The sequence below is a fragment of the Arthrospira sp. PCC 9901 genome (assembly GCF_059013425.1).
This window is the reverse complement of sequence record NZ_CP102296.1, coordinates 1960829-2076171: the sequence shown is the minus strand read 5'-3', so window position 1 is coordinate 2076171 and position 115343 is coordinate 1960829. Positions and strand designations below refer to the sequence as shown.

General features: G+C 44.3%; 76 protein-coding genes and 4 pseudogenes (2 of these 80 running past the window's edge). 28 read left to right on the top strand and 52 right to left on the bottom strand.

Annotated elements, in window-relative coordinates:
- Window positions 1-960 carry the 3' portion of a hypothetical protein gene (locus tag NLZ44_RS09110; RefSeq protein WP_315669546.1) on the top strand. 462 nt of this gene lie to the left of the window's left edge, so 960 of the gene's 1422 nt are visible here — the last part of the coding sequence; the start codon falls outside the window, past its left edge; its stop codon occupies window positions 958-960.
- A gap of 30 nt (window positions 961-990) precedes the next feature.
- Here NLZ44_RS09110 and NLZ44_RS09105 read toward each other — a convergent pair whose 3' ends face one another.
- Window positions 991-2172, bottom strand: a complete 1182-nt coding sequence (locus NLZ44_RS09105) for an aldo/keto reductase (RefSeq protein ID WP_315638846.1) — start codon at window positions 2170-2172, stop codon at window positions 991-993.
- A gap of 79 nt (window positions 2173-2251) precedes the next feature.
- A complete protein-coding gene (gene rpiA, locus NLZ44_RS09100) occupies window positions 2252-2965 on the bottom strand; it encodes a ribose-5-phosphate isomerase RpiA (protein WP_493752567.1) in 714 nt (237 codons plus the stop codon).
- Window positions 2966-3236: 271 nt separating this feature from the next.
- On the opposite strand from rpiA, the gene NLZ44_RS09095 reads away from it, so the two are divergent.
- On the top strand, window positions 3237-6548 hold the full coding sequence (locus NLZ44_RS09095) for a tetratricopeptide repeat protein (protein WP_493752566.1): 3312 nt from the start codon (window positions 3237-3239) through the stop codon (window positions 6546-6548).
- 75 nt (window positions 6549-6623) lie between these two features.
- Window positions 6624-8384 carry a serine/threonine protein kinase gene (locus NLZ44_RS09090; RefSeq protein ID WP_493752971.1) on the top strand — a complete coding sequence of 587 codons (1761 nt, stop codon included), beginning with the start codon at window positions 6624-6626 and terminating at the stop codon, window positions 8382-8384.
- Window positions 8385-8418: 34 nt separating this feature from the next.
- Here the strand turns inward: NLZ44_RS09090 and NLZ44_RS09085 are convergent, their stop codons facing one another.
- From NLZ44_RS09085 to NLZ44_RS09055, 7 genes are all read right to left on the bottom strand, one after another.
- A complete protein-coding gene (locus NLZ44_RS09085) occupies window positions 8419-9615 on the bottom strand; it encodes a hybrid sensor histidine kinase/response regulator (protein ID WP_493752565.1) in 1197 nt (398 codons plus the stop codon).
- A 64-nt stretch (window positions 9616-9679) separates the two neighbouring features.
- Window positions 9680-13471: an ATP-binding protein gene (locus NLZ44_RS09080; RefSeq protein ID WP_493752564.1), complete on the bottom strand. Its 3792-nt coding sequence runs from the start codon at window positions 13469-13471 to the stop codon at window positions 9680-9682.
- 90 nt (window positions 13472-13561) lie between these two features.
- On the bottom strand, window positions 13562-13765 hold the full coding sequence (locus NLZ44_RS09075; protein ID WP_006621616.1) for a DUF751 family protein: 204 nt from the start codon (window positions 13763-13765) through the stop codon (window positions 13562-13564).
- Between the two features lie 106 nt (window positions 13766-13871).
- Complete coding sequence (locus tag NLZ44_RS09070; RefSeq protein WP_315638823.1) at window positions 13872-14936, bottom strand: ABC transporter ATP-binding protein; 1065 nt, start codon at window positions 14934-14936, stop codon at window positions 13872-13874.
- 36 nt (window positions 14937-14972) lie between these two features.
- A complete protein-coding gene (locus tag NLZ44_RS09065; protein WP_493752563.1) occupies window positions 14973-15845 on the bottom strand; it encodes a carbohydrate ABC transporter permease in 873 nt (290 codons plus the stop codon).
- Window positions 15846-15848: 3 nt separating this feature from the next.
- Window positions 15849-16766: a carbohydrate ABC transporter permease gene (locus NLZ44_RS09060; RefSeq protein ID WP_006621619.1), complete on the bottom strand. Its 918-nt coding sequence runs from the start codon at window positions 16764-16766 to the stop codon at window positions 15849-15851.
- 10 nt (window positions 16767-16776) lie between these two features.
- Window positions 16777-18090 carry an ABC transporter substrate-binding protein gene (locus NLZ44_RS09055; RefSeq protein ID WP_493752562.1) on the bottom strand — a complete coding sequence of 438 codons (1314 nt, stop codon included), beginning with the start codon at window positions 18088-18090 and terminating at the stop codon, window positions 16777-16779.
- A 392-nt stretch (window positions 18091-18482) separates the two neighbouring features.
- On the opposite strand from NLZ44_RS09055, the gene serS reads away from it, so the two are divergent.
- Window positions 18483-19778 (top strand): serine--tRNA ligase, encoded by a 1296-nt coding sequence (gene serS / locus NLZ44_RS09050; protein ID WP_493752561.1) that lies wholly within the window; start codon window positions 18483-18485, stop codon window positions 19776-19778.
- A 204-nt stretch (window positions 19779-19982) separates the two neighbouring features.
- On the opposite strand, the gene NLZ44_RS09045 is transcribed toward serS, so the two are convergent.
- The 3 genes from NLZ44_RS09045 to NLZ44_RS09035 all read right to left on the bottom strand — a co-directional run bounded on the left by NLZ44_RS09045 (window position 19983) and on the right by NLZ44_RS09035 (window position 22547).
- A complete protein-coding gene (locus tag NLZ44_RS09045; RefSeq protein WP_006621622.1) occupies window positions 19983-20333 on the bottom strand; it encodes a DMT family transporter in 351 nt (116 codons plus the stop codon).
- Between the two features lie 20 nt (window positions 20334-20353).
- Window positions 20354-21934, bottom strand: a complete 1581-nt coding sequence (locus tag NLZ44_RS09040) for a glycosyltransferase family protein (protein WP_493752970.1) — start codon at window positions 21932-21934, stop codon at window positions 20354-20356.
- 178 nt (window positions 21935-22112) lie between these two features.
- Complete coding sequence (locus NLZ44_RS09035) at window positions 22113-22547, bottom strand: hypothetical protein (RefSeq protein ID WP_493752560.1); 435 nt, start codon at window positions 22545-22547, stop codon at window positions 22113-22115.
- Between the two features lie 171 nt (window positions 22548-22718).
- On the opposite strand from NLZ44_RS09035, the gene NLZ44_RS09030 reads away from it, so the two are divergent.
- Together NLZ44_RS09030 and NLZ44_RS09025 are read left to right on the top strand one after the other, a co-directional pair.
- Window positions 22719-25196: a protein kinase domain-containing protein gene (locus NLZ44_RS09030; RefSeq protein ID WP_493752969.1), complete on the top strand. Its 2478-nt coding sequence runs from the start codon at window positions 22719-22721 to the stop codon at window positions 25194-25196.
- A 561-nt stretch (window positions 25197-25757) separates the two neighbouring features.
- On the top strand, window positions 25758-28178 hold the full coding sequence (locus NLZ44_RS09025; protein WP_493752559.1) for a protein kinase domain-containing protein: 2421 nt from the start codon (window positions 25758-25760) through the stop codon (window positions 28176-28178).
- A 33-nt stretch (window positions 28179-28211) separates the two neighbouring features.
- On the opposite strand, the gene NLZ44_RS09020 is transcribed toward NLZ44_RS09025, so the two are convergent.
- The 3 genes from NLZ44_RS09020 to NLZ44_RS09010 all read right to left on the bottom strand — a co-directional run bounded on the left by NLZ44_RS09020 (window position 28212) and on the right by NLZ44_RS09010 (window position 33677).
- Window positions 28212-32228 (bottom strand): ATP-binding protein, encoded by a 4017-nt coding sequence (locus NLZ44_RS09020; protein ID WP_493752558.1) that lies wholly within the window; start codon window positions 32226-32228, stop codon window positions 28212-28214.
- Between the two features lie 153 nt (window positions 32229-32381).
- Window positions 32382-33215 carry a hypothetical protein gene (locus NLZ44_RS09015; RefSeq protein WP_493752557.1) on the bottom strand — a complete coding sequence of 278 codons (834 nt, stop codon included), beginning with the start codon at window positions 33213-33215 and terminating at the stop codon, window positions 32382-32384.
- 258 nt (window positions 33216-33473) lie between these two features.
- Window positions 33474-33677 carry a hypothetical protein gene (locus tag NLZ44_RS09010; RefSeq protein WP_006667902.1) on the bottom strand — a complete coding sequence of 68 codons (204 nt, stop codon included), beginning with the start codon at window positions 33675-33677 and terminating at the stop codon, window positions 33474-33476.
- 590 nt (window positions 33678-34267) lie between these two features.
- Here NLZ44_RS09010 and NLZ44_RS09005 point away from each other — a divergent pair.
- Window positions 34268-35440, top strand: coding sequence for an FAD-dependent oxidoreductase (locus tag NLZ44_RS09005; protein ID WP_493752556.1), 1173 nt, complete (start codon window positions 34268-34270; stop codon window positions 35438-35440).
- Here NLZ44_RS09005 and tsaE read toward each other — a convergent pair.
- Window positions 35437-35913: a tRNA (adenosine(37)-N6)-threonylcarbamoyltransferase complex ATPase subunit type 1 TsaE gene (gene tsaE / locus NLZ44_RS09000; RefSeq protein ID WP_493752555.1), complete on the bottom strand. Its 477-nt coding sequence runs from the start codon at window positions 35911-35913 to the stop codon at window positions 35437-35439. The two genes, NLZ44_RS09005 and tsaE, sit on opposite strands and share 4 nt — an antisense overlap.
- A gap of 50 nt (window positions 35914-35963) precedes the next feature.
- Window positions 35964-36437: a DUF1622 domain-containing protein gene (locus NLZ44_RS08995; RefSeq protein ID WP_493752554.1), complete on the bottom strand. Its 474-nt coding sequence runs from the start codon at window positions 36435-36437 to the stop codon at window positions 35964-35966.
- A 256-nt stretch (window positions 36438-36693) separates the two neighbouring features.
- Between NLZ44_RS08995 and NLZ44_RS08990 the strand changes: the two genes are divergently transcribed.
- Both NLZ44_RS08990 and NLZ44_RS08985 read left to right on the top strand, forming a co-directional pair.
- A complete protein-coding gene (locus NLZ44_RS08990; RefSeq protein WP_493752553.1) occupies window positions 36694-37443 on the top strand; it encodes an ABC transporter ATP-binding protein in 750 nt (249 codons plus the stop codon).
- A gap of 2 nt (window positions 37444-37445) precedes the next feature.
- Window positions 37446-38411: a threo-3-hydroxy-L-aspartate ammonia-lyase gene (locus tag NLZ44_RS08985; RefSeq protein ID WP_493752552.1), complete on the top strand. Its 966-nt coding sequence runs from the start codon at window positions 37446-37448 to the stop codon at window positions 38409-38411.
- Here NLZ44_RS08985 and NLZ44_RS08980 read toward each other — a convergent pair.
- The 9 genes from NLZ44_RS08980 to NLZ44_RS08940 form a co-directional block, all read right to left on the bottom strand.
- The gene (locus NLZ44_RS08980) at window positions 38405-40147 is read right to left on the bottom strand and encodes an EAL domain-containing response regulator (RefSeq protein ID WP_493752551.1); all 1743 of its coding nucleotides are present in this window, start codon (window positions 40145-40147) and stop codon (window positions 38405-38407) included. The genes NLZ44_RS08985 and NLZ44_RS08980 overlap by 7 nt on opposite strands.
- Window positions 40144-41241, bottom strand: a complete 1098-nt coding sequence (locus tag NLZ44_RS08975) for an ATP-binding protein (protein ID WP_493752550.1) — start codon at window positions 41239-41241, stop codon at window positions 40144-40146. The genes NLZ44_RS08980 and NLZ44_RS08975 overlap by 4 nt, the downstream gene beginning before the upstream one ends.
- Window positions 41242-41624: 383 nt before the next feature.
- Window positions 41625-41930, bottom strand: coding sequence for an NADH-quinone oxidoreductase subunit NuoK (gene nuoK, locus NLZ44_RS08970; RefSeq protein WP_174447153.1), 306 nt, complete (start codon window positions 41928-41930; stop codon window positions 41625-41627).
- 121 nt (window positions 41931-42051) lie between these two features.
- Window positions 42052-42672 (bottom strand): NADH-quinone oxidoreductase subunit J, encoded by a 621-nt coding sequence (locus NLZ44_RS08965; protein ID WP_006621642.1) that lies wholly within the window; start codon window positions 42670-42672, stop codon window positions 42052-42054.
- A 65-nt stretch (window positions 42673-42737) separates the two neighbouring features.
- Window positions 42738-43361, bottom strand: coding sequence for an NAD(P)H-quinone oxidoreductase subunit I (ndhI, locus tag NLZ44_RS08960; RefSeq protein WP_111894347.1), 624 nt, complete (start codon window positions 43359-43361; stop codon window positions 42738-42740).
- Window positions 43362-43422: 61 nt separating this feature from the next.
- Window positions 43423-44541, bottom strand: a complete 1119-nt coding sequence (gene nuoH / locus NLZ44_RS08955) for an NADH-quinone oxidoreductase subunit NuoH (protein ID WP_315651012.1) — start codon at window positions 44539-44541, stop codon at window positions 43423-43425.
- A gap of 175 nt (window positions 44542-44716) precedes the next feature.
- Window positions 44717-45892, bottom strand: coding sequence for a citrate synthase (locus NLZ44_RS08950; protein WP_315651010.1), 1176 nt, complete (start codon window positions 45890-45892; stop codon window positions 44717-44719).
- A 105-nt stretch (window positions 45893-45997) separates the two neighbouring features.
- Window positions 45998-46507: a phosphohistidine phosphatase SixA gene (sixA, locus tag NLZ44_RS08945; RefSeq protein ID WP_315651008.1), complete on the bottom strand. Its 510-nt coding sequence runs from the start codon at window positions 46505-46507 to the stop codon at window positions 45998-46000.
- 513 nt (window positions 46508-47020) lie between these two features.
- Window positions 47021-47518 (bottom strand): HNH endonuclease, encoded by a 498-nt coding sequence (locus NLZ44_RS08940; protein WP_315651006.1) that lies wholly within the window; start codon window positions 47516-47518, stop codon window positions 47021-47023.
- 273 nt (window positions 47519-47791) lie between these two features.
- Between NLZ44_RS08940 and alr the strand changes: the two are divergent.
- From alr to NLZ44_RS08920, 4 genes and pseudogenes are all read left to right on the top strand, one after another.
- A pseudogene (gene alr, locus NLZ44_RS08935) lies at window positions 47792-48860 on the top strand (alanine racemase); the annotation flags it as partial.
- 18 nt (window positions 48861-48878) lie between these two features.
- A pseudogene (locus NLZ44_RS08930) lies at window positions 48879-49383 on the top strand (DUF427 domain-containing protein).
- Window positions 49384-49676: 293 nt separating this feature from the next.
- Complete coding sequence (locus NLZ44_RS08925) at window positions 49677-51179, top strand: M16 family metallopeptidase (protein WP_493752549.1); 1503 nt, start codon at window positions 49677-49679, stop codon at window positions 51177-51179.
- An 8-nt stretch (window positions 51180-51187) separates the two neighbouring features.
- Window positions 51188-52432, top strand: coding sequence for a M16 family metallopeptidase (locus NLZ44_RS08920; RefSeq protein ID WP_493752548.1), 1245 nt, complete (start codon window positions 51188-51190; stop codon window positions 52430-52432).
- A 78-nt stretch (window positions 52433-52510) separates the two neighbouring features.
- Here the strand turns inward: NLZ44_RS08920 and NLZ44_RS08915 are convergent, their stop codons facing one another.
- The 4 genes and pseudogenes from NLZ44_RS08915 to NLZ44_RS08900 all read right to left on the bottom strand — a co-directional run bounded on the left by NLZ44_RS08915 (window position 52511) and on the right by NLZ44_RS08900 (window position 58026).
- Window positions 52511-52867 (bottom strand): hypothetical protein, encoded by a 357-nt coding sequence (locus tag NLZ44_RS08915; RefSeq protein WP_493752547.1) that lies wholly within the window; start codon window positions 52865-52867, stop codon window positions 52511-52513.
- A gap of 69 nt (window positions 52868-52936) precedes the next feature.
- Window positions 52937-53128, bottom strand: coding sequence for a photosystem II assembly protein Psb35 (psb35, locus tag NLZ44_RS08910; RefSeq protein ID WP_493752546.1), 192 nt, complete (start codon window positions 53126-53128; stop codon window positions 52937-52939).
- Window positions 53129-53254: 126 nt separating this feature from the next.
- Window positions 53255-53530, bottom strand: coding sequence for a hypothetical protein (locus NLZ44_RS08905; RefSeq protein ID WP_493752545.1), 276 nt, complete (start codon window positions 53528-53530; stop codon window positions 53255-53257).
- Window positions 53531-53538: 8 nt separating this feature from the next.
- Window positions 53539-58026, bottom strand: a pseudogene (locus NLZ44_RS08900) (response regulator).
- Between the two features lie 398 nt (window positions 58027-58424).
- Between NLZ44_RS08900 and NLZ44_RS08895 the strand changes: the two are divergent.
- The 3 genes from NLZ44_RS08895 (at window position 58425) to NLZ44_RS08885 (ending at window position 61412) form a co-directional block, all read left to right on the top strand.
- Window positions 58425-58946 (top strand): DUF4330 domain-containing protein, encoded by a 522-nt coding sequence (locus tag NLZ44_RS08895; RefSeq protein WP_006621656.1) that lies wholly within the window; start codon window positions 58425-58427, stop codon window positions 58944-58946.
- A gap of 15 nt (window positions 58947-58961) precedes the next feature.
- On the top strand, window positions 58962-59624 hold the full coding sequence (locus NLZ44_RS08890) for a phosphoribosylanthranilate isomerase (protein WP_493752544.1): 663 nt from the start codon (window positions 58962-58964) through the stop codon (window positions 59622-59624).
- Between the two features lie 69 nt (window positions 59625-59693).
- Window positions 59694-61412: a helicase HerA domain-containing protein gene (locus tag NLZ44_RS08885; RefSeq protein ID WP_493752543.1), complete on the top strand. Its 1719-nt coding sequence runs from the start codon at window positions 59694-59696 to the stop codon at window positions 61410-61412.
- On the opposite strand, the gene NLZ44_RS08880 is transcribed toward NLZ44_RS08885, so the two are convergent.
- Window positions 61409-61993, bottom strand: coding sequence for a DUF2062 domain-containing protein (locus NLZ44_RS08880; RefSeq protein ID WP_493752542.1), 585 nt, complete (start codon window positions 61991-61993; stop codon window positions 61409-61411). The genes NLZ44_RS08885 and NLZ44_RS08880 overlap by 4 nt on opposite strands.
- 158 nt (window positions 61994-62151) lie before the next feature.
- Here NLZ44_RS08880 and dnaG point away from each other — a divergent pair, with 158 nt between their 5' ends.
- The gene (gene dnaG / locus NLZ44_RS08875; RefSeq protein ID WP_493752541.1) at window positions 62152-64086 is read left to right on the top strand and encodes a DNA primase; all 1935 of its coding nucleotides are present in this window, start codon (window positions 62152-62154) and stop codon (window positions 64084-64086) included.
- Between the two features lie 153 nt (window positions 64087-64239).
- A complete protein-coding gene (locus NLZ44_RS08870) occupies window positions 64240-64419 on the top strand; it encodes a hypothetical protein (RefSeq protein WP_493752540.1) in 180 nt (59 codons plus the stop codon).
- On the opposite strand, the gene NLZ44_RS08865 is transcribed toward NLZ44_RS08870, so the two are convergent.
- Both NLZ44_RS08865 and NLZ44_RS08860 read right to left on the bottom strand, forming a co-directional pair.
- Complete coding sequence (locus NLZ44_RS08865; protein WP_493752539.1) at window positions 64420-69225, bottom strand: nSTAND1 domain-containing NTPase; 4806 nt, start codon at window positions 69223-69225, stop codon at window positions 64420-64422.
- A 112-nt stretch (window positions 69226-69337) separates the two neighbouring features.
- Complete coding sequence (locus NLZ44_RS08860) at window positions 69338-70546, bottom strand: hypothetical protein (protein ID WP_493752538.1); 1209 nt, start codon at window positions 70544-70546, stop codon at window positions 69338-69340.
- 234 nt (window positions 70547-70780) lie between these two features.
- Between NLZ44_RS08860 and gatB the strand changes: the two genes are divergently transcribed.
- Window positions 70781-72265 (top strand): Asp-tRNA(Asn)/Glu-tRNA(Gln) amidotransferase subunit GatB, encoded by a 1485-nt coding sequence (gene gatB, locus NLZ44_RS08855; protein ID WP_111891185.1) that lies wholly within the window; start codon window positions 70781-70783, stop codon window positions 72263-72265.
- A gap of 66 nt (window positions 72266-72331) precedes the next feature.
- On the opposite strand, the gene NLZ44_RS08850 is transcribed toward gatB, so the two are convergent.
- Window positions 72332-72724 carry a DUF3119 family protein gene (locus NLZ44_RS08850; protein WP_006621671.1) on the bottom strand — a complete coding sequence of 131 codons (393 nt, stop codon included), beginning with the start codon at window positions 72722-72724 and terminating at the stop codon, window positions 72332-72334.
- A gap of 553 nt (window positions 72725-73277) precedes the next feature.
- Between NLZ44_RS08850 and NLZ44_RS08845 the strand changes: the two genes are divergently transcribed.
- Window positions 73278-75152 (top strand): caspase family protein, encoded by a 1875-nt coding sequence (locus tag NLZ44_RS08845; protein WP_493752537.1) that lies wholly within the window; start codon window positions 73278-73280, stop codon window positions 75150-75152.
- 344 nt (window positions 75153-75496) lie between these two features.
- Window positions 75497-77755: a glycosyltransferase family 2 protein gene (locus NLZ44_RS08840; protein WP_493752536.1), complete on the top strand. Its 2259-nt coding sequence runs from the start codon at window positions 75497-75499 to the stop codon at window positions 77753-77755.
- 4 nt (window positions 77756-77759) lie between these two features.
- On the opposite strand, the gene NLZ44_RS08835 is transcribed toward NLZ44_RS08840, so the two are convergent.
- The 3 genes from NLZ44_RS08835 to NLZ44_RS08825 form a co-directional block, all read right to left on the bottom strand.
- On the bottom strand, window positions 77760-78287 hold the full coding sequence (locus NLZ44_RS08835) for a pentapeptide repeat-containing protein (RefSeq protein ID WP_493752535.1): 528 nt from the start codon (window positions 78285-78287) through the stop codon (window positions 77760-77762).
- 98 nt (window positions 78288-78385) lie between these two features.
- A complete protein-coding gene (locus NLZ44_RS08830) occupies window positions 78386-79003 on the bottom strand; it encodes a CP12 domain-containing protein (protein WP_315640444.1) in 618 nt (205 codons plus the stop codon).
- A 131-nt stretch (window positions 79004-79134) separates the two neighbouring features.
- Complete coding sequence (locus tag NLZ44_RS08825) at window positions 79135-80124, bottom strand: pentapeptide repeat-containing protein (RefSeq protein WP_315640445.1); 990 nt, start codon at window positions 80122-80124, stop codon at window positions 79135-79137.
- A 188-nt stretch (window positions 80125-80312) separates the two neighbouring features.
- Between NLZ44_RS08825 and NLZ44_RS08820 the strand changes: the two genes are divergently transcribed.
- Window positions 80313-81647 carry an MFS transporter gene (locus NLZ44_RS08820; protein ID WP_315640447.1) on the top strand — a complete coding sequence of 445 codons (1335 nt, stop codon included), beginning with the start codon at window positions 80313-80315 and terminating at the stop codon, window positions 81645-81647.
- Between the two features lie 117 nt (window positions 81648-81764).
- On the opposite strand, the gene NLZ44_RS08815 is transcribed toward NLZ44_RS08820, so the two are convergent.
- The 4 genes from NLZ44_RS08815 to NLZ44_RS08800 form a co-directional block, all read right to left on the bottom strand.
- Window positions 81765-82046 carry a DUF1830 domain-containing protein gene (locus NLZ44_RS08815; protein WP_493752534.1) on the bottom strand — a complete coding sequence of 94 codons (282 nt, stop codon included), beginning with the start codon at window positions 82044-82046 and terminating at the stop codon, window positions 81765-81767.
- A gap of 522 nt (window positions 82047-82568) precedes the next feature.
- Window positions 82569-83876: a radical SAM family heme chaperone HemW gene (hemW, locus tag NLZ44_RS08810; protein ID WP_008056934.1), complete on the bottom strand. Its 1308-nt coding sequence runs from the start codon at window positions 83874-83876 to the stop codon at window positions 82569-82571.
- Between the two features lie 3 nt (window positions 83877-83879).
- A complete protein-coding gene (locus NLZ44_RS08805; protein ID WP_493752533.1) occupies window positions 83880-85634 on the bottom strand; it encodes a putative bifunctional diguanylate cyclase/phosphodiesterase in 1755 nt (584 codons plus the stop codon).
- Between the two features lie 100 nt (window positions 85635-85734).
- Entirely contained in the window at window positions 85735-86868 is a 1134-nt protein-coding gene (locus tag NLZ44_RS08800) for a hybrid sensor histidine kinase/response regulator (RefSeq protein WP_493752532.1), read from the bottom strand.
- A 64-nt stretch (window positions 86869-86932) separates the two neighbouring features.
- Here NLZ44_RS08800 and NLZ44_RS08795 point away from each other — a divergent pair, with 64 nt between their 5' ends.
- Entirely contained in the window at window positions 86933-87061 is a 129-nt protein-coding gene (locus NLZ44_RS08795; protein WP_493752531.1) for a hypothetical protein, read from the top strand.
- 189 nt (window positions 87062-87250) lie between these two features.
- Here NLZ44_RS08795 and NLZ44_RS08790 read toward each other — a convergent pair whose 3' ends face one another.
- From NLZ44_RS08790 to hisD, 7 genes are all read right to left on the bottom strand, one after another.
- Window positions 87251-90472, bottom strand: coding sequence for a PAS domain-containing protein (locus tag NLZ44_RS08790; protein WP_493752530.1), 3222 nt, complete (start codon window positions 90470-90472; stop codon window positions 87251-87253).
- A gap of 2 nt (window positions 90473-90474) precedes the next feature.
- Complete coding sequence (locus NLZ44_RS08785) at window positions 90475-90906, bottom strand: response regulator (RefSeq protein ID WP_493752529.1); 432 nt, start codon at window positions 90904-90906, stop codon at window positions 90475-90477.
- 50 nt (window positions 90907-90956) lie between these two features.
- Window positions 90957-91733, bottom strand: coding sequence for a sensor histidine kinase (locus NLZ44_RS08780; RefSeq protein WP_493752528.1), 777 nt, complete (start codon window positions 91731-91733; stop codon window positions 90957-90959).
- A complete protein-coding gene (locus NLZ44_RS08775) occupies window positions 91703-92794 on the bottom strand; it encodes a PAS domain-containing protein (protein ID WP_493752527.1) in 1092 nt (363 codons plus the stop codon). Before NLZ44_RS08775 ends, NLZ44_RS08780 begins: the two co-directional genes overlap by 31 nt.
- 53 nt (window positions 92795-92847) lie before the next feature.
- A complete protein-coding gene (locus NLZ44_RS08770) occupies window positions 92848-98121 on the bottom strand; it encodes a PAS domain S-box protein (RefSeq protein ID WP_493752526.1) in 5274 nt (1757 codons plus the stop codon).
- A gap of 235 nt (window positions 98122-98356) precedes the next feature.
- Window positions 98357-98788, bottom strand: coding sequence for a universal stress protein (locus tag NLZ44_RS08765; protein WP_006667929.1), 432 nt, complete (start codon window positions 98786-98788; stop codon window positions 98357-98359).
- A gap of 48 nt (window positions 98789-98836) precedes the next feature.
- On the bottom strand, window positions 98837-100150 hold the full coding sequence (gene hisD, locus NLZ44_RS08760; protein WP_008056952.1) for a histidinol dehydrogenase: 1314 nt from the start codon (window positions 100148-100150) through the stop codon (window positions 98837-98839).
- Window positions 100151-100472: 322 nt separating this feature from the next.
- Here hisD and rpsT point away from each other — a divergent pair, with 322 nt between their 5' ends.
- The 4 genes and pseudogenes from rpsT to NLZ44_RS08740 all read left to right on the top strand — a co-directional run bounded on the left by rpsT (window position 100473) and on the right by NLZ44_RS08740 (window position 111567).
- Entirely contained in the window at window positions 100473-100790 is a 318-nt protein-coding gene (gene rpsT / locus NLZ44_RS08755) for a 30S ribosomal protein S20 (RefSeq protein WP_035759876.1), read from the top strand.
- 193 nt (window positions 100791-100983) lie between these two features.
- Window positions 100984-101790: a TatD family hydrolase gene (locus NLZ44_RS08750; RefSeq protein WP_493752525.1), complete on the top strand. Its 807-nt coding sequence runs from the start codon at window positions 100984-100986 to the stop codon at window positions 101788-101790.
- A gap of 176 nt (window positions 101791-101966) precedes the next feature.
- Complete coding sequence (gene rpoB, locus NLZ44_RS08745) at window positions 101967-105278, top strand: DNA-directed RNA polymerase subunit beta (RefSeq protein ID WP_493752524.1); 3312 nt, start codon at window positions 101967-101969, stop codon at window positions 105276-105278.
- A gap of 217 nt (window positions 105279-105495) precedes the next feature.
- Window positions 105496-111567, top strand: a pseudogene (locus tag NLZ44_RS08740) (DNA-directed RNA polymerase subunit beta').
- A gap of 294 nt (window positions 111568-111861) precedes the next feature.
- Here NLZ44_RS08740 and NLZ44_RS08735 read toward each other — a convergent pair.
- The gene (locus NLZ44_RS08735; RefSeq protein ID WP_081593343.1) at window positions 111862-112248 is read right to left on the bottom strand and encodes a hypothetical protein; all 387 of its coding nucleotides are present in this window, start codon (window positions 112246-112248) and stop codon (window positions 111862-111864) included.
- A gap of 28 nt (window positions 112249-112276) precedes the next feature.
- Window positions 112277-113422, bottom strand: a complete 1146-nt coding sequence (locus tag NLZ44_RS08730; RefSeq protein ID WP_493752523.1) for a peptidylprolyl isomerase — start codon at window positions 113420-113422, stop codon at window positions 112277-112279.
- A 158-nt stretch (window positions 113423-113580) separates the two neighbouring features.
- On the opposite strand from NLZ44_RS08730, the gene NLZ44_RS08725 reads away from it, so the two are divergent.
- Window positions 113581-114501 carry a glutaminase gene (locus NLZ44_RS08725; RefSeq protein WP_493752522.1) on the top strand — a complete coding sequence of 307 codons (921 nt, stop codon included), beginning with the start codon at window positions 113581-113583 and terminating at the stop codon, window positions 114499-114501.
- Window positions 114502-114525: 24 nt separating this feature from the next.
- Here NLZ44_RS08725 and NLZ44_RS08720 read toward each other — a convergent pair whose 3' ends face one another.
- Both NLZ44_RS08720 and NLZ44_RS08715 read right to left on the bottom strand, forming a co-directional pair.
- Window positions 114526-114735 (bottom strand): hypothetical protein, encoded by a 210-nt coding sequence (locus NLZ44_RS08720; protein WP_493752521.1) that lies wholly within the window; start codon window positions 114733-114735, stop codon window positions 114526-114528.
- Window positions 114723-115343, bottom strand: the final stretch of a protein-coding gene (locus NLZ44_RS08715) for a CHAT domain-containing protein (RefSeq protein WP_493752520.1). Its footprint extends 1656 nt past the window's final position; only the last 621 of its 2277 coding nucleotides appear in the window; the start codon falls outside the window, past its right edge — the gene reads right to left on this strand; its stop codon occupies window positions 114723-114725. The genes NLZ44_RS08720 and NLZ44_RS08715 overlap by 13 nt, the downstream gene beginning before the upstream one ends.

Genomic DNA, 115343 nt, shown 5'->3' with positions numbered 1-115343 from the left:
GTTCTGCATCTCCATCTACGCCAGGGATTAGAAGACAATATCAAAGGTGTTTTTATTGCCCAAGGTGCGGGTCATGTCATCGGTGCTTCTGTATCATTAACCTTTGGGATTTACTATTTTTTGGCAGCTAAAAATCTGCCTATATGGTTGCGGGCTGCGGTGGTATTAGCAACTTTTTGGCACATGGTTATTTCTGATGCTAAACAGGTAATTTTAGTGTTTGGTATTGCTGGGGCATTTCTGCTATTGACTAAATTTAAAAATCTGGCTGATGCTATTAAATTTGTAATTATTTTTGGGATATTATCTTATGTGTTTTGGTGGGCGATTCATAATGTACCTGGTTTAGAAGCGTTTCAGACTTGGATGCGGCCGGAAATTTATGGGCCGGAAGGAGAAGCTACTTTACTGAAATCTGCTACTTTTCGCATTGTTCCGGCTTTCTATGAGTCTCCCCTTCATCCTTTGCTAGGCTTAGGTCCTGGTCACACTGTAGGAAGACTAGGAGGCTGGATGCTACGGGAATATGCGTTTATTTTAAGACCCCTTGGGGCTACTTCCCACCCCGCTACTAACGCGATTTGGCAAGCGGTAGGAGACAGTTGGTTAGGAGATCAATCAAGTATGTTTTCTCCCCTGTTTGGTTGGGCGGGAATTTGGGGAGATGTCGGCTTTTTGGGACTGGCATCATTTTTGTATATTTGGTTTGTGGTTTGGCGTAGACTCTGTTTTGATGATACTTCTAAGTTTCTGGTTTTATGTCCCTTGTCTTTTGGGTTGATTTTTACTCAGATGGAGGAACCAGGTTATATGATTTATCTGGCTTGTATTGTGGTTTTGCGATGGCAAGAATATCACTTTAGTCGTCAATCTACTGAGATTCCTCAACCGCCACGACTAACTATTAAGACTCTTCTGAGACCTAAAGTTTTACTCCGCGCTTTATTGTTAATAGGATAGTGGGGTAATTATTACGGGATTATGATTAACTTAACTTTGAGATAATCTGGGGACGGATTGACCGCCTAGCAGTTGATGGGTTTCTCGCAATAATTGGGGGATTTTATCGGCGTGGGGACTATTTTTTAAACAGTCACTTAAATCTACTTGGTCAATAGTGGCGGCGTTTTGTCCGGGGAACCAATGACCACCATTTCCCAGTAAGTTATAGCGCATTTTACCATATTCGGTCATATCGTATGCGATCGCTAAATTTCTTAACCAGAGAATGATGGGAATATTAATATTATTGGGTGTATCTTCTGGGTTAGGTAAACCCTGATTCCATGTCTTGAACCAATCTTCCCCTAGGGCTTCTATAGCGGTTTTCTCTAGCTTTTCTAAAATGGGGGGTAAGATTTCATCCCAACGGTCTAGGAGGTCCATAGCCTGTAAATGTTCATCAAAATCTGTAGGTTTCGATGCGCCTAAACTGAGGGTATGAACTTGGGGATGAGATAAACAAAATAAGTTGTTAAATACAATGGGACTAATGGGAGAACATAGGTCTACTAACTTTTGAGGCGGATCATATAATTTCCCCCCTTTATCAGAAGGACTGATGATAAACACTCCCATATCATGACGGTTGGCGGCTTCAATGGCGCGCCAATTTAGTTGATTGATATAATACCAGTGTAGGTTAACATAGTCGAATTTATCAGTAGCGATCGCATTAACAATAACATCCGTTGGCGCGTGGGTGGAAAAGCCAATAAATCTGACTTTTCCTTCTTTTTGTAATTCTTGAGCGACTTCTAAACAGCCACCGGGTCGAATCGAATATTCTAACAGTTCCGGGGTATTAATCCCATGCAGACCCAATAAATCCACATAGTCTAACTGTAAATATTTCAGAGATTTGTCAAAGTCACGGCGAAACTCAGCCGGGTCTGGTTTTGGGGAAACTTTGGTTTGAATAATTAGCCTTTCGCGGGGTAGTTTTGGTAAAATCCAACCCAGTTGCATCTCCGATGTACCATAACCCCTAGCGGTTTCAATATGGTTAATTCCCGACTCTAGGGAACGGCGAATTACCGCTTCTAAATTCCGCTGACTTTCGGGGGGTATTTTTTCAGGAGAGGCATCTTGCCACTGATATTGATACCGCATTCCACCACAGGATAATACAGGCATCGGCAGTTCAGTTCGTCCAAACCTTCTATAGTGCATCATCAGCTATTTATATGGCAACAATTAGGGGAAACAGAAACCAGTGTTTGGGTTTCTATCCCCCAGTTTTTTTTGAGGATTAGGAAATCTCGCGGACAACAGGTTGACCGTCTTTGATTTCTCCCACTAGGATAACATCAGCCACACCCACAAACAAACCATTTTCTAAAACCCCAGGAATATTGTTGAGGGTTTTTTCTAATTCGGCGGGATTATCGATCGCATCAAATTTGACATCAATCACCATATTTCCCTGGTCTGTAATCACAGGTCCAGCTTTTTTGACTCCCATTCTCAGGGTAGGTTTACCCCCAAGTTTGGTAATGGCTGCCATTACCGGAGTCATCGCCATTGGCATAACTTCCACGGGTAATAAAAATGTAGAACCCAGACGATCTACCATTTTAGAACCATCTACAACTACAATAAACTGATCTGCTAAACAGTCTACAATTTTTTCGCGAGTGTGAGCGGCACCACCACCTTTGATTAAATTTTTGTGAGGATCAACCTCATCAGCACCATCAATGGCGATATCAATATGGTCAATTTCATCTAAAGTGGTGAGGGGAATGCCATATTCCTTGGCAAGTACAGAGGCTTGGAATGAGGTGGGAACGCCTTTAATATCTTTGATTTCCCCACTTTTGAGGCGTTCTCCTAAAAATTGAATTGTGTATGCTGTGGTTGACCCCGTTCCCAGTCCGACAATGGAACCGGACTTAACCCGGTCTGCTGCCGCTTTGCCAACCTGTTGCTTCATTAACTTAACGGGGTCTTGTTCTGGACTCATGCTAAATACTCCTAAAGGACAGCTTTGGATAACTGTAGTTTGATCAACAATTTTTACTTTATCGCGTTTTGTACCTTGGCAAACATCAGATTTGAGTCAACAGCAAAATTCCCTAGGCTTGGATAAGTCGCCCTGGTGTTGTATTATATCATAGCAGAGCGGTGGTTTGAATAAGTGAGAATTTGGGGGTAACTGTTGGACGGTTGCCAATTCTACCTAAGACGCTGACAGATTATTATTAGTTGTATAAACACGCATTTGGGGAAAGTTAGTGAATTCAGAACAGATTGAGCTTTATTGTAGTCAAGGCCAGGTTTTTTTTGCTCAGGGTGATTATCCAGCTAGTATTGAGGCTTATATGAAGGCTTTAGAACTGGATATTAACCATGCAGAGATTTATATCCTGTTGGCAGAATCATATATTTATAATCAGGAAATTGATGCAGCTATTTCGGCTTTAGAAAAGGCTTTAGAATTACAGCAGGATTGGGTTGGTGCTTATATGCGGGTTGGTAATGCTCTGCAAATCTGTAATTGTCTGGATTTGGCTATTTGGGCTTATACTCAAGGTTTGGAAATTGAGCCAAATTATAGCATAGCTTATAGTAATTTGGGTGGTGTTTATTATCAGCAACAGAGATGGCATGAGGCGATTAATTGTTATCAGAAATGCCTGGGAATTGATCCTGATTTGGCGATTGTTCATTGGATGCTAGGAAATGCTTTGATTAAATCAGGGGATATCGCGGGCGCTATTACCTGTTATCAGCGGGCGATTAACCTACAAGACAGACCGGATTTTTATCGCAAACTGGCGGAAGCGCTAGAGAAAAATGGTCAGATTGATGAGGCGATCGCTACTTATCAAACAGTCCTAAAACTTGATGCTAATCATAGTGATATTATCGGGAAAATTGCCCAATTAAAATCCCGGCTAGAAACTCCGGTTTCGGGGTCTATCAGTGAATCGATGAATTTTATAGCAGATGCTACCGATAGTTTTGATGAACAGGGGGTAGATTTTTCGGGTCAAGTCTTAGAAGGGGAATTACACTATCAGGAAGAAACCCAGGAATCAGAGGATTTAGTTACCCCTCCCACTGAACAGTTATTAATTAAAACTGATGAAAAATTCGTGGCAGAAAAGCCGATAAATCCCAGGGTATTATCATTACAAAAACAAGCAGAATTATATTTATCTCAAGGCAAATTAGAGGAAACTGTTGCCACCTGTCAGCAAATCTTAAAACTCGATCCTAATTTTTTATTTGTCTATGTAGTCCTGGGTAATGCCTTACATTTTCAAGGCAAAATATCCTCAGCCATTCGCGCCTATAATCAAGCCTTAGAAATTCATCCCAATTTTGCGGAAGTTCATGCTAATCTAGCGACCATGTATCTGCAAAATGGGCAGGTAAATGAAGCGATCGCCGCTTATAAAAAGTCCATTGAGATTAAACCGGACTTGGCGGCGGTACATTGGAATTTAGGGAGAGTTTATCAACAATTAGGAAATACAGAAGCCGCCATTAATTCCTGGAAAATCGCCTTAGAATTAAAACCCGATTTAGTAGAAGCCGACTTTCACTTTGAGTTGGGCAATATTCTGGCGCGACGGGGTGAATATGAACCAGCGATCGCCAGTTATCAACGGGCAATTTCCCGGAAACCCAATTGGGCGGAACCCTATGCTAATATCGGCTGTTTACGGGTGCAGCAAGACCGCTTACAAGAGGCTTTAGACCAGTTACAAAAAGCCATTTCTCTCAACCCCCAAATGCCGGAACTGTATCTACACACCGCCCGCATTTTTACCAAACTCCGCCGCCACCAAGATGCCATTAATCACTATCAAAAAGTAATTGAACTCAAACCCAATTTTCCCGATGCCTATGCTAATTTAGCGAATATGCAGGCAACCATTGGACAACTACCAGAGGCGATCGCTAACTATCAAAAAACCCTACAATTAAAACCAGAATGGGCAGAAGTTTACTGTCGTCTCGCCCATATTCAAAAACAAAAGGAACCCAAAGAAGCCGTAGCCAACCTAGAAAAAGCGCTGGAACTTAAACCAGATTTTGCCGAAGCCTATCAACAACTCTGTGATCTTCTCAGCCATTCCACCAATTTAGGAAAAGCCAGAAAGGTAGCCGATCGCTACTGGGAAAACTGCGGTAAAACTCTACCCGTCTTATGCGCGATCGCCTATATTTTTTCCTATACTCAATCAGGCGCTTGTGAACAGGCATTAGCCAAACTTGAACACTTAGAAACCATCTGTAATAACAGCATAGAAAACCTCACCGAAATCGAAATCAGGCTAATTTATGAAATCATTTTATTTACAGTTCCCCACCTCCGGGATAACTTAGAAGGAAACGCCCGATTTTATCAGATAATTTGTCAATCTTATTACCAAGAACCCATAGCCACTCCCCCGTCTATTTATGCCGAACCGCGTTCCCCTTTAAAAATCGGTTTTCTTTCCAAACATTTTCGCCGCCATTCCGTGGGTTGGTGTGCCGAAGGAGTCATCAAAGAAATGTCCGCAATTACCCCCCATATTAATTTATATATTAGTGGCATACTGCACCCCGATGAGGTAACAGCCAGATATGAACAAACCGTCGCTAAATGCTATTGGCCGAAATCCTATCCCAATGGTTTTGCCTCCGCAGAAGAATTAAGTCAAGAAATCCGAAGCGATCGCATTGATGTATTAGTTGATCTAGACTCAGTAACCATTCCTGTAAACGTGCAAGTTTTGCATAAATCCCCCGCCCCAGTTTGTGTAACTTGGTTAGGATTTGATGCCCCCTATCTCACCAGTAACCATTATCTAATTTGTGACCAAAATACTCACCCACCCGGAATAGAAAAACATTATCTCGAACGCCTAGTTAGGCTACCAGATACCGCCGTAGCCATAGCCGGACTTCCCACCCGTCCCGTAGATAGAAACATGGTGAGACAACAGTTAAATATCCCCCCAAATGCCGTAGCTTATCTATGCGTTGCGCCGGGGCGAAAAACCAATGGGGAGATGATCAAAGCCCAGGTTAATATTCTGCGATCCGTTCCCAATAGTGTATTAATTCGCAAAGGTCAAGGGGATGCCAAACTACTGCGAGAAATGTATAACCAAGCCTGCGAAGACCTAGGAGTTGACATCAATCGTTTAATCTTTTTAGGACTCACCCCAACCGAAGAAGAACACCGAGCGATTTATAAAGTTGCGGATGTCATGTTAGATTCCTACCCCTACAATGGAGGAACCCATAACCTAGAGGCATTATGGTCAGAATTACCCGTAGTCACCAGGTCAGGTAGACAGTATTTATCGCGGATGGGTTATGCTTTCCTAAAATCAGTTAACCTTGATATAGGTGTAGCTTGGAGTTGGGAAGAATACACCAAACTAGGGATTGAATTTGGTCAAAATCCCGCATTAAGACAGCAAATTAGTAACCATTTAGCCAGAGTTAAACAACCAGAAACTCTCGCCCCCTTGTGGAATCCTAAACAGTTAGCCATTCAAATGTATCGAACCTTTGAACAATTAAGGCGCGTGACTAATTAGGAACATCTCGCCCAGAAACGTTATCATGGACGATAGCACAATTAACTGTTGAGTTGGACCACTAAGGTCGCTATCGTGGAACATCCCGTTTCATCTACTGTTCACTGTATTAACCCCAAATGCCCTAAACCCCATGGCCAGCCTTGGGGTAATAGGTTTTGTCAAAGTTGCGGTGCGCCATTGCAACTCAACGATCGCTATATTCCCTTAAACAGTCTAGGAAGTGGCGGCTTTTCCAGGCTGTACACCATTTGGGACTTGAAAACCCAATCCGAAAAAGTCCTGAAAGTCCTCGTGCAACCCGACCCCAAAGCCCTAGAATTATTTGAACAAGAAGCCAGAGTTTTGGCATCCCTACAGCATTCGGGAGTCCCACGGGTAGTCCCAGACGGCTATTTTTTCCTACGAAGACGCAACCGTAACCCCTTACAACTTCCCTGCTTAATCATGGAAAAAATTAACGGCCTTACTCTCGAGGAAATTCTCGCCGAATATCCCCAAGGCTGTCCTGAAGAGTTGGTCATGCTGTGGCTGCATCAGGCTTTGGATATTTTGCGGGAGTTACACAAACGGGGAATTGTACACCGAGACCTGAAACCCTCTAACCTGATGTTGCGTTTACCCCACCCGCAAACCCTCGACTACAGCCAGCTTGCCGATAGTCCCTTGGTGATGATTGACTTTGGCGGCGCGAAACAAATTGGGGCTTTAGTCCATAGCGATCGAGAAACTACCCCCAGAAGCCACACCCGCCTAGTTTCTCCCGGTTATAGTCCCCCGGAGCAAATAGTTGGGGCCGCCATAACTCCGGCCACCGATTTTTATGCTTTGGGGCGAACCTGTATCCACCTGTTAACGGGTCTGTTTCCCGCCGAACTTGAAGACCCCATGACCGGAAAATTGCAATGGCAACATCGGGTAGCCGTGACTCCCGGCTTTGCCGAATTACTTGATTGTATGGTCGAAAATGATGTGAATGAGCGCCCCCAAAATGCTGATGATATTCAAACCTATCTATTCCGCATCGCCAGGATGAAAAGGCATCCCCGCCGGATGATGTCCTTTCCTCAACTGTTTCTTGATGTCATCAAAACTGCATTAATTGAAGTCGATCGCATTATCTGGGGGGGATTGAAATTGGTTGGGCGCAGCGTCCTGGCTATATCTCAGGCTATCACCGAAACCCTTTGGCAAATCGGGTTGGCTAGTTCAGGAGGAATGCTGGGGGCGGGGTTAGGGTTAATTTTAGCCTATCAATCTCCCCTCGGTCAAATATTAGGGGATTTACTCAAGCCTTCTTTACCCCTGTTGTTTAGTCATCTATCTAACAATTTGGGCGCGGAAATTATAGTGTTAAGTTTAGCCGGATTAGGCACAGGTTTAGGCTTGACCGATGGCGCAGGTTTTCAGCAACGCCGTCACTATAAATGGGCGGGCGTGATGGGTGTATTAGGATATTTAACGGGGGGGTTACTGTGGCGCATTATCAGTACCATCTCCCTAGTGCCAGGGTTTGGCAATTTGGCTATGGCGAGATGGTTTTGTATAGGAATGACTACCGTGATTTTAACCTGGGGATTGGATTGGAAAAGCCATCGCTCGGTTTATGCGATCGTTTCCGCCAGCGCCACCAGCGCCATTTTTTGGGGTTTAGCTAACTTTAATATCCTGCCAATTTATTTATTACAATTTCCCCAAATTACCCTGAAACTTGAGTGGTTAGAGTTCTGGTCTGCCATTACTTTTGTGGGTTTATTGGGCTGCACTATAGCTTTATCTTTGGCAGTAATTCACTATACAATTATCCCGATTTTACGCCTAATGGGATGGAAATAGACATCAGCAATAATCCCCAGGCTGAGAGAATTGTTTATCTGTCTATTTTATCATCAAATATAGGTAAAGTAAACCAGAATTTTGCCCCTTCCTTTGGAGTGGCGATCGCCCCTATTTTACCACCGTGGGCGTTGATAATTTGCCGACACAAATATAAACCCAAACCTAACCCTTGAATATTCCCCACAGTTCGCCCCCGTTTATATAAATCAAAAATCCCATCTAATTCCTGTTCACTCATACCATTACCATTGTCTTGAACAGTGCATCGGACTAACTTAACCCGGGTATTTTTAGGGGAGATAACTTCTGTAATCAACTCCGCTGACAGAGTGATGATAATACCCGGAGGATTATATTTAATCGCATTAGATAACAGGTTATCAAAAACCCTCCATAGCTGATTAGGGTCAGCGTTAACCGAGGGTAAATTTTCCGATATTTGATTATTAATTGCCGCCTGTTCTTTTTGTAAGATTAGCTCTAATTCCAGGGATAATCTGTTAGTAAAGTGACGCAAATTTAAGGATTGACAATTTAAATGAATCCCCTTTAATTCTATATCGCTGGTTTGCACTAGGGAATTAATCAAAGCCAATTGGCGAGTGCAACTGTTAGCCATACGCTTTAAAATTGATGGTGCTACAGGTAATTCCTCATAATTTTCTGGTATTTTTTTGAGGAGATTTTGCAGCACCATTAACATTCCAGTAACCGGATTTCGTAAATCATGGGACATCGCATGAATATAAATTCGCAGGGCAGATTCTATCTTTTGGCGCTCCCTAATTTCTCGCTCTAATTGCTGATTTTGGCTGATTAATTGCTGTTTTTGTTGACTAATGGTTAATTGAGTTCTCACCCTCGCCAATACTTCCTGAACATGAAAGGGTTTAGTAATATAATCCACCCCTCCCACATCAAAAGCTAATACCTTATCCATGGTATCACTCAACGCACTCAGAAAAATAATAGGAATCTCCCGAGTTGTCGGCTCATCTTTTAAATATTTAGCTACCTGATAACCGTCTAATTCTGGCATCATAATATCCAGTAAAATTAAATCAGGAGGTTCCGCTTTTACCGCCTGTAGCGCCCGCTGACCATTGATAGCCTTACGGACTTTATAGCCCTGTTCTAGCAACATTTGAGAGAGGAGGCGGAGGTTCTCGGGAATATCATCAACAATCAAAATATCCGGTTGAAACTCGGAACTAATATCACGACTCATATTCGCAATCCCTATAATAAAACTATTACTATGACCCTAGGGCAGCATCGGATCTGCTTTCCGATCAAATCAAAGTTTTCGTAACATCATTTATTGTATCTAATCGAAAATTATTTACCAACTCCGTGAGAGTGGCCACTAATTCCGTTTCCGATTCGGGAATTTCAGTAATTAATTGGAATACCTCCGCATCATCCCCAGAAATTGCCGCCTTATGAAGCCGTTTTAGCCAATCAAAAGACATAACCATTAAAGCCTGCGGTGTCAGGGCGCGCAGTGATTGAGAAGAGACGCTAGGGGGGTTAGGTTCCATCAGATAACGGTAGCGCAGACCTAAATGAATTGCCATTTTTTCCAGTAAATCAGGATTCTGAAAAGGTTTGCGTAGGATATCATCACAGCCAGCATTGATAATATCTACCTCCTGTTCACTTAGGGCGCTGGCGGTGAGAGCAATTATTTTAACTGTATCACCAAAGGGGCGCGATCGAATTTGGCGGGTCGCCTCATAGCCATCCATAATTGGCATCCGCATATCCATCCAAATTAGTTGGGGTTTATGATTTTCCCAAGTGGCGATCGCCTCCCGACCATTTTCTGCTTCCAAAACCTCAAATCCTAAAGGTTCTATAATTCTAGCTACCAATAGTCGGTTTTCTGGGACTTCATCTACTACCAAAATCCGGTAATTTTGACCATCGGATTCAATGGAAATTTTCCGGCTACACATAGGAGTAATAATCAAGGGCTGGGCTGTAGCTAAATCTAAGGGAATCTCAAAACTAAATTTACTCCCCACACCCATAGTGCTATCAACGGTAATATCTCCTCCCATCAACTGCACAAATTTTCGACTAATTGGCAATCCTAACCCGGTTCCTTCCTGAGAAGATCTCCCCGTTTCTGTTTGCACAAAAGCATCAAATAAAGCATCGATTTCCTGGGGTGAAATTCCTGGGCCTGTATCTTCAACTATAAACTGCATCAGTACAGTATTAGAATCTGTATGAGCATCTTTAGGTGTCGGTAGAGTCTTAGTGTATAATGTCACTTCCCCGGCGGTCGTAAATTTAATAGCATTGGCGAGTAAATTGATTAAAACTTGTCGCAGCTTTTTCTCATCACCTAACAGATACCGAGGCAAATCTAAGGGGCGATTAATATTTAATACAATATCTTTATGGGCAGCTTTTAACTTAAACATTTCCTCCAGGGTTTCCAGAAGCCTATGCAGGTCAAAAGGATGAAGTTCTAAAGTGATTTTTCCCGCTTCAATTTTGGATAAATCTAGAATATCATTAATGAGTTCTAGGAGGTGTTCCCCACTGCGATTAATAATTGCTAATTCCTGGGAACCTTCAGCAAATATGGGGTTATCAGACATCAATTGACTAAACCCCAGAATCGCATTAAGGGGGGTTCTTAATTCATGGCTCATATTGGCTAAAAATGTACTTTTGGCACGGTTCGCAGCATCGGCAGCGCGTCTGGCTTCTTCTAGGGCAATATTTTGGGTAGCTAGTTTCAGCCTTTGTTGTTTTTCTCGTTCTAATAAATTGGCTTGGGCGAGGGCTATTCCCATTTTAGCAGCTACTGATTCTAAAAGGTCGATTTCTTCATCTGTCCAGGTGCGACTGTTGCTACATTGACTTAGATAAATTGCGCCGTTGGGTTCACTATGATAGGATGTGCGAATAGCTAAAAGAGATTTGATCTCAAATTGCTGGCAAAACTCTAAGGCTCCTTGTAGGTTTTTATCTGTGTTAATATTTTCGTGAGTGATGGCGATATCCTGACTAAGAATCCTGTCAATATAGGGATAATCTTCGAGGGGATATTCCTGATTTAAAATCGGGGGATACTCGCATTTTAAATATTCGGCAACGGCTTTAATTTGGGGTGTGGGGCTAGATAAATAAGTGTAAATCGTACAGCGATCGACTCCGAAAGTTTGACCAATACGGTTGGCTGCAGTTTGAAAAATTTGCTGGGGATCTAGGCTAGATCTGAGTTCCTCGGTGATTTGTCGCAGCAGTCTTTCTCTCTCAAATTGGCGGCGGAGAGCTTCTTCCGCTCGACGGCGATCGGTGATATCATTACTGCTAGTAAGTAGACATTCTTGGCTGTTTAAATTAATGATATCTGCCGAAACTAATCCGCTTCTAATCTCGCCATTTTTAGTTCTAAATTCTAGTTCAAAGTTGCGGACTTGACGATTTTGGGCTATAATATCCAACATCTCTGACCGTTGATAAGAATATACCCATAGGTTGAGTTCGTCCAGGGTGCGATTGATAATTTCTTCCGCATTGTATCCGGTGACTAGGCAAAAACTTTCATTAACTTCTAGGTGAATACCATCATCAAGACGACTAATTGTAATGGGGTTAGGGGCTGCATGAAAGGCTGTAGAAAATTTTTGTTCTGACTCCCTAAGTGCAGCTTCAGCAGCTTTACGTTCTCGGACTGCGGCTTCGGCAATTTTAACTTTTTGCTCGAGTTGTTGAGTACGTTCGGCAACTTTTTGTTCTAATCTATAGGAGTATTCCTGAAGTTGACTATAGGAAAGTTTTAATTGTCCCCGCATTTGTTTAAAAGACCTGGCGAGGGTGCGGAGTTCTTGAGTGCAACTATTTCCAACTTTCTGATTCCAGTTACCCCTAGATAGGGCGTTAGCCGCTTTCGCTAAATCGATAATGGGGCGAGTAATCCACTCTCCGGTCATCCATCCTATGGCGATCGCTACTGCTAAAGCAATCACCGATAATCCCATGGTAAGGCGGGTATTATTTTGGATATTTTGCATAAAATCGGCTTCGGGAATCACCACCACAATCAACCATATTAAACCCCGTTCATCCCGAAAAGGTAGCAGTTTTATATATTGAGTTTCACCATTAAATGGGATTTTTCTAAAATAAGAATTATCGATGCGATCAAATCTATCAAATTCATCTTTTAAATATTTACTGATTTCTTGAATTAAAGGGTTTGCACTAACTAAAGCAGCCTTTCTAATTATGCGATCGTCTTCCTGTGTAAACAGGGGTTCTGAGGTAGAACTTGCTACTAATAAACCCTCATGATCAATAATAAATGCCTCTCCGGTTTCTCCAATATCTAAACTCTTCAAAACTTGACTAATATAAGACAGACTGATGACAATACTCATGACTCCATCAGCTTCCGTGGAATCAGGGGAAGAATAAATAATTTGACTAGCACTAATTTGCAGAATTGGGGGGGGTTCAAACCGGGTATAAATTGGGCTCCAAACAGGTTGATCAGTGCCGATCGCCACCCGATACCAGGGTCGCTCATGGGGATCATAATCGGGATCAATATAATCTGGTGGTTGCCTATTAATTGCCTCTAAGCTATTGTAGCGATATAAATCAAAGTTGGTAGATGCCCCAGCAATTCCTACTTGTAATTGACCATCTTGAGTGCGGGCAGTTGAGCGATATTCTCCCTGCTTATTACCAATAGAAATAATATCAATTGATTCAAAAAACTTGGCTTTTCTCCAGAAATACAATTCCCATCCTGATAAATCTTCAATATCTAATAATCCCAAAGCTACGGTATCTTGAATATCCTGACCTACTATAAAAGGAATTTCTAAGTAGTGAGTTATATTTTCTTCAATGCGAGTTACAATTTCGACAATCAACCGATGGGCTAAATCATCAACGGCTTTCTGTCCGTTTTTGAAAGACAGATATCCCACGACACCAACAGTGGCAAAAATTTGGACGACAAAAGGGATAACTAACAGTCCCCGCAGCGATATTTTAGAGGATATCCCGGTAATTAAGCGACGACGGATAGACCACATTTTGGGGATACGCATCATAGCTAGGTGAGTGATTATATGATATAATAGGGGAAGTTGAGAGCTAATTTTAGTCCCAACTTCCCTATCTATAAACTATCAGGTTTTAGCCTAAACTGCATTCAAGCCTAACATTCCTTTGAGGGTAAAGTAGGTAAATAAGAAGACACTTATCAGTAAACCTAACAGGGCGATCGCTGTCACGGGACGGTTTAAAAGAGGTTTGAGACGTTCAAACAGGAAATAAAAAATCCCCAGAGTAAAGGTGATCAGGTAGCGGGGATAGCGGGATACATTCTGAAAAAAGTCTTGCATAGGTTAATCTAATTAAATGGCTAGGGAGTGACATCAGTATACCATTATAATTAATTAACTGGGCAACTGTTGCTAGTTGCCCCTAGGGATGTCGTCAAAAATTGGGTTAATTTAGGCGATCGCCTGATTCGAGATCAAACCAGTGCATCTGTTGTCGAGATAGGCTTAATTTTACCTGTTCACTTTCCCAAAGTAGGTCAGCCGGAATCACCGCCCGCAGAGTTTGTTCAGAGCCGTTAATGCGGACACTCAAAAGTTTTTCTTTCCCCAAGTCTTCAATTAAATAGACCTGTCCTTCAACTAGATCGGCATCGGCTTCTTCTCCTAAAGATACATCCTCTGGACGAATCCCAAAAACCACAGCTTTTGGGGAAGTTTGTAAATAAGGTAAAGTTAAACCAAACTCTCCTAAAATTGCCTGATTTTCGTGACAGTCTAAGGTTAATAAATTCATTTGAGGACTCCCCACAAATCCGGCTACAAACCGATTAGCCGGCTGCATATAAATCTCAGTAGGAGAGGCTAACTGCTGCAAATACCCATCATAAAGTACCGCAATTTTACTAGAAAGAGTCATGGCTTCCGTTTGGTCATGGGTGACATAAACCACAGGTTTTTGTTGAGATTCAAATAACTGTTTGAGGTCGGCGCGGACTTGTTCCCGCAACAGCGCATCCAAATTACTCAGAGGTTCATCTAACAGGAAAACATCAGGGTTACGGACTAGCGATCGGGCTAAAGCCACCCGCTGACGCTGACCCCCCGAAAGTTGTCCGGGTTTACGCTCTAATAGATGTTGAATTCCCAAACGGTTCGATACATCATTAACCCGTTTTTCAATTTCTATGCTATCAACTTTCCGCAATTTCAAAGAGGTTGAAATGTTTTCATAAACCGTCATGTGAGGATATAACGCATAACTCTGAAATACCATCGCCATATTGCGTTTACCAGGGGGAATATTGGTTAAATCTTCTCCCCCTAAAATTACCTGACCCTGGGTGGGTTCATCTAACCCAGCAATCATCCTTAATAGGGTTGATTTCCCACAACCAGAGGGACCCAGAAGAGTGAGAAACTCCCCATCATTAACATTAACACTTACATCTTTAACGGGGATGACATTATGAGCGAATTGTTTACGCAGGTTTTTTAGTTCTAATTTAGCCATGATTTCGATAATTACAGAGCAGTGATTGAGGTGATTTTAGCCTTTGACAGCGCCGGCTGTGATTCCTTGAACAATACGACGTTGGAACATTAACACTAAAATAACCAGGGGAATAGTTCCAGTTACGGTAGCAGCAGCAATAGGACCATAGGGGATTTCAAAAATAGATGCACCTCCAATTTGTGCAACGGCTACCGGAATGGTATACATTTCTTCGCGGCTGATAAAGGTGAGAGCAAAAATAAACTCATTCCAGGCGAAAATAAAGGTGAGAATTCCGGTGGTTACTAAAGCAGGTATGGTCATGGGTAGAACTATCTGTAACAGCATCCCAATGGTTCCATATCCGTCAATTTTGGCGGAGTCTTCTAGGTCTTTTGGTAGTTGTTGGAAAAAACTTCTCAAGACCAAAATTGTCAGGGGTAAATTAATGGCAGTGTAGGGGATAATTAGGGCGATGTAGTTGTTACCTAATCCCATAAATTTGACAATTTCCAGCAACCCTAAAAATAGGAGAACATAGGGAAACAAACTGATAATTAGGACAAAGCCGAGGATCACATTTTCTCCGGGTATTTTTAATCTAGTTAGGGTGTAGGCGGCGGGGGCCCCAACTCCTAAACATAGAAAGGTTGAAATGAGCGAAACTAAAGCACTATTAAACACATAGCGCAGAAAGTGCCAGCCTAAACTTTGATAGTGTTGAAAGGTGAGTTGATCCAGACTGGGAAAATAAACATTGGGAATGGTGGAAATAGATTCATTGGTTTTTAAAGAAGTTAGCAACTGCCATAACACGGGCGCTAGACAAAATATGATGGTGAGAATCACACCTATCCACAGAAAAATCCGACCCCAGTTGATTTGGCTTTTGCTATCAGTTTCTGAGGATTGATTAGCAACGGTCATTGATTATTTACCTCCCATAACATTTAAGCGAGTTCTTGATAGGAAAAAGGCAGCGATCGCCACAGCTAAAATCAGCAGTAAAAAGGTGACTACAACCAAGGCAGCACCATAGCCAAAATCCAGATATCGGCGCACCGTAGCATAGATATAAATAGACACGGTTTCTGTAGCCCCACCGGGTCCCCCGCCAGTCATGACTTGCACCAAGTCAAAAATACCAAATGCTTGGGCAAACCGAAACAGTAAAGCAATGATAATTTGAGGCATAACTAGGGGGATGGTAATTTGCCAAAAACTCTGCCACTGGTTAGCGCCATCAATAGCATGGGCTTCGTATAAATCACTAGAAATCGACTGCAAACCAGCTAGGAGAATAATGGCAATAAAAGGGGTGGTTTTCCACACATCAGCGATAATCATAGCTAACATGGCGCGGGTAGGATCGCCTAGCCAAGTAATGGGGCTATCAATGAATCCTAAGCGGGTCAGAATATCATTAACTACCCCATACTGATCATTAAAAATCCACGCCCAAGCTAACCCCATCACGGCTGTAGGTAACGCCCAAGGAATTAGGGAAGATGTGCGGACAAAACCTCGCCCAAAAAAGGCTTGATTTAGCACTAATGCGATGCCCATACCAATCACCAATTCTAAGAAAATAGAGATGATGGTAAAAACGCTAGTATTCCACATGGTTTGCCAAAATCGACCATCTCCAATTAGGCGCTGATAGTTGGATAATCCCGCAAAAATTGGTTGTAATTGAGTGCCTAAATTATTGGTAAATAAACTCAACCAAAATGCCCTACCTATCGGATAAATAAACACAAAGCCAAGAATTATCAAAGCTGGTGCTATTAAGATCCATCCGGTGAGTTTCTCTTGGCGTTCCATCTGATTGTTAATTCTTTCATTCATGATTAATTAGTTATCGATTCAACAAGGCGCGGGTTTCATTGGAGGCAGCTTGCATGGCTTGTTCTGGGGTTCTGCTTCCGGTTAGGGCGGCGCTGAGATACCGTTGCAAAATATCAGAAGCCTGGGCATATTGAGCGATCGGAGGCCTTAAAACTGGGTTCTGCACTACTTCCAATAAGTTGGGAAGATAGGGAAACTTCTCGACTAATGGCGGGTCATTAAATAGGGATATTCTGGAGGGAACATAACCAGTTTCTAAAAAGTATTTGCGCTGAACTTCTGGTTTATTAAAGAAGTTGATAACCGCCCAGGCTTCATCTTTATGGCGAGAAGTAGAGGCAATGCCAAATCCCCAACCTCCTAAACAAGCACCACTATTTTTACCGGGGGCGTGTACCATTGGTTTAATGGCAAAATTTCCGGCTATGTCTGAGTTGGAGGCGAGGGAATAAACATAGGGCCAGTTTCTTAAAAAGGCAGTATTACCACTTTCAAATAGGCGGCGGGTTTCTTCTTCGGCGTAGGTGGTAACTCCAGGGGGAGAAATGTTTTTGGTAATGGTATCTCGGAGAAATTGCACAGCGGCGATCGCTTCCGGTTTATCTAACCCGACTTCTCGGGTCTCTGGGTCGATCCAAAATCCTCCAGAACCTTCTAAAATTTCGGTAAACATAGCCGATAAACCTTCATATTGTCTACCTTGCCACAAATAACCCCATTGGGCTAAATCTTCTTCTTGTAGCCTTTGGGATATCTCTATTAATTCATCGAAAGTGTCGGGGGCTTCTGCGCCAATTTTTTCTAATAAATCAGTCCGATAATACAGCATTCCTCCGTCTGTACGGAAAGGCATTCGGTAAAGTTTATCTTGATAGCGTCCTCCGTCAATATCCCCTTCTAAATACGCCTGTAACTGTCCTGGAGTCACCCGATTAGATAAATCATATAACCACCCGGCTGCTGCAAACTTTTGTACCCAAACGATATCCATATAAGCGAGATCGTAGGGAGAATCTCCGAGTAAAAAAGCCGAGGTATATAGGTCTTCGACTAAATTGGTGTTATTGGGTCCACTGATGACTTCTAGGCGGATATTTTCGTGGCTTTCATTAAAGTCTTTAACCAGGGGTTGCCATTGGGCTGCTTCCAAGGCTTGGACTAACACCCTCACGGTTACTGGTTGTTGGCTAAAGGCGGGAATAATAACGCACAATACCGCTAATAAACTGGCGATCGCTAATACCAAATTTCGCCAAAATCTCGAATATTTTAGATTAAGTAAGCGGCTATTGATTTGACGATTAATTCTGTGTTTATGTAACATTACTAAATTTTTGCAATTGACAACCGGAAACAATCCCTATATCTGGAGATAGACCTGATTTACACTGGTATCAAATGCAGGTTAGGGTTCACTTGGGTTATGATTATACAAATTTTTGAGGATTATGGCAAGGCAACTTTAGATTACTTAATATTTAAGGGGTGGCCATCGGAAAATTTCTGTATAATCTGACACACATCAGATTGATTGATGCTATTAACCTTTAAGGTGAGATAATATCACCTAATTTAAAACTATTTTTAGCCATTAATTATCATCTGGCGATCGCTTACCGAACCACTAGAATAAAAATTACATTGACTTATAGACACGAGGCTAGTAAAATCTTCTGAAGATTAATTAATCAGACCTTGATAATTTAGGGAAGACCAGTGTTAGACATTAAACTGATTCGGGAAAATCCACAAGAGATTCAACAACGCCTCAACCGTCGAGGAAACTATGACCTAGAAGCCATCTTAGAATTAGATGAAAAACGGCGGGAACTTGAACAGCAACGCATTCAACTAGAAACCCGCAGCAACGAGATCGGTAAACTTGTAGGAGAAAAAATCAAATCTGGAACCGACCCTAAAGGGCCAGAAATTCAAGCATTGAGGGAAGAAGGACAGCAAATTAAGTCCCAGTTAAGTGACTTAGAACCCCAAGAAAAAGACCTAGAATCGCAAATTACTAGCCTATTACTTCCTTTACCAAACCTTCCTAGTGACACCACCCCAGAGGGAAAAAGTGAAGCCGAAAATGTGGAAGTACGCCGCTGGGGAGATGAATATAAACTCCAAAATGCCGAGATTTTACCCCATTGGGAAATCGGAGAAAAGCTAGGAATTCTTAACTTTGAACGAGGGGTAAAGATTGCCCAAAGTCGTTTTGTTAGCTTAGTGGGGGCTGGTGCGGCATTAGAACGCGCATTAGTTCAATTTATGCTGGATACTCACACAGCTAATGGCTATTTAGAAGTTATACCACCCCTGCTAGTTAATAGTATATCTTTAACTGCTACAGGTCAATTACCTAAATTTGCGGAAGAAAGCTTTAAATGTGCTGATGACGATTTATGGTTAATTCCTACTTCAGAAGTTCCGGTAGTTAACCTATATCGTGATGAAATTTTAGAAAGTGAACAACTCCCCATTTATCACTGTTCATTTACTCCCTGTTTTCGGCGGGAGGCGGGAAGCTATGGAAAGGATACCAGAGGTCTAATTAGACTGCATCAGTTTAATAAAGTGGAATTGGTGAAATTAGTACACCCAGAGACTTCGGAGTTAGAACATGAAAAATTAGTGGCGGATGCTGAAGGTATTTTACAGGCTTTAAAATTACCCTATCGTGTGATAGAATTGTGTACGGGAGATTTGGGATTTGCAGCAGCTAAATGTTATGATTTAGAAGTATGGCTACCTTCAGCAGGAACTTACCGAGAAATTTCGAGTTGTTCTAATGTTAAAGATTTTCAAGCCAGACGTGCCAATATTCGGTTCCGGGAAGCCAAAGGCGACCCCAAGAAAAAGAAAAAGAAAACGGAGTTTGTTCATGCTTTAAATGGTTCAGGATTGGCGGTTGGACGAACTATGGCTGCCGTTTTAGAAAACTATCAGCAGCCGGATGGAAGCGTTAAGGTTCCAGAGGTTTTACAGCCTTATTTGGGGCGAGAGGTTTTGTAAAATTTGGCTGGTATGTTAACTTAAAAAAAAGAGTGGGGTTTTGCTTAGGCTTAACCCCAAGGTAAAAATTAACTTGTTTCTGAAGATCAGCTATTGGTAAAATTTGGTTAGTGAATTGTAAAGATCACCATGAATTTTAAAACACGAATTAGCGAATTTACAGGTTCATAATTCTTTAACCATAATCTCAACCATAGACATTCTTCAGCGAGACATAATAATGATACCAGTAAAAATTAGGGAAAGTCCGATCCACTGATTCAAATCAAATCTTTCACCAAATAGTAAATTTCCGGCGATCGCAATTAAAGTAAAGCTAATTCCGGCAAAAATTGGATAAGCAGTCGAAACCGGAAGCTGATCTAATGCTTTCGCAAATAAAATCACATTAACTCCATAGACCATAATGCCACCAATAAACCAGGGAGAAAGCAACAGAGTTAACAAACTTGGATCGGTAGCTACCAGTCGCGATTTTTTTAACAGCAGACTACCGACACAGTTATTAATTGCTGCCAAAATCAAAAATCCCCAACCACTTAAATAAAAATTCATAGGATACCATTTAACTTAATTTATTCTAGCCATTTAGTGTTAATGACTCTGCCGCCAGAGTAATAACCTACTTCCCCAGGTTTAATCCTGTCTTTGATTTGAATGCGAAAAGATTGCATAGTCTGAAAATCCACATTAGAAATTATAAAGTTTTGGGTTTCTAATCTTTGGTCAAAGGGAATATGTACATTCATAAAATAAGTACCTGGTGATAATAGTTTAACCCAGTATTCCCGATCGCCAATGCGGTTAATATTTAAAGCATTCGAGGGATTAATCAAATTGTTAAATGTGGCATTGTTGAGTAATTCAATTTCTGACTCTGCAAAAAGTTGGCCAGCAGCATATAAGCCATTGCGATAAATATAGACTCCATTTAAGTTGTCTGGTATATTAATTAAAAACATTCTGCGTCCTTGGATTTCCTGATCAATGCTTTCAATTACTTGTTTAGCTATGTTCCCGGCTAAATTCCAGTTTTGATTAAAGCTATACAAATAATAAGATAAAATGATTGATATAATCATGAATTGAATAGCTAAAAGTACACGAAATCTAGCCAGAGAAACACCAATAACTAATACCAATAAAATCACCAAAAATGCCGATGGTAAATATAGGAGTCTTTCCCCTTCTGTATTGGACAAGGAAATGCGAATATTAATCACAGGTAATAAAGAAGTGCCAAATAATCCTAACAAAAGAATTGCTAATTTTGCAATTAATATATAAACCCCTTGTCGGCACAAACAGACGACCACAAAAGTACAAATAATGGTCATGAATATGGCAAAAAATATCACCCAGTTTTCTTCTGGAATATTAGGAAGTGGGGGAATGATAATTCTGAGGCTAGAAGCCAAACCTCGCTGGATAATGTCAAGATTAAAGTTGGTGTGAACCCCGCTTCCGTAGCCTCCTAAAAATTGTCTAATTCCCAAGTATCTTAGCCCCAAATAAATTGGAAAAACCGAGGCATACATTAGCGGCAAATATAGTATTTTTAATAAATTAATATAATTGTTTTTATTCAGGTAATTATATAATTCATATAACAATACTAATCCTGGGTAAATAATGACTGATTCTTTGGATAGTAAACCCAGAAAAAATAGGATATATGATATAAAAAATAATCGGTTATTGTCGGTTTCTTTATATTTAAGATAACCACAAAATGCCGCCAAGCCAAAGCAAGTAGCGACGAGATCGGATCTGGCTGATATCCAGGTAACAGCTTCAACATGACTATGAAGAATAATGAAAATAAAGCCGGAGACTAGGGAGAAAATATTAATTAATTTTCCGGCTAGATCTGCACCCCTAAACAACAGCCGAGACATTGCATAAACCAGAAAAGCATTTAAGCCATGGAAAAATAAGTTGGTGAGGTGATAACCAAGGGGGTTCAGTTCCCACAGTTGATAATCAGCAAATAGAGTTAGGGAAATTAGGGGACGAAAAAACACATCTGGTGGGGTTGTCCAGACACCAAATACACCTCTGGTTTTGATTTGATAAATCCAGTTAAAATCATCCGATAAGAAAAAAGAGTTGATGATGTTTCCATAGGCGATCGCTGTTAAAATCCAGCCAGAAATTAAAGTGATTGCGTGCCATTTTAACCAGGAATCCGTCTGGTTTTGGGATTTTATCATTTTGTTTAAAACCAATTAGAACTTTATTTTAACATCAAATTAATGGTCAGCATACCCATAAAAATTGACGGTAAATTACCCCGATCACCAGCTATTAAGATATTAATAGTTCCAGCCAATTCTACTGACTAAAATTAATAGAAAATCGCTGTCCTTCGATAGTTCCAGCCACAAAAATAGAACTAATCTCATTGTAGGAATTATAGCGAATATTGGCAGTTCCCATAACTCCGGGAATGGTCGCCCCTGTAATTGTCATCTCCAAACCGGAAGCAGTTTCGCGGGCTATATTACCCGTTAACTTCACCGAATTTTCCCTACTATCCCAAAAGGTTAGTTCAGCATTACCACTGCTATCAACATTAATAGAGGCGGCAGTAATAGATTCTTGAAAGCGACTATTAACCGAATAAATTCCACTACCAGTTTGACTAAGTTGCAATTCTCGGCGGGTAGTTTGGGCGATCGCCATAGGTGTTGTCATCACGGTTGAAGACAAAGGGGATACCCCCACCAAAATTCCTAGCATAATTAGCCAAAATCGGTGAATATTCATGGTTATTTTTTTCTCCACAACTTACCCAACAAGCGATCGCCATTAGGGACAGAACCCCTAATCATCAGATCCATTTATTGACCACTATCTGTCAATCTATTTTATACTGCATCAACCTCAAATGATCAAACCTGCGGTATGATATACAATTTAGCACTGGTAGGACATCAGATGATTGACCAGCTTTTAGATGGACGGTATCAGATCCTAGAGATAATCAGGTCGGGGGAATTTGGGAGTACCTATCTAGCCAAAGATACCCGTCGCCCTGGGGAACCTATATGCTTTGTCAAGCATCTACGATTTTTGGTAGAAGATCCCCAATTATTTAAGAATACTTACCGTCGCTTTCAACAGGAAGCCGAGGTTCTAGAAAAGTTATCCCACCACGACCAAATCCCCCAACTGCTGGCTTATTTTGAACAAAACCAGGAATTTTATCTGGTCGAATCCTATATAAATGGACAGTCCCTAGCCCAGGAAATTTTACCCGGTCAACCTTTATCAGAAAATCAAGTAATTTCTCTCGTATCAGAAGTGCTGGAAATTCTGGATTTTGTTCATAGTCAAGGAGTAATTCACCGGGATATTAAACCTAGTAATCTGCTGAGGCGAGATGCAGATGAAAAAATTATGTTATTAGATTTTGGGGCAGTTAAAGAAATTGCTTTTCACCAAAATCATAATCCTCCTACGGCGAGAATTGGCACTTTAGAATATATGCCCATCGAGCAATTTGAGTGTAATCCTCGCTTTAATAGTGATATTTATGCCCTCGGAATGATTGCTATTCAAGCATTAACTGGAATGGCAGCTTATGAATTACGAAAAATTCGGGAAAATCATCCGACCAATGCTGGGGAATTATTCTGGCGAGATTTAGCCATTGTTAGTCCTGAGTTTGCCGAGATTATCGATCGCATGGTTAAACCAGACTACCGAGAAAGATATCAGTCAAGCGAGGTAGTTTTGGCAGATATTAATAATCTCAGTAATCTTTCTCAAACTGATGCTAATAAACTCGAAAGATACCGAGAAGAAGTTAAGCGCATCGGCAATTATGAAGGGGAAATATCAGTAGTAGGTCGCCAAATTTTAGAAGAGTTACGAGTGAGTTTACAAATCTCCGAACCCCAAGCCCAAGCCATGGAAGACGAGATTCTTAATCCTTACCGTCAAGATCACCAGAAAGGCGATCGCTATCAACAAGCCCTGACCGAAGCCATTATACAGCAATATCCATTAGCCAAGAAAACCAGAGCAGAATTAGACCGACTGCAAAAAATGTTGGGAATTTCTGATCATGATATGGCTATCATTGAAGCCCATATTTTACAATACCCATTAACCAGAGAAACTAGAGAAGAATTAGGGCGACTTCAGCAATTATTAGGTCTTTCCGATGATCATGTAGCTTTGATAGAGGCTCAAATCTTACCGGAATCTTGGTTAAATCAGGTTTTAAGCAAATTAAATCCCGATCGCGATCATTTTCTGTCCTGGCGTTGGGGATTGATGATTAGTGGAATTATCATAGCCATTATCGGTTTGGGTTGGGGATTATATCAATATAATAACTGGAGACAAGCCCAAGCAAAAGCCGAGATTAAACAACAATTTGATGCCGAAAAAATTGATGATATTAGGTCATTATTAGCCGCCAATAACTATCAAGATTGTATTACCGCTGCCCAAACTTTTCCAGAGTCTTCACCTCAGTATCCTGCCGCCCAGGAATTACTCAGCCAATGTCAAGATGTGATTAGCTGGAAACAAGCAAAAGTTAACACATTCCCCATTCATAGAGCCGCCGTCCAGTCAGTTGCTGTCAGTCCTGATGGCAGGATAATTGCTAGTGGTAGCCGAGATAACACCACCAGACTTTGGCATATAGAAACCGGGGAAGTCCTGCAAAATTTTGTAGGCAATTCATCAGCTATTCTCTCCGTAGATTTTAGTAACGATGGCTTATCATTAGCAGCCGGAACTCAACTCTCTCAGGTGATAGAATGGAATCTGGAAACCATTGAATGGTATCCCCCATTAGTCGGAGGCTCTCCCATTGAAGCTATACAAATTAGCCCTGATAATAGAGCGATCGCCACCGGAAGTGCTGATGGTAATGTGCGAGTGTGGAATCGGAGAACTGGGTTAATTTTATATAACAACAATCAGCATTCGACTATTGTTTATTCCGTCGCCTTCACCCCCAATGGTCGTTGGTTGGTTACGGGTTCAGGGGATGGCAATATTCATATTATTGATTGGCAGATAGATCAGTTACGCCATAGATTCCCAGCACATACCGGAGAAGTGCGATCGCTTGCGATTACTCCCGATGGTCTGCAAATGATCAGTGGTGGTACAGATAACCATATCAAAATTTGGAACCTAATAACAGCAGAAGAAGTCATAACTTTAACAGGTCATAGAGGCGCAGTTCTTTCCGTAGCTGTTAGTCCAGATGGGACACAAATTGCTAGTAGTAGTCGGGATAGAACCGTCAAAATTTGGAACTTAAAAACTGGGGAATTACTTAATACTTTAACTCACCCTCAAGCTGTAGTTAATTCTCTAGTTTTTGGTATTAACTCCGAAACCTTAATTGGAGGCACTCAGGATGGAGTAGTTGTAGTCTGGCAACGGTAGTCTGCGTTAGGGGGGGTTCACCATCAGGATTTGAGCTGTGGGGTATGACCCCTATGGGTATTCAGCCTACTAGCTTTGAATTCATAATCCATTATTCCAGTATGATCCGCAACCGACCCGTCAATACCATAATCACAAATTCGATCTTTTGCTAAAATTCGGCCCAAAAGTTGCACGAATCGGATATAAACTTGTTGCAAAATATGATATTCTTTGGTCATAAGTAAAAGATTGTCAGGAATAACAAGACCAGGGGCTACTACATCTGTATCTGAGTCTACTAAGCCCAGATTAATTTTTTTAAATCTTTGTGACCATTATAGTGTCGTGCATCTTTACCAAAATTTACCTCAGTATTTACACAGATTATGATTGACCAACTGTTAGATAGTATGATATTCTTTCTTTGGTCATAAGTAAAAGATTGTCAGGAATAACAAGACCATGGGCTACTACATCTGTATCTGAGTCTACTAAGCCCAGATTAATTTTTTTAAATCTTTGTGACCATTATAGTGTCGTGCATCTTTACCAAAATTTACCTCAGTATTTACACGGATCATGATTGACCAACTTTTAGATAGACGGTATCAAATCCTAGAAGTTATTGAGTCTGGGGATTTGGGTAGTACGTTTTTAGCAAGAGATACCCGTCGGCCAGGGGAATCCCTCTGTTTTATCAAACATTTGCGACTTCTGGCAGAAGATATAAAACTGGTGAATATTGCTCGTCGTCGTTTTCGCCAGGAAGCCAAGATTCTGGAAAAATTATCTAGACATGATCAAATTCCGCAACTTTTAGCTTATTTTGAGGAAAACGAAGAATTTTATCTAGTGGAGTCTTACACTCCTGGTCATCTCCTCTCTGATGAATTTTGGCCCGGTCATCCCCTATCAGAAAACCTGGTAATTCAGATAATTTACGATGTCCTAGAAATCCTGACTTTTGTCCATAGATTCGGAGTAATTCACCGAGATATTAAACCTAGTAATTTACTCAGGCGAGACTCGGACGGAAAGTTAATGCTATTGGATTTTGGGGCGGTTAAAGAAATTAGTTTTAGCCAAAATCATAACCCCCCCACAGGTCCGATTGGAACCATAGAATATATGCCTATTGAGCAGTTCGAGTGTAACCCCCGCCTCAATAGCGATATTTATGCCGTGGGTATGGTCGCTATTCAAGCCTTAACCGGACTTCCTAGTTATGAATTATCACAACTGCGAGAAAATTATCATACTAACCCAGGACAGTTGTTCTGGAGGCATTTAACTATTGTTAGTTCCGAATTTGCCGACATTATAGATCGCATGGTGCAGTTGGACTATCGGGAAAGGTATCAATCGGCGGAAGAGGTTTTAACTGCTTTGCGAACCATGGGCGATCGCAGTCCCACCGATTTTAGTAAACTCCAAACTTACCGAGAAGAAATACAACGCTGCGCTAGTCATAAAGGTGATATTTCCGTAGTTGGTAGGCAAATTTTGGAGGAACTGCGAGTCACTTTAGAAATATCCAAGGAAGAAGCAGAAGCCTTAGAAGATGAAATACTTAATCCCTATCGTAAGTATCGTGAGAAGGGAGAACGTTACGAACAGGCATTAATAGCAGCAGTTAAACAGCAATATCCTTTTAGTGCTGAAACGCAAAGTGAACTAGATAGACTCAAGGAATTGTTAGGTATTTATGATGAAGATGTCGAGGTGATTAAATCTCATGTCTTACCCAAATCTTGGTGGAGTCAAATCTTAGCTATCTTTGGATATAATCCCCGTACTGAAGTGGCTAATAAACAGCCTAAATCATCCGTCGCTTTTCGTCCGCGCCCGTCTTTTTGGTTTGTGATTGGGGCTATTTCTTTGGCGATCGCCCTGTTAATTTTCCTGTTGTATCAATATCAAAGATGGCAACAGTTACAACTAACCAGAGCCAATCAACAACAACTTTATAGCCAACAGTTTGAGACCGTCGCCGATTTGGTACAAGCCGGAAACTACCAGGGTTGTATTACCCAAGCCCAACAAATTCCCGAATCTTCTAGCTATCATCCCCAAGCACAGACATTGCTTGAACAATGCCAAAATGTGGTTAATTGGAAACAAGCAGACCTAACGACTTTAGCAGGTCATACAGCCTCTGTAATGTCAGTATCAGCTAGTAATGAACGACAAATAATTGCTAGTGGCAGTCGGGATAATACTATCAAACTCTGGAATATACAAACCGGGGAAAATATCTCCACACTCACCGGAGATGGATCGGCTATTCTGTCCGTCAACTTTAGTAGTGATGGCATTGAATTAGCATCAGGGACGGAATTTTGGCGGATTCTGGAATGGAATTTACAAACCCGAGAATTGTATTTACCATTGGAACACTCAGCCCCAATTTTGACAGTACAAATTAGCCCTAATAATAGAAATATTGCTTCTGGCAGTGCTGATAATACTGTGCGAGTTTGGGATCGCCGTACCGGACAAGTTTTGTATAACCATACTCAACACTCAGAAACAGTTTATGCGCTGGCTTTTAGTCCTAATGGTCGCTGGCTGGTGACGGGTTCAGGCGATCGCACTGTTCATGTTATTGATTTAGAAATGCGTGAGTTACGCCACCGTTTACAAGGACATAACGGAGAAGTCCGAACCGTAGCCATTACTCCTGATGGTCAAAATATCATCAGTGGTAGTAGTGATAATACCATAAAAATTTGGGACTTACAAACCGGACAAGAAACCATAACCCTCACAGGTCATCAAGGGGAAATTCTCTCCGTAGCCGTCAGTCCCGATGCCTCTCAAATTGCCAGTAGTAGTGGCGATCGCACTGTCAGAATTTGGAACCGAGCCACCGGAGAGCTACTGAATACCTTAACAGATATTCCCGCCGTCATTAACTCCGTATTTTTCCTTAATGATGACACCTTAATAGGAGGCAGTCAAAACGGAACCGTTGCTATATGGAGGAGACAGCAATCATGAAAAGACTACCCATTGATGATGGGCTATCAACTATCAACTTAATCCTTGATATATGGCAGTTAACTTAGCTTCTAGTTCCGGCGATTTTGCCGTGAAATGAATGTAAAAATGACCTGGTTCTGCCGGATATTCTAACACCTTAGCATAGACATCTTCCGCACCAGAACCGCAAATATCACTACTAAAATTCAGCTTAATGTTAGTCAGAGGTAAAGGCAAATAAGCCTCATCCTCTGACTCAGCTTTAACCTTAGCTTCCCGCGCCGACAATTCCACAATAGTACCAGAAAAGACATTTTCCCCGACGTGCTTTCCTTCCAAAACCGTATATTGTAAAGAGATGGGTTCTGGTAGTACCACAAATAACTCTTTTTCCCTTTTTAAATACAAGTTATAAGGTACACCCACTCCTCCCAATTCATAAATGGTAATCGGTTTTTGTACCCCCTTGGGTTGCACCTGTTTTTCTCCGGTAATTCTCGCCATTCTCCCTACCGCTTCTAGGGTAGATTCAGAAATCAGAATTTGTCCCCCCGTGGTGTAAGATTCAATCCGATAAGTTAAATTAACATTCTTACCGACCACCCCATATTTAGTTCGTTTTTCCGAACCAATATTACCAACTACCACCTCTCCCGTATGCACCCCAATTCCCATCTCTAAATTAGCATAACCCCAAGCCTTCATAGTTTGGTTAATTGACTCCATAGCCAACTGCATAGCCACCGCACAGGCGATCGCCCGCTGCGGGTCATCTTCCCGGACATTAGGCGCACCAAATAGCACCAAAATCCCATCACCCATAAACTCATCAATTGTCCCATTATAATGAGTAATAATATCCGCCATAGTTGACAGATAAAAATTCAGAATTTTGACCACTTCTTCAGGATTTAAACGTTCAGAAGTTGCCGTAAATCCCCGCAAATCCGAAGTTAAAATTGTGATAGTCCGTCGTTCTCCCCCCAACTCCAAATGCTCATGACTTTCTAGCAAATTCGCCACCACTTCATCAGTTACATAGCGCCCAAAAGTCTTGCGGATATGAGCCTTTTCGGTGCGGAGTTTTTTAATGCGAATGTGGGTTTTAATCCGCGCCAGCAACTCCTCTTTATTCAGAGGTTTAGATAAATAATCATTCGCGCCTAATTCCAGTCCCACCACTAAATCAGAAATCCGATTTTTCGCCGTTAACATCATAATTGGCAGTTGATGAGGTGGCCAATCTTCCCTAATTTTTTCCGTCACTTCATAACCAGTCATGCGAGGCATCATCACATCCAATAAAATCAGATCTGGAATAAAACCAGACTCTAAAATTTCCAGTGCTTCCATACCATTAGTAGCTTGAGTAACAGCATAATTTTCCAAATAAAGATAATTCGCCAAAACCTGTAAATTAATCGGGTCATCATCAACAATCAGAATTTTAAATTGATTGTTATCTGGAGCCAACTTAGACCCCGCCATAGATTGATTATTTTCAGTTTCTGGTATAGCAGCATCCCACAATACATCAGCATTCACCAGCGCCGCCTCATTAACCAGTAGTGAGTCCGCCTTAGCAGTAGTTTCTGGTATTTCCTCACTGATAGGAAGAGTAAAGGAAAAAGTAGAACCCGACCCCACCACCGAATCTAACCATATTGTACCATGGTGTAATTCCACCAACTGTTTAGTGATGGCTAAACCCAAACCCGTGCCGCCATATTGTCGCGCCGTTGAACCATCACCCTGTTCAAAGGATTCAAAAATACGATGATGTTTTTCTGGGGGAATACCAATACCAGTATCAGAAATATTAATCACAGCGGTGGAGTTATTCGCGTCTGTATCTAACACCGAGGCGGTAATTTGCACAGTTCCCGAATCGGTAAACTTAATGGCATTACCAATTAAATTATACAGAATCTGTTGGAGGCGATTTTCATCAGCATTAACCGCCGGAAAATCAGCAGGTATTTCATTAATTAACTCAATATCTTTATTGCCAATCAGAGGTTTACTTAGCACTACAACAACTTCGACAATTTCCCGCATACCTAAAGGTTGCATTTGTAGTTCTAAGGTTTGATGGCGCAATTTGGAGAAGTCAAGAATATCATTAACTAGAGTAGATAAACGATGTCCACTTTTAGCAATCATAGACAAGTTTTGGCGCTGAAGTTCTGTTAAAGGTCCGGCGACACCATCCAGCATTGATTCCGACAAGCCAATCATACCATTAAGAGGAGTACGCAGTTCATGGGATGTATTAGCGAGAAACTCATCTTTGAGTTCATCCATACGCTTGAGAGCATCGTTTTTCTCTTTTAATTGCTTGGTAAAGTTTTGGCGTTCAATCTCGGCTTGTCGGCGCTGAGTAATATCTTCAAAAACTCCAATTCCATAAACAATATCTTCTTCACTATCAAAAATTGGTGTAGCCATCAGGGAACAGCAAATAGTTTGATCTGGGTGACGAATTTCGATATTTTCAATGGGGACAGTTTTGCCTTTTAATGCTCTAATTAATGGCAAGGCTTTGGTGGGATAAAGCTGGTCTTTGCCACTTAAATATAAATTATTTATCTCGGCAAATTCTTCTAAAGAAACCTCTGGTATATGTTCAGCCCTGAATAAATTTTTTAACTTTTGATTGGCATAGTATATCTTGCCATGTTTATCATAAACTAAAACACCAACTGGCAAGGCTTCTAGGAATTGTTTAAGCCAATATTCTCGGTCAGAAAGCTGGCGATTTAATGCTTCACTGAGGCTGTTTTGGGCTTCTAATTCCATAAAAGATTGCCGAATTTGTGCGGCCATTTGATTAAAAGATTCAGCTAATTCTCCGACTTCTTGACAACGGGAAATATGGACGGTATGTTCCCAATCACCTTGGGCAAATTTCCGGGCTGCTTTATTTAAGTTAACTATCGGTCTAGTTACCCGACTAGCCATGAATATACCGATACAAATCGTAATAGCTAAAGCCACAAGAGATAGCATAAAAGTGATTCTGGCATTATGATTAATTCTGCCCATAAAATCTGACTCTGGCATGACGACGACAATCAGCCAATTTAACCCCCATTTATCCTGATAACGCACGACATCAATAAACTGCTTTTCTCCGTTGATATAAAAGCTACTTTGATGGCTGGTTTTAATCTGGCTTAAATGTTCAAAATTTTGGCTAAAATATGCTGCTGTGCCGCTAATTAGGGGGTGATTAACCTGGGAAATATGCAGGCGTTGGGCTACATTTTGATCATCCATTGTATAGGGGAGTAAATTGGTGGAAGAAGCTACTAATAAACCGGAGGATTCCACAATAAAAATTTCCCCATTGGGGCTGACTTCCAAACCTCCCAAAAAATCATTAATTAATGTTAGCACAAAATCCACCCCAATCACGCCGATAAATTGACCTTGACTGTCAGAAAGTGGATGGGATGCGGTAATCCCTAATTTACCATTGGGAAAGGCATAAATTGGACTCCAATTGGGTGCATTTAATGCGAGAGTTTTAGTGTACCAAGGTCGCCTTATCGGTTCATAGATAGTTTGGTTTTGGTTATAGAAATCACCCCGATCGCCTTCTGGTGTGATCAGATAATATAAGCGATTCGGTGATTCTTCGACACTTTTGGCTCGAAAAGAACCATCAGATTCCCGACTCACATAAATAAATTGCCCTTGTTCATTGCCAATATAGACAGCATAGACATTCTCAAAAAGTTGTATAATTCTCCATAATACTTTTTCGGAACTCTCAATATCAGCAAAGCTAATATCTCCTTCCATAGTATCTTTAATCAGAATTTGAGATAAAAGATGGGGACGTTGTAAAAATTGGGTCAGATTACTTTTGACGCGATTAGTTGCTTGATGACTCAGTTGGTTAGCTATATCCATAACCGCCTGCTGACCGTTGCGCCAAGATAGATATCCTGTGACTCCCACTGTGGCGAATAGCTGAAGCACAAAAGGAACAATAATTATCTGTTTGAGAGGGACTTGCTCAAATAGGTTAGAGGTTCTCTGCTTTAATAATTTGATTAACATAGGTTCAGATTACAAAGGGGTGAAATCACAGGATGTTAGATCAGCTCTGATTGATTACTCATCATCCCAGTTAGTTTTGAGGTGGCCACCCTCGATGATTCGATGAACCCCAAATTATGGCTACAAGATGTCATTGGCATGATTTTTTCCCGGTTATTGAGGGTCGGAAAGTTCCATAACGCCTGCTTTCAAGGGAGTAAATATAATCATATCAGATCCAATGACGGCATTACGAGCTACAAGCTGACCATCACTATCTCGGATTTCCAGACGAGTAAAATCGAGCGATCGCACTTGCTTAAATAATTGATTAGCCAAACGACTTTGATATTTAGATTCTAGCTGATACCATCGATCGCTAATCTCCACTTCTAATAAACTCCCGGCAAAATTCGCTTTAACTGACCCAATCAAATCCTCGCCATAGGCTTTAGTTAGTTTAGCAAGGCGATCGCGAATTGAGTTGGTTAAAGAAGGTTCCACAGTCAAAGTAGAAGCAATCAAACCCACAGGTTCCGCCGCCTTCGGGGTAATTAGTTCTGGAGGTAAACGACCCGGCTCTATTTCGGTTTCCGGGTTAGGGGGTTCGCCTTCAGGAACTTCTGGGGTTTCTGGTTCGGCTGGTGGTTCGGAAATAGTTTCCGCAGTGACGGGGACCTGTGGTGGTGTCTCCGTTGTGGTCACTGGTGGGATATCCTCAACTCTCTGATAATTGGTAGCGGTTTCCGGTCCAGACTTCGAGAACAGCAGCAGTCCTACACCAAATATGACTAATAAAATTGCACCCCACCACCAAACATAACCACGGCCACGACGGGGAATTTGAGGGTCGGCTTCCAATTGGTCAATGGTGCCTTCCAAAATTTTAATGATTTTCCGTAATAATGCGATCGCCAAATCCCGCCAAGGGTGACGTTGAGACCTAGGCGGTGGTGAATAGCGTAATGGCCGCTTGGGTTGAGAAGACTGCGATCGTTCCGTGGACATATTGGAGTTTCCATCAAGGCTGCTGCATAGTAGCTATCGCTCAATTTACCTTAGCGATCGCCACTTATCAATTTTCTGGAAAATTCTCCAATACCCTCGTGATTAGTTGGAGTTGATGATTTTGCTGATGGAGTGATATGGTCATGACCCTGCGAGGGTATATTGCAGCCTTTAGTAGATAGGACCCGGATTTAGCCAAAAGGTATCGTATATACAAATATACAAGTTAGGCATTTTACTGCCTTTTAGCTGGAAAAACTAAGCCAGCACTGGCATTTCTAGGTTAGTTTCCTCAAAACTCAGAGCCACAAGGGGGCTAGATATCCGACTTGCAGATCGTTGGAGACTTACTATAAAAGACAGGTTAGGCATTTCTTCGTGGCAGTGTTGGCAGTACCAATAAATTCGGTTATGGTTGATATGCCTTAACATAGGTGAACCACAGCAAGGACAGGTACTCATAATTTCAAACTCCAAGTTGATCAAAGTTGAGGGTTAACGCGGATTTATTCAGCTCTGTTTACTTAGTCTAGGTAGCCTTTGTGAATAAGTTGTGAAGTATTATCTACATTTTCTGATGCGCCATATTACCGATCGCAATTGCTAATTGATGTCAAAATATGCTACCCAGATTTGTATTCAATTACACCAATCTATCAATTTCCCGATTCCATAAAATTTTGGGTACATTCGCCACTGCTCACTGTTATAAGATTATACACTAATTGCCTGGAGGTGAGTTAAGGAAAAACTAAATCTATCCTATCAACAGGTTAAAATCCTTGATCCCCTTATGACTCTTGGGGTCTACGGCTTGGGGGGTTACAGCAGAAAATCAGTGCTTAACTGTCTACTTAGCCACATTCCCCCAACCACATAGCGATCGCTATCTTTAGAAAAATTTAATAAAGTTTTTTATCGGTTTATGGTAAAATTTTCTGGGTGTCGGAATCATGGATTTGGGCAGCGAAATAGCTGATATTTAATCTAGTTTTGCTGGCGATTAATATCAATAAAAGATGAAAATCAACGGAGTTTCCCCTAGTTAAGCCATGTTTTCTGTTACCCCTGTTAAGGACCTGGTACTAATTGGAGGGGGTCACAGCCATGCGATCGCCCTCAAAGAATTGGCCATCAATCCCATTCCCAGACTACGCCTCACCCTGATTTCTGATGTGTACCATACTCCCTATTCGGGGATGCTACCGGGATATATAGCCGGACTGTATAAGTTTAACGATTGTCATATAGATGTGCAAGCCTTAGCCAATTTGGCGAAAGCCAGACTATTGATAGATCGCGCCATTGGTTTAGACCTACAAACCAATCAAGTCCTGTGCGCCAACCGTCCCCCCGTCCCCTTCGATATCCTATCCATAGATATAGGTAGTACCCCCGGCACTATCACAGTTCCCGGTGTCCAACAACAGGCCATTCCGGTCAAACCCATTGCTAAATTTCTCGACCACTGGGATAAAATTGTGGAAACGGTGAGGGAAAACCGGACGCAGAAAATGCGATTAGCAGTGGTTGGCGGCGGCGCGGGGGGAGTGGAATTAAGCCTAGCCATATTTTCCCGTCTCCAACAGATTTATGGTCTCGACAGCACACTACCAGAAAATCACCTAGAGTTACATCTATTTCAAAAAAGCGATCGCCTAATTCCCCAACGCCACCGGGGGGTTAGTCGGCGTTTGCAAAAACTTTTCAGCGAGAGAGGTATCAAACTACACCTAGGGGAAACCGTCACGGAAATCGAAGGAAAATCCCCCCATACTATTCATTGTCAATCAGGATTAACCCTAAAATGCGATCGCCTGTTTTGGGTGACACAAGCCAGCGCCGCCACCTGGTTAAAAGACGCAGGACTAGCGACGGACGAACAAGGATTTATCCTAGTTAACGATTACCTTCAGTCTATCTCTCACCCTGAGATTTTCGCGGCTGGAGATATCGCCACCATGTTAAACCATCCCCGACCCAAAGCCGGAGTTTTTGCGGTCCGTCAAGGAAAACCCCTGGCGGAAAACCTGCGACGCAAAGCCAACCAACAACCCCTACAAGCCTATCGACCGCAGAAAGAATTTTTAATCCTAATTAGTACAGGGGACCAACAGGCGATCGCCTCACGCGGCTGTTTTCGTCTGGGTCCCCATCCCCTAATTTGGCAATGGAAAGACCATATTGATCGGCAATTTATGAGCCACTTTACCCAGCTTGGTTAAACCGGGTCAATTAACCCATCCAATTCTATCACAAACTCCCCCATGGGAATTAATTTAATTTGGCGATCGCCTTGGGGAGTATGACTCAAAATAATCTGCAAATAATCAGCCGGACGATAGGTTAGACGTTCCGACCACTCCACCGCCACCATACCCGGTTCTACCTCCACCCCCTCCCAATACAATGAAATATTCAACCCCTCAATTTCCGACTCATTCAGGCGATATAAATCCAAATGATACAGAGGAATCCGTCCGGTTGTATACTCATTAATCAAAGTAAAAGTCGGACTATCCACTGATTCGGAAATCCCCAAACCCTTAGCGATACCTTGCACTAAAGTAGTTTTACCCGTCCCTAGATTACCCTCTAGCAGAATTAAACTATTAGCACTAAGCGATCGCCCCAATTTCACCCCCACAGCTTGGGTGGCGATCGCATCAACCAGAGATAATATAACCGCCTCATTCATCTGTTCACACCTTCCTCAATTCCACTAATTAACCCACCCATAAAATCCCTCTATTTTACATGATTATTTTTAAATTCAAACTCCTTCTCAAGTTCCTTATTCAGGAAAAAGTTTAAAAACGTCCTAATCACAGCAATCACCCCCAATCTAATTAGAGTTTCCTCCGTCGGCGCTACCGTAGTAGCCAGAATATCAGCCCCCAGTTGAAATTCTAGGGCTAATGCCAACCACACCCCAAACCTAATCCGTAACTCAATAAACAGAAACTCATCATATTGAAATTGAGAAAATCGAATCGCCAGTTGTCCGGTTTTCGCTACGCCAAATAACACACAAAAAACCGAAATGGTCTCTAATAAAAACTTCGCCAAATCAACTAGCAGTTTGAGTCCAGCCTCAGCCGTATATAACCATTCCATAAACTTGTCATGCAAGGGTAGAGTTACCCCAGCTATGTTAGCAGCACCAGCCAGATCAGAATCAGCGATCGCGATTTGGGCAAGGCTACCACTAGACAAATCCACTGGGTTTCAGGCTATTATATATAGAATTGCGGGAATCAAGTGCCAGCCAAAATTGGACTCCCCCCTGAACCCAGGGGAAAGATTGACCCCGACAGTGACAGTTACCCAAATGTCATATTGATACCAAACTGCCACTATCCAATAGGTCATAATTAAATGGAAACCAGATTTTTTTGCCGATCATGTCACAACTACCAGTAAAGTTTTAAAGACCGTGCCAGTAAGCTGTCGCTAATCTTCAGATCGAGAGTCATCAATGATCACTTCTAACTTAAATTGGACGAACTTAGCCAAAAGCAAAAGCCTAGTGGCTGAACGCAACCATGATCCCAAAGCGATCGCGATTTGGGCCTGTGGGATTGAAATGATTTATCAATCTGGACGGCAAAATTTTCAAGTCCTCAAAGGTATTGACCTGCAAGTTCGCTCTGGGGACATACAACTTTTGATGGGACCAAGTGGGTCTGGTAAAACCACATTACTCTCAATTTTAGCCGGACTTCTCACCCCCACAGCCGGGCGAGTCATGTTGTTAGACGAAAATATTACCCAAATGTCCCGCCAACAGTTGGCACAGTTCCGACTCAGGAATATTGGCTTTATTTTTCAGGGGTTTAACTTGTTTCCAGCACTCACGGCCGCGGAAAATGTGGAAGTTGCCCTAAATATCAAAGGCATTCGTGGACGGAGAGCGCGCCAGGAAGCCCAAATACGCCTCGATCAAGTGGGTTTGGCTGATAAGAAGCATTTGCGACCCCGTGACCTTTCTGGGGGGCAAAAACAGCGGGTAGCGATCGCTCGCGCGTTGGCGGGAAGTCCTAAACTGATTATGGCTGATGAACCTACAGCAGCCTTAGACTCTACCAGCGGTCACGCGGTTATTGATGTCTTGCGGAAGTTGGCTAAGGAAGACGGCGCGACCGTGTTAATGGTGACTCACGACCCCCGCATTATCGATGTGGCCGATCGCATTCTACATCTCGAAGATGGCAAAATTCAGCACTAACCATGGATAGCCAGTTACCAGTTAACTTTAACGCAGTTGCTGCCGCCTCCGCACGTCTCCAGGGCTACATTAAGCCTACCCCAGTGGTTACATCTACCACCGTGAATCGACTAACTGGGGGGACGGTTTTTTTTAAGTGCGAGAATTTCCAACGTACCGGATCATTTAAGTTTCGTGGTGCTTTCAATGCCCTATCTTTGCTAGATCCGAAACGGCAACAGGGCGGCGTGTTTACCTATTCCTCCGGCAATCACGCCCAAGCGATCGCACACGCCGGGTCAATTTTAGGAATCAACACCACTATCATTATGCCAGACAATGCCCCCGCTGTCAAGCGATCGGCTACAGCCAATTATGGCGCGGAAATTGTCCTGTATAATCCCTCGGAAGTAGTGCGAGAAAAATATTGTCAACAACTAGCGGAGGAAAGAAATGCTACCATTATTCCCCCCTATAATCATCCCGATATTATCGCCGGACAGGGAACTACAGCATTAGAATTAATTGAGGATGTAGGAGAATTGGATTTATTGTTAGTTTGTTGTGGCGGCGGTGGCTTGCTTTCCGGTTGCGCGATCGCTACTCGCCAACTTTCTCCCGCTTGTCAAATTATCGGCGTTGAACCCGCTTTAGCAGACGATGCTACCCGGTCATTTAAGACTAAAACTCTCCAGACTATTCACAACCCCCAAACTATTGCTGATGGCGCGAGAACACCTTATTTGGGAAGTCTCACCTTTCCGATTATCCTAGAGACCGTTGATGATATGGTAACCGTTTCCGAAACTCAAATTATTGAGGCGATGCGGTTTTTATGGGAAAGGTTAAAATTGGTGGTAGAACCCACCGGAGCATTAGCCACAGCCGCTTTACTTTCGGGAATTGTCCCCGCTGCTAATCGTCGTGTTGGGGTGATTATTAGTGGCGGTAATGTGGATTTAAAAGAGGCGATCGCTTTATTTCAATAATTGGGTAGGTTCAAATCAGGATCGCTTTTTAATAAACCTTCAAACTGAGCAGCATTTATGGGGGGGCTGAAAATATAACCCTGAATTTCATCACATAAATTTTCATAAATAAACGCCAGTTCTTCTTCCGTTTCTACCCCTTCCGCCACCACCTTTAAGTTAAGTTGTTTGGTCATCATAGTAACCGCCTTCACAATAGCTTGAGTTTTCGGATTTTTATCAACATCCTTCACAAAGCAGCGGTCTAGTTTCAAAGTGTCAAACCGAAACTTATTTAAATAGTTAAGAGAAGAGTAACCAGTCCCAAAATCATCAATGGCAATTTTGAAACCCAGAGAATTTAATTCCTTTAACTTGCGGATAGATAACTCCTCATTTTTAACTAAGATACTTTCCGTTAACTCTAGTTCCAAATAAGCCGGGTCTACCCCTTCACTTTGTAAAATTTGCCTTAAATTTTCGCAAAAATCAGGCTGATTAAACTGATAAGCTGAAACATTAATCGCTACCGGAATTAACAGGCCTAAATTTGCCCAATTTTTGATTTGGTGACAAGCCGTTTTAACTACCCATTCTCCAAGAGCTTGAATTAAACCTGTTTCTTCAGCCACAGGAATAAATAACCCAGGTGGGACTAGACCATTATTGCGCCTATTCCACCTCAGCAAAGCCTCAGCACCCACAATTTTACCAGTTTTTAAGCAGACTTTTGGCTGATAATAAAGTTGTAACTCATTTTTGGCGATCGCCTTTTGCAGATCCGCCTCTAAAGCCAGACTATCCGCTGAGATAACCTGTAAACTATCTCGATATACTGTACAGCGGTTTCCCCCATGACTGCGACTCGAATTTAAAGCAATTTGACTATTTTTTAACAGCGAATCAATCTCCTGACCATGAACCGGATAAAGAGCAATTCCCATACTAGCCATAATCACAATTTCATGACCCCTAATTAATAAAGGTTCAGCCACAGCATTTCTGAGTAGTTGAGCTTGCTCATGGACTTGACTTTCCGACAAGGTTAAGTTACCAATAATCGCAAACTCTCCACTGGTCAAATAAGCTACAGTCCCCTGATTATCCATAGCTTTAACCAGCCTTTCTCCCACCGCTTTAAGTAGTGCTTCCGCCGACTCATAACCGAGGATGTCATTAATCCGCTTAAATCTATCTACACTCAAACAGACAATGGGAATTAATCCCGAATCGTAACTTGGTAAATTCTCTAAAATTTGTTCAAAGCGATCGCGCAAAGCCAAACGATTCGGTAAATTAGTGATTCCGTCCCAGTCCAACAGTTGATTCAGTGGTGATTCTGTAGATACAATTTGACTGTGATTATTTTGATAATACCGTTGCATATTGGAATATTTTTCTAAACGCACCGTAATTGAGCGAATCAACTCATCTGCTGAACAAGGCTTAGTAATATAATCATCAGCACCCAACTCCATAGCCTTGCGGGTATTCATACGCTCCGCTAAAGCCGTCATAAAAATAAACGGAATAATTGCCGTTTTCGGGTTCTGTCGAAGCTGTGCGAGAACCCCATAACCATCAAGTATCGGCATCATCACATCACACAAAATCAGATCAGGATGCTCCTGTTCAGCTAGTTGAACACCCCGCAGACCATCGGTAGCTTCCAACACTTGGAAATTCTCAAATGTTAGCAGTTCCACCAAGTTCTCTCTGACCAATCTTTCATCTTCAATAATCAGAATTTTTTTCATTCCTCTAATTTAGATGGCAAGATAACTGTACAAGTTGTTCCTATTCCTTCTTCACTTTCCACCCGAATTTCACCAAGCTGTAAATCTACCGCTTTTTTCACCAAAGGCAACCCCAGTCCTGTTCCTGATATATTCCCCACATTGCTACCACGGTGAAACGGCTCAAATAGGTGTTTGAGATCCAACTTAGGAATGCCAATACCTGAGTCCTTAATCATCAAGATAACCCGATCATCCTCACAAGTCAAGTCTATTTTAATATCCCCCCCCGCCTGGGAATACTTAATCGCGTTAGAAATCAGGTTAGTTAGTATTTGTGAGATTAAATACTCATCAAGTCTGGTATCCGGGAAACTGCTAGGACAGGTAAAAATTAAATTGTGTTTATCCGTGGTTAGTTGAATTTCCGCAACTAAGTTAGCGCAAAATTCTTTCAGATTCACCAGCACGGGATGGGGGATTAACTTGCCAGATTCCGCTTTTTCAATGATTAGAATATCATTTAAAAGTTCTGTCATTTGCTGGATTCCTACCCTGATTCTCTGAAAATGGGTGCGTTTTTTGTCATCGGAAATTTTCTGACTATAACTTTCTAATAATCCAGCCGAGAAAGAAATAGTAGTTAAGGGAGTCCTTAACTCATGGGAAATTGTCGTAATTAAACGAGTTTTTAAATCTTGAAATTCTGCCTGTATTTCGTCTATTTGTGCTTGGGTATCATCCCGCAAATCATCATTGTCAATTTGCAGACTATCAACCTGTTGTTGTAGTTGAGAAACTGATTGATATAATACTGGATTGTTCAGAATTTTTAAAAGTCGGGAAGTAGAAATTAATCCCAATAAATGATTATCGTCATTAACTACGACACAAAAATCAGTTTTAGCATTGTTAAATAATGAAATTAGGCTAGAGATATTCGGCAAATGTGACTTTTTGAAGACCAGTGGTAATTCCTTCATTACTTCTGCCACTTTAGTCTCATTTAGATCTATTTTTTTCGACACGACATCGACTACCTCCTTGGCGCTGAATGAACCAATCGGGGTACTGTCATTGACAACCAAAACAACTTGTGCGTCCAACTCCTTCATTAGAGCGATCGCATCAATTATTTTAGTCTCCGGTCCAACAATAATAGGTGAAGTATCTAGGATAATTTTTTCTGATGATAAGAGTGCTAACTGAAACTGAACCCACTAGCCATCAAAGCCAGGGTTTTCCGAGTTCAACAACTCCCCCTCACTGAAAGGGTTTACCATATTCAGTTATCGGGAACCCGTTGACCCCAATTGGCAATTGTGCTAGACCCTGGGAATACCCTGATAGCTCAAGGGATTCCTGCACTACAACATTCTAGCACAATGAAAATAAGATCTTACTTCTGCGATCGCCCCTCTCATCTTAGAGTCCACCACCAAAAAAGCCTAATTTCCTTAGAAACCAGGCTTTCAATGATTAGTTTGAGTTAGGAAGACTACCACTTTAACAAGTTAAACTCTTCCATATCGACCGTATCACGGTTACGATAAATTGTCAAGACGATCGCCAAACCGACCGCCGCCTCCGCCGCCGCCACGGTAATGACAAACACCGCAAAAACTTGACCCTTAATACTCCCAGAGTCCAAATAGTTAGAAAACCCCATCAAATTGAGGTTAACAGCATTAAGCAGTAACTCAATAGACATGAGAACCCGGACCGCATTACGGCTAGTAATCAATCCATAGATACCAATACAAAACAAAGCCGCCGCGACCAATAGAAAATATTGAAGTTGCAATTCCATAAACAATTTTTAAGATTTCCAAGTGTCTGTGTAATGCCATCGGGATCACCACAGCGAAGGCCTAACCCAGGGTTAAATAGCCTCGCTGTAGATTAACCGATCGCTACTCTAGCCATTATTCGGAGGAATCCTCAGAGCTACCAGAAACGGAGACCAGTTCCCGGGGGCGCTCGGTGAGCATTAAAAGAGGTGTAGTTGTAGTTGGCGCGTTAGAAGCATCGGGGAGAAAATCCCGACGAGCGAGAACAATAGCTCCCACCATAGCCATTAGCAAGAACACAGAAGCTAACTCAAAGGGTAGCAAAAAGTCAGTAAAGAAATGTTCACCAATAGCGATCGCCGAACTTTCAATGGTCACCACTGTAGTCGTAACCGACCATGGCGTTGATAACACCATAGTAGACAACAGAGCAAATAAGCCCACACAGACCACAGCCGTAGCAATTTGGCGCAGCCCAGCATTAGGTAAAACCCGAAAATCCTGTTGTTTGTTAACCAACATGATCCCAAACAGGATCAAGACATTAACAGAACCGACATAAATCAAAACTTGAGCCGCAGCCACAAAATCCGCATTGAGTAGGAGATATAATCCAGCCATGCTCATAAACACGCCTCCCAGCAAAAATGCCGAGTAAACGATATTTTTGAGCAAAACCACACCCAAAGCGGAGCCAATCATCATGATGGTTAGCAGGCCAAAGGAAACGACCTGAACCCCTTCTGCTAAATTCACGGGCATATCCTAGAGTTATCAAAGTTTGGGTAATGGAGACATTACCCCTGCCAAAGTTATTAAAATCAGGCTTTTTCTGCCTTAGCTTGGGATTCCCCATCCCGTTGTTGTTCCATCTTATCGAGAATTTCCTCTGGACGCAAACCAGAACGACGGGAATTTGGGGGAAGATCGTGGGGGTCCATAACTCCCTTGGGTAAATAGGCAAGTTCCCGCAGGGGAGTCACCATCGGATCATCAGTCACCTTGTAGGGTAACCGTCCCAGTGCCACACTATCATAGTTCAACTCATGGCGATCGTAAGCTGCCAGTTCGTATTCTTCGGTCATTGACAGACAATTAGTCGGACAATATTCGACACAATTACCGCAGAAGATGCAAACGCCAAAATCGATGCTGTAGTGTTTGAGTTGCTTTTTCTTAGTTTCCCGGTTAAATTCCCAGTCTACGACGGGGAGGTTAATGGGGCATACCCTGACGCAGACCTCGCAGGAGATGCACTTATCAAACTCAAAGTGAATGCGACCCCGGAACCTTTCGGAAGGAATCAGTTTTTCATAGGGGTATTGAACAGTAATGGGTCGCCGCTTCATGTGGTCAAAGGTGACAGATAGACCCTGACCGATATATTTAGCGGCTTGAATGGTTTCCTTGGCGTAGTCGCCAACTTGGTTAAGAAACTTGAGCATAGTGTTTTCGGAGTGTCTTAGCTTGGGTTAACTTAGTTTAGGGATTAGCCCCCTTTAATATTTATCCCCCAAAAGCTATGGGAAATGCTAGTTTTAAGGCGGCTGTTAGCAAAAGATTTACCAAAGCCACGGGGAGTAAGAATTTCCAACCCAGGTTAAGCAGTTGGTCAATACGAACCCTAGGCATCGTCCACCGGATCAGAATAGCAGTAAATACCAGTAGATAGGCTTTCAGGATAGTCATGGTAATGCCGAGACTGGCGGTTAGCACCTGTAACCAAGGGGTGGTTTCACTCACGCCCAAAAGTCCTGCGATCGCCACGACGGGAATCGGAAAATTCCAACCCCCAAGGTACAAAACTGATACCAACAGGGCAGATAGTACCAGGTTGACATAGGAAGCCAGGTAATACAGAGCAAATTTCATCCCCGAATATTCGGTCTGATATCCAGCGATCAACTCTTCCTCAGCTTCTGGTAAATCAAAAGGTAATCTTTCACACTCAGCCAAAGCGGCAATACAGAAAATCGCAAAACCCACAGGTTGTCGCCAGACGTTCCAACCCAGGATGCCATAGCCGGACTGTTGTTGCACAATATCAAGGGTACTGAGGCTATTAGACATCATCACCACGGCCAACACGGCTAGGGCGAGGGGAATTTCGTAACTGATGGACTGAGCGGCGGCCCGTAGCCCTCCCAGTAGGGAGTATTTATTATTGGAAGCGTAGCCGGACATCAGTAGACCAATAGGCTGAATACTCGATAGGGCGATCCACAAAAATATTGCTGTCCCCAGATTAGCGATCGCCAAATTTTGTCCAAACGGCACAATCAGGTAAGACAAAAACACCGGAATCGACACAATAATCGGGCCGAGAGTAAATAAGAGCGGATCTGCCTTAAACGGGACAATATCTTCCTTTAGCAACAGTTTCAGGCCATCTGCCAGGGGAGCCAAACTCCCCATCGGGCCAATATATTCGGGTCCGATACGTTGTTGAGCGGCGGCGGATATTTTTCGCTCCAACCAAACCGACCCTAATACTCCTACGGTAGCACCAACTAGCATTAATCCCATGGGAAATGGCATCCACAGAATTTTAGCCACCCCTGTTGGTATACCCAAATCTAGGAGGACTTGAATGAAACTTCCTTGTATATCAATTCCTGGATTCATATATTATTCGCATTCAAAACGGCTGCAATTCCCCTGATCAGTATAACGTTGGAGGGACTCAAATCTTCACAATCACGGGAAATTTTCACCGCCGGGGGAATTTCTGCCCCCAAAAAAAGGAAATGGGGGGGGCTATTGCCCTTTCCCCCAATCCCAATCTGTAGTGGTTCAATACCTATTTAATCACTGGACCTTGCAGGTCGATCGCACAGTTGCGGTCATGAATGGGGATATAAGTTTCCGCATGATTTCCCGTGTAGATCTGGGTGGGTCGATAAATGCGGTTCTTGACCAATTGTTCTTTCCAGTGCGCTAACCATCCCGCTACCCGAGCGATCGCAAAAATCGGAGTAAACAAGTCCGAGGGAATACCCAATTTCCGGTACACCAAACCCGAATAGAAGTCCACATTGGCATAAATACCCTTATGTCCCAACCGTTCCTGAACCACCTTTTCTAATTCCACCGCCACTTCATAGTATTGGTCGGAACCAAACTTCTCAAACAGTTGCTCTGCCAAATTCTGAAGAATAGTTGCCCTCGGGTCTTTGACTTTATACACCCGATGACCAAAGCCCATAATTTTGGCTTTTTTCTCCATCAAGCTATCTAGGTAGGGCCGGACATTTTCCACAGAACCAATTTCTTCGAGCATTTCCAGAACTTCCTCGTTAGCACCCCCGTGCAGTGGACCGGCTAAAGTTCCCACCGCCGACGCGATCACCGCATAGGGGTCAGTCAACGTCGAAGCTGTCACCATTGCCGAAAATGTCGAAGCGTTGATGGTGTGTTCTGCATGGAGAGTTAAGCACACATCAAATACACGAGCCGCTAAGGGGTCCGGCTCCCTTTCACTCAGCATATACAGGAAGTTGCCGGAGTAGTCCAAATCGTCCTTGGGTTGTACCGGATCATTCCCTTTCCGCATCAGTTTAAAAGCTGCTACCATCGTCGGAATTTTCGCCAGCAGTCGCACTACCGCTTGGCGAATGTACTCGGGATTATCTAAGGCGCGACGGGAGTAGAACAGCCCTAAAGCAGCCGCTGAGGTTTGCAGAGCATCCATGGGGTGGCCGGTTTCGGGAAAGCATTTCATCATGTCCCGAATCCGATATTTAATCCGACGGTGATAGCGGATTTCATGCTCAAAATCTGCGAGTTCGTCTTTCGTTGGCAGTTTTCCCCAGATCAACAAATAGGCAGTTTCCAAAAATGTGCTTTGTTCGGCCAACTGCTCGATGCTGATCCCTCGGTATTCCAGGAGTCCTTTTTGTCCATCAACGTAGCTGATGCTTGACAGCGTAGCGGGAACGCCCTCTAAACCGGGCTTAAACTCACTCGTTGTAGTCATAGGAGCTTTTCTATATGTGTAGAATGTACAGGTATTACATTACCAGACACATTCAAACAAGCGCCATTTTAAAATAATTAATTAATAAATGGCTGTTAATAAAAGTTAACGTTCATTTAGCCCCAACAAAAATTTAGGAGCTGTCAACCAAAACAGACGGGAATTCCCTTGTATCATACCCTGTTTGGGAATTGTGATTCCGATTATACCAGCTTTTTTCACGATTAAAACATCTGCAGATTTTTTCCAGATTAGATATTCTGCCCAATTGCCTAAATCGGGCTGGTGTCCGACTAGCGCCCAATCCTTATCCCTAGTTTTGTCATGGTTTCCGTACCAATCTAACCATTGTTGAATGTCACCATCAGGGGCTAGGGCTGGCAAGATTTCTAACCGGGAACTCAGTCCGGTTGATTGGAGAATTTCGGCGGTTTGTCTGGCTCGCACAAGAGGACTGGAAAGTATACAATGAAACTGAATTTTGAGCTGTTTCAGTGTAAGGGCTACTTGACGGGTTTTGCGATCGCCTTCTGGGGTGAGGGGACGTTGTTCGTCCTTTTGGTAAGTACCGCGATCGGCGGCGATTCCATGACGAATTAAATATAAGTTACTCATCTCAAAATTCCCGAATTGATTGCTAAAGATACATTGAACGTGGAAAAATCTGGCTATGGCCCAAAATTTCCGGGTATGCGACAATCTTCCAGAGGGCGGGTTAATTAATCTTGTCGCCCCCTCTTCCTTCTGTAATTAACGGGGGGTACAGCCTGTTCAGAAATCATCTGATCACTTCTCAAAGTCCCTCTCCCTCTCTGGGATCCAGATTTAGGGTGAGGGCAATGTATTAAGCGACTGGTGAACAAGCTGTATCAGAGGGCGGGTTAATTAATCTTGTCGCCCCCTCTTCCTTCTGTAATTAACGGGGGGTATCAGAGGGCGGGTTAATTAATCTTGTCGCCCCCTTCTGTAATTAACAGTAGAACCCGCCCCTACATTTATTATTGGTATTATTGGGGTAGCTGGATTATTTAGCCGCCGTGGGAAGATATGGCTGGCCATTTTCCCAACCGTCGGTCACAAGACCTCTCCCTATACAAAAACCCCTGGGTATCATTGTATCCAGGGGCTTCACAGGCCAATCATATATTTTTGCCATTCTTGGTTCATGCCACTTTTGAGGTGTCGAGTCACCTCAAAATAAAGGCTGCTGTAAGGCTTTCGGGGGGGATGTCTTAAAGGCATTCCGGCTTCCTTCGGGGTGCGACAGCCCTTTTTGACATTACAGCGCATACAAGCGGTTACCAGATTTTCCCAAGTATCACCCCCTTGGCGCGATCGCGGAATCACATGATCAAGAGTCAATTCATCCCCCTTATAGCCACAGTATTGACAAGAGTGGCAATCGCGCTGCAAGATATTCCTTCGGGTTAATGGAATTTCTTTATAGGGGACTCGGACATAATGACGTAATCGGATCACAGTTGGGAGGGGAAAATCTGGTAGCAGATACTTACCATTATGCTCAACTTGTTCCGCCTTTTCCTTCAACAATAAGACCACCGCCCGCCGCCAAGTCGTGATATTGAGCGGTTCATAGGAGGCATTCAACACCAGAACATTGCCCATACTAATAAATTGCTGCGATGTAATGATTTTGACCCGATATTATCATATATTTAAATTTTTGGCCTGGGTCGGGAAATCCCCAGACCATATCTGTATCTAATTGGTATCTGTGTATTTTAACTTTCGCGCTAAGGAATGATAATGGTTAGCAGGAAATCTGAGCCACTAGCCCAGGACGATCGCACTTATAACTATGAGGGTGAATGTGAACATCGTGCTTGGGTAGAAGTAGATACCTCGGCGATCGCCAATAACGTCAAACAGATCCGCCACCTACTATCCCCGGAAACTAGGTTGATGGCTGTAATTAAAGCAGATGCCTATGGTCATGGGGCGGTGAGTGTGGCTAAAATTGTGTCTGAAATTGGGGTTGACGATTTCGCGGTGGCTACCATTCCCGAAGGTATTGAATTGCGGCGCTTAGGTATTCAACAGCCTATTTTAGTGCTGGGGGCTGTTCATACTTCTGATGAGATCAAGGCGATCGCCCATTGGGGACTACAACCCACTTTATGCACGCCGACTCAAGCCCTACTTTTCTCGGAAACTCTCCAATCAATTAAGCGATCGCTACCCGTTCAACTTAATATAGATACCGGAATGTCACGGCTGGGGACTTGGTGGGAACAAGCCCTAGAATTTGTGCAACTGGTGCGGGGATTACCTAATTTGGAGATTTCTGGCATATATTCCCACTTCGCCACCGCTGATATTCGCGATCTGCACCATTATGGATCAGCAACATTGGCGCTTTCAACAAGTCTTAGCCCAAATTCAGGAACATACAACCCTCTTCTCTATCCCTACCGTCAAACCCTGCTTACATCTAGCCAACTCCGCCGCCACCTTAACCGATCCAGCTTTACATTATGATATGGTCAGGGTCGGCTTATCCCTTTATGGGTTATATCCCGCCCCTCATTTGCGATCGGTCGTCAATCTTCAGCCCGCCATGAGTATTCGCGCCCGTGTTACCCAAATCAAAACCATTGAAGCTGGGTGCGGCGTTAGTTACGGATATAAATTTATCGCCAAACAAAAGACTCCCATTGCAGTTGTCGGTATTGGCTATGCTGACGGAGTACCCCGCCACCTGTCTAACCAGATGAAAGTCCTAATTCGCGGTCAATTCGTCCCCCAAATTGGCGCAGTCACTATGGATCAGTTAATGTTAGATGTAACTGCTATTCCTGATTTGCAGGTCGGAGAAGTCGTTACCCTTTTGGGAAGCGATCGCCATCATAGCATTTCCGCCGATGATTGGGCACAACAGTTAGGCACGATTTCCTGGGAAATCCTCTGTGGATTTAAACATCGCCTTCCTCGGATTCTAATTAGTTAAACCCTGAAACCAGAAAACATGAGCTTTTTTAGACCATCACCAATTACTCCCGGTCCCGGACAAGAATCAGTTTGGGACTATCCCCGTCCCGCCAAATTGGAGGATACCAATAAACACCTGCGGATTATTTTTAATGGCATTACTCTCGCTGACTCCCGCAACGCTAAACGGGTTTTAGAAACTAGCCACCCCCCAACATACTACATTCCCGGCGATGATATTCAACTTGAATATCTTGTGGAAACTTCCCTGCCGCACTATGTGCGAATGGAAGGGAGTTTGTGTTTATTATGATGTCATTGTCGGAGATAAGCGAGTATCTAATGCCGCTTGGCGTTATGTGCAGCCAACTCCCAGTTTTGTCGATATCCAAGACTGTTACAGCTTCTATGCTAGTCTCATGGATGAATGTTATGTTAATGATGAGTTAGTGCAATCTCAACCCGGAGATTTTTACGGCGGTTGGATTACTCAAGATATTGTCGGACCTTTTAAAGGTGGGGCGGGGACAATGGGCTGGTAAATCCTTAATCATTTCACCTGAACACGGCTAGAGGGAACAGTTAATAACTATCCCTCTTCCCATTAGAGCATTTTGCCGAATCATGAATTTTAATCTTTAACTTTCCCAGCCTATTTTTAATGCCCAAAAATCCGATTAATCACCTGTTTTTACCATGATAATATCATGCCCAGTTAATTCTGTATCTGTGAGAGTCAAGCAATTTTTATATGTTAGACATTAGGCGGCATATCTGTCATATACTATGTGTTATATGTACTGTGACTATCATTGTAACTAACCCTTTAAACCAAGTGATTGCAACTCCATCCTTCCCACCCAATTTAACCACAGAAGCCACCACCATTCACCCTAGCCAAAACGTGACTAAAACCATCCTAGAAAATGGTCTGACCGTTTTAACTAAACCCGTCCATACCGCCCCAGTTGTGACAGTCCAGGTATGGTATAAAATCGGATCACTAGACGAACAACCGGGGGATAATGGTATCGCGCATCAACTGGAACACATGATGTTTCAAGGTACTACTACCCGCCCTATTCAATATGGTAGTTTATTAGAAACCTTGGGGGGAGATTTTAATGCTTTTACAGGTTATGACCAGACAGCATATCATAATACTGTGGAATCTAATGCCTTAAAAAGCGTTCTCATTTTGGAAGGCGATCGCCTCAAAAATGCCCTGATTTCTCCAGAACAACTTGACAAAGAAAAAGGAGTAGTTATCTCCGAGTTACAGGGATATGAAAATAGCGCCCAATATCGCCTCAGTCGCGCCGTCATGGAAGCCGCCTTTCCTCATCATCCCTACGGTTTAATGATTGGTGGAACTAAAGCCGATGTCGAAACTTTCACCGTCGATCATGTGCGTTCTTATTACCATCTCAATTATCGCCCTGATAACGCGGTTTTAATTGTGGTTGGTGACTTTGACCCCGCATCAATTCTCACCACAATTCAGGAAATCTTTGGCGGCATTCCTAACCCGGATGAACCTCCCACCAGTGTACAGCGCGGACAAATTCCCAGTACCTTTCCCCCCCAGATTTTACCATCAAATCAACCCATTATTCTACAGGAACCGGGAGCCGTCCCCTTTAGCCTAGCAATTTATCCAATTCCCGCCATTAATCATGATGATATTCCCGCCCTGAATATCCTGGATTATATTTTAGATAATGGTGGTCGTAGTTCTCGGATTTATCAAGAATTAATAGATAGTGGAATTGCGACGGATGCTGGCAGTACAGTAGTTAATTTAAATGCGGGAGGTTGGTTAGAAATGTGGGGAACTACCACTAACATCAAATCTCTGAACCGCCTCGATAAAGCCTGGCAAAAAATGATTGTCAAACTACAAAAAAAATTGGTGACTACGGAAGAACTTGATCGCGCCAAAACCCAAATCCTGGCTAGTTCTATCCTGGAAAATCGTGATCTGACCAGTCAAGCCATGCAATTAGGTTTAGACTGGACAACAACGGGGAATTATCGCTATACAGAAGATTATCTAAAAGCGATCGCCAAAGTCACAGCAGCAGACGTGCAAAAAGTCGCCCAAACCTATCTCAAACCAGAATATCGCACCCTGGGAAGATTTGAACCCACCCAGACCCAAACCGAGTCAACAACAGACCCAAATGCTCTTAATTCCGCCGCCACTAAAGTTAATATCCAAACGAACGGTCATCATCGCATTAGTGAACCCCCAGACCCAGCAGCCATCAGCCAATATCTGCCAGAAATTCCCCCGCGAAAGTTCACACCATCACGCCGCCGGAGTCTTTCACCCTAGATAATGGGATGCGAGTGTTATTACTAGCGGACAATAGTACCCCATCGATATCAATTCGGGGATTTGTGAAAGCCGGGGAAGAATTTGACCCCCCAGGTCGGGAAGGGTTAGCCCTACTAACTGCGGAAAACCTAATGAGTGGAACAGTAAGTTATAATGGGCAATCATTAGCCCGTCGTCTGGAAAATCGAGGCGCAAATCTCGAATTTACTGCCGCCACGGAAGGGGTAGATATTTCGGCTTCCGCTCTCAGTGGTGATTGGCTTCTGGTTTTGGAAACGCTGGCTGATGTATTGCAAAATCCCACTTTTCCCCAAAAATGGTTAGAACTGACCCGCCAACAACAGATATCTGAGTTACTAGAATCTGAACAGAATCCCGCCTATGTGAGCCACCGCGCCCTACAAAAGCAGCTTTACCCCAAAGACCACCCGCTGCATAGTTACCCCACCCAGAACAGCCTCAGAGCCATCTCTCGTGATGATATTAAGAATTTCCAGAGGACTTATTATCGCCCTGAGCGGACAGTTTTGGTAGTAGTCGGAGATTTTGATTTAGGGTTGATGCGATCGCAAATCGAAACCCAATTTGGCTCCTGGAAAAACCAAACCACCGCCCCGGAAAATCCTTGGCCGCCCGTTTCCCTACCCGCCAAATTTGTCTGGCTACAGGAAGAGATACCCGGTATAGTTGAGTCAGTCACCGCCATGGGATATCCTAGCATAGACCGCCACGATTCCCGCTATTATGCAGCCCTAGTTCTTAATCACATCCTAGGGGGTGGCACTTTGTCAAGTCGCCTAGGACTGGAATTGCGCGATCGCCACGGACTCACCTATGGGGTGTATAGTTGGTTTAATTCTGGGTGGCGTTGGGGTTGTTTCACTATCGAAATGCAAACCGCACCGGAAAACGCAGCATTAGCAATTGAGAAAACCCTCGCCCTACTCAAACAAGTTCAGCAACAGGGAGTTACCCCCTCCGAAGTAGAAACCGCTAAACATAGTATAATTTCGAGCGATCGTGTAGCTTTAGGAGATCCTGAGTTTCTCGCTGGTGTAATTATGTGGAATGAAATCTTCCAATTTCCCCCCACAGAACTTAATCAATTTTACCAAAAAATTGACGCGGTGACTCCCTCATTAGTTAACCAAGTCGCCGGGGAACTTATCCACCCCGATCGCATAATTGTTGTCACTTCCAAACCCGCCATTACCCAACCTTTTGTCGGGCGTGTCAACACCCCCCAATAACCCAATTTTTGAGGGTGCGTCATCACCATGACGCACCCCATAAATACTTAATCAATCATTGATTATCCACCCGGATAATTAGATCATTCCGGCCCCCTTACCTCGCGTATCTTCAGACATAGTTAATTTACCTTCTTCGTCCGTTTCATTAACTTGTTTAAGGGTTTCGACTCGTTCAGCTTTATCGGCTTGTTCTTGTTCCCGTAAATCACCAGGTTCCTCAATATACATTTCTGGTTCAACGGCAAAATTATCTAATAGCCCTTCTCGACTCATACGATAACCACCCGTAGTATCTGTGGTTCCCTCTGCTGCGTCAGGAGTCTTTTTAAAGTTGTCCCCCTCCCTTTCCATGCGGGCGGCTGTTTCCGCTGACATGATGTTGCGATCGTAGTTATCACCTACTGTAGCCTGATTATTTTTTTGAGTTGCCATAATTTGATTTTCTCCAATTTTGTGCTACAATAGCTAAGTTATCTTGTGGTTCTGGGTGAATTAATCACCCTATTTATTAATGTTGGGAACTACATTGGGGCGTTCTTTATCCTCCCAACCGACAGGACGCTTAGAGTTATACCAAGCAATAGAACCAATAGAAGCTGCTGCAATAAACCCTACTACCAAGGATAAAGTAGCAGCCACTGGAAAATGAGGCGCATTTGTTGCAACTTCAGCTAGAACTAAATTAATATCCATAAACAGATATTTTCCTCACTAATCAGCATTAACCTCATACTATCAGTTAATCTCTATGTCGTCTTCTACCTTCAGTGGTACATTAATCATCAATTGCATCATCCTAAAGTTCAATACCAATCATTCCTAGGGTGGTGCGTCAGATATCAAACCGTTTCGGCTGAGAAACCCGGTTTCCTGACCTCTGTGGGAGAAACCTTTCTTCCAGAAACCCGGTTTCTTTGATAAACCCGGTTTCTTGACCTCTGTGAGAGAAACCCGGTTTCTTGACCTCTGTGGGAGAAACCCGGTTTCTTGACCTCTGTGGGAGAAACCTTTCTTCCAGAAACCCGGTTTCCTGACCTCTGTGGGAGAAACCCGGTTTCCTGACCTCTGTGGGGGAAACCCTACTATAATTGTCAATTGTTAATTTATAACTGGTTAATTTCTTTGCGGAGGGCTATTTCAACCCGTTGCCATTCAGCCATAGTTTCAGCAAAGCGTTCAACCGCACTACCAGTAACAAAACATTCTACTTCTGGGCTGTCACTTTCCATCCCCGCACGTCCCATATATTCAAGTTCCTTGCAAAACTCAGAAAATCTCAAGGCTCCCAATTGTGCGCTACTAGATTTTAACGTATGGGCGGACTCTTTTAAACCTTTAGCATCTTGGGCATCAATAGCTTTACGGATACCATCAATATGTTGTGGTGCTTCCTGTAAATAGGTAGCAATTAGCAAATCCACAAAAGGATCATCTTCATCATCATATTCCCTGAGATTTTCCAAAACTTGATGATCTATGGGGCTATTATCGGTCATTAATTCTTCCTCGAGACTATCATTATTTGGCATTTTGTGCCCATTAGTTTCAGTAACATCAACAACCATCACCTGTCCATTTGGACTACCCCCATTTGTATTTTGTTGAGGGACGGTTGTAGATTTAACCCGATATCCATTTTGAGCAGATACTTCGTGAACTTCAGTTACCGTCGGAGAAATCGGATGACATTTAGCTAAGGCTTCGGCTAAAGCCTCTCGGCGGACAGGTTTAGTAATATAATCATCCATACCTGCATTCAAACACATTTCGCGATCGCCTTGCATAGCATTAGCAGTCATCGCAATAATTCTAGGTTTCCGTGGACCCATATCGCTACCATCTGAGTAAGCGGCACAGATATGTTTAGAAGTCTCCAAGCCATCCATTTCCGGCATTTGTACATCCATCAAAATTACATCATACTGTTGTCGATTTAAGGCATCCAAAACCTCCAAGCCATTACCAGCAATATCGGCGCGATACCCTAAACGTTGTAATAGTTTAATCGCGACTTTTTGGTTAGTGACATTATCTTCAGCCAATAAAATCCGCAAATTGGCATGAGGTTGGGGAATTGCCGGGTCATAGCCGGACTCAGCATTCTTAATATGATAGTGTTTTTCAATAGTCTGGCTATCAGCAAAAATCTGCATGAGGGTATTGTAAAACTGAGATTGTTTGAGAGGCTTGTTAACCAATCCCGCTACATTAACACCCTGGGCTTCTAGTCGTCGCAGTGAATCGGTATTGCTAGCATAATTAAACATGACTAAATTAAAGGGTTTTTGGCGGTATTTACCAGAAATCATCTGTTTTTCTAATTGGCGAATTCGACTCGCCAGGGTTGCCTCATCCATATCTGGTAAATTGATACCCAAAATAATTAAATCTAATTCGGGGTTATCATGCAAAACCTTTAAGGCATCCGCGCCAGTTTTGACGCGCACGGGAACCATACCCCAAGATTTAACCTGACGGGTTAGCAGTTTTTGATTAATGTCGTGATGTTCAACAATTAACACTTTCTTACCATGAAGGAAATCATCACTAAATTCTCCCAAATCGGGGGTATTAAATCCGCTACAAACTATGGTAAAGTAGAAGATAGAGCCAGGTCTTTTCACTTGTGGGCGCACAAAGTCAGGGGGAGGATTTCCGGCTACACTAGATATCAAAGATGAGCTGTCATCTTGCTGATGTTCATCGAGCAAATTTACCCAACTAGCCACCCACATTTTCCCATTCATTAATTGACTCAAGCGCTGAGAAATTGCCAAACCTAAACCTGTGCCTCCATATTCCCTGGTGGTGGAAGCGTCAACTTGAGAAAATGCTTTAAATAGGCGATCTATCCGGTCGGGAGGAATGCCAATTCCGGTATCTCTGACTTCAAATTGCAGGACGTAATTACTTTCAGTAAAATCAGAATCATCAGATTTTTTTACGTCTTTTTTAGCATCGACCTGGGTAGCTTTTACTGCTAAAACTACCTCGCCTTCGGAGGTAAACTTAATCGCATTGCTGACCAAATTAACGAAGACTTGACGCAGGCGAGTTACGTCACTTACGATAGTTTTGGGAGTGGAAGGGTCGATAATATAAGCTAACTCTAAACCCTTTTCGGCGGCGCGACCGGACAGCAATTCTAGGGACTCTTCCAGACAGTTACGGAGTTTAAAGGGTTGCCGTTCTAGTTCAAGTTTACCGGATTCAATTTTGGAGAAATCGAGGATATCATTAATAATGGTTAAAAGGGAATCACCACTGGTGCGGATAGTCTCGACAAAATCTCGCTGTTCGGGGGTTAATTCCATATCTAATAGTAACCCGGTCATGCCAATTACTGCATTCATGGGAGTACGGATTTCGTGGCTCATGGTTGCCAGAAATTCACTTTTAGCACGACTAGCAATTTCGGCGGCGAGTTTGGCTTCTTCTAAGGCTTGATTTTTGGCTTCGAGGGCGCGATGGCTTTTGACTTCGGCTTCTAGTAATTTGGCTTGGGCGATGGTAATTCCTACTTGGGAGGCGACATCTTCGAGAAATTCGATTTCGTCTCGGTTCCACTCGCGCATTTGTTGGCATTGATGCAACATAATAATGCCATTGGGTTCGTCTTGATAGGAAGTGCGAACGGCTAACATGGATTTTAAGGCCATGCGACGACAGAGGGGAATGGAAGATTCCAGTAAAGGTTCGGAAAAAACATCGGTAGATGCGATCGCTTCTATCGGAAGCGAGGAGTGCTTCAATATAGGGATTATAAGATACAGAAATTTCCAGCTTGAGGGTAGACTCATAGCCAGTTTCTAGGTATTCTGCCACACAGGTTAGGTGTGGATAAGGTTCGGGAATATAGGTATAAATAGAACAGCGGTTAACAGCAAATACCCGACCAATTTGGCTGGCGGTAGTTTGAAATACTTCTTGGGTTTCCAGTTTAGAGCGAACTTTATGGGTAATTTCTTTAAGTAATACTAGATGCTGATTTTGTTGCTGAAGTGCTTGCGCCGCCTGTTCGCGAGCAATTTCACTACCAATATAGGTAGCCATGAGTTTCAGGATTTCCTTTTCAATGGCTCGAAATTTTGAGCGTGGCTGATAACTCAGGAAACTGAGGGTTCCATAGTCTCTACCACTGACGGTGACTTTTACGCCTAGATAGGCTTCAAAACGGCGCACAGCGTATGCTGGGTGGTCTTTCCATGGGGAATCGTGGAGTGATTCGATACCTACTACCTCATCAGACCCGGCGGATTCTCCTTCTAAGGTTTGATGGAGGGCGAGGGTATCGCCTTTGGCAAATCCGAAGGTCAAATTTCCAGGAATACGGGTGGCGATCACTTCATAGCGCCCCCCCCAGACGCGCCCTAGCAGTCCTATTTCCATACCAAAGCGATCGCATCCCATTTGTAAAAGACGGGTGATACGAGTATCAAAATCGGCGTTAGAACCAATAGTGGCTTCATAAAGCTGAGTCATGGCTTCCGATCTTTCTTGCAATTCGTTGGGCAAGGTGGATTGTGGGGGGACAGACGGAACCGGAACCCTCGGCGGATTTTTAACTTCTGGCTGAGACTGAACTTGCTGGGCGAGTTTAGCTAGGGCGGTGTGCATCGATTGGGGACGCAATGCACCCATAAGGATGGCGCTAGGGGATATAACGCTGATGGGATAGTTGCGCTCATCCATCACTACTAGGGGTAGTTGGTGATAGTATTTCCCCATAACTCTTAGGGCGGCTCCTAGGGTAATGCGCGATCGCACAATTACGGCTGGGTTATTACAGATGCTATGGGCTGGGGTTGTGTAAAAATCCACCCCTAAAGCTACCAGGGTGAGAATATCTTGGCTGGTGACAACTCCCACTAATTTAATCGCCTGTTTATCGGAATTGGGTGCTGATGTGTTCTCTGGGGGGGGGACGGTTTCGGTGACAACTACAGATGGCACTCTGTACCTGGACATTAACTTAGTTATATGGAAAATCGAGGAGGAGGAGGGGGCGTGAACTAGCCTAGATGTCTGATTGCTGGCAATTTGACTCAGTTGGATTACGTCTTCTGGTACAAAGGTCTGTTGGGACTGAGGAGCGACGGACGAGGGACTACGACCATTGGTAGAATAGGATAATGACTGAGGCTTTTTCTGGCTATTATTGCTCCCAGATAGACAGAGGAAATTTTCCGGACAGATCACCCCGGTGACTTCCCCCGATCATTGACAATGGGTAAATGGTGGATCTGGTTTTGCTCAAAGTAAGCAAACAGGGTAAAGATATCGGTCAGGTCGGACTCTTTGGCGCTAATCACAGACCGAATCATAATCCGGGAAATGGGAAACCCACAGAGGCGATCGTTAATTGAGCAAAGCTGCACTATATCCTGGACTGTAAAAATCCCCACCAATACGGAATATACTTCCTGAAGAGTGGTGTCCTCTTCACTAACAACTTTTTCCGGTTTTTCTACAATCAATACATAGCTTGACCTCTTGCTACTCATCAGCAAAATGACATCTTCGACAAGAGTATCTGGCTTGGTCGTCAGGGGTTTGCGGTTGATTGCTTGAAAAATGGAGGGAATAAACATGGGACAGCTTCTGGTGATTGGGATTGGAGAAGGTGAGATCGGGAGTGATGGAACATCATTGACTCAAAATGACAAGGGGGCTTAGTGGTTGGGGGGTAAAACCCCCTTTACTATCTCCAGGATAAATTGTATTTGGGGTAAATGTCTGATCTATTTTCCCTTGCATCGGCCAAAATCTATATAAAATAAGGATTAGGGCTACTTTCAGGGAATCTGAGGGTCATAAATTTCAGCTTACTGATCAGGCTACATCTCCCTTAGAGATTTCCCCCCTACTACTATTGTCAACTTAACCGCCCAGTATTCCCAAATAATCCCTAGTTGGGATCGTTGATGGTCAATGGTATGCTGGGGAATAACTTAAACTCAAGGTTATACACTGCCCACTATCTGCTTATATGGCTATTTTGGATTCTAAAGGTCGCTTATTCGGAAAGGTGAGCATTCTCGACCTCGGCGCTGCGACTGTCATTTTGTTGGTGATTGTCGGAATTTTCTTTTTCCCGGGAACTTCTGGGTCGGTGGCTCAAATTGGGGTCACGACTAAACCCGTGGAAGTTGATGTGATTGCTTTGGGGATGCGCGGACGTAATCCCCAGGATTTTCTCAAGGCGGGAGAAAAGACTAATCTGATTATCCGTAACCAACCCTATGGACAGGTAGACATTAAAGCGGTTGAGTTCCTACCTCGGACTATCCCAGTTACCCAACCTGATGGGAGTTTGAGGGCATTACCTGACCCAACGGCTGATTTTATTTTCAGTAACAATATTTTGCTCACTTTGGAGGGCCAGGGTCAAGTTACTAATACGGGTCCGGTTTTGGGTAATGTCAAAATTCGCATTGGTAATACGGTAGAACTAGAGGGCAATACCTACAATTTTAATGCCAGTGTGGTTGATATTCGGGTTCAGGATTAATGGTGGGTTGATTTCATGCGGATTAAAATTTGTGGCATAACCCGACTAGACCAAGGACAGGCGATCGCCTCTTTGGGGGCGACTGCTTTGGGGTTTATTTGCGTTCCGGCTTCCCCTCGCTATATTAGCCCCGACCAAATTCGGGCGATTACCTCTCACCTACCAGACAGGGTAGACCGGATTGGGGTTTTTGCTAATGCCACTTTTGAGCAAATTTGGGAAACTTTCCATCAGGCTAAATTAACCGGGGTACAACTTCATGGCGATGAATCCCCCTTATTTTGCGATCGCCTACGACAAGAACTTCCCCATGGCGAGTTAATTAAAGCTATCCGGGTTAAAAACCCACAATCTCTCAGCCTAGCTGACAGCTTTATTCCCCATGTAGATGCTTTGCTGCTAGATGCCTATCATGGTCAGCAGTTGGGGGGGACTGGTCTCACCATAGATTGGCAATCTTTGGGTGAGTTCCGCCCCGCCATACCCTGGTTTTTGGCGGGGGGACTTAATCCTGATAATATTATTAATGCCCTCAGTTGCCTACACCCTGACGGTATAGATTTGTCTAGTGGAGTAGAGCGATCGCCTGGAGACAAGGATATGGCTAAAGTTGCTCAACTATTTGAGAAGTTAAACCTGACAAAATCCTTCGCCTATCCATCGGAAGATTTGCTATAACTCCTGATTAGATTGTATCATTAATCAACAGACAAAAACAACTATACCCCTCCGGGGAATGAGTATCTAATGACTACTGATCAACCCCTTGGTTCTGTGATTCAAGGTTCTTTGACAAAGGGACTGGAAGTGCGACTACACGCCGATGTTTCCGTCGAGGACATGAGAGTTGGTAAGTTTTTGGTAGTCTATGGAGTGCGATCGCATTTCTTTTGTTTACTAACTGATGTCTGTCTAGGAACCTCTAGCCCCCGCATTCTTAGCAATCCTCCTCTACCGGAAAATGATTTTCTCCAAGCTGTGTTAGCCGGAAATAGCACCTATGGCACTATTGAACTTAGTCCCATGTTAATGCTGAATCGGGATGTCTGCGATCACTATGATATTCAACTCAAGGTTAACGGGAATGGTAACGGTGCCGCCTCTTTTCAACCTAACACCAACACCGAAGAGTTTGAACTACTCCCCGTTAAAACTATCCCCACCCACTTCTCTCAGGTCTACGAAGCTAAGGAACGAGATTTTCGGGTGATTTTTGGCTGGGAAGATGACCCACAACGACGTAATTTTGCGATCGGGGAACCTATTGATATGCCAGTTCCCGTCTGTCTCGACCTCGATCGATTTGTGGAACGCAGTAACGGTGTTTTTGGGAAATCGGGAACCGGAAAATCTTTTTTAACCCGGTTATTATTATCGGGAATTATTCGTAAACAAGCGGCGGTTAACTTGATTTTTGATATGCACTCTGAATATGGTTGGGAGGCTGTATCGGAAGGTAAACAATTTAATACGGTTAAGGGATTACGACAACTTTTTCCGAATCAAGTAGAAGTCTATACTCTTGACCCAGAGTCTACCCGCCGCCGAGGAATTCGAGACGCTCAAGAGTTGTATTTGAGTTACAATCAGATAGAGGTAGAAGATTTAAACTTAGTTCAACGGGAATTAAATCTCTCGGAAGCTGCTTTAGATAACGCTAATATTCTCTGTAGTGAGTTTGGTCAGGATTGGATCTCCCAACTTTTGGGGATGACTAATGAAGAAATCCAAATATTTTGCGATGAACGCCGGGGTCATAAAGGGTCGATTATGTCCCTACAACGGAAGTTGATGCGTCTGGAAAATTTGAAGTATATGCGGGCTAGTTGTCCGTTTAATTATATCGATCGCATTCTTCAGTCTCTGTCGGCTGGAAAGCACGTTATTGTTGAGTTTGGTTCCCAGTCGGATATGTTATCCTATATGCTGGTAACTAATATGATGACCCGCCGCATTCACCAGTCCTATGTCCGAAAAGCTGAAACATTTTTGGCTTCTAAAAATCCTAGCGATCGCCCTCAACCTCTGGTTATTACCATCGAAGAAGCTCATAGATTTCTCGATCCAGCCGTAGTTAGGTCTACTATTTTTGGCACTATTGCTAGGGAAATGAGAAAGTATTTTGTCACCCTATTAATTGTCGATCAACGTCCGTCAGGAATTGACTCGGAGGTGATGTCTCAAATAGGGACTCGTATCACCGCTTTATTAAACGATGATAAAGATATTGATGCGATTTTTACTGGGGTTTCTGGTGGTCAAAATTTGCGATCGGTTTTGGCAAAACTAGACTCTAAACAACAGGCTTTAGTTTTAGGTCATGCCGTCCCTATGCCTGTGGTAATTCGCACTAGACCATACGATGAGACATTTTACCGCGAAATTGGGGATATAGCTTGGGAAGAAATGCCGGACGAGGTAGTTTTTGAAGCCGCCGCGACCGCTTTAGATGACCTGGGATTTTAGCGACGCTGCGATCGCTTTTGTTGCCAATATCGGAATAAAGGCACACTCACAGTATAAATGGCGATCGCTGCTATCAATCCCATGACAGTCGATCCTAACAAGAAAACCCCCGCCAATTCTGCCCCAGTTTCTACAAGTTCACTAAAGTCTTTAACCGATTGTAGATTGACATCATCAATCATTAGCGAAAATTGATTAATTCCTAGCAGCCACATCCCCACTTGAAAGTTAAAAAAGAATAGGGGAACATAGGTGAAGGGATTACTCACCCAAGTTCCCGCCACCGCTAGGAGTTTATGACCTCGTAAAATAACCGCAACAGCCACCCCGATAATTGCTTGAAACCCAAAAAATGGAAAAAAACCAGCAAACACACCCGCCGCCAGACCCCTTGCCAAATATTCTGGTTGTCCTCGCAGACTGATTAACCGCAGATATACTAACCTTAACCACCGCCACCAATATACCCATCTTCCTTTCTGCGGCGGATATTCAGATAATCGATACACAGATAATTTCTCCTTGCTGCCATTTCTGCCATTTAAATTTTGATTATACAACTTCTCCACATTTTTGGGCATGATTTCATCTAATCATTGACAATTGCTGATTTTTCGGTGCATTGCTGAACCTATGAATTATGGCGGGTTCGGGGGTTGCCTCTTGCTTAATTACACCGAATATGCTATAATATATCGGAAAAACCGACATTAATTAGATTATAAAATATCCAGAATATATGTCAAGTCCCCGTATTCATTCCGACACAATTGAGGAGGTTAAAGAAAGAGCAGATATTTATGATATCATCTCGGAAAAAGTGGTGCTTAAACGCCGTGGTAAAGACTTTGTGGGTCTGTGTCCATTCCATGAAGAAAAAAGCCCAAGTTTTACGGTGAGTCCTAGCCGACAGATGTACTACTGTTTTGGTTGTGGTGCGGCGGGAAATAGCATTAAGTTTTTAATGGAGTTGGATAAATCCTCCTTTGCTGATGTAGTTTTAGACCTCGCGCGACGGTATAATGTTCCGGTCAAAACGGAATCGCCTGAACAGCATCAGGAGTTCCAAAAGACCCTTTCCTTGCGGGAAAAACTCTACGAAATTTTAGCGATCGCCACCAGTTTTTATCAACACGCACTCCGCCAACCCCAGGGAGAAGCAGCTTTAGAATATCTGAAATTTTCCCGTCGTCTGGGAGAGGAAACTATCCAGGAATTTCAGCTAGGTTATGCACCAGCGGGGTGGGAAACCATTTATGGTTACTTAGTAGAACAAAAACATTTTCCGGTAGAATTAGTCGAAAAAGCCGGGTTAATTGTTCCCCGAAAAGCCGGGAATGGTTATTATGATCGTTTCCGCGATCGCCTAATTATTCCCATTTATGATATCCAGGGAAGAGTGATTGGTTTTGGGGGTCGAAGTGTAGGAGATGAACAGCCTAAATATCTAAATTCTCCCGAAACCGAATTATTTGATAAAGGCAGAACTTTGTTTTGTTTAGACCGAGCCAAAAAGGCTATATCCCAACAAGATATGGCTGTAGTTGTCGAGGGTTATTTTGATGCGATCGCTCTCCATGCAGCCGGGATTAATTATGTGGTAGCATCCCTAGGAACTGCACTTAGTATTAATCAAATTCGTCTGCTGCTACGCTATACAGAATCCAAGCAAATTATCCTCAATTTTGATGCAGATGCAGCCGGAACTAAAGCCACCGAGAGAGCCATAGGAGAAATTGAAACTCTCGCCTATCGCGGGGAAGTAAACCTGAGAATTTTAAACCTTCCCAATGGCAAAGATGCCGATGAATATCTATATATTCACACCCGCCATGATTATCAGGATTTACTGGAAAAATCACCCTATTTTTTAGAATGGCAAATCCATCAAATTGTCGGCGGTAAAAGCATCGAAAATGTCGCCGAATCACAGAGAATAGCCACAGCCATGGTGGAATTACTTCGCAAAGTCCAAGATTTAAACCAACGGACTGCTTACATTCAATCATGCGCGGAAATTCTCAGCCAGGGTCAATCACGGTTAATTCCCATGTTAGCCGATAGTCTGCGAAAACAGATTAATAAACCCCTAGTACAAAATCAGCAGAATAAAGCCTCTGATTCCAGGAAATCAGATCTTATTATTTCGGCTCAACGTGACCGGACTCTGTTAGAAAAAGCCGAAGGTTTGTTACTGCGAATTTATCTACACTGTCCAGAGTATCGACAGGAAATAATTAAGGCTTTGGAGGCAGAAAATTTAGAATTTAGTTTAACCAATCATCGTTTTTTGTGGATAAAAATTTCGGAAATCGAGTTAAGTTTACAGGAACAGAAAGCCAGAGAAGATATTGATTTGATTTCTCAACTACAAAACTTCGACCGGGAACATTCATCAGAAATCTCGGAAGTCTCTCATTTATTCTACTTAAACGAAAAGACCATTAATGATATTAAATGTCCTAATATTGGGATTCGCGCCGCTACGGCTTCCCTAGAATGGGTGCTGTGTGAAAAACGCTATCTTCAATATTTAGACAAGTGGAAAAAAACTGATATTAAACTTAATTTAGAATTAGCCGAATACTATCAGCAGCAACTCTACGCGGAACAAAAACGCATGAAAGAGTTAGAACAACTACGCATGGTTAAGTTTTCTGAGTTGACTTTTTAATGTAGTTTGTGAAAACTGACCAAGCCTGTCCCTAGTTAATTAACAATGGTCTGATCAACCGGATTAATTCTAAGAAAATTCTCATAAACTTATGGCTATCCTGATAGGGATAAAAGCTGATGTATAGGGAAACGTAAACCCCTGTACTAAACTATGTTAGCTAAAACTATCATCCTGTTTATTTATGCGATCGCAGGTATTTTGACCATGACTCCCATGGTAGTAGCGAGTGAATTCAGAGAGGATCACCTATCACAAGAGATAACCGAAGCCGCCTCCAGAGAGGAAGCGGAAGCCGATCGCATTCAGCAAACCAGACCCCCCAGAGGGTAATCAATTACAAAGATTAGGATTAATCGCCGGGTTATTATTATGACGATTTAAATAATTTTGGAGGCGATCGCAAGCCTGATCCAGTAAATAATCAACCTGGTTAAAATTGCTATAATCCAACTCCCAAAATACCATGCGGTTGTCAGCATCAGTAGCGACCAACATTTGGTCATCAGCACTAAAATGCACTGATAAAACCGGTTTAATTCCCACTTCCAGAGTCGTGATTAACTGACCAGAACGATCCCAGAGTTTCACCGTCCCATCCTGACTCGCGGAAGCCAGTATCTCCCCAGTTGAATTAAAACTCAAATCAAACACCACCCGGTTATGTCGTCCTATGGTAGTAGTTGTAATTGGTTTCCAGTCCGAAGTTTCCCACAATTGCACCGACCCATCCCCCGTCCCCACAGCCAGCAGAGTTCCATTAGGACTAAAAGCCACCTTAGAGAAGTGACTACCCTGGGAAAGGTCGCGAATTAAAGAACCGTTAATATCCCAAATTTTAATAGTATTATCACCCACAGAAGCCATGATTTTAGCCTGTTGATTAAAACTAATATCATTAATTCTATCCGTATGTCCAATCAGAGTAGTTTGTAATACTCCATTGATATCCCATAACCGAATGATTTGATCATCACTAACCGAAGCAATTTTTTGACCATCAGGACTAAAACTCACCGTCCACACGGGGAAATCATGGTTGATAGTCCTTAAAACATCACCTTCTGTATTCCAAATTTTCACCGTTTTATCATTACTAGCAGAAGCAATCAGTTGACTGTCAGGACTAAAGCTGATATTATTAACAGTATCCGTATGTTCATCAAACATTAGCCTAATATTTAGGGAATTAGTCTCCCAAATTATCGCCATATTATTGCTAGATACTGAAGCTATTAACTCACTATTCGGACTAAAAACAGCGTTATAAATATCATTCTGAGATTGCCAAACTCTGGGGAGATTTTGTAGTTCCCAAAAACGGATAGAACCATCTGCACTGGCGGAAATTAGCGTTTGACTGTCGGGAGCAAAAATAGCCTGATTGACAGTATTTCTATGACCCCGGAGAGTAGAAACCAAAATTCCCTCATAGTTCCAAAGTTTGATAGTTGTATCGGTGCTGGCTGTCACAATCAGGCGACCATCTGGACTAAAATTAACGCTATTTACTGATTTTTCATGACCTGTTAAAGTTTGAGATAATGTCCCATCGAGGTTCCACAGTTTCACCGTATTATCATTACTAGCAGAAGCAATTATCTGAGAGTCAGGACTAAAATTCACACTCCAAATGGCTTGGTCATGACCCTGAAAACTGGTGATTAACTCCCCCTGACGATTCCATAATTTAATTACCCCCATTTCATCAGAGGAAACAATCAACTGTTCATCTGGACTAAAACTGACCGACAAAACCTCCGCTTCGTGTCCGGTTAATATGGCTATGGTGTCACCGTCACGACTCCACAGACGAATAGTTCCATCTTCACTAGCGGAGGCTAACTGCTGACCATCTGGACTAAAACTCAGCCATTGTATATCTCTGGTATGTCCTATTAGGGTGTTAATTAAAGTTCCATCAGGTCGCCAGAGTTTGATATTTTCATCTTCCCCCGCTGAAGCTATAATCAATTCTTGACCGGAGGAATTTGGACTAAAAACCACGCGGCGAATTTTGCGTTTATTGGCTAACCAACTTCCTATTAATTCCCGATTTTGGTTCCAGATCCTGATTGTACCATCTTGATCGCCTGATACTATTTGATCACCAGTAGCGTTAAAATTCACGCTTAAAACACCGCCAAAAGATTCAGATAGGCGATCGCTTTCCCGAAAGATATTATTCACTTCCCACAGAGAACTAGCCGTGCGGCGTTCAATGTCCGTAACGGGTTGGCGTTGCAGAATTCTACCTGCTTCCATAGCAGTTAGGGAGGCTTTCAGTTGATCCGTTTCCCCTTTTAACAAAGCAAAATATTCATAATTAAACTTGGCTAATTTCAGTTGTTTTTCCTGGGTTTTAGTATTGTGCCACAGCATTAATACTGCTAATGATAATAAACTCAACCCTATACATAATCCAATCGTATTAACTAGCCTTTTCCTCAAAATTTGATTGATTTCGGTGATTTCGGCTTCAGCTTCCTGTCTTTTTTCCTTCTCATTTTGCAGCTTATAAACTAATTCACTACTCCGTTGTTCCCGAATAAAAGACACTAGATAATCATGGACAAGCTGATAACGTTCCTCTGGAATTTCTGGGAGTAAACAGACCAACCCAGATAACACAAATATTTTTAATACTGTATCTAGTTGATCTGTGATTTTTAGGTTATCCGCCAAACTTTGTAAATCTCTATTCAAAGCATACCGAGTTTTTAAGGGTCGGTTGTTATATTCATCTGTGAGTAAATATAAGACTAATTCGGCGATGTCTTTATTTTCCTCGCCACAGTCTGCCACTACTTCCTCTAAATAACTCTCTACTAACCGCCTTTTCGGTCCTTGGAGGCGATATTCTTCCAAGGTTGTGATTTGATTAGTGTAAAGTTGAGAACCGACAATTTGTAGTTCGATGGGTCGGACTTCTCCCGACTCTCCGGCTAATTCTTGCACCAGTTGTTTAATTAATTCCGGTTCCAAGATAAATTGAGTTTTGGCGGTTAAATTTTTGATAACTGAGGCGGCATCTTCCGGGATGAAATTACCCAAATAATAGAGAATATTTTTATCTAAAATATTGTCGTTAACCGCATCAAAGTATTTTAAACGATTTCCTTCTAGTAGGTGGTGTAAATAGTCCTGACGCAGTGCAAAAATAGTCTTGATATAGGGAATATTCAAACATTCCCGTAAAAATTGATAAAATTCTTCTCGCTTTTGGGGTTCCTTGGTAGCTACGAAAAACTCTTCAAACTGATCGAAAATAATAATCATCATTAAATTTCGATAATTCAGAACCTGGAGTTGGTCTAAAATATCGGTCGGGTTAGTTAAAAATCCTGAGTCTAATTCACAGTTATCTAATTGGGATAAAGCTGTGGCGATCGCATTACTGAGTCCCCCCACCCAATTAGTATAAGTTTTTTGATAAATCGGGAGAATTCGCCTAGCTTGAATCAATGTATTTTGATGTCTCAGTTGGGGAATGAGTCCCGCTTGCAATAGAGAACTTTTCCCGACTCCCGACTGTCCATAAATTATGGTTAATTTATATCTGTCTTCCCCCAGACGTTTCATTAATTGGTCAATATCTTGCAATCTTCCCGAAGCCGTCATTTCCGAATTAATAATCGTCACATCTCCAGATTTGGGATAACTGGGATTAGTAATTAACTGGCTTTCCTGTAATGCACCCGCACCAATAAAAGGCCGAAAACTAAACTGTTGTTCGATTTCCCGCTGTTGCTGTTTCACTTGATAGGCGGCGAGATATTCACCCTGTCTAAAATAGCTGTAATGTAACTGTTGAAAAATTTTAATATATAGTTCTGGATCATAACAAGGTTTGGTCAAATTCTTGGCTTGTTTAAAAGTAGCGATCGCCTCTTCATGTTCTCCCAAACCCTGTTGAGATCTCCCTAAACACAGCAAATACCATCCCCAATGATAAGAACGTTCCCAATCCAACTTTCGGCAATATTCTAAGTTCCGGCTATCCTCAACTGGGGGGGATTTTTCCGATAAATTGCTCTTGATAATTTCCAGAGATTTCTGTATAATATATTTAGCGGTTTGGAAGTTACCATGAGCCAATTGTACTTCCGCCAAAAAGTGGTAGGCGCGCGCAGTTCTAAACAAATGGGACTGATTTTGATGCAAATCTAAGGCCCAATTAGCCACTTCATCCAACTCTGACCAATTTTCCAAATAGTGTAATATTTCCCCCAAAGCATTAATAAACTTTGCCACCAAATCCGGTCGATCAGCCGCTTCAAATTCCCGTAAAGATTGCCGATAATAATCCTTGGCTTTGGCGCAGGCTTCCCACTTTTCCCCCCGGTTCATCATCCCATAGTAACGCCACCAGAAACCCAAATAAAACAGAACATGACCACAGCCTAAGCGGTTGTTAGTCTGCTGCCACAATGTTAAACTCCGTTGGTAATGCTGCAATGCTTCCTGAGTAGTATGATCAGCAATTCGACCCAGTATCAACTCTAAACTAGCTTCTAAATCCTGATCAAGAGTTACTCCCCGTCGTTGGAGGTCCTGTTGTGCGGATTCTAGTTCATTGCGTAGGGGAGAACCGCTTTCTAACTCCAGGGTAGCCTCATCTAAAAAAATAGTTGCGCCACTATCGAGTAACTGTTCTAAAATCTGATTACTGGTCTGTTTCAGGAAGTCAATGAGATGATCAGTTTCTACCTCGAAGTGAATTGTAGTTGCAAAACTATGAAAATCTGGGACTAAGCGAATCATCATCGACACCAATTGATCGCTTACCCACAAAATCAACGGAAACTCAAAATTGCGGAATTCCTCCCGCATTTGATTAGTCGCCTTGAGTACCCCCTGCAAATTATTCACCGACTCCAAGCCAAACACCATCAAAGCTGATGGCATTTCCCCCTGTAGGGTATCAAAAATGGTCGTATAGAGAGTTTTAGCCTTGGGGTCTAAAACTAATTCTTGAATGGGAACAGGACAATCTACCCGCAACTGTTGCACAATAGTTTCCCGAACGGAACGATAATTGCAACAGGCGAGAATCAGCGAAAAATCACCCTGGAGGCGAGTAATACTGCGGATCAGGGTTCTGATCGCGTCTTGGTTAGCCTTTTCCCCATCGTACATTTTCAAATTCCATCATTGCTTGGTCAACCTGGCGCAGGTTCTGCATCGCGCGATCGCACATCAAGCTATCTAGCCGGGGAAAAGCGCCAAAATCATCTTAGCCTAGTTTCCCCTAAGCGATCGCATTAAACTCCTCACTTACCAACCGTCGCAGGATCTCAGTTACTTCTGCAGCCATACGAGCATCTAACCGGACTGATTCCTGATTATAATCTTGAAAATTAGCGATGGGAATAGCTCCTCGCAAAGTCATCGAGATGCTTCGTAATCGAGAAGGTTCTCTAGCCTCTCCAGTCTCCCTAGGAAGCCGATCTATAAACTGCACAAAAGCCACATAGGTGGTTTCAATGCTGTTGCGAAGTTGACTGGGGCCATGTCCCAACTTCGACAGGATCACCGGAGCATAAATCATGTCGGTTAATCCTAAAGCATCTAAGGCAACATCTACAAATCTAGCCGTATCCTGACCCAAAGCCGGAATCACATATTTAAGGGTTTCCCAAGTCACCCCCGGCAGTCGAGCTGACGGAGTTAGATGATAATGCCATCCTACCATAGAAATTATCCGAGTCAGATCATAGGCAGATAACAGATTATCACCTCGCGGAGTATCATCTACGGCAGATAATAGCACCTTTTTGCTTTTGGCATCCACCAATCGCGGATTTTGAATAAAGGCATCCTCTCCGTAGTCCCCGCGAAATTCTAGGTTTTGATTACCTGTGATTTCTATTAGCCAACGTTCTAAACCTGTACGGGACTCAAATCGCTTTAACATCCCTGACAAGGCGTTAGAAGTCCCAATTTGTCTTCTGTAGCTGACCACATCAGCCATAGCATCAACAAACGCAAAATCTGGCTTTTTCCCTTGAGGATCTCGAAATACCCAGTTCTTAATCTGAGCATCGGGAAATTTAGTATTTACCTGGGATAATATATTTAAACCTGCTATAATTTTGGTGGTACTCCAAAACTGGACCTTCTCTAGGGCGTTTTTTCCCATCCACATAGTTTGTAATTGGTCATCCATAAACCGACCTACACAAACGCAGGCCTGTAGAATCTCCGGGTCCAAGAAGTTCAGGTGGGTGGTGTTGATTTGGGGAACTTTTCCTCGATTAGGATAGGGGCTAAAATCCATGGGTTTTTGTTCCAAGTAAATTGGATAGTTGGAAAGTTCGGCTTGATATGGGGAATTCTCAATCCCTCTATCCAAAAAGGCTAATTGGCTGGCATTCGCCTCCTGGTCTAGTTCTATCTGAAGGAACTTCTCGAAAACAGCAGCCCGGTTTTTAGCTTGTGCGAGCAAGGTCTGGTTCATTGTCTATGGTGGGTTGTGCATTTTCTTAAATGCGATCGCGTTTTCGATAATATCATTGCTGGTATCAGTTACAGCCTGTTCAGAAATCATCTGATCACCTCTCAAAGTCCCTCTCCCTCTCTGGGATCCAGATTTAGGGTGGGGGCAATATATTAAGCGACTGGTGAACAAGCTGTAAGATCAGATAAAATGTAGAATCAAATTATTGTTGCTCAATTGCTACACAAAGCGCCTATGTCTACTCTAGCACCAGTAAAAACAGAGTACGAGGCTGTCATTGGCTTAGAAACTCACTGTCAGCTTAGTACCCAAACTAAAATCTTCTCTAACTCCTCTACCGAATTTGGTGCTGATCCTAACACCAATATTGATCCTATATGTCTAGGGCTGCCGGGAGTGCTTCCGGTTTTAAATCAAAAGGTATTAGAGTATGCAGTCAAGGCGGCGCGTTCCCTAAATTGTGAAATTGCGCCCTATAGTAAGTTCGATCGCAAACAATATTTTTATCCAGATCTGCCCAAAAATTATCAGATTTCCCAATTCGATCTACCTATTGCTACTAATGGCTGGCTGGAAATTGAAATTGTTGATGAGAACAATAATCCTATCCGTAAACGCATAGGTATTACCCGCCTCCACATGGAAGAAGATGCGGGAAAACTTGTCCATGGAGGTAGCGATCGCCTGGCTGGTTCTACCTATTCTATGGTAGACTTTAACCGGGCAGGTATTCCCCTAGTCGAAATCGTTTCGGAACCTGATATCCGTTCGGGTTTAGAGGCGGCTGAGTACGCCCAAGAATTGCGCCGCATTGTCCGCTATTTAGGCGTTAGTGATGGGAATATGCAGGAAGGTTCCCTGCGTTGTGATGTCAATATTTCTGTGCGTCCCGTCGGTCAAAAAGAATTTGGTACTAAAGTTGAAATTAAAAACATGAACTCCTTTAGTGCCATTCAAAAAGCGATCGACTACGAAATAGAACGCCAAATTGCCGCCCTAGAAGCCGGACAACCTCTTATTCAAGAAACCCGTCTCTGGGAAGAAGGCAGCCAACGCACTATCAGCATGAGAAGTAAAGAGGGTTCCAGTGATTACCGCTATTTTCCAGAACCTGACCTTCCTCCTATTCAAGTATCAGCGGAACAATTGAAACAATGGGAGTCGGAATTACCAGAACTTCCCGCCCAAAAACGACACCGTTACGAGACGGACTTGGGATTATCTCCCTATGATACCCGTGTCTTAACGGACGATCGCACTGTGGCGGAATATTTCGAGGCTACAGTTGCAGCAGGTGCAGATACTAAACAAGCGGCTAACTGGTTAATGGGGGATATTACGGCATATCTGAAAAATGAAAAACTGGCAATTACTGACATTCCCCTTAAACCCGCAGAACTAGCGGAACTAATTAATCTGATTGGCGAAAATACCATTAGTGGTAAAATCGCCAAAGATATTCTGCCGGAACTTTTGGCTAAGGGTGGTTCCCCCAAACAAATGGTGGAGAAAAAAGGCTTAATTCAGATTTCCGATACAGGGGAATTAGAAGCGATTATCGATGAAGTTATAGCTAGTCATCCCCAGGAAGTTGAAAAGTTTAAGGCTGGTAAAACTAAGCTAAAAGGTTTCTTTGTGGGACAGGTGATGAAGAAAACCCAAGGACGCGCCGACCCGCAGTTAACCAACAAGTTAATCTCTCAAAAACTCGAAGGTTAGTTAGTTCTTGTCAGCAGCCCTATCTCCCTCCCACGGGGAGGGTTGCTACACCCCCCCCTAAATCAACTACCGATTAATCGTGATTTTTTCTTCTAAGCAAGAACGCAGCATTCCGGCGTTAAATAGCATGGGTAGAAAATGGATACTATTAACTTCCCGAAAATAGAATAAAATCGGTATAGGCGACCAGAAAATCTCCCAGTTTGTCCATTCTCGATAGGGAAAACGCCGAATCATCTTACCTGAACGATATATATCTAAATCTGTGGGGGTAAACTGTAGGCGTATGGTGGCTGTCTGAATGGCTAGGAATAGTCCAAACAAAGACACGGGAAGGGCTACCCATTTCAGAATCAGAAATAAGGGGATTGAACTAAGTACCAACACCACGGGAATGACGTAACTGGGGGGAAGTTCGACTATCGGAGGTAGTTGGCTGGTTTCTGAAGTTGTGGTCATAAGTGCTTTATAATTGATTTTTGAGAGTTTTCTATGACAATTTATAGGTATATGCACAAAATGTCGATTTTGTCAAGCGGTGATTTTTTGGCCCTCTGGCGATCGCCTAAAACTCGTGCATCGTGAATTTTAAATTGTGGCGACAAAATAATCATACCAGCGACGCAGTGGGGGTTTCAGCGATTATTTTTACAAATAGACACAGTAAGCCCTTGGATGCGATTATTTTTAGAGTAGCACAACCCCTATAAACTCGTCAACAATTTGAGAGAGATTCTCAATAAAAATTTAACAATTCTTAACGTCGATTGAAAATCAAAAACTCTTTGGCGAAAGATATTAGTAAAATTTAACTATTTAGTTTTGTACAATAGACTTTTGAGTGGGGGATGATCGACGGATATTGTCGTATGATCCAGTCAAGGTAGAACAACAGTAGTTATTATTGGTGGTTATGGGGTTTTGGAATCAGGTATTGAGCCATCAAAAGTCTTTAAGTGCCGTCTGTAGCGTCTAAGCAGCAAGTTAAAGCTATCAAATTGAGGTAAGTTAGATGAAACATTATGTTTGTGTGACGATTGGGATTAACCAGTATCAATTCCTGCAACCCCTAAGTTACGCCCAAAGGGATGCAGAAGCTCTCAATCAGTTCTGGGCTGAAGATGCTGGTTTTGCGAGCGATCGCTGTGTGTTGATCACGGATACATCCCCGGAAACGTGGGATATGCCGACTTATCCAAGCCGGGGAAACCTGTTAGACTGGATGGAAAGTATCTGTCGAGAACAACTACAGGCGGAAGATACCCTATTTTGCTTTTTTAGTGGCTATGGCATTCATCATAAAGGGCAAGATTATCTAATGCCTATTGATGGCAGCCCAGAGAACCTGGAGGAAACGGCTATCCCGATCAGCCTACTGTTTAAGCATTTAAACAATGCACCTACGGATAATATATTACTGCTGTTGGATATTAACCGGACTCAGGGAGTACAGGTAGGCGATCAGATTGGAGGGGAGACGATCGCCTTATCGGAAAAATTTAGGATTCCCACGATCTTATCTTGTCGTCCTGACGAAGTATCTCGGGAAACCTCCTCCTTACGACATGGCTTTTTCACCGCCGCCCTATTAGAAGGTTTGAAATCAGGAAAGTGTCAGACTCTGGCTGATTTGAAATCATTTTTAAGCGATCGCCTTCCCGAATTGACCGATCAACATTTACGACCCTTACAAAACCCAGTATTTGCGATCGCCACCGCAGAACAGACCCAATTGCGACTCAAACCGGAACCAGCCAAAGCCATGGCGGCGGCGGGAAACCATCAGAGCAATTCTGCGGTCAATAGCACTTTTGCGCCCAAGCAAAATGGCAGCCACCCGTCAGCTTTACCTAATCTGAAGTTGTCTTCACCGTTCAAAACCGCCCCGGGAAGCCAACCAGACCCCAGTGAAAACCCCACAGAACCATTAAATCACGATCCGGCCTCTGAATCTTCCCCAGAAGCAGCAGACCCCAGCCAAAAGACCAATGAACAGCCCCAGGAAGAAATTATGTCAGACAGATCATTCTTTCAACAGCTTATTATCTGGAGTGGTGCGATCGCTGTACTACTGTTATTGGGAGTTTTCTATACTAACCGATCCCTATTCGTAGGTTCGCAACCCTCTACCACTCCCTCTTTACCTCCTATGGAGTTATCCCAACCACCCACCCCGGAAACTACCGACCCCACAGAAACCGAAGCGCTAACGCCGCCAGAAGCTGTAGTTGGGGATGATGTTCCTGAAACCCCTGCGCCGACTCCTGCTAACGGTGAACAGCTTTTACAGCAGGCTAGAATGATAGTTCAAAATACCTCCGCTTCTCGTTTGAGTCAGGCGATCGTCCAAGCTAATCAAATTCCGAATAATGACCCACTTTATCCTGAAGCACAATTAGCTATTGAACGCTGGAGTCAAATGATTCTCGATATCGCAGAAGGACGGGCGGCTATGGGGAATTGGTCGGAAGCGATCGCCGCAGCATCTTTAGTCCCCGAAACTAAACGCCCTATTTATGAACAGGCGCAATTGCAAATTCAAAATTGGCAACAGCCTCTCACACAACTGCGCGAGAATCAAGCTAAAATTGAGGCGGCTCGCTCTCAAATTCGGCCGGGACAGGCTTCGACCTATAGTAATGCGATCGCTGCTGTCTCTACCATTGGTCCGGAAGAATTGGGTTATGACCAAGCCACCGAAGCGATCGCTCGCTGGAGTGGTGAAATTTGGAAACTCGCTCAGTCCCGCGCTCAAAATAATCAATTTGAGTCTGCTATTTTGGCAGCCGTTTTAATTCCAGAGGGAACCCCACCATATACGGCGGCTCAACAGGCGATCGCTCAATGGCGAGCCAGAACACCAAATCGAAACCAGACACAGAATTGATCCGTTAATCCCCCAAGCTAAAATATGTCTCTGGTGAGAGGGCAGACAACACTTGTCTGCCTTATTTTATAGATGGGAACATACCATTAATCATTCATTATCCAATTCTGAGCCAAATTTCAGATAACTGTTCCCGAAAACTCAGAAATAGCAGCTTTACTGAACCTATCGACTTAATTACCCGATTCAGGATAATTGCATCTTCTCCATAGTCCTAGGTGGGATTTGCTAGTTGACACAAAATTGTTAAATAATGTTAACATATAAACCAATGCTCACCTATTCTGATTTTTTGCACTCTCCTGAAAATCTTTAAATATTTAACCAGAGCCGGAGCATTTTCCATGACATCAGGGTTTATTTATCAGTCTATTAAACGCTATTTCCGAGTTATTAAACGCCCCAATACGCCTACTTTGTGGGCGTTTGGTGTGATGGGCTGTTTCAGTGCGATCGCTTGGGGTTGGGTGTCTGACCAGCCGCTAATCAGGGATTTTTTTCAGCTACTATATTTCCAGCAAAAAAACCCACCGATATGGTTGCAATTGCCGTATATTCCGAGTAGTTATTTATGGTTGCCCACCATTTTATTAAGTGCGATCGCCTTCATTATTACCAAAATTTACCCTAAACCTACAGCCAGATCAAGGGCGATAATTGTCGCCATAATTTTAGCATTAACTATCCGTTATCTACTATGGCGATCGCTCTCTACCCTCAACCTCAGCGACCCCCTAAATGGTTTATTTAGCCTCACTCTAATGGGTCTCGAAATTTACATTATTGGTGCCAACATAATTCAAGTTTACTTAATTGTAAATAGCACCGATAGAAGCAGCCAAGCCGACCAACTCCAACAGTCAGTTATTCAACGAAAATTTACCCCAACCGTTGATATTTTAATCCCCACCTACGACGAACCCTTATTTATTCTGAGGCGCACAATTATCGGCTGTCAAGCCTTAGACTATCACCAAAAAAAAGTCTACCTTTTAGATGACACAAACCGCCACCAAGTCAAACAATTAGCCCAAGAATTAGGCTGTCATTATCTCACTAGACCTAATAACCTTCACGCCAAAGCTGGAAACCTTAACCATGCTTTGAAATTCACAAGTGGCGAATTAATTACAGTATTTGATGCCGATTTTATTCCCACCAAAAATTTCTTAACTAGAACAGTAGGATTTTTTCAGAACCCTAACACCGCCTTAGTCCAAACCCCCCAAAGCTTTTATAACCCCGACCCAGTATCCCGCAATTTAGGATTAGAAAATATCATTACCCCCGAAGAAGAAGTATTTTATAGACATATACAACCCCTAAAAGATGGTGCGGGTAGTGTAGTTTGTGCGGGGACATCATTTGTAGTTAGACGCACAGCATTACAAGCCATTGGCGGGTTTGTTACCGAGTCAATTAGTGAAGACTATTTTACCGGAATTACCCTAGCCAGCAAGGGATACAAACTCATTTATTTAAACGAAAAATTAAGCGCAGGTTTAGCCGCCGAAAGTATCACCGACCACCTTAATCAAAGAATGCGTTGGGCGCGCGGTACATTACAAGCCTTTTTTATCAACTCTAATCCTTTAACCATACCCGGTTTAACCCTCAGACAAAGATTAGCACATTTAGAAGGGTTGCTACATTGGTTTACTAGCATTTCCCGGATTTTTATCCTGTTAATGCCTTTGGCTTATCGTTTTTTAGGTGTGATTCCTATTAAAGCTAGTATCGGGGATTTTATTTACTTTTTAATGCCTTATTATCTGGTGTCTCTCCTGGCTTTTGCTTGGTTAAACCAAAAATCTCGGTCAGCCTTCCTATCAGAAATTTATGCCATTTTCCAATCTTTCCCCATGGCATTAACTGTAATTCAAGTAATGATTAACCCTTTTAAAGGTGGCTTTAAAGTGACTCCCAAAGGTAAAAAACAGCAAAAATTTACCTGTTCCTGGAAATTGGCATCACCTATTATTTTGCTATTAATAGCCACAATGGTCAGCCTATTCTGGAATTATCCACTCTTAGCATCAAATGTTGATAATTACCCCGGATTTAATTTGGGTATCATCTGGAGTATTTATAACTTAGTAGTTTTAAGTGTTTCTCTCCTAATTGTCATAGATGCACCACTACCAGATATCTATGACTGGTTCCAATTGCGTCGGTCTGTCAAACTCCAGATTTCTGACCAAGTGCTATGGGGGATAACTCGTCATATTTCCGAAGTAGGCGCAGAAATTGTGGTAACAGAACCCGCCGCCGCCTCTATCCTTCATCAAAAAAAAGGCGAAAAATTCGGATTTTTGCCTTTACAAATGGAAATTATTGATGTACAATTGAGCCTACAGGGAGAAATTACTGATACTCAATGGGTCGGTGAATTTCCCACTATTCGGGTTGAGTTTGAAGCCTTGACAGTATCGCAACATCGACAACTGGTAGAAATGCTGTTCTGTCGTCCAGGACAATGGCAGAATTTGTCAACTCCCGGAGAATTGCGATCGCTATGGCTATTGTTGAGGGTCTTACTCAAACCCAAGTTTATATTTGACCGGAAACCACATATAAAAGCGATCGCAGTTCATCAACATTAATGGCTCATCGATTATTGCATTGGACTCGCTGACTTTCTGTATGGGTGCTACGTTCAATAGTTCTCACATTCATTCCTGGGCTATAGATAGTTGCAGCATCCCAAAGTCTCGCACCATCTAAATTAGCCCCATCCAGATTAGTTCTGCTGTCGATGATAGCCCCACTTAGGTCAGCCCGACTTAAATCAGCATTACTCAAATCAACCCCACTCAGGTTAGCATCAACAAAATTAGCAAAATTAAAGTTTCCCCCCGATAAATTAGAATTACTCAAATTGCTACAGGTGAAAAAAGCACCCGTGAAGTCCCCATCACTCATATTAGCATTAGTCAGATTAGCCTGTCGTAATTGCGCGTTGCGGCGAGACTGATTACTCATATCAGCGCCTCCTAGGTTGCAACCCTGACAAGAAGAATACTCGCCCCTCAAAAACGCATTCGGATCCGTAGTGTTAAACTGAGCCATCAATGGTTTAGCACTCCAAGCAGACATTAACAGAACCGAAATCCCTAACAGTCTAGTTTTGTTCATCAGTCCAGTCATACCTAATTACATAAACTCAGTCAGGCGCTGACATGGGGGGAGTTTATAGAACATCTACCCCCCCCAATGTCAACTTTAATAGTCCTTTAGTTGTCGTAGACCCTAGCTTCAGCAGCTTCTGGATTTTCCTCGCAGTAAATCTCAAAAGCAGTTTTTTCAATCCGTTCCGATCTCTGATGTGCCGCCTCAGCCTGAAGTTCCTCAACAATATCCCAAGCCGCCGCACATTCAGGAGAAGTAGCACCTTTTTCCGCACAGGTAGCCCTAGCCTCTTCGATCGCCTGTTCTATGCGATCGGCCAAGACAATACTCTTAGGCTTCTCTACAAAGTCACCCTTACTCAGGATATCAGTTACAGAAACAATCCCCAACAGTTCTTCTTGAATCACCGGAGCGCGGCGAATACCAGTCTGAGCAAATAACCGCGCCACATATTCCACCCCCAAATCAGGGTTAATAGAGATACAGGGCTTAGTCATAATCTCATAAACCCGCATCTTTTTCGGATCTTTACCGTAAGCCGTCACCTTGTAAATCACATCCGTCTCCGTCACAATGCCATAAGCATCCTGTTCGTGGCGACGTTGAACAATCAGCGCCCGCAAACACAGATCATTCATTTGTTTCACCGCTTCTGCTACCGTAGCCGACCCCCGAATCGTCACTACATCGGTCGTCATAATATCTTTAGCTTTTAGCATCATCGCAGGCTCTCCATAACTTGATACACTCTTATAGCTTGCCTTGTTATGGCTTCAAAAGAAAGAATTGTTTTAACCCCCGTTTTCTGCTAGAATGAGAGATAGATCTATTAAATTTTTGCCTTATGTCAAGTTCACTCGTGAATACAGCCATCTGGCATCACCGCCCCCATCAACATAGCATCAGTCCAACTCACACCGTCGAGAATCGCCCCCCGAAAATTAGCACCCCGCAAATTCGCCCCAGATAAATTAGCCCCAGTTAGGTCCGCTTTCCAGAGATAAGCATTCCTTAGATTAGTATAGCTAAGATCAGCCCCACAAAGACGAGCCAGGTTAAGATTAACCCCCGTCAAATTGCTCCGTACCAAATTACCACCTTCCAGATTAGCCCGCATCAGCACAGCATCAGCCAGATTACTCCCCCACAGAATCACGTCAGTTAAATTTGTGCCGTGGAGAATAGCACCCTCCAGATTAGCCCCCGTCAAATTCGCCGACCTCAGATTAACAGCAGTCAAATCAGCCTTTTGTAAGTTAACCCCCCGCAGATTAGCCTCAGACAGATCTACCCCATTCAGGTCCATCCCCCCTAAATCCACATCTACCAAATGACAATAACTCAGATTAGCACTGGTGAGACGAGCCTTAGTTAAAACCGAACAGCTTAACCTCGCATGACTGAGATTAGCCCAACTCAAATTCGCCTCAGTCAAATTAGCCGACCTAAGATTAACCCCACTTAAATTCGCCCCACATAGATTAACCCCGGTCAAATTAGCCGACCTAAGATTAACCCCCTGTAAAATAGCACCACTCAACTTAACCCCACTGAGGTCAGAATGCACCAAAAACGCACCCCCCAGGTCAGCCTTAGTCAAATCAGCATTGGTCAATATAGCCCGTCCCAAATGAGCAAAAGTTAAATTACTCCTATATAGGAACGCATTAAACAAATTAGCATCTTCTAAAAACGCCCTACTCAAATCCGCCCCAGCTAGGGAAGCCCCCCCTAGGTCAATTCCTTGAAGATTACAGCGAAATAATTTCGCACCAATTAGATTAGCCTTCCTAAAGTCGCGATCGCCCACCTTATAGCGACTTAATAACTCCTTAATATCCACCTGTACCACTCCCATTCACGATCAGCTACATCACTGCTAATCATTTTGACAACAAATATTTCCACCCGAAACCCTCCCAGAGGGGATAACTTTCACCTATATTTAAGTTGCATCAATCAGAGCAATATATTACCTTTCCATCAGTAAGGTATAAAAACTCAATTCCTCCTTGCTACTTTAAAAATCTTATGAATGATACCCCAGAACTCAACGATCGCCGCCAGATTTTCGGTTGGATCATGTATGACTGGGCCAATTCTGCCTATGTCACCACCGTTGTGGTAGCGGTTCTCCCTGCTTACTTTGCGGCTGTCGTCGTCCCCCCCGGCGGAGTCACCATAGCCGGAATTAACTATAGCGCGACCGCCTTATGGGGATTTGTCAGCAGTTTGGCTGCCTTCTTAGTGTTTATGGTAGCCCCTATTATGGGGGCAATTTCCGACTTTTCCGCATCCAAAAAGAAATTTTTAATAATTTGTGCTTACACAGGCTGCCTAGCTGCTAGTCTATTGTTTTTTTGTGGCACAGGAGATGTTTGGCTAACGCTGACTCTCTTTATTATAGCCCAAATTGGCTTTGTTGGGGGCAATATCTTCTATGATGCCTTCCTCCCCAGTATTGCATCAGAAGACAAAATGGACTGGGTTTCTGGTCAAGGTTTTGCTTGGGGATATATAGGCGGTGGCTTGCAATTAGCCTTATCTTTAGCTTTGATTGCTGGACATGAGACGATTGGTATTTCCGCCGAATTAGCAGCCAGACTCGCGATTTTAATGGCAGCAGTTTGGTGGGGTGGTTTTTCCTTAATCACATTTTTTAACCTGAAAGAAGCCCAAACCTTTGAGGAAATTCCCCCGGAATATCAACATTTACCACCCTGGCGCGCTTATATCAAAGTCGGAATTGTCCGAACCATTGTCACACTTAGGAAGGTGCGTTTATTTAAGCATTTGCTAAGGTTTCTGATTGCTTACATGATTTATAACAATGGCATCCAGACTGTGATTACTATGGCTACTATCTACGGGGCGGAAGAGTTGGGTTTTTCCCCAAATGTTCTCATGATTACCCTATTGGTAATCCAGTTTGTCAGTTTTTTCGGGGCTTTGGGCTTTAGTAAACTCGCCGAATTCACTACCTCCAAAACAGCGTTAATGATTTCGTTGGTGGGATGGTCGATTGTAGTTATCTATGCTTATTTTATGAATAGCCCCACTGAGTATTTTATTTTAGGGGGAATTGTCGGATTGGTTTTGGGGGGGTCCCAGTCCCTCAGTCGTTCCTTCTATGGGTCGATCATTCCACCTTGGGCGGCGGCTGAATTTTATGGGTTTTACTCAGTTTTTAACAAAGGTTCGGCGATTTTCGGACCTTTACTATTTGCTGTAATCCTCCAGGTGACGGGAACAGCACGCAATTCTATCCTGGCATTAATTGTGTTTTTTATAGTTGGTTTAGTCGGTCTATATTTCGTAGATGTTGAACAGGCTAAACAAGCTAGAAATATTCAGCATTTAGAATAGCGATCGCCTCCAGTTTTTCGCTATTTAAACATCAGAAACCTGGATAGTTAGCCACTTAGTTATTAGCCGCTAAACCCATCCAGGTTGTCACCGATTATTGGCAGTTTCCATCAACTTCTAGCTGGCACATTTTAGGTCTTCGCCTTCGTCTACAATCAAATGTAAACATAACAGCTTTTTCATCAAAATAGGCTTGCCTTTACCAGAGTGATAAATTTCTAATTCCGCATCTGATGGCGCTTCAAATAAAAATCTTTCTCCGGGAAAAACAATATGCTCTAAATACCAGTTATCAATATTAGAAATCCGAGCAATCTCGACTTTTTGGCTATCGTTATAGTAGCAACAAAGTTGTTGATTGGTCTGACGATTATTAAATTGATATAAGGTTGACATCATGGTTAAATCCTCTGGGAACTAAAAAAAGTTTGTCGATACTGACTTTGTTAAACTTGATCCCTGACCCCAACTTGATGAGGGATCAAATTCTCAGATTAAGCCAAATTGCTAAAAATCCGTGGACCCTGAAACTGATAATGCTTCTCCCCTGATGATAATGACTTAGGCTAATTCTCCCTTCCATCTATGTTAGAGTTACGGGAAAGCACCCCGATCGCTATTTCCGGGATCTTCGCCGATTTGGGGCGAGTTAACCCCCGGAGGTTTAGCTTTCGGTTCGGACCTTAGCCGTTGTGTGTGTCCATCATCTTCAAAGATTGCATCAAATCAGAATCCCCATTTTAATTATTTCTAAAGAATAACAACAAGGCCAGAGTTAGCTAGTCTATCTAATGGCTTACTTTTAAGTATGATGGATCTGGGTAAATCAGTGTCGCGATCGCTATCACTGACTGATCATGTTTATTATCACATCCCATTGGTTCCCGATATGTTTTTATTTTTGTCATATCCCCAGACCACTCAGACTGCACTTGTCCCGATCGCCGTGGAAGTCTCGGAAAGCTGCAAGTGGCCAAAAAGCTCGGCTAAAATGGTATTGGAGAATAAAAACCCCTCCGGGTCTGTCAGTCGTAGGTGAGGGGTCGCTGGCTGGTCGGGTTCTTCCTGAGTAGAGACTACTTCCACCCAACCCCGATCGCCTAATGGTTTGAGAATATCAGTAATTTGACTTACCGTCTCTTGGCCAAATTGCTGTTGCAGCCTCACCAGATCCACACCACTAGCTAACCGCAGTCCCAGCATCAGGGTTTCTAAGAGAATATCCGATCCTAAAATAATCGCGATCGCCTCTGTAGGGGCGGGTGCAAGATCAGCACTATGAAAAACCCGCAAACTTTCTACACCTGCCCCCCCGGAGGACTGTAGCCACTGATAATAGCGATCGCGGGTTCTCGGTCGGGTCAGTCGATAGCCCCCCACATAACTCGCCGCCCCCATACCAAAGCCATAGTAAGGTTGATTGTGCCAATAAACCAAATTATGGCGACATTCAAACCCAGGTCGCGCATAATTGGAAATCTCATAATGTTTAAACCGGGAAGTCAGGCATTTTTGCGCCTGTCGGTAGAGGTTGGCTGTAGTTTGATCATCAGGAAGGGGAAACTCTCCCGGCTTATAGTAGCGACCAAAAGCCGTTTGAGGTTCCACAATCAGATCATAATGGGAAACATGAGCAGGATTAATGCTCAAAACCTGATCTAGGGACTCTTGCATCATTTCTGGGGTTTGATGGGGTAAACCAGAAATCAGATCAATACTGAAGTTGACAACACCCACTTGATTAATTAAATCGATCGCCCTCCAAATATCCGCCACAGTATGCGATCGACCACAAAGCCTTAATAAATCATCCTGAAACGCTTGTACACCCACACTCACCCGATTGGCCCCCGCCGCCACAAATCCCTGTAATTTCCCTAAATCAAAAGTCCCAGGGTCCATTTCCACGGAGATCTCAGCATCACTCGCAATTCCCAAGTTATCGCTAATGGTTTTGATGAGGCGATCGAACTGCTGAACCGATAACAGAGAGGGAGTCCCCCCGCCAAAAAACACCGTTTTCAGTGGCGGTCCGAAATGCCTTTGATTGAGAATTTCCGATCGCAGAAAATCTACATACTCCTCCATCATCCCAGAATTTTCCCCATGGCGGCGATCGCCTACCACAGACACCGCAAAATCGCAGTAGTAGCAGCGGCGACGACAAAAGGGAATATGTACATAAGCCGCAGTGGGGGTTTCAGTATTTATACAAGATTCATTTAGCATTAATTAGCGCGCCTGGGACAATTTTAAAATATTCGCCTCAATATCTGATGCAGGTAGGGGCCTAGAAAATAGATAGCCCTGACCAAATTCGCATCCTAGATCCTGAAGATACTCTAACACCTCCCTTGTTTCGATACCTTCGGCGATCGCACCTAAACCCAATTGATTACTCAATGCTACAATCGTTTGCACTACCTGATGATTCCGACTTCCTGGCTGCATTTGGTTCACAAAAGATCTATCTATCTTTAAAGTGTCAATGGGGAAACGGTGCAAGTAGCCTAAAGAAGAGTAACCTGTACCAAAATCATCCAAACTGATCCCAATTTTTCGCGATCGCAATTTTGATGTTAGGGCGATCGCCATTTCCGGATTATCCATTAATGCACTTTCGGTAATCTCCAACTTGATCGCCTGTGGGTTCACTCCCGTATTAGCCAGAACCCGATCTATATCTACCAACAGCGTAGGACTGGCAAACTGACGCACCGACATATTAACACTCATCATCAAATCAGAATAACCCTGTTGATGCCACTTGTTTAGTTGTTCACAGGCTTGTTGTAGCACCAATAAACCCACCTGCACCACTAAACCCGTTTCCTCCATACAGGGGATAAACTCTCCCGGTGACACTAAACCTCGCTGGGGGTGTTGCCAACGCACTAATGCTTCAAAACCCACCAACTTCTCTGTAGCCAGCCTCACAATAGGTTGGTAATAAGTGATAAACTCTTGTTGTGCGATCGCCCTTTGTAAATCCGTTTCCAGAGTCAGCCGTTTAAGTGTAGCCGCCGTCATTTCTCGGTTAAAGATTTGATGGCAACCTTTTCCCCGCCCTTTGGCTTTGTACATTGCCGTATCCGCTGCTTGTAATAGGGCTTCAGCATTAGAGTTTACTTCCGTATCTAGGGCAATTCCCATACAAACAGACATAAAAATATCGCAATTTTCTACCTGAAAAGCCTCGATAAATGACCCCATTACCCCATTAATCCAATCTGTTAATTCTCCGGTTGCGGAAATGTTTTTCAGCCAAAAGCAAAACTCGTCCTCTCCCACTCTACATAGTATATCTCCGGGGCGCAGATGTTTTTTAAGACGTTCTGCGATCGCTCTCAGTAGTTGATTTCCCACCTGGTAACCAAAAGCACCATTAACTAATTTGAATTGGTCACAGTCGAGATAGGCGATCGCATAATTTTCCCCGCTGCTGTCAACGTAGCTATCCGATAGTTTTTGTAATAACTGCGCCCGACTTGGTAGCTGCGTTAGTATATCTTCATCTATTAGCCTTTGTAACTGAGCCGTGCGTTCTTCAACCATCAGTTCCAATTTCGTGTTAAAATCGGCTAGTAGTTGATATTGTTGCTTAATTCTGAGCATAGAGCGAATCCGTGCCAGCAATTCTAAGCGATTAACAGGTTTCGCAATAAAGTCATTTGCTCCCGCCGCCAGACATTCAGCTAGACTCTCTTTAGAAGATAATGCCGTCACCATAATAATCGGTGTTCCTTCCCATTCACCCATAGCTTTAATACGGCGACAAACCTCAAGACCGTCCATAACTGGCATCATTACATCCAGTAAAATTAGATCCGGTTTGATTACATTAATTACTGAAAGTGCATCCTGTCCACTAGAAGCATAGTGTAAATGATAATTTTCATGAATCAAAAAAGTTTCAACTACATCAAAATTATTTGGATCATCATCCACAATTAAAATCGAGAACATCGGTAGATTTTCCTTAGCCATTCAACAACTCTCTATGGTTCCACGCTATCTAGTTTCACCATCTTAATATAAATATGATACGTTGTAACGTCAAAATAGGGTGATTTGTATTATTTAATAGCTAATTCAAAATCGGTAAAGTCATATATATCGTCGTTTCTTGATTGTATATGCTATTAATTTCTATGGTTCCTCCCACCAATTCAACAATTTTATCCACGATTTTTAAACCAATACCCAGGCCTTGTTGCTCATAGCTTTTGCGTTCAAACTGCATAAAAGCACCGATTTGATTGATTTGCTCTTCCGTCATCCCACGCCCCAGATCATGAATCCATAGCCCCAGTTTTTCCCCGATAATCTGAGAGCGAATCGAGATAGGTTTCCCCGGCTTGGAGAATTTCAAAGCGTTGTCAATCAACTCATTTAAAATAATCGACAAATACCGCTCTGATATCGCCACCGTAGCCGGTTCTATATCCAACTTAAAATCATCATAGCGTTGGCTATCCTGTGCGTATTGTTTGCAGATAGGTTCCACAAAATACAAAGATAACATTGTAGACCCTGGCGAAACTTCTTTTTCCTCGCTACTTATCAGTTCCAATTCCAAATAAATTAGGAATCTTTTGACTAAATTTTCCAGGCGACAGGCTGATTGATACGCCAACCCTAACATCTCCACTGTTTCCGACATCCCCACATCTTCTATATCCTCCATATCCTCCATTACCAGGGTGAGCATTCCTAAAACACCATTTAGAGGGGTATTGAGTTCGTGGGAGAGGCTAGAGGCTAAATTCCCCCGCAGTTGATCTAGTGTGTTTTCTAGTAATTGAATAGTATTCTTCTGCACATTAGATAACTTGGCAATGTGGTCATATTGTTGCTTAATTCTCAGCATTGAATGAACACGAGACCGTAATTCTAAAGCATTAACGGGTTTACCGATAAAGTCATCCGCTCCCGCTGCGATACATTTAGCTAAACTTTCTTTAGAAGATAATGCCGTCACCATAATAATAGGTGTAGATTGCCATAGTGGCATAGCTTTAATGCGGCGACAAACTTCAATCCCATCAATAGCTGGCATCATCACATCCAGCAAAATCAAATCTGGCTGGATTAATTTGAGTGCGGAAATTCCCTCCTGTCCACTAGCAGCATAATGTAGCTGATAGTCTTGATTACTCAAAAAGGTTTCAATCACATCAAAGTTGTCAGGTTCATCATCAATCACTAAAATAGATAACATTTTCCGATAGTCCTTAGCAAGTCTAAAATCCCCAATTTGATGACTTTTCTTAGTTCATTTAGTCATGAGTTTATCAATATTTCTCAATACTCATTTACTCATGAGTTACTCTACCCGCCACGATCGCTTCATCACCCCCCAGGAATCCCCGGCTATATCCCGGCAAACCTATGACCATAATTATAACCTTTAGATGGTAGCTAACTAAAGATTTTCCTGAGAAATTCGCCGATCGCTTTTCAGTCCTAGGGTGGTCAAGTCCACCCAATAGTAAATCCTAGGTTAGACCTTGGACGTGGGGAATAGCCAAGGTCAGGCGATCGATTTGTGAGACGACATGGATCGACAGATTTTCTGGACAATTCCCCCTAGCCCTACTCAGCTAAGAATTTAATAACTCTTGAATCATTAGGGTTAACTGTTTTAATCTCACTGGTTTACTCAAGTATTCATTAGCCCCCGCTTGTAAACAGCGATCGCGATCGCTGTCCATCGCCAACGCCGTTAAGGCAATGATCGGCGTTGTCGCTAACTCTGGCATCACCCGAATCCGTTTCATCGCCTCTAGTCCATCCATTCCCGGCATTTGAATATCCATCAATATCAAATCAGGAGATAAAGCCACAGCCTGATTAATTGCCTCCTGACCATTTTTCGCCAACTCAATCCGGTAGCCTTTCGCGGTTAAATAGCTGGAAATCGTGCTGATATTCGCTTCATTATCTTCCGCTAACAGCAGCAAAGGCGCTGCATTTGGGGTTGATGGCGTTTCCACATTATTAGGGTTTTTTGTCGCCTCCGAGTCCGTCCGTTGGGGAATCATCACAGAAGCCTGATAGGGTAAATCGATACTAAAACAACTACCCACCCCCACTTCACTGGTTAAACCCACCCGACCGCCATGCAATTCTACAATTTGTTTTGTCAACGCCAAACCCAAGCCAGTTCCTTGATATTGGCGATTCAAGGCGCTGTCAATTTGCATAAACGGTTGAAACAGCTTCTTGATATTTTCTGGGCTGATACCAATGCCAGTATCTCTCACCGAAAACCGGAGATATGGGCTTTCTTCCTCCGCTTCTCTTGGTGGGGGCAATATCACTTCTAGGGTGATGCTTCCCCCTTCTGGGGTAAATTTAACCGCATTATTGAGCAGATTAATTAATACTTGACGGATGCGCCGTTCATCGAGTATAATATCAGGCAAATTTAAGGGCAGATTAACCGAGAGTTGAATCCGTTTTTTCAGGGCTTGCTGTTTGATGAAGGCGATACTGGATTGACACAGAGGCGCGATCGCCGTGGGGGAACATTCTAACTCTACCTGACCCGATTCTATCTTCGCCACATCTAAGATATCATTAATCAAAGCCAGCAGGTGAGAGGCGCTCCGTTCCACGGTTTGGAGGGCTTTCAGTTGTCTGTCATTCACGGGACCGAACACCTCCTCCTGTAGCCCTTCCGTCATGCCTAAAATGGCATTGAGGGGGGTGCGAAGTTCATGGCTCATATTAGCCAGAAACTCATCCTTGAGACGGGTAGCGCGGATCAGTTCGTTGTTAGTCGCTTGCAGTTGGGCTTGTGCTATTTTGCGATCGGTGATATCTTCAGCAATGCCAGCCACCCGATAGATCTTACCTTGGGCATTAGGGATGGGGAAGGCGCGATCGCGAATCCAGCGAATTTTCCCATCGGGGCGCACAATCCGGTATTCCTCATCAAATTGCCCTTTGACTTGTTTAGGAATCGCTGCCATAATACCAGCACGATCCTCCGGGTGAATCCCCTCCACCCAAGCATGAGGCGAAATATAAAGTTCATCTGACGTGCGGCCCCAGATGCGACTATAAGCTGGGCTGACATAGACTCTCTCCGTGCGTTCGAGTTCAATAATCCAAAAAACCGCATCAATCCCCTGTACCAATTGTCGGAATTTTTCCTCACTTTCCTGGAGAGCATTTTCTGCTCGTTTGCGATCGGTAATATCCTGAAAAGTTCCCACCACCCCAATAATATTCCCCCTCAAATCCCGCAGAGGCAGCTTATTGATATCCAGCCAATGTAATTCCCCATCTGAGAAAATCGCCCTTTGAGTAATATTTATCATAGGCAATCCCGACTCAATCACCTGGCGATCGGCTGTCCGATAGGCAACAGCTTCCACCTCATGGTACAGATCAAAATCAGTTTTCCCCACCACTTCATCAGGAGAATCTAACCCTAGGCTTTGGACAAATTGGTAATTACAGCCAACGTATTTAAGATCACAATCCTTCCAGAAAACCGCCAGGGGAAACGTATCTAGCACCGTTTGTAAAAACTGTTGAGATGCCCGCAGGTCTTGTTCTGCCTGTTCCCGTTGAACCCGTGCGGCGTGCTGTTCGCTAATATCCACATTGACCCCCGTCATGGTCAGAGGATGCCCCGCCTCATCCCGCACCACCACCCCATAGGTTTTAATGTGGCGAATCCTGCCATCAGGTAGGAAAATGCGAAATTCAGTATTGTATTCCCTCCCGGTGTTGAGAACCCTGGTCACATCCTCCATCAAGCGCCGCAGATCCTCCGGGTAGACATATTCCTGCCACTGCTCATAGGTAATCTGGGCATCTGGGGGGAGGTCGTAAAGTTCTCGCATCCGTTCATCCCAGATCAGCGTGTTGTCCTGCAATTGCCACGTCCAACACCCCATCGATGCCGATTTTAAAGCCAGGGAGAGACGTTCCGAGAGTTTTTGTAATTGGGCTTCCCGTTTTTGAAGTTCGGCCGTGCGTTGGGCGACCTTGGTTTCTAGCTCTTGGTTGAGGCGATGGAGTTGCTGCTCTGCTTGCTGGCGTTGACGGAGTGCAGCTTGCTGTTGGGTAATATCCCGCACCATGAATAACACCTCATCCTCCCCACTTTTCACCACCCGCACCTCTTCATCCTGACGGCGGTTATTCACCCAGAGGGTTTGCTCATAAACTTGCAATTCCCCCGTTTCTAGGGCTTGGTGGAGGTAGTAAAGCTGGCGTTCTGCCAACTCTGGGGGCAGCAGGGCGGTGATTGATTTTCCGGTGGGGTCAATATGGGCGGGAATCACATCACAACGACAGGGGGTGACAAAACCTCGATAGACCCCATCGGCCCCCACCCGAAACATTAAATCAGGAATCGCCATCAATACGGCATGGTTGCGACGCTCACTCTCCCGCAAGGCTTGCTCGGCTTGGCGACGCTGACGGCGAGTTTGAGCTTCTCGCACTTCCCGGCGCACTGTCTCCGGCAACCGGGCTAAATTCCCCTTCATAATGTAGTCGCTGGCTCCGGCTTTCATCATCTCCACGGCCAATTTTTCCCCAATGGTTCCTGACACGACCAAAAAGGGAATATCCTGTTGGCTTTCTTTGAGGATTTCGAGGGCGGTGGGGGCATCAAAACCGGGGAGGTTATAATCGGAGACAATCACATCCCAAGGCTGATGGGGTAGGGCTTCCCGCAGTGCCTGGGCGGTTTGCACCCGTTCCCACATCAGATCAAATCCATCCCGTCGCAACACCCGCAGCAATAACTCGGCATCATCATCCGAGTCTTCCACTAATAACAGATGCAGTGCTTCCGGCATAATCATTCCCTAGGTTCCTCTGTGGGGATTGGCTCATTGATTAAGGCCCAATACAAACCGAGTTGAGTGACAGCTCGGGCAAATTGCTCAAAATCTACGGGCTTTCGGACGTAACTATTGGCTCCCAAATTGTAGCTTTCGAGAATATCGGGTTCTTCGCTGGAGGAGGTTAAAACCACGACGGGTAAGGCTTTAAACCTTGGCTCGGCTCGCAGTCTACGCAGAACATCTAAGCCGCTTATCTTCGGTAGTTTTAGGTCTAATAACACCACCGTTGGCAAGGGATCGGTGCTAAAAATTAAATTTAACGCTTCTTCGCCGTTGCGCGCAATTAAAATCGGGTTGGTGATTGTACTCCGACGGAGCGATCGCAATGTCAAGCGTTCATCGTCGGGATTATCTTCCACCAAAATAATGGGACGGGGGGAAATCATAGGCAGGATAACAGAAGGGTTGGTAGAAAAGCTGAGGTGAGCTTGGGCGATTAGGGAATCGTAAAATAAAAGGTAGCCCCTTGTTCGATCGCTCCCTCGGCCCAAATTTCTCCCCCATGACGACGGATTATCCGTTGCACTGTGGCTAAACCGATGCCTGTACCGGGGAATTCTGCGGTATTGTGGAGCCGTTGGAACACTCCAAATAACATCTTAGCGTATTGCATATCAAACCCCGCCCCATCATCGCGGACAAAATAAACGGGGGTGGTTTCTGCCGGCATAACCCCCAATTCAATGCGGGCGCTGGGGTGATGGCTGGTGAATTTCCAGGCATTTTCCAGTAAATTGGTTAAGACGATCGCCATCAAGGTGGGATCGGCGGTTACTTTCAGATCCGGCGCAATGATAAATTCTACGGGTCTTTGGGGTTCTTGAATTTGCAAATCTTGGCTCAGGTTTTCTGCTAGGGCGCTGAGGTTCACCCATTGGGGTTTGAGTTCAGAACGCGATACCCGCGACAGAGACAGCAGATCATCGATCAGGTGACTCATTCGACTAATGTTAAAGCGGATGCGATCGAAATAGTCCTGGGCGATGTCGTCAAATAGCTGCCCATAGTCCTCTAGGAGGGCTTGACTAAAGCCGTCAATGGCTCGCAGGGGGGCGCGCAGATCATGGGAGACGGAATAGGCAAAGGCTTCCAGTTCTTGGTTGGAGGCGGCCAGTTGTTGGCTAACTCTCAGCAGGTCGGCTTCGTGGGTTTTGCGATCGGTAATATCTAAGATAGTACCGACTAAAGCCGTAACCTGGCCTTTGGCATCCATAATGGGTTCCCCCGCGCTTGGATGTAGGTATAGGGGCCGTCTTCATGGCAGACGCGACATTCCAAATCGTAGGGTTTTCCGGTGGCGATCGCCTCTGTCACCACCCGATCATGCACAATCTGATCTTCTGGATGATAGATTTGCAGGACTTCTTCATAACTCGGAATCCCTAGGGCGGCATCGCGCCCCAACAGTCGAAAAACCTGATCAGACCAAGTGATTTTACCTGTGGCGACCTCAAACTCCCAACTGCCGAGATGGGCAATCCGTTGGGCGGTTTGCAGGTGGGCTTCCCGTTTTTTTAAGGTCTCTTCAATCTCTTTTTGCTGGGTAATATCCTGAGCGACAGCATAGAGGAAAAATCCGTAGGGTTGAGCGTACCACTGTAGGTGAACATAACGACCATCGGCACGGCGATAACGATTCACGAAACCTTCCACCTTTTCTTGTCCCTTTAATTGCTCAATGGCGGCTAGGGTGGCGGCGCGGTCTTCGGGATGGACGAAATCTAAGAGGATTTGCCCTTCCAGGTCTTTGACCTGATAACCCAAGGTGGTTTCCCAGGCGGGATTGAGGCGGATAAATCGCCCTTGGACATCGGCAATGCAAAGCAGATTCAGGGTTAAGGTAAAGAAGGGTTCGAGATTCTTTTTAATATCCCCGTGGGGGGTGAGGAGCAGTGAAAGCCGTTTGTCCTGACTGATGACCCCTTCTAGGTTCCCCCGGTCATCCACAATCAAGAGATGGCGCACCCCCTCAGTCAGAAAATATTGACCAATCTGGTCAATATCTTGCCAGTCCGATAGTTTCAGGGTTGGGGCGGGGCTAATGTCCAAAGTGGCGAGGGGCTGGCGGGTGTCCTGTCCTTGGGCTAAGAGTCTCACCACATCTTCGGCATTTAACAGCCCAAAGCCCTCCGGTTGGGAGATCACGACACAGCCACAATCTCCCCCACTGATGGCGGCGATCGCCTCTTGGAGGCTATCCTCTAAGCTAAGTTGGGGGGGAGACGGGATAATGATAGTTTGCAGGTCTGCTAGGGTGGGTAAACAAAATGGCATAACTTATTCCTGACTATTGATTTCGAGTCGTTAGACTAGATATCTCTACTCAGCTAAGAATCTAATAACTCTTGAATCATTAGGGTTAACTGTTTTAATCTCACTGGTTTACTCAAGTATTCATTAGCCCCCGCTTGTAAACAGCGATCGCGATCACTGTCCATCGCCAACGCCGTTAAGGCAATGATCGGCGTTGTCGCTAACTCTGGCATCACCCGAATCCGTTTCATCGCCTCTAGTCCATCCATTCCCGGCATTTGAATATCCATCAATATCAAATCAGGAGATAAAGCCACAGCCTGATTAATTGCCTCCTGACCATTTTTCGCCAACTCAATCCGGTAGCCTTTCGCGGTTAAATAGCTGGAAATCGTGCTGATATTCGCTTCATTATCTTCCGCTAACAGCAGCAAAGGCGCTGCATTTGGGGTTGATGGCGTTTCCACATCATTAGGGTTTAAATCCGCCTCCGAGTCCGTCCGTTGGGGAATCATCACAGAAGCCTGATAGGGTAAATCGATACTAAAACAACTACCCACCCCCACTTCACTGGTTAAACCCACCCGACCGCCATGCAATTCTACAATTTGTTTTGTCAACGCCAAACCCAAGCCAGTTCCTTGATATTGGCGATTCAAGGCGCTGTCAATTTGCATAAACGGTTGAAACAGCTTCTTGATATTTTCTGGGCTGATACCAATGCCAGTATCTCTCACCGAAAACCGGAGATATGGGCTTTCTTCCTCCGCTTCTCTTGGTGGGGGCAATATCACTTCTAGGGTGATGCTTCCCCCTTCTGGGGTAAATTTAACCGCATTATTGAGCAGATTAATTAATACTTGACGGATGCGCCGTTCATCGAGTATAATATCAGGGAAATTTAAGGGCAGATTAACCGAGAGTTGAATCCGTTTTTTCAGGGCTTGCTGTTTGATGAAGGCGATACTGGATTGACATAGAGGCGCGATCGCCGTGGGGGAACATTCTAACTCTACCTGACCCGATTCTATCTTCGCCACATCTAAGATATCATTAATCAAAGCCAGCAGGTGAGAGGCGCTCCGTTCCACGGTTTGCAGGGCTTTCAGTTGTCTGTCATTCACGGGACCGAACACCTCCTCCTGTAGCCCTTCCGTCATGCCTAAAATGGCATTGAGGGGGGTGCGGAGTTCATGGCTCATATTAGCCAGAAACTCATCCTTGAGACGGGTAGCGCGGATTAGTTCCTCATTGCGTTGAGTAAGCTGTTGTTGCGCCTGTTGACGTTCTCTGAGTTCCTGTTGCAACTGCTCAAACAGATTAGACTGTTGAATAGCGATCGCCAACTGGAACGAGAATTGCTGCGCCAAATCAATATCCGACTGTTCCCAATGGCGGGTGCCGTCACATTGATGAATGCACAACAGTCCCCATAAGACATCTTGATAGAGAATCGGTATCACTAAGGTAGCCCGCACCTGAAACTGAGACAAAATATCTACATGGCAGTTTTCTAAACCGTCGTGGTGGATATCATCCGCCACATAATAACGTCCTTGAGCGTAGAGACTGGCATAGTTTTCCCCAAAACAATGGTCATGGACGGGGATAGCCAGCACCGAGGGGAAGTCATTAACCACTGACTCCGCCACAAACTCACCGTCGTCATAGCCAGAATCAGGGTAAAATTTGAAAATACCGACTCGACTCGCTTGCAGACAGTTGCAAATCTCTCGAGAGGCGGTGTCAAAAATGGTGGGTAAATCCAGGGATTGACTGATGCGTTGATTGGTCTCCCGCAAGAGTCGTTCTCGTTGCGCTTGCTGCTCAATGGTTTGTTCGGCTTTTTTGCGATCGCTAATATCCGTATGAGTGCCGATAAACCGCAGGGGCTGTCCCTCAGCATCCCGTTCCACAATGCGCCCTTGGCATAAAATCCAGCGATAGGAGCCATCTTTACAGCGCAGACGATGTTCAGCGCGATACAACTCCGTTTTTCCTTGAATATGTCCCTCCACGTCCTGGTAAATTTGGGCTAAGTCGTCAGGATGAACCCGACTTTCCCACTCCGTCAACTTGTTCTCAATCTCATGCTCCTGATAACCCAGCATGGATTTCCATTGTTTATTGAACCAAATTTCCCCGGTCTGCATCTTCCAGTCCCAGAGTCCTGTGTTGGCCGAGGCCAGAGCCAGTTCTAAGCGCAGTTTACTTTCTTGCAGTGCCTGTTCCGCTTTGGTGCGTTCCTGAAGTGCCGCTTTCTGGGCGCTAATATCCACCACTACACAAACAGAACTCTCATCAGTTTGAGATAACATCGCCACCCCAATTAACACAAACACCAAATGTCCATCTTGATGGCGATAGGCTTTTTCAAAGGGGTGAATAAATCCATATTGGCGTAGATGTTGAATCACCTGCAAATCTTGCTCTCGATAGTCAGGGGGGGTGATTTCTGCCCAGTTCATTAAACCCGCCTCGACTTGGGCGCGGCTATAGCCCAACATCTCTAAAAAGCGATCATTCGCCTCGATGATGTCTCCGGCAAAATTGGTAAACATCATCCCCACTACGTTGGAGTCAAACACCCGCCGAAAACGAGTTTCACTGGCTTGTAAAGCGGCTTCAGCTTGGCGGATGTCGGTGATATCTAAATTCACCCCAATCATGCTGATGGGCTGACCGGCTTCATCCCGAACCACTAACCCAGAGGCTTTAATATAGTGGAGGCTGCCATCGGGATGCAGAACGCGAAATTCGGTGTTATAGTCGGCTCCCCCTACAACGGCTTTCTGGAGGAGGTCTGCGGTAGCTTGGCGATCGTCGGGATGAACGCCATTAGCCCAAACTTCGTAAGGGACTACGGATTCTGAGTTGGGAGACTCTGAAGGATAATCAACCCCATAGAGGGCATACATCTGCTCATCCCAAGTAATTCGATTTTGGCGAATATCCCAATCCCAAAAGCCGATGTTTCCCGAATATAAGGCAATTCTGAGTCGTTGGGAGAGTTGGAAAATTTCCGCCTCGGCTTGTTTGCGTTTGGTCATATCCCGGGCGACCCAAATCACCTGGCGATCGCTCATGGGAGAAATACTCGCTTCAAAATAGATGCGGCGATCCTCCAGGTCGATTTGATACTCAAACGACACGGTTTGTCCGGTGGTTAAGGCTTCCAGAATCGGCGATTGACTGCGGGATTTTGATTCTTCTTGAAATAGACAATCGAGGGTTTGATCGAGAATCTCCGTGGCTTGGGGGTCGAGCATTTGGTGGCGGGTGGGCATCACATTCACCTTGCGCGCATCGGGGGCAATGATTAAAACGAGATCCCCCATGGCTTCAAAGACGCTGCGTAACTCGGTTTCACTGCTGCGTAGTTTTTCCTCAAAGGCGGCGCGATCGCTAATATCCCGGAATATCCCTTGCACAACATAGGTTTCCCCCACTTTAATCAGGCTTCCTGAGATATCAACGGGAATTTCTGAACCATCGGCCTTGAGAATCCGGGTATCCAACACCCAAATCTGTTTTTCCTTAATAATCCGCTCAAAACTGCTAAAAATGCGGTCTAATTCCTCGGGGGGATGGATTTGGCTGATATGTAGGGGCGATCGCTCTAGGCTCAGTCCGCTGAACTCCTCGCGGGAGTAGCCGAATAAGTCCTCGGCGGCGCGGTTGGCTTCAATCAGGTAACCTTCAGGGGTAGCTAGGAGAATGGCATCAGTCGCGCCTTCCATGAGGCCCCGATAGCGGGCTTCGCGAGCTTGTAACTCGGCGGTGCGTTGCTCGACTCGGCTTTCAAGTTCGCTATTTAAAGATGCTAGGGCCAGTTGCGCGGTTTGGCGCTGGTTAATCTCGTTCTGGAGTTGTTGATGTTGGGTGGCTTGTTTGAGGGCGATCGCCAATTGGATCGAGAGCGCCTGCAAGAGTTCGATTTCCCCGGTTTGCCAATCTCGCGGCTGATCTCGGTGACTGGTGATCATCAACCCCCAGAGGCGATCGTCTACCACAAGCGGCACCATCAGCTTGGCGCGAATATCAAAGCTCAATAATAGCTCCTGATGGCACAGGGTCATGGACTCATCATAAATGTCTCGCACCACCCGCACGCGACCTTGGCGATAGGGTTCGAGCCACTCTCGAGTCACACAGGGGTCATTGGCTTGACTGTGCAGCACGGACCGACCGCCAGCAATAATTGATTCGGCAATGACGACACCATTCAAATTGTCTTCAAGTTGGTAGATAATGACGCGATCGCAGGTCAACACCTGCCGCACTTCATCCACCGCCGTCTGGAGAATGGTGGCTAAGTCCAGGGAATTGCGAATGGTTGTGGAAATATTCAGCAGCAGGCGATCGCGCTGGGCCTGAGATTGAAGCCGCTGAGTTTGTGCGGTCACCTCCTCTTGCAGTTCCCGGTTGCGAGATTCCAGCAGCGCCAGTTTTTCCGCTTCTAGACGGTTGACCCGCTGTTTGAGGTTTTCTGCCAAATTATAGAGTTCAATGGGGTTAAACGCCCGTAGAAGGGTTGTTTGGGTGACGATTCCCACTAGGTTCCCCCGTTCTCCAGTGACCACCACCCGCCGAATCCGCCGTTCCTCCATCTGTTGCTGGGCTGCCCACAGAAACTCATCCGGTCGCACTGTAAACAGGGGAGAACTCATCACCTCTTGGGCGCGGGTTTCCCTGATCGCACCACCGACAGCCTGGAATTGCACAATATCCCGCTCGGTGATGATTCCCACAGGACGCTCTATGGGTGGGTTGTCGGCCGGATCGAACTTGGTGATAATCACGCAACTGACTCGGTTTCGGGTCAATAACTGAGCAATATCTAGCAGGGTGCGATCGGGGGGTGATGTCACCACGTCCTGAGCCATTACTTCCCCCACTGACCGCAACCGCATCAAGTCCACCGGACGGGTCAGCCTTTGTAGGCTTTCGTGGCTAATCAAACCGAGGAGGCGATCGTGGTCATCGACAATGGGTAAATGGCGCAAGCCACGCTTTTGCAGAAAGTCAATGATCGCAAAAATATCAGTTAGTTCCGACTGCTGTAGGGTGATAACGGGTTGGCTCATTACCTCGCCTACCAACAAACTTTGCAGGGGTTGCTGTTGGGCTGCCAGACGCACAATATCCCGCTCGGTGACAATACCGACAATGCGATCGCTTTCTGTGACGACTATAATTGAACTGCTGTCTGATTCACGACTGGGATTACTCATCAAGGCGATCGCCTCTTCCACTGTCGCTTCGGGGGAAATAGTTAACACATTAAGGGCGATCGCGGTTTTGGGGTCTATGGTGGTTTCGGTCGGACTCTGATTGTAATCAACCATCAGCGCAAGGATCTAGGGATGTTTAAACCCAGCATAACCCCGAAGTTAGGAATTTGTCGATCATGATCATGACAGCTTTCTAGTTCCGCCCTCAAGGGCAAATTATGCAGCTTTCGCGCTCATCACCCGCCCCAGTCAATCGCTATCCCCTAAATATTTTCGACCTGTTTTTCTGGGAAAAAAAAACCGGTTAGCTAGTTAATCTCCGCTAGTCCGGCATTTCACACCATGGTTATTACACCTTTTCTTTCACTACCAAAACTGAACAATTAGCATCGGCTACTACTTGGGAACTAACGGACCCTTGTAATACTCGGCTAAGTCCAGTTAATCCGCGACTACCAATAATAATCAAATCAGTTTTATAGATATTAGAAAGCCGGATAATTTCTTCGGCTGGATCTCCCTGGACAATTTCCACATCACTGGGAACAGCTAACTGTTTCTGATAGCTGCGTAGATAATTCTCGATATCCCAATAGGCTAACTCTTCTGATGAGCTAGGATGGGGGCGATCGGCAATTGGATCTACATCAGGCCCTGTAGTTGAAACCACATGGGAGAATATCACATGGGTTGTGGGTTCCAATTGTAGTTGCTTTAAGGCATTCATCATTATCTCCATAGAAGGGGAATCATCAATAGCAACCAAAATTGTCCTCAGCATTGGTAACTTCTCCTCACATTAAGCTGATATAGAAATCAGCAACACCCGCTAAAAATCCCCATCTCCCTGATTTTTCGTCCGCAGACGAACAGAATCTGCATGGGATGGTAGCCCTTCTGCAGTAGCCAAAATATTAACAGCATTTGCGACTTTTTGCAGCGCCTGCGGAGAATATTCAATCAAACTAGAGTGTTTCATAAATACTTCCACCCCTAAAGCCGAAGCATACCTAGCCGCACCTGAAGTGGGTAGGGTGTGGTTAGGACCTGCTAAATAATCTCCCACCGCTTCCGGGGTCGAACAACCTAGGAAAATTGCCCCCGCATGGCGAATGTGTTCTAATAGTTCCCACGGCTCCTCAACTTCTAGTTCTAGGTGTTCGGGAGCAAATTCATTAGATAACTGAGCCGCTGCTTCTAGGGAGTCCACCACCACCACTAAGCCATAGTGAGCGATCGCCTTTTCCGTCATAGTTCGGCGCGGGTGATGCTCAAGCTGCCGTTCCACCTCAGCCACCACCTGACGAGCCAAAGCCGAGTCTGTAGTCAACAAAATCGCCGCGGCCATTGTATCATGTTCTGCCTGAGCCAGCATATCCGCGGCCACATGAACAGGGGAGGCGATACTATTGGCAATAATTAGCACCTCAGACGGTCCCGCCAGCGAGTCAATACCGACAGTACCATAAACCAATTTTTTCGCCAGCGTTACATATATATTACCCGGACCTGTGATCACATCAACTTTCGGCACAGTTTCCGTACCATAAGCCAAAGCAGCGATCGCCTGAGCGCCACCTACCCGATAAATTTCCTGGACTCCAGCTTCCTGAGCCGCCACCAAAATCGCCGGACTAATCTTATTATCAATGCCTGGGGGAGTTACCATCACAATGCGAGGCACTTTAGCCACATTAGCCGGAATAGCATTCATTAAAACCGTACTGAGATAGCACGCTTGGCCACCCGGCACATATAAACCCGCCCGGTCAACAGGGGTGTATCGTTTACCTAAAACCACATTATCATCGCCAAACTGAACCCAAGACTTAGGAACACGCTGGCGGTGAAATGCCTCAATCTGTTTTTTTGCTAACCGAATTGCATCGAGAAGTTCGCAATTAACCTGTTGATAAGCGACATCCAACTCCGAAGCACTCACCCGCAACTGTTCCAGGGTCAGAGTTTTGTGGTCAAATTCTTGGGTGTAGTGTAGCAGTGCTTTATCCCCTTGTCGCTTCACGGTTTGCAGAACTTCTCGCACCGTAGCTTCTTTATGGATAACAGTATCATCATGGGTACGACTGGCGATGCGTCGCAGTTCTGATTGTGCTTCAACCCACTGAGTAATAATTCGCAGCATGGTGATTAGGAGTGCAAACCGTAGAAGTTACTAGCCAAAACGCGAGGGAATTGATCAACCCGGATGGGGCTAAATTTCTTTTATACCTAATTAAGCCGAACCAGGTCAGCCTAACTTTCAGTATAACCCGCGTTTGTTATATAGTGTAACGCGGATTCACAGACTCTGCCTGACTCCGAGATCTTCAGCCCTCATCTGGACTTTTGCGCCCCCGTATTGGCAAAATAAAAATTTAATGCACAAATTCCCCTATTGACGTGCTATATTGGTATTTCTGGAAATCTTGATTATCAAAGATCCGCGTAGTCCTACACCGGAAGCCATGGCCAACATCAAATCTGCCATTAAACGAGTCCAAATTGCTGAACGCAATCGGCTGAGGAATAGAACCTATAATTCAGCCGTCAGGACCCTCATGAGAAAATATTTTGCCGCTGTTGAGCAATATGCGGCTAATCCCAGCGATGAAGCGTTGCAGGAAGTCCAGCAGCGGATGTCAGCAACCACCAGTAAAATCGATAAAGCCGTGAAGGTAGGTGTTCTGCACCGGAACAATGCGGCACGGAAAAAATCGAGATTAGCTCGGTTCTTGAAACGACACCAGCCTAATTCTAGCGCCCAGGAAGCGACAGCCTCCTAGGGGGAAACCTCGTGCCGTCCGCGAGTATGTCAGCAAGTCGCACTGAAGTGAGGGGTTGAAAAACCTATAACTTCAGTGGATGGCTATGCTAGATGGGATATCCCAGAAAACGGTGATCACCAAAAATCCAACAGTGTTGGCTTAAAAATGGGCCAAAAGGCTGGGAAGTATGCTGAAGGACAGATAGCACCAGATGCAGCTAATTGATACTCACGTTCACATTAACTTCAAGAGTCTGGCTACAGACCTCGGAGGTATCCGGCAGCGATGGCGGTCTGCTGGAGTGGTGTCTTTGGTACACTCCTGTGTTCATCCAGGGGAATTTGCCGAAATCAGGGCGATCGCCGACCAAGTAGAAGAACTATCCTTTGCCGTAGGGTTGCACCCCCTGGATACAGAGAAATGGACAGAAACCACAGCCAGTGAAATTAGGACTCTAGCTGAATCTGATCCGAGGGTAGTAGCGATCGGGGAAACGGGGTTAGACTTTTATAAGGCGAAGGATGAAGCCCGTCAAAAGGAAATTTGCCAAGCCCAACTGGAAATAGCTCGCCAACTAAATAAACCCGTAATTATCCACTGTCGAGATGCAGCAGCCTCGATGGTGGAACTGTTGCGGGATTTCTTCGATGATCAAGATCATGGTCCCGTGCGAGGTGTTATGCACTGTTGGGGTGGAACTCCTGAAGAAATGCAATGGTTTTTAGACTTGGGGTTTTACATTAGTTTCAGCGGAACGGTAACCTTTAAAAATGCTACCCAAATTCAGGAATCTGCTCGTCGGGTTAGTAGCGATCGGCTATTGATTGAAACTGACTGCCCCTTTCTAGCTCCGGTTCCTCGACGAGGTAAACGGAACGAACCCGCCTTCGTGAAATACGTTGCCGAAAAAGTATCCGAACTCCGTGGTGTATCCCTAGAAACTCTGAGTCAGCAGACTACTAAAAATGCCTCGGAATTATTTGGCTTGTCCGTCATTCCTAGTAAACTAACCCCCTAATCAAACAAATCAACTCCCAAATTTCCCCAATCGCCCGACAAGCCATTGAGCAATTGCCCAGAGGTGGGGATATATCGATACTCAATGGGGGCGATGATGTGGTAGGGGTAACCCTGATTTCGCCTAACCCTAACATACCAGCAGACCTTGAACATCCCAGCAGACCTGTAGAAACCATGATAAACACAACCCAATACGAATCCGCATTTGAACTTCCTGATTTAATTGAAATTCAGCGATCGAGTTTTCGTTGGTTTTTAGAAACCGGGCTAATTGAAGAATTAGAAAGTTTCTCGCCCATCAGTGATTATACAGGGAAACTAGAACTGCATTTCTTAGCCAGAGATTACAAGCTGAAACAGCCCAAATATGACGTAGACGATGCCAAACGGCGGGATAGTACATACTCCGTGCAGATGTACGTTCCTACCCGGCTAATAAACAAAGAAACCGGGGAAATTAAAGAGCAGGAAGTTTTTATCGGAGACCTGCCCTTAATGACCGAACGTGGCACGTTTATTATTAACGGAGCCGAGCGGGTTATTGTTAACCAAATTGTGCGGAGTCCGGGGGTATACTACAAATCGGAAATCGATAAAAACCAACGACGTACCTATAGCGCCTCCCTCATCCCTAACCGAGGCGCTTGGTTGAAATTTGAAACCGATAAAAATGATCTAGTTTGGGTAAGAATTGACAAAACTCGCAAACTATCGGCTCAGATACTTCTGAAAGCCCTAGGATTGACGAATAACGAAATATTTGACGCATTGCGGCACCCAGACTACTTCCAAAAAACCATCGAAAAAGAAGGGGAATTTAGCGAAGAAGATGCCCTGATGGAGTTGTATCGAAAACTGCGACCAGGGGAACCTCCCACCATCACCGGGGGAGAACAACTTTTGCAGAATCGCTTCTTTGACCCGAAACGCTATGATTTGGGTCGGGTAGGACGGCATAAACTGAACCGGAAACTAAGGCTAAGTGTGCCAGATAGCACCAGAGTCCTAACTCCCACTGATATTCTATCGGCGATCGACTACCTGATTAACCTAGAATACGACATCGGCGAAACCGATGACATTGACCACCTGGGTAATCGTCGGGTGCGTTCAGTAGGGGAACTATTGCAAAACCAAATCCGAGTAGGTTTAAACCGTTTAGAAAGAATTATTCGGGAACGGATGACCGTTGGCGATGCCGAAACCCTAACCCCCGCCTCCCTAGTGAACCCGAAACCTTTGGTAGCAGCCATCAAAGAATTTTTCGGGTCTAGCCAACTGTCCCAATTTATGGATCAAACTAACCCCCTAGCGGAATTAACCCATAAACGGCGTTTATCTGCCCTAGGTCCCGGTGGCTTAACACGAGAACGGGCTGGCTTTGCGGTGCGTGATATTCACCCAAGCCACTATGGTCGTATCTGTCCCATCGAAACCCCAGAAGGACCGAACGCGGGTCTAATTGGCTCCCTGGCTACCCACGCCCGGGTTAACCCCTACGGCTTCATCGAAACCCCTTACTATCCCGTAGAAAATGGACGAGTGCGCCGAGATTTGCTTCCGGTGTATATGACGGCTGACGAGGAAGACGATCTACGGGTAGCACCAGGAGACATTAGCTATGACTCCGAAGGACATATCCTCGGCGACCTAGTTCCGGTGCGTTATCGTCAGGACTTCACCAAAACCAGCCCCGACCAAGTGGACTATGTAGCGGTTTCCCCGGTGCAAATTGTCTCGGTAGCTACCTCCCTAATTCCCTTCCTAGAACACGATGACGCTAACCGTGCGCTGATGGGTTCCAATATGCAGCGCCAAGCAGTTCCGCTGCTGCGTCCTGAACGTCCGTTTGTAGGAACGGGACTAGAAGCACAGGCGGCGCGGGACTCAGGTATGGTGATTGTATCTCGTACTGATGGAGAAGTCAGTTATGTGGATGGCGCGAAAATTCGGGTGATTGACCCAGACGGCTGGGAAATCGAATATGAACTGCAAAAATACCAACGGTCTAACCAAGATACCTGCTTAAACCAGCGCCCCTTAGTCTATGAAGGCGACCAAGTAGTGGCAGGTCAGGTGTTAGCTGATGGTTCCTCGACGGAAGGGGCAGAATTAGCGCTGGGTCATAACATTTTAGTCGCATATATGCCCTGGGAAGGCTACAACTATGAAGACGCAATCTTAATCAGTGAACGTCTGGTTTATGACGATATTTATACGTCAATCCATATCGAAAAATTTGAGATTGAGGCGCGACAAACCAAACTAGGACCCGAAGAAATTACCCGCGAAATACCCAACGTCGGGGAAGACTCCCTGCGACAACTTGACGCTTCCGGGATTATTCGCATTGGCGCTTGGGTAGAGTCGGGAGATATTCTGGTAGGAAAAGTTACCCCGAAAGGAGAGTCGGACCAACCCCCAGAAGAAAAACTGCTGCGGGCTATCTTTGGAGAAAAAGCTAGGGATGTGCGGGATAACTCCCTGCGGGTTCCTAATGGTGAAAAAGGCCGGGTGGTCGATGTGCGGGTGTTTACCCGAGAACAAGGCGATGAACTGCCCCCAGGAGCTAATATGGTGGTGCGGGTCTATGTGGCACAAAAACGTAAAATTCAGGTGGGAGACAAAATGGCGGGCCGCCACGGTAATAAGGGGATTGTCTCGCGTATTCTTCCCATTGAAGATATGCCCTATCTCCCGGACGGTCGGCCGATGGATATCGTCCTGAATCCCCTGGGTGTGCCTAGTCGTATGAATGTAGGTCAAATCTTTGAGTGTTTGATGGGATGGGCGGGAGAAAACCTGAAACGACGGTTTAAGGTGATCCCGTTTGATGAAATGTTTGGTCAAGAAATGTCCCGTGAGACAGTCCACAGTAAACTTAAAGAAGCCCGCGAAAAACTCAAAAAGGATTGGTTATTTAGTGAGGAATACCCCGGCAAAACTATTGTTTATGACGGCCGCACGGGAGAAGCCTTTGACCAACCGGTAACGGTGGGTATCGCTTATATCCTCAAGTTGGTTCACCTGGTGGATGATAAGATTCACGCCCGGTCTACTGGTCCTTATTCTTTGGTGACTCAACAGCCGTTGGGTGGAAAGGCACAACAGGGCGGTCAGCGGTTCGGAGAAATGGAGGTGTGGGCATTGGAAGCGTTTGGGGCAGCCTATACTTTGCAAGAGTTGCTAACGGTTAAGTCTGATGATATGGCAGGCCGTAATGAAGCTCTCAATGCGATCGTTAAAGGCAAAACTATCCCTCGACCAGGTACGCCAGAATCGTTTAAAGTGCTGATGCGGGAGTTGCAATCTTTGTGTTTGGATATTGCAGTTCATAAGGTGGATACTGATAAAGATGGTGCTAGTAAAGATTTGGAGGTAGACCTGATGGCTGATGAGCCTCACCGGGTCAGACCACCTTCTAAGCCTACATACGATTTGAGCGTCATTGATGACGACGAACACTCTTCACGGGTTGTAGGTTAATTCATCAATTGACTTACTTTGGGGGGTTTTCAGCCCCCCCCCTCCTCCCCCCCATGGGGCGGCGTACCGTAGTGGGTCTGTGGGAATCATGGGAACTCTTAACCAACCCCTACACTCCCACCGCGCAGCAGCCGGTTAAACATAATCGCGTCCCTACCTCTAAAACACGGAGGGGGAGGAGGGGGGTTCTTGTCAGCATACATGGGTAACTAGAATTATGCCTAAGTTAGAGCAACGTTTTGATTACGTCAAAATTGGGTTAGCGTCTCCAGAACGCATCCGACAATGGGGAGAACGTACTTTACCTAACGGTCAAGTGGTAGGGGAAGTTACCAAGCCCGAAACTATTAACTACCGTACCCTCAAGCCGGAAATGGATGGGTTGTTCTGTGAGCGTATTTTTGGACCGGCTAAGGACTGGGAATGTCACTGTGGTAAATATAAACGAGTCCGACATCGGGGGATTGTCTGCGAACGTTGCGGGGTAGAAGTTACAGAATCGCGGGTGCGACGACATCGCATGGGCTTTATTAAGCTGGCGGCTCCGGTGACTCATGTTTGGTATCTCAAGGGTATTCCTAGCTATATGGCGATTTTGCTGGATATGCCTCTGCGAGATGTGGAACAGGTGGTTTATTTTAATGCCTATGTGGTATTGAATCCGGGGAATGCTGATAATCTATCCTATAAACAACTGCTGCTGGAAGAACAATGGCTGGAAATTGAGGAGCAGATTTACGCAGAAGAAGGCGAACTGGTTGGGGTGGAAGTGGGTATTGGCGCTGAGGCGATCGCCCGCCTTTTGGAAGATATCCCCCTAGAAGAAGAAGCGGAACGATTGCGAACGGATATTGCTAACGCTAAAGGTCAAAAACGCGCCAAGCTGATTAAGCGACTGCGGATCATTGATAACTTTATCGCCACCAGTTCTAAAACGGAATGGATGGTTTTAAATGTGATTCCGGTAATTCCCCCGGATTTGCGACCGATGGTTCAGTTAGATGGGGGTCGCTTTGCTACTTCTGACCTAAATGACCTCTATCGACGGGTGATTAACCGTAATAATCGCCTGGCTAGGTTGCAGGAGATTTTAGCGCCGGAAATTATTATTCGCAATGAAAAGCGAATGCTACAAGAGGCGGTGGATGCCTTAATTGATAATGGTCGCCGCGGTCGGACTGTGGTGGGCGCTAATAACCGACCTTTGAAATCTCTCTCGGATATTATTGAGGGTAAACAAGGCCGCTTCCGTCAAAACTTGCTGGGAAAACGGGTTGATTATTCGGGGCGTTCTGTGATTGTGGTGGGTCCGAATTTGAAAATGCACCAGTGCGGACTACCTCGGGAAATGGCGATCGAACTTTTCCAACCTTTTGTTATTCACCGCCTGATTCGTCAGAATTTGGTCAATAATATTAAGGCGGCGAAAAAGTTGATTCAACGCGGCGATCCGAGTGTTTGGGATGTGTTAGAAGAGGTGATTTCTGGACACCCCGTTATGCTTAACCGTGCGCCAACTCTCCACCGCCTCGGGATTCAGGCTTTTGAACCGATCCTGGTGGAAGGAAGGGCGATTAAATTGCATCCCCTGGTCTGTCCGGCTTTTAACGCTGACTTTGACGGAGACCAAATGGCTGTTCACGTTCCTTTGTCTATTGAGGCTCAGGCGGAAGCTCGTTTGCTGATGTTGGCTAGTAATAATATTCTGTCTCCGGCTACCGGAAGACCTATTGTTACCCCTTCTCAGGATATGGTTTTGGGTTGCTATTATCTGACTGCACAAAATCCTAAAGCGGTGCGAGGAAAAGATCGCTATTTCAGTAACTTGGAAGATGCGATCGTTGCCTATAATCACGGTTTGCTGGATTTGCACGCTGAGATTTGGGTGCGTTTTGATGGGGAGGTTGACCTAGATGAACCTGAACAACTTGACCGAGAGGACAAGTCTGCTGATGGTAGCCAGACTAAATTATATGTGGGTCAAAAAAGTGGAAATTTGACCAGGAGAGTTCGAGCAGATAAGGAAGGACAAATGATTTCCCAATATGTGCGGACAACGGCTGGTCGAATTATCTTCAACAAAACTGTGCTAGATGCTCTAGTTTAACAATAATTAAAGGCGGGTTGGGGAGATATTTACTCAGTACATAATCCCCGAAAACCCGCCGCCTGAAAATTTGCACTTTGACTGTGAACTGCTATGTCTGACAATCAAAAAATATTCCGCAACCGGGTTATTGATAAGGGTCAACTCAAAAAATTGATGACCTGGGCGTTTATGAATCATGGAAGCGCTGTTACGGCCCAAGTAGCTGATGAATTAAAGAGCTTGGGATTTAAATATGCTACAAAAGCGGGGGTTTCAATTAGTGTTGATGACTTGCAAATTCCCCAGACTAAAAAGGAATTGTTAGAGGAGGCGGAAGAGGAAATTCGGCGCACAGAACGGCGATACACGAAGGGAGAAATCACGGAAGTAGAACGTTTTCAAAAAGTAATTGATACCTGGAACGGTACGTCGGAAGCTCTGAAGGATGAAGTAGTGCGGAATTTCCGCTCGACAAATCCCCTGAACTCTGTCTATATGATGGCGTTCTCTGGGGCGCGGGGTAATATCTCCCAAGTCCGTCAATTGGTGGGAATGCGGGGTTTGATGGCTGACCCTCAAGGTGAAATTATTGACCAGCCGATTAAAACTAATTTCCGGGAAGGATTGACGGTAACAGAATATATTATCTCGTCTTACGGGGCGCGGAAAGGATTGGTGGATACGGCGCTGCGGACGGCAGATTCGGGATACTTGACCAGACGGTTGGTGGATGTATCTCAGGATGTGATTCTGCGGGAAATTGACTGCGGTACGGAACGGGGAATCACTCTGGGAGATATGACGGATGGCGATCGCATTTTGATTCCCCTCAAAGACCGCCTTATGGGTCGCGTCTTGGGTGAGGACGTAAAAAACCCAGAGACCGGGGAAATTATTAGCTTTGGAGAAATCCGCGCTGTTCGCAATCAAGTCGTTTGTGATGACCTAGCCTCCGCTATCTGTAATGCTGGGGTGAAAAAAGTTTTTGTGCGATCGCCTCTAACCTGTGAGGCGAACAGATCCGTATGTCGCCACTGCTATGGCTGGAGTTTGGCTCATGCGGAAATGGTAGACTTAGGAGAAGCGATCGGTATTATCGCCGCTCAGTCTATCGGGGAACCGGGAACTCAATTGACTATGCGGACCTTCCACACCGGAGGCGTATTTACCGCTGAAGCGGCTGGGTTTCTCCGCGCTCCCTTTGATGGGACTGTTAAATTTCCGAAAACTCTCCGTCTGCGTGCTTTCCGTACCCGACACGGGGATGATTCCTTCCTGGCTGAAAGTAACGGTTATCTCACGGTGGAAGGGAAAGACGGGAACAAGCGCATTAACATCAGCCAAGGCTCTACGGTGGTGGTTCACGATGGACAAGCTGTTCAGGCTGACCAAATCTTGGTCGAGATTATCGCCGGGGGTCGGACCGCTCGTAAAACTACTGAAAAAGCCACTAAGGACGTAGCAACAGATTTAGCCGGAGAGGTTAAGTTTGCTGACGTTGTACCAGAAGAAAAACTCGATCGCCAAGGAAATATGACCCGCATCGCTCAACGGGGTGGCTTGCTGTGGGTCTTAGCCGGAGAAGTTTATAACTTACCCCCCGGCGCAGAACCAGTAGTAAAAAATGGCGATCGTGTGGAACCAGGTAGCGTCCTGGCTCAAACTAAACTGCAAACCGAACATGGCGGTATTGTCCGCATTACCGATGATAATGACATAGACCCCGCCACTGTAGCCACAGAAACACTCGCTGATGGTACTATCACCACCACCACCTCCGGTGAGGAAAATGCTCTACCACGGGAAATTGAAATTATCACCGCCTCTGTACTTTTAGACCAGGCTTTGGTACGTCTCCAATCAGAGTTGGGACGGGAACAATATGTGATTGAAACTAACAGCAATCACCGTTTCTCCCTCAAAGTTACACCCGGTAGCAAGGTCGAAAATCATGAAGTGATCGCGGAATTGATGGATGATAGCTACCGCACCACTACTGGCGGGATTATTAAATACGCTGGCGTGGAAGTTGCTAAACGCTCCAAAGGTAAACAAGGCTATGAGGTAACATCTGGGGGAACCTTATTATGGATTCCTGAAGAGTGTCACGAAGTGAATAAGGACATCTCTCTGTTAATCGTTGAAGATGGTCAATATGTCGAAGCCGGAACAGAGGTAGTTAAAGATATCTTCTGTCAGAGTAAAGGGGTTATTGAAGTTACCCAAAAGAACGATATCCTTCGCGAAATTGTCGTCAAACCAGGGGAATTGCATCTGGTCGATGACCCCGAAATGGTAATGGCGATCGATGGTCAGATTAAAAACGCCGGAGAAGAAGTTATACCAGGAGTTACAGCCACAGAACTTAATTATGTTGAGTATGTGGAAACTCCCGAAGGTCCCGCCTTGCTATTGCGTCCCGTCGTGGAATTTCATGTTCCAGAAACTCCCCCTATCCCCTCCCAGGAATCCCTCAATCAGTCTATCTCTCTCCAAGCAGTACAACGTCTATCTTATAAAGACGGCGAGCGGGTTCGGTCTGTCGAAGGAGTCGAACTGTTGCGTACTCAGTTGGTAATTAATATCGGTACCGAAGCGCCTCAGTTGGCGGCTGATATCGAGTTGATTCCCGATGAAGAGAATCCTGAGATTATGCGCCTCCAATTGGTGATTTTAGAGTCTTTGGTGATTCGGCGCGATATTATCGCTGATTCCACCCAAGGTAGCACCCGGACTCGCTTACTGGTCCATGATGGTCAGGAAATTGAACCAGGCGCAGTCGTCACTCGCACCGAAATTCTCGGTAAAGATGGCGGTGTCGTTGGCGGTATTCGCTCCGGTGCTGAAATTCTCCGCCGCTGTCTCATTGTTCGTGACACCGATATGATGACCATTCAACTACCCGATGGTGTCACTCCTACTGTTAAAGTCGGTCAACTGGTAGTAGAAGATTCCGAAATTGCACCTGGGGTTAAATTGTCGCAATCTGGACAAATTGTAGCCATTAACCAGGATGACTCGGAAACATCAATAGTTCTCCGTATCGGACGACCCTATCGCGTTTCCTCCGGCGCGGTTCTGCATTTGAGTGATGGCGATTTGGTTCAACGGGGTGATAATTTGGTGCTTTTGGTTTTTGAGCGACCCAAGACTGGGGATATTATTCAGGGTCTACCTCGTATTGAGGAACTTCTGGAGGCTCGTAAACCTAAAGAGGCTTGTATTTTGGCTAAACAACCCGGTACGGCTCAGGTGGAGGTTTTTGAGGATTTGGTCCAGTTGCGCGTGATTGAGTCTGGCGGCGCTGCGACTGAGTATCCCCTTACTCCTGGTCAGACGGTTATTGTCTCTGATGGACAAACGGTTGATGTCGGACAGCCTCTCACTGATGGTCCGGCTAATCCTCATGAAATTCTGGAGGTGTTCTTTAATTACTATCTGGAACAGGATGGGATGGTTTATGAGGCGGCTCTCAAGAGCTTCCAAAAGTGTCAGATTTTCCTGGTTAATGAGGTTCAATCGGTTTATCAATCTCAGGGTATTGATATTTCCGACAAGCATATTGAGGTGATTGTCCGTCAGATGACCTCTAAGGTTCGCATTGATGATGGCGGCGATACTACTACTCTTCCGGGAGAGTTGACGGAACTTCGTCAGGTTGAACAGGTCAATGAGGCTATGTTTATTACTGGCGGCGCTCCCGCTCGCTATACTCCTGTTCTGTTGGGGATTACTAAGGCTTCTCTCAATACTGACAGCTTTATCTCGGCTGCTAGTTTCCAAGAGACTACTCGCGTCTTAACTGAAGCTGCTATTGAGGGTAAGTCGGACTGGTTGCGAGGTCTCAAGGAAAATGTCATCATCGGACGACTAATTCCGGCCGGTAGCGGTTTTAATGCTTATGAAGACGCGGTTTTGGCGGAAGATTCGGCTGTGGATGAGGAACCTTACAACTACCCCGAAGATGATGTTAATAATGATGATTTGCGGGAAGATGTAATTCTTGATGACCACTCGGCTCGCGCCTACAGTGACCAGGCTATGTTCTCTGATGACCTCGTAGATAATGAGGATGATGAGGATAATGAGTTTGCTATCAATGATGATTCTGATAATTTCCCTTTAATTGATGATGACGATGAAGAACCTTTCTCGTCTGCTATCATCACTGATGACATCCTTGATGACGACGATTTCTAACACCGTGCCTAATTAGGCAATAAACAAGAGTAGAGACAAAGCGTACCTTGTCTCTACTTTTTTGTTACGGAAGTTATGTGAAGTTTTGTAACGAAAAATTAACAAATGCTGCAAAAAAATTTTTGGGGGGGAGTGGTTGCTTTTGGCGGGTAGTTCTGGTATACTGCTATATAATGGGAATATTGGCAATTTTAATAATTTAACCAATAATAAAATTATTAAAAATTATATGTAGATAATATCAGTGTTTCGGTAGACTTGTCAACCCCCAGCACTGATTTTATGGTGGGGGTTTTACCAATCCTGATTAGGCGATCGCTCTGGAAACTGCTTAGGAAGCCGTAGGCGGGGAAATCGATAGAAGGTATTACCATCTTGATCAAACTCAGGAATAGCAGCAAATACCCCGGCTTGTCGGTCTAAATATTCTTGAGCGACATCAGCACTAACCCGCGCCAAAGCGGCTAATTGAATTAAAGAAATTTCGCCATCTTGGGATTCAATTAATTGATAAAAAGCATTATCAAGCTGGCGTTGTTCTTCCCGTTTAGAATTGATATTAAACAGGAATAATCCCACGAGAACACCCAAAGCAGCCACAGATACTAATTCTAAAATAGCCATAATAGCTGGCACAAATGATGAGAGAGTACAATCATCGATAATAGTGGGTAGTGGCAATTAATAAATTGCCACTTTCAAGGCTTGGTTAAGCGGACTTCTTAGGTTGAACCAAATTTTCTAACCCTTGAATGACCTTAGCAGATGCGATCGCATCACCCTGTGTCAAATTCTCTAAGACTTCCTTACCTTCGGTCACATATCCAAACACAGAATAGCGACCATCAAGCAAATTAAGTCCCGCCGGAGTCAGTTCTGGTTCAAACAAGAAGAAGAAAAACTGAGAAGAACCGCCGTCCGGGTTACTTTCAGGACGAGCCATAGCGACAGTTCCATAAGCAGAAAAGGGCAAAACTGGCTGATCACGATAACGACCCGCCGCCTCTAGGGTAATCCCATAAGTAGGCTCATCGTCCCCACGCACCAAAATTTCCAGAGGAACAGCCCTATATTCGCCTGTGTCGGGGTCAATAAATCCTTCCTCCGGACCGGGTGGATCTCCGACTTGCAAAACATAGGACTCTTCGGAGCGGATAAATTCCAACCCATCATAAAACCCACGTTGCACCAAATCCACAAAATTACCGGCCGTTACCGGAGCGCTATAACCATCGACGACGAGGGTAATATCGCCTTCAGAGGTAGTCATCTTGACGGTAGCACGGCCTTTTAGTTGGGGGATATTAGCATATTCTGCGGGGACCTCAAAAGGAAATTCTCCAACCATCATTTCCTGAAGCTGAGTCACCTGAGACAACATAGAGGCGCGGGTTTCTAGGAGTGTTTCACCATCTTTAACATCCAAAGCCGATCGCAGAATCTCAATTTCGGCTCTGAGTTCCTCAATAATAGCTTTAGCTTCAGCTTGGCGCGCGTCGGGGATACTAGCCAAAATATCCCCTTCATTGATAGATAGAATCCTAGCAGCAGTGGTAATATCTCCCTTAATAGGACTCCAGCGTTTACCCCTAATGCGATCAGCAATCTCTTCAAGGCTACCCTGAAATTTGCGAATCGGCTCATTGTCAATAGGGAGAGCATAGCGTAGGAGAGCCTTACCATCAGTAATAGCATTACCAGCAGGTAAGACACTTTCCCGTTTTGGCGTACTATTGCCGCCATCCCACCAAGCGGCGCTCAGACCGACGGAAAGAACACACAGCAATAGGGCAATCAGGCCAGTTTTCAGCCAGCGTTTACAGGTATTCATTATGGACTTGGACAAATTCAGCATAAATTATTATTTTTTTCCCTAACCCATCTTGCCATATTCCGGCGCAGTTCAGAGAAACTATAGCAGCCAACAGATAACAAACTCAATCTGGTGGTTTATATAACTCTCCCAAATCGGAGTCAAAATAGATAATAGAGTTTTGGTTAATCTATAAGCCTATGAATAGTCGGGCAAGATTGAGTTTAAACCTGGTGCAACTAGAGACATGGGTTGAAGCTGCTACGTCTCGCAGCGATGAAGGCAGTTTACCGACCTATATTCCTCAGTTAGCCATGGCGAGTCCAAAGGCATTCGCAGTTCAAGTTTTAGATTCCCAGGGGAACTGTTATTTATTAGGCAATGGTGATCTGAGATTTTCCCTGATGAGTGTGGTTAAGCCATTTCTGTTGTTGTATATGTTGGTAGAGTTGGGGGGCGATCGCATATTTGCACAGGTGGGAATGGAACCTTCTGATTACCCGTTCAATTCTCTGGAACAATTGCAGGCTGATGGTGGCTGGCCCCGTAATCCTATGATTAATAGTGGTGCGATCGCTTTATCGGCGTTGCTTCCTGGCCCTGATGGACAAACACGATGCCAAGTATTATGTGATTGGTTAAATCACTGGGGCGGCTGTTGTCTGCAATTGGATCACGATACGCTCAATTCTGTGCGTTCGGCCCCCAATTCTCGTAATGATGCCATCACTACGGAATTATATCACCGGGGGACTATTTCTGACGCGATCGCTGCTATTGACGCTTACAATCATATTTGTTGTTTGTCTGCCACAGTGGAAGATCTGGCTAAATTGGGGATGTTATTATTGCAGCCTCCTCAACCGACTTGGATAGAACCCTGTAGACAGGTGAAAGCATTGATGATGACCTGTGGGTTATATGAAGCCTCTAGTCGATTTGCGGTCCGGGTGGGAGTCCCTACTAAGTCGGGAGTCAGTGGGGTAGTCCTATCGGTGATTCCCGGTTGGGGGGCGATCGCTTGTTATAGTCCTCCTCTTGATGATACCGGAAATTCAGTAGCCGGTTTATTTTTAATTGAAGAAATAGTGCGATCGCTTAATCTGAGTATTTTTAATTGAATCCTTAATCAGGTACGCGGTTCATCACTTCCTAGGTCTTTGATGATCAAGCGATCGCGTACAATTCCATAATTGACTATCTGGTGCGTCAGGTTCATTCATTCCCATAACACTTATTATACAAGGGTCTGACGCTACCAGTTCATCAATCATTAATAGAATACGCGGTTCATCACTTCCTGGGTTGGTGATTATGAAGCGATCGCGTACCCACCATCTCGCTAATTTTGCCATTCTCCCTGAATAGTAAAACCCGCCCAATAATAGGGAGAATGCCATTGAGAGTTTTGCCAGATTTCAATTTGTGCTTGACGAAGTGCGGCGGCGGGGGAGAGACCATTGTCGAGCATATAACGATAGAATAACACCATTAATTCTGCTGTAGCTTGGTCATCTACACTCCATAAACTCACCACCACACGCGCCGCGCCAGCATACATAAATCCCCTCGTAAGTCCCACCAAACCTTCTCCCCTAACCTGTTGCCCTAAACCCGTTTCGCAGGCACTTAAAACCACTAAATCAGCGGGTAAATTTAGGTTAAAAATATCATGTAGTCTCACAAAACCATTGACAGGCTGACCGTCAGGATTAACCAAGGAAAGCACCAAGCCAGACAGTTCAGGATTTTGGCTGTTGAGTATCCCATGAGTAGCATAATGAATAATTCTATACTGACTCATTTTATCACTGATAGCCACCTCGCGGGTAGCCGCAAAACCATATTCTTTGCTAAAAGATTCTGCGGGAAATAAAGATACAATTTGTTCGGCTTCCGTCTGTGTAAAAGGTAGGCGGTCAAATAAGATGCCGGACTCTCGCGCCGATTGCTCTAAATCAGG

Excerpts from the sequence above, each read along its gene's own strand:
- NLZ44_RS08720 (WP_493752521.1), bottom strand. The coding sequence starts at position 114,735 with ATGGCAAAATTAGCGAGATGGTGGGTACGCGATCGCTTCATAATCACC.
- NLZ44_RS08950 (WP_315651010.1), bottom strand. The coding sequence starts at position 45,892 with ATGACTACAACGAGTGAGTTTAAGCCCGGTTTAGAGGGCGTTCCCGCT.
- NLZ44_RS08725 (WP_493752522.1), top strand. The coding sequence starts at position 113,581 with ATGAATAGTCGGGCAAGATTGAGTTTAAACCTGGTGCAACTAGAGACA.
- NLZ44_RS08895 (WP_006621656.1), top strand. The coding sequence starts at position 58,425 with ATGGCTATTTTGGATTCTAAAGGTCGCTTATTCGGAAAGGTGAGCATT.
- NLZ44_RS08795 (WP_493752531.1), top strand. The coding sequence starts at position 86,933 with ATGAGTTTATCAATATTTCTCAATACTCATTTACTCATGAGTTACTCT.
- rpiA (WP_493752567.1), bottom strand. The coding sequence starts at position 2,965 with ATGAGTCCAGAACAAGACCCCGTTAAGTTAATGAAGCAACAGGTTGGC.
- hemW (WP_008056934.1), bottom strand. The coding sequence starts at position 83,876 with ATGCTAAATGAATCTTGTATAAATACTGAAACCCCCACTGCGGCTTAT.
- NLZ44_RS09015 (WP_493752557.1), bottom strand. The coding sequence starts at position 33,215 with ATGTCCACGGAACGATCGCAGTCTTCTCAACCCAAGCGGCCATTACGC.
- NLZ44_RS08820 (WP_315640447.1), top strand. The coding sequence starts at position 80,313 with ATGAATGATACCCCAGAACTCAACGATCGCCGCCAGATTTTCGGTTGG.
- NLZ44_RS08980 (WP_493752551.1), bottom strand. The coding sequence starts at position 40,147 with ATGAAAAAAATTCTGATTATTGAAGATGAAAGATTGGTCAGAGAGAAC.
- NLZ44_RS09020 (WP_493752558.1), bottom strand. The coding sequence starts at position 32,228 with ATGTTAATCAAATTATTAAAGCAGAGAACCTCTAACCTATTTGAGCAA.
- NLZ44_RS08835 (WP_493752535.1), bottom strand. The coding sequence starts at position 78,287 with ATGAACAAAACTAGACTGTTAGGGATTTCGGTTCTGTTAATGTCTGCT.
- NLZ44_RS08880 (WP_493752542.1), bottom strand. The coding sequence starts at position 61,993 with ATGCCCAAAAATGTGGAGAAGTTGTATAATCAAAATTTAAATGGCAGA.
- NLZ44_RS09085 (WP_493752565.1), bottom strand. The coding sequence starts at position 9,615 with ATGAGTCGTGATATTAGTTCCGAGTTTCAACCGGATATTTTGATTGTT.
- NLZ44_RS08870 (WP_493752540.1), top strand. The coding sequence starts at position 64,240 with ATGTTAGCTAAAACTATCATCCTGTTTATTTATGCGATCGCAGGTATT.
- NLZ44_RS09010 (WP_006667902.1), bottom strand. The coding sequence starts at position 33,677 with ATGAGTACCTGTCCTTGCTGTGGTTCACCTATGTTAAGGCATATCAAC.
- NLZ44_RS09065 (WP_493752563.1), bottom strand. The coding sequence starts at position 15,845 with ATGACCGTTGCTAATCAATCCTCAGAAACTGATAGCAAAAGCCAAATC.
- NLZ44_RS08730 (WP_493752523.1), bottom strand. The coding sequence starts at position 113,422 with ATGCTGAATTTGTCCAAGTCCATAATGAATACCTGTAAACGCTGGCTG.
- NLZ44_RS08865 (WP_493752539.1), bottom strand. The coding sequence starts at position 69,225 with ATGTACGATGGGGAAAAGGCTAACCAAGACGCGATCAGAACCCTGATC.
- NLZ44_RS08830 (WP_315640444.1), bottom strand. The coding sequence starts at position 79,003 with ATGATGCTAAAAGCTAAAGATATTATGACGACCGATGTAGTGACGATT.
- NLZ44_RS08780 (WP_493752528.1), bottom strand. The coding sequence starts at position 91,733 with ATGGATGCCAAAGGCCAGGTTACGGCTTTAGTCGGTACTATCTTAGAT.
- sixA (WP_315651008.1), bottom strand. The coding sequence starts at position 46,507 with ATGAGTAACTTATATTTAATTCGTCATGGAATCGCCGCCGATCGCGGT.
- NLZ44_RS09025 (WP_493752559.1), top strand. The coding sequence starts at position 25,758 with ATGATTGACCAACTTTTAGATAGACGGTATCAAATCCTAGAAGTTATT.
- NLZ44_RS09060 (WP_006621619.1), bottom strand. The coding sequence starts at position 16,766 with ATGAATGAAAGAATTAACAATCAGATGGAACGCCAAGAGAAACTCACC.
- NLZ44_RS09070 (WP_315638823.1), bottom strand. The coding sequence starts at position 14,936 with ATGGCTAAATTAGAACTAAAAAACCTGCGTAAACAATTCGCTCATAAT.
- nuoH (WP_315651012.1), bottom strand. The coding sequence starts at position 44,541 with ATGAATCCAGGAATTGATATACAAGGAAGTTTCATTCAAGTCCTCCTA.
- NLZ44_RS08985 (WP_493752552.1), top strand. The coding sequence starts at position 37,446 with ATGGATAGCCAGTTACCAGTTAACTTTAACGCAGTTGCTGCCGCCTCC.
- NLZ44_RS08940 (WP_315651006.1), bottom strand. The coding sequence starts at position 47,518 with ATGGGCAATGTTCTGGTGTTGAATGCCTCCTATGAACCGCTCAATATC.
- NLZ44_RS09035 (WP_493752560.1), bottom strand. The coding sequence starts at position 22,547 with ATGAATATTCACCGATTTTGGCTAATTATGCTAGGAATTTTGGTGGGG.
- NLZ44_RS09030 (WP_493752969.1), top strand. The coding sequence starts at position 22,719 with ATGATTGACCAGCTTTTAGATGGACGGTATCAGATCCTAGAGATAATC.
- NLZ44_RS08805 (WP_493752533.1), bottom strand. The coding sequence starts at position 85,634 with ATGGCTAAGGAAAATCTACCGATGTTCTCGATTTTAATTGTGGATGAT.
- NLZ44_RS08765 (WP_006667929.1), bottom strand. The coding sequence starts at position 98,788 with ATGCTGAGGACAATTTTGGTTGCTATTGATGATTCCCCTTCTATGGAG.
- NLZ44_RS09045 (WP_006621622.1), bottom strand. The coding sequence starts at position 20,333 with ATGAATTTTTATTTAAGTGGTTGGGGATTTTTGATTTTGGCAGCAATT.
- NLZ44_RS08790 (WP_493752530.1), bottom strand. The coding sequence starts at position 90,472 with ATGCCGGAAGCACTGCATCTGTTATTAGTGGAAGACTCGGATGATGAT.
- NLZ44_RS09005 (WP_493752556.1), top strand. The coding sequence starts at position 34,268 with ATGTTTTCTGTTACCCCTGTTAAGGACCTGGTACTAATTGGAGGGGGT.
- NLZ44_RS08890 (WP_493752544.1), top strand. The coding sequence starts at position 58,962 with ATGCGGATTAAAATTTGTGGCATAACCCGACTAGACCAAGGACAGGCG.
- NLZ44_RS08840 (WP_493752536.1), top strand. The coding sequence starts at position 75,497 with ATGACATCAGGGTTTATTTATCAGTCTATTAAACGCTATTTCCGAGTT.
- NLZ44_RS09080 (WP_493752564.1), bottom strand. The coding sequence starts at position 13,471 with ATGATGCGTATCCCCAAAATGTGGTCTATCCGTCGTCGCTTAATTACC.
- NLZ44_RS08885 (WP_493752543.1), top strand. The coding sequence starts at position 59,694 with ATGACTACTGATCAACCCCTTGGTTCTGTGATTCAAGGTTCTTTGACA.
- NLZ44_RS08990 (WP_493752553.1), top strand. The coding sequence starts at position 36,694 with ATGATCACTTCTAACTTAAATTGGACGAACTTAGCCAAAAGCAAAAGC.
- gatB (WP_111891185.1), top strand. The coding sequence starts at position 70,781 with ATGTCTACTCTAGCACCAGTAAAAACAGAGTACGAGGCTGTCATTGGC.
- rpoB (WP_493752524.1), top strand. The coding sequence starts at position 101,967 with ATGATAAACACAACCCAATACGAATCCGCATTTGAACTTCCTGATTTA.
- NLZ44_RS08845 (WP_493752537.1), top strand. The coding sequence starts at position 73,278 with ATGAAACATTATGTTTGTGTGACGATTGGGATTAACCAGTATCAATTC.
- NLZ44_RS08920 (WP_493752548.1), top strand. The coding sequence starts at position 51,188 with ATGCGAGTGTTATTACTAGCGGACAATAGTACCCCATCGATATCAATT.
- NLZ44_RS08860 (WP_493752538.1), bottom strand. The coding sequence starts at position 70,546 with ATGAACCAGACCTTGCTCGCACAAGCTAAAAACCGGGCTGCTGTTTTC.
- psb35 (WP_493752546.1), bottom strand. The coding sequence starts at position 53,128 with ATGGATATTAATTTAGTTCTAGCTGAAGTTGCAACAAATGCGCCTCAT.
- NLZ44_RS09105 (WP_315638846.1), bottom strand. The coding sequence starts at position 2,172 with ATGCACTATAGAAGGTTTGGACGAACTGAACTGCCGATGCCTGTATTA.
- tsaE (WP_493752555.1), bottom strand. The coding sequence starts at position 35,913 with ATGAATGAGGCGGTTATATTATCTCTGGTTGATGCGATCGCCACCCAA.
- dnaG (WP_493752541.1), top strand. The coding sequence starts at position 62,152 with ATGTCAAGTCCCCGTATTCATTCCGACACAATTGAGGAGGTTAAAGAA.
- NLZ44_RS08775 (WP_493752527.1), bottom strand. The coding sequence starts at position 92,794 with ATGCCATTTTGTTTACCCACCCTAGCAGACCTGCAAACTATCATTATC.
- NLZ44_RS08850 (WP_006621671.1), bottom strand. The coding sequence starts at position 72,724 with ATGACCACAACTTCAGAAACCAGCCAACTACCTCCGATAGTCGAACTT.
- NLZ44_RS08800 (WP_493752532.1), bottom strand. The coding sequence starts at position 86,868 with ATGTTATCTATTTTAGTGATTGATGATGAACCTGACAACTTTGATGTG.
- NLZ44_RS08750 (WP_493752525.1), top strand. The coding sequence starts at position 100,984 with ATGCAGCTAATTGATACTCACGTTCACATTAACTTCAAGAGTCTGGCT.
- NLZ44_RS09055 (WP_493752562.1), bottom strand. The coding sequence starts at position 18,090 with ATGTTACATAAACACAGAATTAATCGTCAAATCAATAGCCGCTTACTT.
- NLZ44_RS09075 (WP_006621616.1), bottom strand. The coding sequence starts at position 13,765 with ATGCAAGACTTTTTTCAGAATGTATCCCGCTATCCCCGCTACCTGATC.
- rpsT (WP_035759876.1), top strand. The coding sequence starts at position 100,473 with ATGGCCAACATCAAATCTGCCATTAAACGAGTCCAAATTGCTGAACGC.
- hisD (WP_008056952.1), bottom strand. The coding sequence starts at position 100,150 with ATGCTGCGAATTATTACTCAGTGGGTTGAAGCACAATCAGAACTGCGA.
- NLZ44_RS08975 (WP_493752550.1), bottom strand. The coding sequence starts at position 41,241 with ATGAAGGAGTTGGACGCACAAGTTGTTTTGGTTGTCAATGACAGTACC.
- NLZ44_RS08915 (WP_493752547.1), bottom strand. The coding sequence starts at position 52,867 with ATGGCAACTCAAAAAAATAATCAGGCTACAGTAGGTGATAACTACGAT.
- NLZ44_RS08785 (WP_493752529.1), bottom strand. The coding sequence starts at position 90,906 with ATGATTTCCCCCCGTCCCATTATTTTGGTGGAAGATAATCCCGACGAT.
- NLZ44_RS08815 (WP_493752534.1), bottom strand. The coding sequence starts at position 82,046 with ATGATGTCAACCTTATATCAATTTAATAATCGTCAGACCAATCAACAA.
- NLZ44_RS08770 (WP_493752526.1), bottom strand. The coding sequence starts at position 98,121 with ATGGTTGATTACAATCAGAGTCCGACCGAAACCACCATAGACCCCAAA.
- ndhI (WP_111894347.1), bottom strand. The coding sequence starts at position 43,361 with ATGCTCAAGTTTCTTAACCAAGTTGGCGACTACGCCAAGGAAACCATT.